At 71.8% G+C, this 95,565-nt stretch carries 83 protein-coding genes, 1 tRNA gene and 22 pseudogenes (1 of these 106 only partly in view); 46 read left to right on the plus strand and 60 right to left on the minus strand.

Translation table 11 applies throughout. The features are described 5' to 3' along the window. The 6 genes from UK82_RS12965 to UK82_RS12990 all read right to left on the minus strand — a co-directional run. A protein-coding gene (locus tag UK82_RS12965) for a type IV secretion system DNA-binding domain-containing protein (RefSeq protein ID WP_083507173.1) crosses the window boundary here: on the minus strand, nt 1–1,757 show its 5' portion. It extends 763 nt beyond the left edge of the window; 1,757 of the gene's 2,520 nt are visible here — the first part of the coding sequence; it begins with the start codon at nt 1,755–1,757; its stop codon lies beyond the left edge, outside the window. A 104-nt stretch (nt 1,758–1,861) separates the two neighbouring features. Then, nucleotides 1,862–3,718, minus strand: a complete 1,857-nt coding sequence (locus UK82_RS12970) for a VirB4 family type IV secretion system protein (RefSeq protein WP_063897478.1) — start codon at nt 3,716–3,718, stop codon at nt 1,862–1,864. Then, on the minus strand, nt 3,715–4,677 hold the full coding sequence (locus UK82_RS12975) for a PrgI family mobile element protein (protein ID WP_055407383.1): 963 nt from the start codon (nt 4,675–4,677) through the stop codon (nt 3,715–3,717). The genes UK82_RS12970 and UK82_RS12975 overlap by 4 nt, the downstream gene beginning before the upstream one ends. Before the next feature lie 107 nt (nt 4,678–4,784). Then, nucleotides 4,785–5,843 (minus strand): hypothetical protein, encoded by a 1,059-nt coding sequence (locus UK82_RS12980; RefSeq protein WP_152989885.1) that lies wholly within the window; start codon nt 5,841–5,843, stop codon nt 4,785–4,787. Nucleotides 5,844–6,049: 206 nt separating this feature from the next. Further along, nucleotides 6,050–6,775, minus strand: a complete 726-nt coding sequence (locus UK82_RS32740) for a pilin (RefSeq protein WP_152989886.1) — start codon at nt 6,773–6,775, stop codon at nt 6,050–6,052. After that, nucleotides 6,772–7,527: a hypothetical protein gene (locus tag UK82_RS12990; RefSeq protein WP_152989887.1), complete on the minus strand. Its 756-nt coding sequence runs from the start codon at nt 7,525–7,527 to the stop codon at nt 6,772–6,774. The genes UK82_RS32740 and UK82_RS12990 overlap by 4 nt, the downstream gene beginning before the upstream one ends. A gap of 315 nt (nt 7,528–7,842) precedes the next feature. On the opposite strand from UK82_RS12990, the gene UK82_RS12995 reads away from it, so the two are divergent. From UK82_RS12995 to xerC, 3 genes are all read left to right on the plus strand, one after another. Continuing rightward, complete coding sequence (locus UK82_RS12995) at nt 7,843–8,466, plus strand: hypothetical protein (protein ID WP_152989888.1); 624 nt, start codon at nt 7,843–7,845, stop codon at nt 8,464–8,466. Beyond that, a complete protein-coding gene (locus tag UK82_RS13000; protein ID WP_055407391.1) occupies nt 8,463–9,326 on the plus strand; it encodes a TRM11 family methyltransferase in 864 nt (287 codons plus the stop codon). Before UK82_RS12995 ends, UK82_RS13000 begins: the two co-directional genes overlap by 4 nt. 803 nt (nt 9,327–10,129) lie before the next feature. Then, a complete protein-coding gene (xerC, locus tag UK82_RS31375) occupies nt 10,130–11,674 on the plus strand; it encodes a tyrosine recombinase XerC (RefSeq protein ID WP_083507175.1) in 1,545 nt (514 codons plus the stop codon). 51 nt (nt 11,675–11,725) lie between these two features. Here the strand turns inward: xerC and UK82_RS13010 are convergent. Next, nucleotides 11,726–11,798, minus strand: a tRNA-Lys gene (locus UK82_RS13010). 219 nt (nt 11,799–12,017) lie between these two features. Here UK82_RS13010 and UK82_RS13015 point away from each other — a divergent pair. Next, nucleotides 12,018–12,866 (plus strand): alpha/beta hydrolase, encoded by an 849-nt coding sequence (locus UK82_RS13015; RefSeq protein WP_044885942.1) that lies wholly within the window; start codon nt 12,018–12,020, stop codon nt 12,864–12,866. A 15-nt stretch (nt 12,867–12,881) separates the two neighbouring features. On the opposite strand, the gene UK82_RS13020 is transcribed toward UK82_RS13015, so the two are convergent. The 7 genes and pseudogenes from UK82_RS13020 to rpsR form a co-directional block, all read right to left on the minus strand. Continuing rightward, entirely contained in the window at nt 12,882–14,168 is a 1,287-nt protein-coding gene (locus tag UK82_RS13020) for a cytochrome P450 (RefSeq protein WP_082121967.1), read from the minus strand. Further along, nucleotides 14,165–14,791: an ATP/GTP-binding protein gene (locus UK82_RS13025; RefSeq protein ID WP_044885943.1), complete on the minus strand. Its 627-nt coding sequence runs from the start codon at nt 14,789–14,791 to the stop codon at nt 14,165–14,167. The genes UK82_RS13020 and UK82_RS13025 overlap by 4 nt, the downstream gene beginning before the upstream one ends. Next, nucleotides 14,772–15,131: a DUF742 domain-containing protein gene (locus tag UK82_RS13030; RefSeq protein ID WP_044885944.1), complete on the minus strand. Its 360-nt coding sequence runs from the start codon at nt 15,129–15,131 to the stop codon at nt 14,772–14,774. The genes UK82_RS13025 and UK82_RS13030 overlap by 20 nt, the downstream gene beginning before the upstream one ends. Beyond that, nucleotides 15,128–15,437 (minus strand): roadblock/LC7 domain-containing protein (locus tag UK82_RS13035; protein ID WP_236705872.1); only part of this gene is annotated, 310 nt, incomplete at its 5' end. The genes UK82_RS13030 and UK82_RS13035, both read right to left, overlap by 4 nt. Nucleotide 15,438: 1 nt before the next feature. Beyond that, nucleotides 15,439–15,694, minus strand: a pseudogene (locus tag UK82_RS42665) (roadblock/LC7 domain-containing protein); the annotation flags it as partial. Further along, nucleotides 15,576–17,687, minus strand: a complete 2,112-nt coding sequence (locus UK82_RS13040) for an ATP-binding protein (protein WP_055407396.1) — start codon at nt 17,685–17,687, stop codon at nt 15,576–15,578. The pseudogene UK82_RS42665 and the gene UK82_RS13040, both read right to left, overlap by 119 nt. A 790-nt stretch (nt 17,688–18,477) precedes the next feature. Beyond that, nucleotides 18,478–18,700, minus strand: a pseudogene (gene rpsR, locus UK82_RS13045) (30S ribosomal protein S18); the annotation flags it as partial. 252 nt (nt 18,701–18,952) lie between these two features. On the opposite strand from rpsR, the gene UK82_RS13050 reads away from it, so the two are divergent. Then, nucleotides 18,953–19,885 (plus strand): DUF4394 domain-containing protein, encoded by a 933-nt coding sequence (locus UK82_RS13050; protein ID WP_044885948.1) that lies wholly within the window; start codon nt 18,953–18,955, stop codon nt 19,883–19,885. 127 nt (nt 19,886–20,012) lie between these two features. On the opposite strand, the gene UK82_RS13055 is transcribed toward UK82_RS13050, so the two are convergent. Then, nucleotides 20,013–22,664, minus strand: a complete 2,652-nt coding sequence (locus UK82_RS13055) for a Tex family protein (RefSeq protein ID WP_055407400.1) — start codon at nt 22,662–22,664, stop codon at nt 20,013–20,015. A 434-nt stretch (nt 22,665–23,098) separates the two neighbouring features. Here UK82_RS13055 and UK82_RS13060 point away from each other — a divergent pair, with 434 nt between their 5' ends. Next, complete coding sequence (locus tag UK82_RS13060; RefSeq protein ID WP_044885950.1) at nt 23,099–24,328, plus strand: MEDS domain-containing protein; 1,230 nt, start codon at nt 23,099–23,101, stop codon at nt 24,326–24,328. 46 nt (nt 24,329–24,374) lie between these two features. Next, complete coding sequence (locus UK82_RS13065) at nt 24,375–25,163, plus strand: peptidoglycan-binding protein (RefSeq protein WP_055407485.1); 789 nt, start codon at nt 24,375–24,377, stop codon at nt 25,161–25,163. 40 nt (nt 25,164–25,203) lie between these two features. On the opposite strand, the pseudogene UK82_RS37535 reads toward UK82_RS13065, so the two are convergent. After that, nucleotides 25,204–25,355, minus strand: a pseudogene (locus tag UK82_RS37535) (SRPBCC family protein); the annotation flags it as partial. 1 nt (nt 25,356) lies between these two features. After that, nucleotides 25,357–25,647, minus strand: a pseudogene (locus tag UK82_RS13070) (SRPBCC family protein); the annotation flags it as partial. 315 nt (nt 25,648–25,962) lie between these two features. Between UK82_RS13070 and UK82_RS13075 the strand changes: the two are divergent. Next, complete coding sequence (locus UK82_RS13075) at nt 25,963–27,102, plus strand: DUF4407 domain-containing protein (RefSeq protein ID WP_052681170.1); 1,140 nt, start codon at nt 25,963–25,965, stop codon at nt 27,100–27,102. A 162-nt stretch (nt 27,103–27,264) separates the two neighbouring features. Here the strand turns inward: UK82_RS13075 and UK82_RS13080 are convergent, their stop codons facing one another. From UK82_RS13080 to UK82_RS13100, 6 genes and pseudogenes are all read right to left on the minus strand, one after another. After that, nucleotides 27,265–27,798, minus strand: a complete 534-nt coding sequence (locus UK82_RS13080; protein ID WP_044885954.1) for a DUF3618 domain-containing protein — start codon at nt 27,796–27,798, stop codon at nt 27,265–27,267. Between the two features lie 70 nt (nt 27,799–27,868). Further along, the coding region (locus UK82_RS13085) for a phage holin family protein (protein WP_236705873.1) at nt 27,869–28,297 on the minus strand (429 nt) is incomplete at its 5' end. Between the two features lie 254 nt (nt 28,298–28,551). After that, nucleotides 28,552–29,661 carry a YihY/virulence factor BrkB family protein gene (locus UK82_RS13090; protein ID WP_044886021.1) on the minus strand — a complete coding sequence of 370 codons (1,110 nt, stop codon included), beginning with the start codon at nt 29,659–29,661 and terminating at the stop codon, nt 28,552–28,554. A gap of 125 nt (nt 29,662–29,786) precedes the next feature. After that, nucleotides 29,787–30,671: an alpha/beta fold hydrolase gene (locus tag UK82_RS13095; RefSeq protein ID WP_044885956.1), complete on the minus strand. Its 885-nt coding sequence runs from the start codon at nt 30,669–30,671 to the stop codon at nt 29,787–29,789. A gap of 406 nt (nt 30,672–31,077) precedes the next feature. Then, nucleotides 31,078–31,190 (minus strand): annotated as a pseudogene (locus UK82_RS37540) (sulfur reduction protein DsrE); the annotation flags it as partial. Nucleotide 31,191: 1 nt separating this feature from the next. Continuing rightward, a pseudogene (locus tag UK82_RS13100) lies at nt 31,192–31,587 on the minus strand (MSMEG_0572/Sll0783 family nitrogen starvation response protein); the annotation flags it as partial. A gap of 479 nt (nt 31,588–32,066) precedes the next feature. Between UK82_RS13100 and UK82_RS13105 the strand changes: the two are divergent. From UK82_RS13105 to UK82_RS13125, 7 genes and pseudogenes are all read left to right on the plus strand, one after another. Further along, nucleotides 32,067–32,987, plus strand: a complete 921-nt coding sequence (locus tag UK82_RS13105; RefSeq protein WP_055407408.1) for a metallophosphoesterase — start codon at nt 32,067–32,069, stop codon at nt 32,985–32,987. 1,078 nt (nt 32,988–34,065) lie between these two features. Further along, nucleotides 34,066–34,371: DegT/DnrJ/EryC1/StrS family aminotransferase (locus UK82_RS37545; protein ID WP_236705874.1), on the plus strand; the 306-nt coding region annotated here is incomplete at its 3' end. Nucleotide 34,372: 1 nt separating this feature from the next. Beyond that, nucleotides 34,373–34,787, plus strand: a pseudogene (locus UK82_RS37550) (DegT/DnrJ/EryC1/StrS family aminotransferase); the annotation flags it as partial. A gap of 1 nt (nt 34,788) precedes the next feature. Next, nucleotides 34,789–35,196: pseudogene (locus tag UK82_RS37555) on the plus strand (DegT/DnrJ/EryC1/StrS family aminotransferase); the annotation flags it as partial. An 8-nt stretch (nt 35,197–35,204) separates the two neighbouring features. Next, nucleotides 35,205–36,182, plus strand: coding sequence for an NAD(P)-dependent oxidoreductase (locus UK82_RS13115; RefSeq protein ID WP_044886022.1), 978 nt, complete (start codon nt 35,205–35,207; stop codon nt 36,180–36,182). A gap of 2 nt (nt 36,183–36,184) precedes the next feature. Then, nucleotides 36,185–37,414, plus strand: a 1,230-nt coding sequence (locus UK82_RS13120) for an MGDG synthase family glycosyltransferase (protein ID WP_236705875.1), incomplete at its 3' end; no start/stop codon positions are given. 369 nt (nt 37,415–37,783) lie between these two features. Then, nucleotides 37,784–38,977 (plus strand): DMT family transporter, encoded by a 1,194-nt coding sequence (locus UK82_RS13125; RefSeq protein WP_055407412.1) that lies wholly within the window; start codon nt 37,784–37,786, stop codon nt 38,975–38,977. 203 nt (nt 38,978–39,180) lie between these two features. On the opposite strand, the gene UK82_RS13130 is transcribed toward UK82_RS13125, so the two are convergent. Beyond that, entirely contained in the window at nt 39,181–39,951 is a 771-nt protein-coding gene (locus UK82_RS13130; RefSeq protein WP_110431464.1) for an NUDIX domain-containing protein, read from the minus strand. An 81-nt stretch (nt 39,952–40,032) separates the two neighbouring features. Between UK82_RS13130 and UK82_RS13135 the strand changes: the two genes are divergently transcribed. Next, a complete protein-coding gene (locus UK82_RS13135; RefSeq protein ID WP_044885960.1) occupies nt 40,033–41,073 on the plus strand; it encodes an SPFH domain-containing protein in 1,041 nt (346 codons plus the stop codon). Continuing rightward, nucleotides 41,070–41,993 carry an inorganic polyphosphate kinase gene (locus tag UK82_RS13140; RefSeq protein WP_044885961.1) on the plus strand — a complete coding sequence of 308 codons (924 nt, stop codon included), beginning with the start codon at nt 41,070–41,072 and terminating at the stop codon, nt 41,991–41,993. Before UK82_RS13135 ends, UK82_RS13140 begins: the two co-directional genes overlap by 4 nt. 172 nt (nt 41,994–42,165) lie before the next feature. Here the strand turns inward: UK82_RS13140 and UK82_RS34030 are convergent, their stop codons facing one another. The 4 genes from UK82_RS34030 to UK82_RS13160 all read right to left on the minus strand — a co-directional run bounded on the left by UK82_RS34030 (nt 42,166) and on the right by UK82_RS13160 (nt 44,758). Further along, entirely contained in the window at nt 42,166–42,387 is a 222-nt protein-coding gene (locus UK82_RS34030) for a hypothetical protein (protein WP_044885962.1), read from the minus strand. A 794-nt stretch (nt 42,388–43,181) separates the two neighbouring features. Continuing rightward, complete coding sequence (locus UK82_RS13150) at nt 43,182–43,424, minus strand: DUF397 domain-containing protein (RefSeq protein ID WP_055407414.1); 243 nt, start codon at nt 43,422–43,424, stop codon at nt 43,182–43,184. Further along, entirely contained in the window at nt 43,421–44,281 is an 861-nt protein-coding gene (locus UK82_RS13155) for a helix-turn-helix transcriptional regulator (RefSeq protein ID WP_044885964.1), read from the minus strand. The genes UK82_RS13150 and UK82_RS13155 overlap by 4 nt, the downstream gene beginning before the upstream one ends. A gap of 201 nt (nt 44,282–44,482) precedes the next feature. Next, entirely contained in the window at nt 44,483–44,758 is a 276-nt protein-coding gene (locus UK82_RS13160; protein WP_044885965.1) for a hypothetical protein, read from the minus strand. A gap of 294 nt (nt 44,759–45,052) precedes the next feature. Here UK82_RS13160 and UK82_RS42670 point away from each other — a divergent pair. Further along, nucleotides 45,053–45,233: pseudogene (locus UK82_RS42670) on the plus strand (hypothetical protein); the annotation flags it as partial. On the opposite strand, the gene UK82_RS42675 reads toward UK82_RS42670, so the two are convergent. The 5 genes and pseudogenes from UK82_RS42675 to UK82_RS13180 form a co-directional block, all read right to left on the minus strand. Further along, nucleotides 45,221–45,650: flotillin domain-containing protein (locus tag UK82_RS42675; RefSeq protein ID WP_396230544.1), on the minus strand; the 430-nt coding region annotated here is incomplete at its 5' end. The pseudogene UK82_RS42670 and the gene UK82_RS42675 sit on opposite strands and share 13 nt — an antisense overlap. A gap of 1 nt (nt 45,651) precedes the next feature. Next, a pseudogene (locus tag UK82_RS37560) lies at nt 45,652–46,085 on the minus strand (SPFH domain-containing protein); the annotation flags it as partial. Between the two features lies 1 nt (nt 46,086). Then, nucleotides 46,087–46,381, minus strand: a pseudogene (locus UK82_RS37565) (SPFH domain-containing protein); the annotation flags it as partial. 15 nt (nt 46,382–46,396) lie between these two features. Further along, nucleotides 46,397–46,636 (minus strand): hypothetical protein, encoded by a 240-nt coding sequence (locus UK82_RS13175; protein WP_041938708.1) that lies wholly within the window; start codon nt 46,634–46,636, stop codon nt 46,397–46,399. 337 nt (nt 46,637–46,973) lie between these two features. Continuing rightward, a complete protein-coding gene (locus UK82_RS13180) occupies nt 46,974–47,996 on the minus strand; it encodes a helix-turn-helix domain-containing protein (protein WP_173667274.1) in 1,023 nt (340 codons plus the stop codon). 237 nt (nt 47,997–48,233) lie between these two features. On the opposite strand from UK82_RS13180, the gene UK82_RS13185 reads away from it, so the two are divergent. Beyond that, nucleotides 48,234–48,581, plus strand: coding sequence for a cupin domain-containing protein (locus UK82_RS13185; protein ID WP_044886025.1), 348 nt, complete (start codon nt 48,234–48,236; stop codon nt 48,579–48,581). 7 nt (nt 48,582–48,588) lie between these two features. On the opposite strand, the gene UK82_RS13190 is transcribed toward UK82_RS13185, so the two are convergent. From UK82_RS13190 to UK82_RS37570, 3 genes and pseudogenes are all read right to left on the minus strand, one after another. Then, nucleotides 48,589–49,386, minus strand: coding sequence for a response regulator transcription factor (locus tag UK82_RS13190; RefSeq protein ID WP_236705876.1), 798 nt, complete (start codon nt 49,384–49,386; stop codon nt 48,589–48,591). Beyond that, a partial coding sequence (locus tag UK82_RS42680) for an ATP-binding protein (protein WP_396230545.1) occupies nt 49,386–49,839 on the minus strand: 454 nt, incomplete at its 5' end. The genes UK82_RS42680 and UK82_RS13190, both read right to left, overlap by 1 nt. Nucleotide 49,840: 1 nt before the next feature. Next, nucleotides 49,841–50,552 (minus strand): annotated as a pseudogene (locus UK82_RS37570) (histidine kinase); the annotation flags it as partial. Between the two features lie 376 nt (nt 50,553–50,928). Between UK82_RS37570 and UK82_RS13200 the strand changes: the two are divergent. The 3 genes and pseudogenes from UK82_RS13200 to UK82_RS37580 form a co-directional block, all read left to right on the plus strand. Continuing rightward, on the plus strand, nt 50,929–51,135 hold the full coding sequence (locus UK82_RS13200) for a hypothetical protein (RefSeq protein WP_236705877.1): 207 nt from the start codon (nt 50,929–50,931) through the stop codon (nt 51,133–51,135). A 175-nt stretch (nt 51,136–51,310) separates the two neighbouring features. After that, on the plus strand, nt 51,311–51,901 hold a 591-nt coding region (locus UK82_RS37575; RefSeq protein WP_396230547.1), incomplete at its 3' end, for a putative protein N(5)-glutamine methyltransferase. A gap of 1 nt (nt 51,902) precedes the next feature. Then, nucleotides 51,903–52,147, plus strand: a pseudogene (locus UK82_RS37580) (putative protein N(5)-glutamine methyltransferase); the annotation flags it as partial. 129 nt (nt 52,148–52,276) lie between these two features. Here the strand turns inward: UK82_RS37580 and UK82_RS13210 are convergent. Beyond that, on the minus strand, nt 52,277–53,497 hold the full coding sequence (locus UK82_RS13210) for an FAD-dependent monooxygenase (RefSeq protein ID WP_055407422.1): 1,221 nt from the start codon (nt 53,495–53,497) through the stop codon (nt 52,277–52,279). 131 nt (nt 53,498–53,628) lie between these two features. On the opposite strand from UK82_RS13210, the gene UK82_RS41485 reads away from it, so the two are divergent. Then, on the plus strand, nt 53,629–53,927 hold a 299-nt coding region (locus UK82_RS41485; RefSeq protein ID WP_255354289.1), incomplete at its 3' end, for a TetR/AcrR family transcriptional regulator. Nucleotides 53,928–54,472: 545 nt separating this feature from the next. Here UK82_RS41485 and UK82_RS13220 read toward each other — a convergent pair. Both UK82_RS13220 and UK82_RS13225 read right to left on the minus strand, forming a co-directional pair. Then, nucleotides 54,473–55,483, minus strand: coding sequence for a tyrosinase family protein (locus UK82_RS13220; protein ID WP_044885973.1), 1,011 nt, complete (start codon nt 55,481–55,483; stop codon nt 54,473–54,475). 1 nt (nt 55,484) lies between these two features. After that, nucleotides 55,485–55,919, minus strand: a complete 435-nt coding sequence (locus UK82_RS13225) for a hypothetical protein (protein ID WP_055407425.1) — start codon at nt 55,917–55,919, stop codon at nt 55,485–55,487. 354 nt (nt 55,920–56,273) lie between these two features. On the opposite strand from UK82_RS13225, the gene UK82_RS13230 reads away from it, so the two are divergent. Both UK82_RS13230 and UK82_RS13235 read left to right on the plus strand, forming a co-directional pair. Then, a complete protein-coding gene (locus UK82_RS13230; protein WP_044885975.1) occupies nt 56,274–56,657 on the plus strand; it encodes a DUF427 domain-containing protein in 384 nt (127 codons plus the stop codon). Then, nucleotides 56,654–57,451, plus strand: a complete 798-nt coding sequence (locus UK82_RS13235; protein ID WP_044885976.1) for a 2-phosphosulfolactate phosphatase — start codon at nt 56,654–56,656, stop codon at nt 57,449–57,451. Before UK82_RS13230 ends, UK82_RS13235 begins: the two co-directional genes overlap by 4 nt. On the opposite strand, the gene pip is transcribed toward UK82_RS13235, so the two are convergent. Further along, entirely contained in the window at nt 57,421–58,416 is a 996-nt protein-coding gene (pip, locus tag UK82_RS13240; protein WP_055407427.1) for a prolyl aminopeptidase, read from the minus strand. The genes UK82_RS13235 and pip overlap by 31 nt on opposite strands. A 25-nt stretch (nt 58,417–58,441) precedes the next feature. Between pip and UK82_RS13245 the strand changes: the two genes are divergently transcribed. Beyond that, entirely contained in the window at nt 58,442–58,732 is a 291-nt protein-coding gene (locus tag UK82_RS13245) for a YafY family protein (protein ID WP_236705879.1), read from the plus strand. A gap of 34 nt (nt 58,733–58,766) precedes the next feature. On the opposite strand, the gene UK82_RS13250 is transcribed toward UK82_RS13245, so the two are convergent. After that, nucleotides 58,767–59,525 carry an SDR family NAD(P)-dependent oxidoreductase gene (locus UK82_RS13250; protein ID WP_044885979.1) on the minus strand — a complete coding sequence of 253 codons (759 nt, stop codon included), beginning with the start codon at nt 59,523–59,525 and terminating at the stop codon, nt 58,767–58,769. 196 nt (nt 59,526–59,721) lie between these two features. Between UK82_RS13250 and UK82_RS13255 the strand changes: the two genes are divergently transcribed. After that, entirely contained in the window at nt 59,722–60,579 is an 858-nt protein-coding gene (locus tag UK82_RS13255) for a helix-turn-helix transcriptional regulator (protein WP_044886028.1), read from the plus strand. 96 nt (nt 60,580–60,675) lie between these two features. Here UK82_RS13255 and UK82_RS37590 read toward each other — a convergent pair. From UK82_RS37590 to UK82_RS13275, 5 genes and pseudogenes are all read right to left on the minus strand, one after another. Next, nucleotides 60,676–61,203 (minus strand): VWA domain-containing protein (locus tag UK82_RS37590; protein WP_236705880.1); only part of this gene is annotated, 528 nt, incomplete at its 5' end. Nucleotide 61,204: 1 nt separating this feature from the next. Next, nucleotides 61,205–61,935 (minus strand): annotated as a pseudogene (locus UK82_RS42020) (hypothetical protein); the annotation flags it as partial. Continuing rightward, nucleotides 61,928–64,549: a DUF5682 family protein gene (locus UK82_RS13265; RefSeq protein ID WP_236705881.1), complete on the minus strand. Its 2,622-nt coding sequence runs from the start codon at nt 64,547–64,549 to the stop codon at nt 61,928–61,930. The pseudogene UK82_RS42020 and the gene UK82_RS13265, both read right to left, overlap by 8 nt. Further along, entirely contained in the window at nt 64,549–65,709 is a 1,161-nt protein-coding gene (locus UK82_RS13270; protein WP_220386714.1) for an AAA family ATPase, read from the minus strand. The genes UK82_RS13265 and UK82_RS13270 overlap by 1 nt, the downstream gene beginning before the upstream one ends. A gap of 2 nt (nt 65,710–65,711) precedes the next feature. Further along, complete coding sequence (locus UK82_RS13275; protein ID WP_055407431.1) at nt 65,712–68,948, minus strand: SWIM zinc finger family protein; 3,237 nt, start codon at nt 68,946–68,948, stop codon at nt 65,712–65,714. Between the two features lie 319 nt (nt 68,949–69,267). Here UK82_RS13275 and UK82_RS13280 point away from each other — a divergent pair, with 319 nt between their 5' ends. The 3 genes from UK82_RS13280 to UK82_RS13290 are packed head-to-tail and all read left to right on the plus strand — an operon-like array spanning nt 69,268 to nt 72,183. Next, on the plus strand, nt 69,268–70,692 hold the full coding sequence (locus UK82_RS13280; protein ID WP_236705882.1) for a ferric reductase-like transmembrane domain-containing protein: 1,425 nt from the start codon (nt 69,268–69,270) through the stop codon (nt 70,690–70,692). Further along, a complete protein-coding gene (locus UK82_RS34035; RefSeq protein WP_173667275.1) occupies nt 70,689–71,318 on the plus strand; it encodes an FMN-binding protein in 630 nt (209 codons plus the stop codon). The genes UK82_RS13280 and UK82_RS34035 overlap by 4 nt, the downstream gene beginning before the upstream one ends. Before the next feature lie 58 nt (nt 71,319–71,376). Next, a complete protein-coding gene (locus UK82_RS13290) occupies nt 71,377–72,183 on the plus strand; it encodes an FAD:protein FMN transferase (protein ID WP_044885983.1) in 807 nt (268 codons plus the stop codon). A gap of 246 nt (nt 72,184–72,429) precedes the next feature. On the opposite strand, the gene UK82_RS13295 is transcribed toward UK82_RS13290, so the two are convergent. From UK82_RS13295 to UK82_RS13305, 3 genes are all read right to left on the minus strand, one after another. Then, nucleotides 72,430–72,846 (minus strand): type II toxin-antitoxin system VapC family toxin, encoded by a 417-nt coding sequence (locus UK82_RS13295; protein WP_044885984.1) that lies wholly within the window; start codon nt 72,844–72,846, stop codon nt 72,430–72,432. After that, complete coding sequence (locus UK82_RS13300) at nt 72,846–73,142, minus strand: type II toxin-antitoxin system Phd/YefM family antitoxin (protein WP_052681171.1); 297 nt, start codon at nt 73,140–73,142, stop codon at nt 72,846–72,848. Before UK82_RS13300 ends, UK82_RS13295 begins: the two co-directional genes overlap by 1 nt. A gap of 65 nt (nt 73,143–73,207) precedes the next feature. Continuing rightward, a complete protein-coding gene (locus UK82_RS13305) occupies nt 73,208–73,690 on the minus strand; it encodes a MarR family winged helix-turn-helix transcriptional regulator (protein WP_083507179.1) in 483 nt (160 codons plus the stop codon). A 66-nt stretch (nt 73,691–73,756) separates the two neighbouring features. Here UK82_RS13305 and UK82_RS13310 point away from each other — a divergent pair, with 66 nt between their 5' ends. Further along, complete coding sequence (locus UK82_RS13310; RefSeq protein WP_055407435.1) at nt 73,757–74,845, plus strand: epoxide hydrolase family protein; 1,089 nt, start codon at nt 73,757–73,759, stop codon at nt 74,843–74,845. A 50-nt stretch (nt 74,846–74,895) separates the two neighbouring features. Here the strand turns inward: UK82_RS13310 and UK82_RS13315 are convergent, their stop codons facing one another. The 5 genes from UK82_RS13315 to UK82_RS13345 all read right to left on the minus strand — a co-directional run bounded on the left by UK82_RS13315 (nt 74,896) and on the right by UK82_RS13345 (nt 79,899). Beyond that, entirely contained in the window at nt 74,896–75,243 is a 348-nt protein-coding gene (locus UK82_RS13315) for a hypothetical protein (RefSeq protein ID WP_044885987.1), read from the minus strand. Next, nucleotides 75,240–75,599: a hypothetical protein gene (locus tag UK82_RS13320; protein ID WP_044885988.1), complete on the minus strand. Its 360-nt coding sequence runs from the start codon at nt 75,597–75,599 to the stop codon at nt 75,240–75,242. Before UK82_RS13320 ends, UK82_RS13315 begins: the two co-directional genes overlap by 4 nt. After that, a complete protein-coding gene (locus UK82_RS13325) occupies nt 75,596–75,919 on the minus strand; it encodes a PadR family transcriptional regulator (protein ID WP_044885989.1) in 324 nt (107 codons plus the stop codon). Before UK82_RS13325 ends, UK82_RS13320 begins: the two co-directional genes overlap by 4 nt. A 378-nt stretch (nt 75,920–76,297) precedes the next feature. Continuing rightward, complete coding sequence (locus UK82_RS37600; RefSeq protein ID WP_236705883.1) at nt 76,298–76,639, minus strand: hypothetical protein; 342 nt, start codon at nt 76,637–76,639, stop codon at nt 76,298–76,300. A 2,876-nt stretch (nt 76,640–79,515) separates the two neighbouring features. After that, entirely contained in the window at nt 79,516–79,899 is a 384-nt protein-coding gene (locus tag UK82_RS13345; protein WP_055407441.1) for a hypothetical protein, read from the minus strand. A gap of 976 nt (nt 79,900–80,875) precedes the next feature. On the opposite strand from UK82_RS13345, the gene UK82_RS13350 reads away from it, so the two are divergent. The 15 genes and pseudogenes from UK82_RS13350 to UK82_RS13400 form a co-directional block, all read left to right on the plus strand. Next, on the plus strand, nt 80,876–81,127 hold the full coding sequence (locus UK82_RS13350; RefSeq protein ID WP_044885994.1) for a type II toxin-antitoxin system VapB family antitoxin: 252 nt from the start codon (nt 80,876–80,878) through the stop codon (nt 81,125–81,127). Continuing rightward, on the plus strand, nt 81,124–81,291 hold a 168-nt coding region (locus UK82_RS42685), incomplete at its 3' end, for a type II toxin-antitoxin system VapC family toxin (RefSeq protein ID WP_396230550.1). The genes UK82_RS13350 and UK82_RS42685, both read left to right, overlap by 4 nt. Nucleotide 81,292: 1 nt before the next feature. After that, nucleotides 81,293–81,528 (plus strand): annotated as a pseudogene (locus UK82_RS42690) (PIN domain-containing protein); the annotation flags it as partial. Nucleotides 81,529–81,677: 149 nt separating this feature from the next. Next, nucleotides 81,678–82,433: a hypothetical protein gene (locus tag UK82_RS13360; protein WP_201784186.1), complete on the plus strand. Its 756-nt coding sequence runs from the start codon at nt 81,678–81,680 to the stop codon at nt 82,431–82,433. An 837-nt stretch (nt 82,434–83,270) separates the two neighbouring features. Next, nucleotides 83,271–83,501, plus strand: a complete 231-nt coding sequence (locus UK82_RS13370) for a hypothetical protein (RefSeq protein ID WP_128423324.1) — start codon at nt 83,271–83,273, stop codon at nt 83,499–83,501. After that, complete coding sequence (locus UK82_RS13375; RefSeq protein ID WP_044885998.1) at nt 83,498–83,881, plus strand: hypothetical protein; 384 nt, start codon at nt 83,498–83,500, stop codon at nt 83,879–83,881. Before UK82_RS13370 ends, UK82_RS13375 begins: the two co-directional genes overlap by 4 nt. Nucleotides 83,882–84,597: 716 nt before the next feature. Then, nucleotides 84,598–85,311, plus strand: a complete 714-nt coding sequence (locus tag UK82_RS13380) for a hypothetical protein (RefSeq protein WP_128423325.1) — start codon at nt 84,598–84,600, stop codon at nt 85,309–85,311. Beyond that, complete coding sequence (locus UK82_RS42695; RefSeq protein ID WP_083507180.1) at nt 85,308–86,147, plus strand: J domain-containing protein; 840 nt, start codon at nt 85,308–85,310, stop codon at nt 86,145–86,147. Before UK82_RS13380 ends, UK82_RS42695 begins: the two co-directional genes overlap by 4 nt. A 209-nt stretch (nt 86,148–86,356) precedes the next feature. After that, the coding region (locus UK82_RS37605; RefSeq protein ID WP_236705884.1) for a carboxylesterase family protein at nt 86,357–86,844 on the plus strand (488 nt) is incomplete at its 3' end. Between the two features lies 1 nt (nt 86,845). Further along, nucleotides 86,846–87,901: pseudogene (locus UK82_RS13385) on the plus strand (carboxylesterase family protein); the annotation flags it as partial. Nucleotides 87,902–88,091: 190 nt separating this feature from the next. After that, on the plus strand, nt 88,092–88,568 hold the full coding sequence (locus UK82_RS31390) for a nuclear transport factor 2 family protein (RefSeq protein WP_236705885.1): 477 nt from the start codon (nt 88,092–88,094) through the stop codon (nt 88,566–88,568). A 512-nt stretch (nt 88,569–89,080) separates the two neighbouring features. Further along, nucleotides 89,081–89,500: AAA family ATPase (locus UK82_RS37610; protein WP_255354290.1), on the plus strand; the 420-nt coding region annotated here is incomplete at its 3' end. A 1-nt stretch (nt 89,501) separates the two neighbouring features. After that, nucleotides 89,502–90,349, plus strand: a pseudogene (locus tag UK82_RS37615) (ATP-binding protein); the annotation flags it as partial. A 480-nt stretch (nt 90,350–90,829) separates the two neighbouring features. After that, a pseudogene (locus UK82_RS37620) lies at nt 90,830–90,917 on the plus strand (Fe-S cluster assembly protein HesB); the annotation flags it as partial. A 1-nt stretch (nt 90,918) separates the two neighbouring features. Next, nucleotides 90,919–91,396: pseudogene (locus UK82_RS13400) on the plus strand (HhH-GPD-type base excision DNA repair protein); the annotation flags it as partial. Between the two features lie 74 nt (nt 91,397–91,470). Here the strand turns inward: UK82_RS13400 and UK82_RS13405 are convergent. The 6 genes and pseudogenes from UK82_RS13405 to UK82_RS13420 all read right to left on the minus strand — a co-directional run. Continuing rightward, complete coding sequence (locus UK82_RS13405) at nt 91,471–91,854, minus strand: type II toxin-antitoxin system VapC family toxin (protein WP_044886004.1); 384 nt, start codon at nt 91,852–91,854, stop codon at nt 91,471–91,473. Continuing rightward, nucleotides 91,851–92,045 (minus strand): type II toxin-antitoxin system Phd/YefM family antitoxin (locus UK82_RS13410; RefSeq protein ID WP_236705887.1); only part of this gene is annotated, 195 nt, incomplete at its 5' end. The genes UK82_RS13410 and UK82_RS13405, both read right to left, overlap by 4 nt. Nucleotide 92,046: 1 nt before the next feature. Further along, nucleotides 92,047–92,099, minus strand: a pseudogene (locus tag UK82_RS41490) (type II toxin-antitoxin system prevent-host-death family antitoxin); the annotation flags it as partial. 427 nt (nt 92,100–92,526) lie between these two features. After that, nucleotides 92,527–92,790, minus strand: a pseudogene (locus UK82_RS37625) (hypothetical protein); the annotation flags it as partial. A 2,196-nt stretch (nt 92,791–94,986) separates the two neighbouring features. Beyond that, complete coding sequence (locus UK82_RS42700) at nt 94,987–95,319, minus strand: toll/interleukin-1 receptor domain-containing protein (RefSeq protein ID WP_396230548.1); 333 nt, start codon at nt 95,317–95,319, stop codon at nt 94,987–94,989. Next, nucleotides 95,214–95,565, minus strand: a pseudogene (locus tag UK82_RS13420) (IS701 family transposase); the annotation flags it as partial. The gene UK82_RS42700 and the pseudogene UK82_RS13420, both read right to left, overlap by 106 nt.

Raw genomic sequence — 95,565 nt, forward strand, 5'->3', positions numbered from 1 at the left:
CAGTCCCAGAAACCGCCGAGGATCGGGTCGGACACCTTCGCGGCGGCGGCCCGGCGGGCCCGGGGATCGGTGAGGACGTCGACGATGTCGACGAGGGTCGGCGCGGGCTGGCCGGGACGGCGCCCGGACAGCAGGGTCAGGCAGGTCGACCGCAGCAGGTCGTCCGTCCTCGGGCCCCAGCTGTCCGCCCAGATCCGCCGGAAGATCCCCACCAGTTGATCGGTCGCGAGACCCGCATCAGGCCCGTCGAGGATGTTCAGTACCGGTGGCGGGGCGGGGTCGTCGGGGTCGAGCAGCACCAGTCGGTCGGCGGCGTCCGGTGGCAGCCGGTCCAGCAGGTCGGTGACCAGGTCGCCTTTGGGGTCGATGACGACGACTCCTCGGCCGGCAGCCGCATCGTCGAGGATCATGTTCGCGAGCAGGGTGGACTTCCCGCTGCCGGTGGCGCCGAGGATGTGCAGGTGATGGCGTGCGGCGGCGACGTCGACCCCGATGTCGCGGCGCCGCCCGGCCTCGGTCCGCCCCAACGTCTTCACACCGGGTCCGGCGTCAGGGATCCCGGCGGGGGGTGCGACCGCGGCGGCGCCGGCGCGGGCGAGGCCGGGGACGGCGGTGTCGACGGGCAGGTGGGCGAGCGCGGCGAGTTCGCCGACGCTGACGAGGTCGCCGCGGCGCAGCCGGCGGGCGGCCAGCAGCCGGGGCGGGTCGGGGAGCCTGAGCCGGCGCAGATGGTTGTGGCCGGCGTAGAGGGCGTAGGCGGTGGCCAGCGCGTGAGCGCGGCCTCGCAGCGCTGCGTGCACCTGCGGGGTCTGCTGCGGGTCGGCGGGTGCACTGCGGGCGGCGCTGTAGGCGACGCGGACGTCGAAACGGGGCCCGACTGCTTTCTGGGCGATCGCCCGGGACTCGGCTGCCTCTTCCGGCGGTGTCGGGCCCGTGTGGCGCGTGGTGCCTGACGGCCGGGAGCTGTGCGGGGTGACCAGGTCGAGCAGCGCCGCCCACGGGCGGGGGCTGGCTTTCTGCCCGCGGTGACGGGCCGCGGTGCGGCGCGCCTGGGCGAGCCGGCGGCCGGTGACCGGACGGGCGAGGATCTGCACGGCGGCGGTCTCGTCGTCGTCCAGTTCCCCCGCGGCGCCCAGCAGGCTACGTACCGGGTCTCCGGGTGGTTCGGCGCGCAGCGGCAGCACGTCCGCGCGGCCGAGGCGCAGCACACCCCCTTCCGCCAGCAGCCCGCTCTTGCCAAAGTGCGTGGTGGGGTCGGCGGGGGGCAGCGGGTCGACGGCGGGGCGCAGGGTGGTGGTGCGGGCGCCGGGCCAGGCGGCCTGCACCGCCCGTTCCACCAGCCCCGGCGGCACAGCCCCCGGAACCCACAGGCGAAACGCAGTGCCCGTCCGATGAGCAACGATTTCGAAGGCGAGAGAGGGCTGGCCATGGCGCAGCCGGGCCCAGAAGGGGCGGAGCAGCCCGCTCATCTGCGACCAGAACACCCCGGCAGCGTCGGGGTGGACCTCGGGAGGCATGAGGATCTCCACGGTGCGGGCGTCGGCGACCAGTGCGGTGTCCCGCGCGGCCCGCAGACGCCGCCACGTCAGCGCCGCGGCAACGACGAGCACAACCAGCGGCAGACCGGCGGGCAGCCCCCACACGGCGAGCAGACGCGCCACGGCGTGCCCGAGCGCGGACGGACTGGCTAGCCACCCCACCGGCGCCCCGGGCGACGGCGGGGGTGGGGGCGGGGGTGGGGACAGGTCAGACGTCATCGACGATTCCCTTGAGGTGATCGGGGAGGCATCGGCACGAGGCGCGACGCCACGGCCGCGCGAACGGCGCGGGGAAGGACGACCGGTGATCGGGTGTCCGCTGGTCAGAGCGGGTCGGCGTCGTCCGCCGGGGTGAGCGGGTGGTGGGCCACGGCGTGCACGGGGCCTACCTCGGCGTCGGCCGCGGCCGGGTGGGCGTGCCGGCGGGCGAGGTCCACCGGATCTGTGGTGATCAGCTCGTGTTCGCGGGGGCTGGCCTGCGCCCGGAACAGCGCCCTTCGTCCCCCGGCGACGAGTAGAGCCTCCCCGGGGCGGGCGGCGAGCAGCGCGGCGGTCTCCCCGTCGCTCAGCCCGCACGCCGCCTGCACGGCTGCGGCGGCGGAGCCGTCCTGACGCAGCAGGAGTTTGGTGGCGGCGTTCGCGATGATCGCGCGGCCCTCGTCGGTGCCGAGCAGGTCGCCGCTGTCCTGGGTGACGAGTGCGAGGCCGGCCCACCATTTGCGGGCGGCTTTGGCGAGGCGGACGAGGAACCGGGCGCCGGCCGGGTGGGCCATGAGCAGCCATGCCTCGTCGACGACCACGAGACGGCGCCGCCGCCTCGTGGGGTCGGCGACCTGCCGCCAAATCGTGTCCAACACGAGCAGGGTTCCCGCGGCGCGCAGCTCTTCGGGAAGGGCGCGCAGCGAGTAGACGACGAGATGACCTGTGGGCGTGGAGGTGGTGGCCCCGTCGAACAGGCCCCGATGCGACCCGGTGACAAACGGCGCGAGGAGCCCGGCGAGCTGCTGGCCGGCCGGCTCGGCCTGCAGGGCGGCGGCGACGTCGGCGAGCAGGGGCGTGGGCCGATCCCAGGTGGCCGGGTCCCCGGTGATCCCGGCGTGGGCGTAGGCGGCGAGCAGCGCCCGGTCCAACGCCGCCCGCCCCACCGGATCCTCGACTGGCGAGCCGGCCAGCGTGGCGATGAACGTGTGCGCGAACAGCATCCGCCGCGTCAGCAGCTCCGGGTCGGTGCGGCCGTGGGCGGGCAGGTCCAGCGGGTTGAGGCGCACCCCCGGCGCGCCCAGGGACAGCTGCGTGCCGCCGACCGCGGCGGCCAACGGGCCGTACTCGTCCTCGGGGTCGATCACATGGGCCTCGACGCCCTGGGCGAGACTCCGCAACACGTCGATCTTGGTGAGATAGGACTTTCCCGCACCGGAGGTCGCCAGCGTGACCGAGTTGTAGTTCGCCCCCGCCCACCGGTCGTGCGCCACGATCCCGGTCGAGGACAGGTTCGGCCCATAGACCACCGGCGCCGCCCCCTGGCGCAGCGGGTCGGGCAGCGCCACATCGGCGCTGGTGAAGGGGAATCCCGCGGCGACCGCGGCGGTGTCCATGGTGCGGGTTGCCCCCAGCAGGTCCTCGGCGAGGGGCAGGGTGGTCGCCCAGCCGGCGAGCATCCGGTAGCGGGCGGGGTGGACGGTCAGCAGGAGGCTGTGGGCGAGCGCGGTGACCCGTTCGACTTCCTCGGCGAGCTCTGCGTCGCTGTCGGCGTGGACGGTGAGGTACAGGCCGGTGGCGAACAGTCGGGCCTCGCCGCGGGCGAGACGGCCGGCGAGGTCCGCGGCGTCGGCGGCGGCCGCGTCGACGTCGGGGTCGTCGAGGCGACCGGCCGCGGCGGCCAGGCGCCGGCCTGATTCCAACCGGCCCCGCTGGCGGCGCAGCCGGGCGGCGCCCACGGCGGCGGGTGTGGGGTGCAGATGCCAGGCGACGTGCAGCCGGCCCGGGTAGGCCAGCAGTGGCTCGAGCCAGCCGGTGGCGACCTCACGGGGATAGCCGCTGACCAGCAGCGTCGCCGCGCACACCCCGCCGACCTGCACGTGGTCCGCGGCCAGGTGCAGGCTGGGGGTGAACAGCGCCGGTCCGACCAGCCGGGACGCCTCGCGGCCTGGGCGGCGCCGCAGCCGTGCCCGGCGGCTCATCGGCCGGCTCCCGCCGCGCGCACGACACCGGACACGGTGACGCCGTCGGGGGGCGCAGGCAGGTCGGGGTGGGCGGCGGCGGCCAGCAGCCGGCCGACGGCCGCGCCGTCGAGGACCCGGACCCCGACCCCGGCGGTGGCCAGCAACCCGGCGGCTTCTTCCAGTTGCCGCAGTGCCTGGCCGGCGGCGGCGTCCCGACCGCCCCGCCCGGCGGGGACGGGCCGCCGTGCGGTGAGCAGGATCTGCCGGGCGCGCAACGCCCGGCCCCGGCCGAGGTCGGCCAGGAACGCCGCCTGCTCCGCGGCCACGTCCGCGAGCGCCGGAGGGGTGAGCCGGCGGGCGTGGCCGTTCATCGCGTCCACGTAGTCGGCCAGGTCGAGGGGCACCGTGCGGACGGTGATCTGCAGCGGCCCGTGCAGCGCGTTGAGCATGCGGGCGAAAGCGGTCACCTTCGCCGCCCGTTCCTGCCCGGTCGCGATCGTGATATTGGTGGCGTCGACCTCGGCGATCACGGCGACGGCCCCGCCGAGGTCCGCCACCCCCGCGCCGCCGCCCGCCGCGGTGTCGATGCCCGTGGCCAGGGGGCGGGCGGCCACGGGCGCAGGATGGGCGCCGGGCACGTCGGGAACCCAGCCCGGCACGGCGCCGCCTGTGGGCAGCGCGGTCTGCACCGCCGGGGTGCGCCGGTGGGCGAGCGCGGCGGCGGCGTAGCGGTCCAACGGCAGGCCGCCGCGCTGGCCGAGCGCGACGGCAACGCCGACGGCGACCAGCGGGCCGCACAGCAGGATCAGCACCGGCATCGGCAGGTAGGGCCGGGCGACCCAGAACACCGAGGCCGCGAGCAGCAGCGGCGGTACGAGGACCGTCAGCTGACGGGCGGTCAACCCGGCCAGGATCCGATCCGGCCGGTCCACATCCGCCGGTATCCGAGTCCGATCGCCAGCAGAAGACAACGACATGAGGTGACTCCCCAAGGGGCGCGAAAGAAGAAGAGAAAAGAGGATTCCGGGAGGGATCTTCGAAACGCCAGAGGAAACTTAATGTCTCCTGAGACGGACGCGGAGCGTCAGAGGCCGACGGCTTTCATGCCGGCACGCAGCGCCTTGTATTTCACGATCGTCACCACGGTGGAGGGGCCGCCGGTGCTGGCGAGCACCATCCGGGTGATCCACGCTTCCAGGCGCAGCGCGAGAACGAAGATGCCGCAACACAGCAGGATGTTGAGAAGGCTGCCGCTATTGGGGGCGAGCGTGTGACCGGGGTCCGCGAGCAGGACCCGCAGCCCCACCAGCAGCAGCAGAGCATGGCCGACCTGCACGGCCAGGCAGCCGGCCAGCGCCCGCCACCACAGCCGGGCCAACCCCGCGGTCTGCGGCAGCCCGTGCCAGATCAGCATGAGCGGCGCGGCGACCGCGAGCATCATCAGTACCAGCAGCCGCACCGCCCAGCCGACGACGAGCGCGATCGCCATCGCCGCGACACACAGCAGAATCAGCACGATAAACGGCGCGGCTTTGTTCACCCGCAGCGTTGTCGTCAACATGGCACCGATACCGTCCGCGGTGATTTTCTGTCCGGCCAGTGCCTTCGACAAACCGTTGGACAGGCTGATCGCGAGGCTCATCAGCGGCAGGCTCAGATGCGCCATCACGAATCCGACGACCAGGCGGGGGCCGAGGTCTTTCGCGGTCGTGCGGGTCTGCAGGGTGTCGTGGGCCATGGCGAGCATGCCGGCGGCGGTCAGCACGAGGAGCATGAGGCTGTCGGCGATCGCGATGTTGTCCCACCACATCTGGCGGATGGCGGGGCGTGTCGTGACGTCCTCGGTGGACAGCACGGTGGCACCGAGCAGTTTCATGACCGGCGCCAACGCGCCCTCGGCTAGGCCCGCCAGCCAGCCGTTGATCGCACTGGCGATCTTTCCGGGGATATCGGTCAGCCCGCGTAGGAACCCGGGGATCAGGCTGAACCCTCCGCCGCCGCTGGCATCGGGGTCTGGGGAGGGGCCGGGTGAGGGCTGTGGGGTGACCGTCGGGCTCGGCGTGGTCGACGGCGTGAAGGGAGTCGCCGCCGGGGCCTGCGGCTGCGGGCTCGCGGCCGGCGGCGCCGGCAGTGGGTCGGCCACGGCCGGTGTCGGGCCGGGGCCGGTCGTCGGGGCCTGGGGTGCGGGGCTGGCCGCCGGTGGCGGCGGAGTCGTGGCGGCGGGGGTGGCGGCGAGCGCCGGGGACGCCGCGCCGGTCAGCCCGCCGAGCAGCCCGGCCATCGCACTCACCGTCACGATCCGCCGCCATGCCGCGCCGCCGCGGCGGACCCCCGGCGCTCGCCGCCGCATCAGCCGCCGACCACGGAACGCAGCGCGGTCAACAGGACCGGTGCCAGGACCGCCAGCGCGTAGCCGATCCCGGCCGCCTTGAACGACCCTTTCGCCCGTTCGACCTCCGCAGGGTCGCCGTTGGCCCCCATGTAGCGCAGGCCGCCGACGGAGGCGAACAGGGTCGCGGCCCCCGCGAGGATCCCTATCAGCCAGTTCCGCATGTTGGTGATCACCTGGTTGAGGTCGGTCACCGCCGGCACCGGGGGTACCGGGGGCGCAGGGGGCGCCGCGTGCGCCACGCCCGCGGCGAGCAGCACCGCCCCGGCCACTGCAAGCACCGTGACCACGCCGACGACCAGGCGCAGGCCCCGGGCCGGCGGCTCACCGCGCCGGTCAAGCCGGCCATCGCCACGGTCCTCACCGTCGAGGGTGACCAGGACAAGGGCCAGGACGCCGCCGGCCGCGAGTTGCACCAGCCCCGCCGTGCCCCACACCCACACCCGCACCGGCACCGGCACCACAGATCCGCCCACCCGCAGGGTCAGCAGCGACAGTCCCACCGCCACACCGACCGCCGCGGCAGCCAGCAGCAACCCTGCGACCCCCTGCGGCAGCCGGCGCACCCACCCCGGCGCGGCGTCGTAGCGGCCCCGCACCGCCACGGCGATCCGCGCAGTGCCGCGGCGCACCACGTCGATGCCGCGGGCGACGGCCAGGACCACAGGGGAGACCGGGCGGCTCATCGGCTCGTTCCAGGCTGACGCGGACCCAGCTCGCCGGCGAGCACCGCGCGCAGCAGCCGCTCCTCCGCGACAGCGAGCCGCAACGCCCACTCCTCGCCCGGCGTCTCCGTCGCCGCCGACAGCACCGCCGGGCTCACACCCCCCAGCCGTGCCGACCGGATCAGCTCTGCCTGCGCAGAGGTGAGCGCCTCGACGCGGACTGCCTGCGCGAGCAGCCGCCGCAACCCCACCCCCCAGGGCCGCGGCGGCAGCGCCGCGGCCACCGGCACGCACGTCCCGACCGGCAGCGGCGGGCTGTGCAGACCCGCGTACGCCACCCCCGCCCGGTAGGCCCCCCACACCAGCCGGGACTCCACCTGCGTCGGTGTCGGCCTCGCGCGCAACGCGCCGAGGAATCCGGTGAGGACCTCGGCGTCGAGATCCGCCCGCATCCCCGGCCCGCCGGCCGCCAGCACGCCAGCGACGTGCCACAGCATCGGCAGCGCGATCCCCACCGCCGCCACCAGCCAGCCCTCATCGGCCTGACGGCCCGACACCTCACGCCACACCGCGGCCCGCACCGACACCGGCGTCGCCGGGCCCGCGAGAAGAATCTGAAACTCCTCAAGACCGATGCGTCGCGTCGGCAAATCCGGGTGCACGGTCCGGCCGTCGAGAACACACCGGCCGCTCTCCGCCACCTCAGCGAAAGCCGTCCCAGCGAGATCCAACGCCGTCGGCCCGTCGCCGCTGTCCACTCTTCTGTCTTTCACGGAGTCTCCCTCGCGCTTGTCGAAAGCGTGCGAGACCAGAAAGTCAGCCGGCCCTGGCGGAATCCCTGACACCTCCGGCGGAAACCCTGACGGCAGCCGCCATAAGCCAGGAACAGAAGAATGTCAGCCGGTCCGCCAGTGAACTGTCAGGCACGGTGGTCACCCCGTCGCGTGTGACGGAATCTGGGTGTCAGTGGCTCCGCCGGGACTGTCAGGGAAAAAGTCAGACGTTCGGGGTTTCCTCGGAAATGCCTCTAGCTGGCCCGCCGCCGGTCCGAGGAAACCTCCGCTGCTTTTCCTGAAGGAGACATGGCTGTGCCGTTCACATCGGGCACCACAGATCCCGACCGCGAACCGGTTCCTCTCACCGTGTGGACCACCCGCGCCCAGGGCGACGAACCCTTCTCCGAGGATATCCTCGGCCGTGTTCTTGACGCCTACAGCCGTCGCGGGGACCTGGTCCTGTCCACCACCACCGTCCCGCCCGTGGTCGCCGACCGGTGCATTACCGCCGGCCGCCGTCACCGTACGGTGAACACCACCGCCGACGTGGACATCCTCACCGGCCGACGCAGGGACGCCGCCGCGCTCATCGTCGAGCTGCACACGAGCACCGCCAGCCGTACGGTCCGTGCCGCGGTGTACAGCAGACTGGCCGCGCTGCTGCGGCCGGCCGGCATTCTTCTGATCGGGCTACCGCGCTCCATTCCCGGCGGCGGCGACCCTCTCACCGACACCGTCGCCGCCGCCCGCAGCGCCGGACTGACCTACACCCAGCATCTCCTCACCGTCCGGATTCCCCTGCCTGACGGCTTTCTCACCCCGCCCGCGGACTGGGATCCAGCCGACGACCCCACATTGCCCACCCCGATGCCGCCGCTACGTGCTCATGCCGACATCGCCGTGTTCACCCGCCCCGCCGTTCGGAGCAGCCGTTGACCGCGACCAACCCGGACCCGCGGCGGTACAGCCTCATTCCCGCCGGCCAGCAACACCCCCGCGTGCAGCGCACCGACCGTTACACGTCCGCCTCCACCCAGCACCCCGCGCGCATGCTGCCGGCGCTCGCCCGCCACCTCATCGCCGCCTACAGCCGCCCCGGCGACACCGTTCTTGACCCGATGTGCGGTATCGGCACCACGCTGGTCGAAGCCGCGCATCTCGGCCGCCGCAGCCTCGGGGTCGACCTGGAATCCCGCTGGATCTCCCTCGCCCGCGCCAATCTGCGCCTCGCTCGCCAGCAGGGCGCCTCCGGGACCGGCCAGCTTTTCCGCGGCGACGCCCGCCACCTCGAGCAGGTCATTCCCGCCGACTATCACGGCAGGATCAGCCTACTGCTCACCTCACCGCCCTACGGGCAGGCCACCCACGGCACCATCACCCTCGCCCCCGGCCACGGCGTCCAGAAAACCGACTACCGCTATTCAGACAGCCCCACCAACCTCGCGAACACCGACCTCGACGGTCTCCTCGACGGCATCGCCGCCGTTTTCCTCAGCGCCCACCGGCTACTTTCTCCGGGTGGCATCGTTGCGCTCGCGGTCCGCCCTTTCCGCCACACCGGCGCGCTGGTCGACCTCCCCGGCGCCCTGGTCGACCTCGCCGACGAAACCGGCCTGCACCTGCACGCCCGCGCCGCAGCCCTGCTCGCTGCTCTGCACCCCGACGGCACCCTCGTCCCCCGCGCGACGTTCTTCGCCCGGCACAACATCCGCGTCGCCCGCGCCGCCGGCCACCCCCTCCACTTGATCGCCCACGAAGACATCCTTCTGCTGCGCACCCCAGCCATATCCGGCTGAAAGTGCCTGTGACCTGCTCGAACAGGTGGCACGCCGGCAGGGCCCGTGCCCCGTAGCGGGCTGACAGTCTGTTGGCGAAAACCCTGACAGTCCGTTGGCGACACCCCTGACACCCCTGCCGCCGGGCCGTTCCGCGACTCGGCGGCAGGGACTGCCTGCCGATTCCCCGGAGGCCGTCTAGCACCTGCGCCGCGCCGGCCGGGCGGACCTGACCGGTGTAACCCCCGGTAAGGGCCCAAACCCCACGCACTCCACGCTCGCCGGGCGCACCCCGCGAGCCATGCCTTCCGCCTGCACCCACCCCCTGCGAGGACCCGTTGAAAGAATGGACCGACGCGGACATACGCCGGCTCCCCGTCGTCATCGACCTTGTCACTGCCGGAGAAATCCTCGGTATCGGCCGTACCCAAAGCTACCGGCTCGCCAAAATCGGGAAATTTCCTGTGAAAATTCTCCGGGTTGGTAGTCGCTACAAGGTTCCTACCTCCGTCATTCGCCGACACTTGTCCATCGACGAAAAAATTGTCGAAGACGCTTGACGCGGGATTTTCGTGGAGCCTCAATTGTTTTGGTGATTGTTGCCGCCGGTTTCGCCGACGATGTGTCCCGATTTGCAGGTGGTGGCGGCCGTGAATTGCACTCTTCGTCGAGCCGTTTTCGGGCTCTCGACTGAGCGGCTTAACGGATTTCCGAACATCCGCGTGAGGAGTTTCGCTCGAGATGTAACGTCAGAAGCTCCGGGTCCCCTAAAGGTGAGACGGAATGTCGGCTTCGAGAGTTGAAAATGAAAGGCCTTCCTGAAAATGAACATTGGGACCGAGAAGCGATGCGGTTGCCGCAGCGGGGACGGCAAGCAGCTCGGTAAAAGATGCCCAAAGCTCAAGAGAAAAGACCATGGTAGGTGGTCGTATCGGATCCAGGTTCCCGACGACCTAAGGCACCTGGTTGGCCGAGGGGAGATTCGTGGCTCCGGATATGACACCGCAGAAGAGGCGCGGGCGGACGCGGAGAAGGAAGTCGTCAAGATTCGTGCCGGCCGACAACATGTTGGCCAGTTGACCGTTGGCCAGTACTTGGAAACCTGGCTCGCGGGAAAGCGGCGGCTGCGCCCCACGAGCCGCGGTGGCTACGAGAGCAATATCCGGCTCTACCTACGCCCCATGCTCGGGGAGCTGCCCCTCAAGGGGCTCAGGAAAATCCATATCGATCAGATGATCGCGCGACTCGAAGCCGAGGGATCCGTCCCGACGCAAGGGGGAAACGGAGCGAGGAGAAAATCCCGGCCGCTCGCTCCCAAAACGATCCTCGAGATCTTTGCGACGCTACGAGCCGCTCTCAATGACGCGGTGGTCGAACGACTGATCGACTGGAACCCGGCTTTGGGGGTGGAGATGCCCGAACCGGACGAAGAGGAGGTCGAACCGTGGGAACCCGAGGAAGTCGGTCGCTTCCTGGACGAGGCGGCAGACGACCGCCTGGCTGCGTTGTACGAGCTGATCGCCATTCACGGGGTGCGTCGCGGGGAAGCCTGCGGGCTGGCTGACACGGACATTGACGCCGAGGAATCGAGACTGACGATCTGCCGGCAGATCGTCGAGTCACGTGGCCGGCTGGGCGTGTGGCCACCCAAGACGAAGTCGGGCAAACGCGGGCTCGATATTGATCCGATGACGCTCGGATCGATCATTGCCCGTCAGCTTGAGCGGGACGCCGAGCGCGACGCGGTCGGCCCGGCGTGGGACAACGGCATCCTGCCCAACCAGCGCGGCGAACTGGTGCAGCTCACCGGGCTGATTTTTACTCTTCCCGACGGGAAACACCTGTCGCCCGCTTACGTCACCAGCCACATGCAGGTGATCGCCCGCCGGGTGGGGCTGTGCTGCCAGCTCGTGCGTCCCGCCGAGCGTGGGGCGACGACGCTGACGGTTGGCAAGCGGTACCGGGCGCCGGAGGGCACATGGACGCTCTACCGGGATCGCGAGCCGTGCGGGCAGGTGACGGTGATCGGCTGCACCCGGCGTCGCGGCTCCGGCGCGGTGCTGCACCTAGCCGAAGCGCTGCCCATCGACCTTGCAACCGGAGTCGAGCTCGGCGAGAGGCTGCTTTCTCGCAAACGCCTTCACGATCTTCGGCATGGGAGCGCCAGCATCCAGATCGCCCAAGGTGTGGACATCACCCTGGTATCCAAGCGACTCGGCCATGCCTCTCCTGCGATCACCGGCCGGTTGTATGCGCACCTGCTGCGGTCAGCCGGACGGGGGGTGGCGCAGACCGCGGCGAACGCGGTTCCGCGGCGTGCGATGCGGCCGGCGCGGCCACATTACGGCCACAACGATCAACGGCCGTGATGCGAATGGGTAGGAAACAACAACTATGCAGGTCATGGGCCTATCGCGGGGTGGGCCGTCAGGGACTCGAACCCTGAACTCGCCGGTTAAAAGCCGGCTGCTCTGCCAATTGAGCTAACGGCCCCGCGGGGCGATCCTACCCGGGTGGGGTGTGGTCCTCGAAGCCGCCGGCCATGGGGGAGCCGGGCCGAGGCGCCATCCCGGTGCGACGCGGGTCACAGTGCGCCGGACCGTCGCTTCCGTCGATGATGGCGATCTACGACCTCACCTCCTGCTTTCCGGACGCGACACGCCACCCGGGACGAGTCGGGGGACGAGCATCCGCGAGCGTCGAGGAGCCCACGTGAGCGACATCAGCCCGGCCGCCCAGTCCGAACCGAACGCCGCGAGTGCGGGGCGCACGATCGTCTTCATCCACGGGCTGTGGCTGACGTCGGCGAGCTGGCAGCCGTGGATCGACCGGTTCGCCGCCCGCGGGCACACCGGTCTCGCCCCGGAATGGCCGGGGATGGATCGAGACCTCGAGGCGTTGCGGAACGAGCCGACCGCCGACAACCACGTCGGCCTGGTCGAGGTGACGAACAGCTACGCGAAGGCCGTCGAGGCCCTGCCGGAGGCGCCGATCCTCGTCGGGCACTCGTTCGGCGGCCTGATCGTCCAGCTCCTGCTCGACCGTGGCCTCGGGGCGGCCGGGGTGGCGATCTCGCCGGCGCCGGTGAAGGGCGTGCTGCGGCTGCCGCTGGCCACGCTGCGCTCGTCGGCTCCGGTGCTGACGAAGCCGGCGACCCGCGGCCGGGTGGTCGGGCTGACCGCGGACCAGTGGTTCTACGCGTTCGCGAACACGGTCAGCCGGGCCGAGTCGGACGAGCTGTACGCGCGGCTGCAGGCGCCCACCCCGGGCCGGCCGCTGTGGCAGGCCGCGTTCGCGAACGTCAACCCGAAGGCGCCGAGCAAGGTCGACTTCACCAAGGCCGACCGGGCGCCGCTGCTGGTCCTCGGCAACGGCGCCGACCACACCGTCCCGGCGTCGGTGAGCCGGGAGGCGTACACCCGCCAGCGCAAGTCGGGGGCGATCACGGCGTACCACGAGTTCCCGGGCCGCCCGCATCTGACGGCCAGCGTGGCCGGCTGGGAGGAGGTCGCCGACCTCGCCCTCGCCTGGGCGCTGACCCCCCGCTCCGGCGAGGTCTGAGCTCGGCTCGGCGGGTCAGGACGGCGAGAAGTGCACCGGAAGGGCGGACAGGCCGCGCATCCACGGTGACGGACGCCAGACCAGCGCGTCGGGAGAGACGGCGAGGACGGCGTCGGGCAGCCGGTCGAGCAGCACCTCGACGGCGCCCCGCACGATCGTCTCGGCGATCTCCTGCGCGGGATACGGGCAGCGGTGCTCACCGTGGCCGAAGGACATGTGGGCGTGGTTGCCGCCGGGTCCCTCGAAGGAGTCCGGCCGCACCTGCGGGTCGCCGTTCGCCGCCGCGCAGCTCAGCACGAGCATGTCACCGGCCTGGATGTGCTGGCCGGCGAGCTGGGTGCTGCGGACCGCCCAGCGGCCGGACATGTTCTGCAGCGGCGTGTCCTCCCACAGCACCTCGTTGAGTGCCTGCCCGACGCTGCGCCGGCCCCCGGAAAGGGTGACGGCGAAGCGGCTGTCGGTGAGCATCAGCCGCAGCGTGTTGCCGATCCAGTCGGTGATCGGCTGCTGGCCGATTCCGACGATCAGCAACAGGTCCCACGACGCCTCCTCGTCGGTCAGCTTCCCGGGATGGCCGAGCATCGCGGACGGGAGGTCCGGCCGGGGGCGTGCCCGTCGGTCGGCCAGCAGCGCGTTGATGATGGCGACGAACCGGGAGTGGCCGGCGACCGCCTCCGGCCCGGAGCCGTCCGTGGCCGCGTTCATCGCCGCGAGCAGCTCGGGCAGGCCGGTCTCGGGGATGCCGATCATGCGGCCGATCAGCAGCATCGGCATCGACTGGGCGTACTCGGCGATGAGGTCCGCCTCGCCGCGCCCGGCGAAACCGTCGATCAGCTCGTCGCAGGTCCGTTCGCACAGCGCCCGCAGCTCGAACAGGTCCACGTCGCCGAGCACGTCGTTCATGATCGCGGAGCGGCGCTCGAACTCGGCGCCCTCCAGGTGCATCGTGTACGGCTGGTAGCCGACGACGGGGAGCAGCGGCCAGTCCGGCGGGACGCGGTCCCAGGCGTTCCAGCGGCGCGGGTCGCGACCGTACAGCTCCGGGTTGGTCGTCACGTAGTGCAATTCCCGGTAGCCGAGGACCAGCCAGGCGGGGATGTCGCCGTCGAGCAGGATCGGCGCGACGGGGCCGTGGACGCGCCGCATCTCCCGGTACATCTGCGCCGGATTGTGCTGGAATCGCGGGCCGTACAACCGGACCGCCCCGGGGTGGTCCGGGAAGTCCGGGGCCGGCACCGCGAGCTCGGTGGCGGCCGGCGCCGCAGCCCAGTTGTCGACGCGGTCGTGGGACGGAGGTGTCACGGCGAGGTCTCCCGGGCGGTGGACAGTGCGTACAGGTGGTTGACCAGTGCGATCAGCACCGACTTGCTCGACGCGCGGTGCCGGGCATCGCAGTCGATGAGCGGGACGTCGTCGGACAGAGACAACGCCTCGCGCAACTGCGGCAGCGTGTGCTCCGGCTCGCCGAAGTTGTTCCGCGCGACGATGAACGGCATCCCGTGGTGTTCCAGCCGGTCGATCGCGTACCAGGAGTCCGCCACCCGGCGGGTGTCGACCAGGACGACCGCGCCGAGCGTCCCCGCGAACAGCCGGTCCCACAGGAACCAGAACCGCTCCTGCCCGGGGGCGCCGAACAGGTAGAGCACCATCCGCTCGTTGAGGCTGATCCGGCCGAAGTCGAAGGCCACGGTGGTCGTGGTCTTCTCCCGCACGCCGCCCGTGTCATCGATGCCGATGCCGGCGCCCGTCATCGTCTCCTCGGTGCTCAGCGGGCGGATCTCGCTGACCGCGCGGACCATCGTGGTCTTGCCGACGCCGAACCCCCCGACGATCACGATCTTCAGGGCGTCGTTGACCGTGCTCGCCAGCGGGGCGCGGGAGCGCGGTGGGGCCTGGACGGCGACCTCAGAGCTTCTTGAGTCCAACGAGCACCTGCTTCAGGATCTCGGGATGGGGCAACGGCGTCCTGACGACGGAGGCCGAGGGATGGCGCGCCGCGATCCGGCCGGTATCCAGCAGGTCGCAGAGCAGGATCTTCACCACGCTCACCGGCAGCTTCAGCTCGGCGGCGAGCTCCACGACGGCGACCGGTGTCCGGCACATCCGCAGGATCGCGGCGTGCTCGGACTGCATGCCTGGCGCCGGGTCGCTTTCGCTGACGATCAGCGTGACGAGGTCGAAGGCGTTCTCGTCGGCGCGGCTGCGCCCGCCGGTGACGGTGTAGAGCCGGTCGGGGTTCTCCCCGTCGATGGCCTCGCGGATCACGAGGCCGCGAACCCGGGGGCGGCCTCGCGCGGCGGGGCGCTGAGGTAGTCGCCGATCTGCTCGACCAGCTCGTTCATGTTGTGCCCGATCACGCCGGCGTCGGCATCGTCGGTCGCCACGACGGCGAGGTGAGCGCCCTGGCCGGCCTCGATGATGAACAGCAGCCCGCCGTGGAACTCGGTCATGGACTGCCGCACGCCTCCGCTGCCATCCCCGAACTCCACCGACGCACCGTGCGAGAGGCTCTGGATACCGGAGGCGATGGCGGCGAGCTGGTCCGCCTGATCCACGCTGAGCCCGGAACTGNGGCAGAGCTTGAGCCCGTCCTTGGAGAGCACCAGGGCGTGTCGGGTTCCCGGAGTCCGCTCCAACAGGTTCTCCAGCAGCCAGTCGAGGTCACGGGTTCTCGTGTTCATGCTTGTCTCCGGCCGTGCGTAGGAGCGATCAGGAGTTGCCGTTCCGCCTGGTGGGGTGGCCGCTGGGGATGGACCCGTCGGCGTCGGTCCCGCCCCGCGTCTGGAACCACGTGCCCGTGTCCGGACTGCTGGCGGTGCCCCCGGCATCGGGGTGCGGTTCCGGCGGTTCCGGCAGCATGGTCGGTCCGGTCAGCATGGTCGGTCCGGTCAGCGCGGTCGGTCCGGTCAGCGCGGTCGGTCCGGTCAGTGATGGCGGCAGCAGGGGCAGCGCGGGCGGTTCGGCTGGTGACGGCGGCGGGGGTGGCGCCGCCGGTTCCGTGCGTGACGGTGGCAGCGGTGGCAGCGGTGGCAACGGCGGGCGACCCGCGTCGGGCCGGTCGGTCACGTCGGAGGTGCTCGAGGCGTCCGCGTCGGTCCGCCCGCCGCGGGTCGCGCGGCGGAAGGCGCCGAAGCGGGCACCGGCGTCGGCGGGCGGGGAGGTGCGCGCCGGCGCGGGCGGGACCGGCAGCCGGCCCACCGCGTTCGCCATGGTCTCCCCGCGACGCCGTTTCGGCAGCGCCTCGCGGGGCGCCGGCGGCGCGGCCGGCTCGCCGGGAACATCGGCGCGCGCAACCGGCCCCGTCGGGCTGTCCAGGATGGGGGTGCCGGGCGCGGCGGGTCGCCCCGCCGCGGCACCGCCCGCGAAGTCGGTGCCTGCCAACTCGGTGCCCGCCAACTCGGTGCCCGCCAACTCTGTGCCGTTGAAGCCGGTGCCGTCGAAGCCGGTGCCGTTGAAGCCGGTGCCGTCGAAGCCGGTGCCGTCGAAGCCGGGCTCGGCCGAGACGGGGCGCTCGAGCATGCCGATCGCGCCCCGAGACGCCGCCCCGGCGTCTGCGCGCCTCGCCGTGCCCGGGGCGCCCGCGGTCGCCTCGACGATCCCGCCCACCGGCAGCCCGGTTGCGGCGGGGTTCGGCCGTGGCTGGGTGACGAGCCGGCGGGGGATCATCACCACGACGCCGGTGCCGCCGCGCGAGGACGGCCGGAACGACACCGTCAGACCGTGCTTGCGGGCAAGCACGCCGACGACGGCCAGGCCCAGGCGGGTGCCGGACAGCGTGGTCAGATCCAGCGGCTCCGCCGAGACCGCGGCCTCGGCGCGGCGCAGCGCGGCGGGTCCCATGACCAGGCCGCCGTCCTCGATCGTCACGACGATGCCGGCCTGGACCTCCTCCACGTAGACATGCACCTCCTCGGACGGAGGCGAGAAGCTGGTCGCGTTGTCCATCAGCTCGGCGAGGGCGTGCATGACGCCCTCCGCGGCGTAGCCGGCGACCGCGACCGTGCTCGTCGAGTGCAGGCGGACCCGCTGGTAGGCGCTGATCCGGCCGACCGCGCCGCGCAGGATGCTCTCCATCACGATCGGCTTGGTCCACCGCCGCCCGGTGCGGGCACCGGTCAGCACCGCGATGCTGTCCGCCAGTCGGCCCGCCTGCGCGGTCGCGTGGTCCAGACGGAGCAGGTCGCCGAAGACCTCCTCGTCGTGGCGCTCCTCCATCTCGCGCAGGTCCGCGAGCATGCTCGTCGCCAGGGCCTGCACCCGGCCGGCCGCGTTGGCGCAGGCGGACATCGCGGCGGCGCGCATCCGCTCGCCGCGGCCGATCTCCGTCGCCAGCGCTCGCAGGATGCGCCGATGTGTCTCGCGCGCCTCGCGGTTTCCGTCGCCAATCTCCGGGTCCGCGGCGCCGATCTCACCGATCTCGGCGATCTCGGCGATCTCGGCGAGCGCGGCCTCGGGCGAGGCGCCATCACGCAGCCGCTTCACCACCGCGGGCAGGACCTGGTCGGCGAGCTGGGCGGCGCGGGTGTTCTGCGTCTGGACCTGCAGCTGCGCGCCGGCGAGCCGGTTCTCCAGGTCGGTGACCTGGCTGCGTAACCGGCGGACGGCCCGACCTCGGCCGAGCGCGAGCGCGACGGTGAGCAGCACGACGGCGGTGGCCACCACCGCGGACACGATCACCGGCGGCCGGTCCGGGCCGGCGGTCGCGACGTTCGCCCACACGCCCGCGCCGACGACGGCCAGGACGGCGATCAGCAGGACGACAGGCGTCTGATCGGTCAGGGCGCGGGGACCACGGCGGGTGGGCAAGGCATGTGTCGGCATGAGGCGGTCCTCGTCAGCGGCTGGTGGCTAGCACGCGGGGACGGTCCGGGCGGCCGCCGAGGGCGCGCCGTGGGCCGTGGGTGCGTTCGGGGTGGGACGTGCGTCGACCCAGGTATGTGACTGCCACGGTTTCGACCCCCCGGTCTCGCCTTGTCGCCGGTCCCGCCTGTGGATCTCGCCGGTCCCGCCTGTGGACCTCGCCGATCCGGCCTGTGGACGAGGCGCCCAGGCCGCCGCCGGCGGCGGCCGGCCCGGGTCGGTGGCGATGTCGGACAGCCTAGGCACGCATTCACGGCTCGCCGACGGTCAGCAACCAGCATTGAGCGGGACGATCGACCCCTAGTGGCAGGGATGGGGCACTGTTGTCCCCGAATGGTCCCCGGAGCTGCGCGGAACCATCCGGGGACAAGGGATCGGTTCCGCTAGAGGCGGCGGTCCTGCCTATGCGCGAATGGCCTAGATTCCCGGCCGCCTTGCCGGAATGCCCCGTTTGCCCGGCTCATTGGTGATGATTTGATGGCATCTGGTCGATATGGGGGCGCCGCGGCACCGTCTCGCGGATTCCCCGCCTAGCGGTGACGTGATGGTGCGGCTGCCGGCGTGGACCGAGCCAGGGACGGACTGTTGGCACTTTCGGGCCATCGGGAGAACCTGGAAGGCTCGCTGTCGGCGACGGGCGCGGCCTGGTCCAGCGCAGCCCGGCCTGGCGCGGTGCAGCTCCGGCCTGGCGTAGTGCAGCCCGGCGCGGTGCGGCGTGCTCAGCGGCCCCGGGCCGCGGCGGGGCCGGGGNAGGGCAACAGCGCCATCTCCCGGGCGTTCTTGATCGCCCGGGTCACCTCCCGATGCTGGCGGGGGGTCAGCCCGGTGATCCGCCGCGCCCGGATCTTGCCCCGGTCCGAGATGAACTGGCGCAGCAGGGCGATGTCCTTGTAATCGACGTAGGTGATCCCGCGTTCGCGGAGAATGTTCGGCTTCTTACGCTGTCCCGGCTGCGGGGCGCGACGCGTGGGCATGGGATGACCTCCTGTCGACCATCGGCGTCATCTCGGTTATCTCACGGAGCGCGCCGTGATGGTCGGGCGACGACGATCCGCGCTCGGTCGCCATGGNGGCGCCACCCNCCCCGGTTTGGCGGCAAACCGCCGATCCTGCACATCGTTGATTTCAGGTAACTCTAAGCATCTACTTCGGCCGGGTGGTGGTCACGTGGGGTGACGGGGATCGCGGCCTTCCGCCTCACATCAACCGTTCGGAAGGAGACTCTCGTGAGTAGAAGCCATTCTTCGGCACGCGCGGCGGCACTCACCGCCGCGCTGGCCGCCGGAATCGTCGCCGCCATCCCGGGCCTGGCCGGGGTGGCGAGCGCCGCTCCCGCAGCCCCGGGTGCTGCGGGTGCCGCGGCCGTTTCACAGCGCCCGGCACTGTTCGGCGGACTGCGGGCGGTCGGGCTGACCACAACGGGTTACCTGGTCCGCTTCGACGTCAACGCGCCCTCCCGGCTGGTGCGGATCGGTCGGGTCACCGGCCTCGTCGGCGGCGACACGAGCCTCATCGGGATCGACTACCGGGTGCAGAACAGCCGGCTCTACGGTGTCGGCAACCTCGGCGGCATCTATGTGATCAACACGTCCAACGCGGTCGCGATCCGCGTGTCGCACCTGACGGTGGCGCTCAGCGGCACCGCCTTCGATGTCGACTTCGACCCGGCGGCCAACCGACTGCACATCATCAGCAACACCGGCCAGAACCTGCGGCACAACCTCGACGACTCGATCGGTACCCCGCCGATCGGCACCACGGTCGTCGACACGCCGCTGAAGTACCCGCCGGCGGTCATCGCGGCGAACGGTCTGACCGGCGCCGCCTACACCAACAACGACCTGGACCCCGCGACGTCGACCACCCTGTTCACCATCAACACCACCCTCGGGCAGGTGGATGTCGACTCGCCGGCCAACTCCGGCCAGCTCGTCCCGACGGGGCGGTTCGGCGTGCCCGTCGGCGGCAACGCCGGCTTCGACATCTACACCCGACGGTCGAACGGCCGGGCAGTCAGCAACCGGGCCTTCGCGACCCTGCTGGTCGGGACCACCTACCGGCTGGCCGAGATCGATCCGCTGACCGGGCGGATCCGCGCCCACGGCTCGTTCCCGAGCAACGCCCAGGTCGCCGACATCGCGATCCCGCCGAACCAGTAGAGGGCCGAGCCAGCCGGAACTGCCGCCAGACTCGCGGCGGGTCGGGATGGTGCCCACACCGTCCCGACCCGCCCGCGGGGTCCTGCCGACCGCCGCGCCCGCGCCCGCGGGCGCGCCCCAGGCCGGGTCAGCTCCGCTTGCGGTCGGAGCCGTCGAGGGTGATCCGGTCGCCGGTGACGATCCCGGCCCGCCGCAGCGCGTCGGCGATGGCCCCGTCCGGCGCACCGCCGCGCCCGCCCCGGCCACCGCCCGCACCGCCGCCGCCCCGGCCACCGCCCGCGCCGCCGCCGGAACCCACGCCGCCGGAGCCCCCCGTCCCGCCGCGGCCACCGCCGCGCGTGCCGGGACCCCGACCGGCCGATCCGTCGCGGCCGCCGCCCCGGCCACGGCCACCGACGCCGTCGCGGCGCTCACCGCCGGCCTCGCCGCGCCGCGCGCCCTCCCGACCCGTGCCGCCGCCGCCGGGAGCCCGCCGCTCGCTACCGCCGCTACCGCCGCTACCGCCGCTACCGCCGCTACCGTCGCCGCCGCGGCGCCCCGAACCGCGCCCGCCGCCGCCCGCCGGCGCCCCGACCTCGTCGTCCAGGCGCAGCGTCAGCGAGATCCGCTTACGCGGGATGTCGACGTCGAGAACCTTCACCGTGACGATGTCGCCGGGCTTGGCGACCTCCCGCGGGTCGCTGACGAAGTTCTTCGACATCGCCGAGACATGCACCAGGCCGTCCTGGTGCACCCCGATGTCGACGAAGGCGCCGAAGGCGGCCACGTTGGTGACGGTGCCCTCCAGCGTCATCCCGGGCACCAGGTCCGCGAGGGTCTCGATCCCCTCCGTGAACGCCGCCGTGCGGAACGCCGGCCGCGGGTCGCGTCCCGGCTTCTCCAGCTCGGCGAGGATGTCGGTCACCGTCGGCAGCCCGACGGCGTCGTCGACGAACTCGGTCGGCTTCAGTGACCGCAGCACGGCACCGTTGCCGATGAGCGTGCTCAGCTCGCTGCCGGTGGCCGCGAGGATCCGCCGGACCACCGGGTAGGACTCGGGGTGCACGCTGGAGCCGTCCAACGGGTCGTCCCCGCCGCGGATGCGCAGGAAGCCGGCGCACTGCTCGAACGCCTTCGGGCCGAGCCGGGGCACCTCCCGCAGCGCCTCGCGGGTGCGGAACGGGCCGTTGGCGTCGCGGTGGCGGACCAGGTTCTCGGCGAGGCCCGCGCCGATTCCCGACACCCGGGTCAGTAGCGGCGCCGACGCGGTGTTGACGTCCACCCCCACGGCGTTCACGCAGTCCTCCACCACGGCGTCGAGGGACGACGACAACCGCGTCTCGGACAGGTCGTGCTGGTACTGGCCCACCCCGATCGACTTCGGATCGATCTTGACGAGCTCGGCGAGCGGGTCCTGCAGGCGGCGGGCTATCGAGACCGCGCCCCGCAGCGAGACGTCCATCCCGGGCAGCTCGGCCGCTGCATAGGCGGACGCCGAGTACACCGACGCCCCCGCCTCGGAGACGGTCACCTTCGTCAGGGACAGCTCCGGATGCCGGCGGATGAGGTCGTCGGCCAGCTTGTCGGTCTCCCGAGAGGCCGTCCCGTTCCCGATCGAGATCAGGTCGACGCGGTGCTCGGCGGCCAGGCGGGCCAGGGTGGCGATCGACTCGTCCCAGCGCCGGGCCGGGACGTGCGGATGGATGGTGTCGGTGGCGACCACCTTGCCGGTCGCGTCGACCACGGCGACCTTCACGCCCGTGCGGTAACCCGGGTCCAGGCCCATCGTCGCCCGGCTGCCGGCCGGCGCCGCGAGCAGCAGGTCGCGCAGGTTGGCCGCGAACACGCGCACGGCGGTGTCCTCCGCCGCCGTCCACAGCCGCATCCGCAGGTCCACGCCGAGGTGCACGATGATGCGGGTGCGCCAGGCCCAGCGGACGGTGTCGACGAGCCAGCGGTCCGCCGGCCGGCCCGCGTCGGAGATCCCGAAGGTCTCGGCGATCCGCAGCTCGTAGCTCGTCGGCCCGGGTGCGGGCAGGGCGCCCGGCTCGGCCGGGGTGTCGGGCTCCAGGGTGAGGTCGAGGATCTCCTCCTTCTCTCCCCGGAACGCGGCCAGGATGCGGTGCGAGGGCAGCGAGGTGAACGGCTCGGAGAAGTCGAAGTAGTCGGCGAACTTCGCGCCGGCCTCCTGTTTGCCCTCCCGTACCCGGGAGACGAGCACGCCACGGGACCACATCTGCTCCCGCAGCGCGCCGATGAGATCGGCGTCCTCGGCGAACCGCTCGACGAGGATCGCCCGCGCGCCCTCCAGCGCGGCCCCGGCGTCCGCCACCCCCTTCTCCGGGTCGACGTAGCCACTCGCCGTGCCGTGCGGGTCGAGGGCAGGGTCGCCCAGCAGGGCCAGGGCCAGTGGCTCCAGGCCGGCCTCCCGGGCGATCTGCGCCTTCGTCCGCCGCTTGGGCTTGTACGGCAGGTAGATGTCCTCCAGCCGGGCCTTGGAGTCCGCCGCCAGGATCTGCGCCTCAAGGGCCTCGTCGAGCTTGCCCTGGGCGCGGATGGACTCCAGCACCGCCGTGCGCCGCTCCTCCAGCTCCCGCAGGTAGCGCAGCCGCTCCTCCAGGGTGCGTAGCTGGGTGTCGTCGAGGGTGCCCGTCGCCTCCTTGCGGTAGCGGGCGATGAAGGGCACGGTGGCGCCCCCGTCGAGCAGGTCGACCGCCGCCGTCACCTGCCCCTGGCGCACGCCGAGCTCGTCGGCGATCCGCTGATGGATGGACCGCTGTGGGACAGATGTCGTCGTCACAATGCCTGATCCGCCTTCTCGTCCTCGTCGCTGCTGTGCGCGTCAGCGCGGTGCCGGGCCGTCCGGCCGATCCGCGCTGACTGCGAGACTACGGGCGATCACCCGCCGCTTTCCGCCCGGGCGGCCATCCGGGCTGATGCGCCGGCCGCCGCCCGTGGGCCGCGGTGCGGCGATCGGCCCGGGCCGCCGTCCGCCGAGGGCATCCTCCGTGGTCGTGGCTGGTCCGGTGTGATCCGGTGTGATCCGTCCCGTTCGATTCCGTTGCTGGGCATATCCCATTGGTGCGACATGACCTATGATGTGCGCGTGCGCACAGGGGGTGGGGCCGCGGGTGCGGGAGACTGTTATTCTCCGCATTCCGGACGTGGTCCGGCTGGATACGGCACGTCCATGCCGGGGCCGTCCGCCGCCGGATTGCGACGCAGGGCGGCGGAGTGACTCGGGAGAGTACTCCGGGCCCCGTTCGCGGCCCGGCCCTGAGCCCGACCGGCGTCGGCGGCATTCGCCACGAGGCTTTCCTGTACCGGGGTGACGTCGGTTTCCTCAGTGCGACCAGGGATTTCATCCTCGCCGGCCTCGCGGCGGACGAGGACGTTCTCGTCGCGGTGACGCCCTCGCGGATGGCGCTTCTTCGGGCCGTGCTCGGCCGGGCCGCGAGGCGAGTCACATTTCTTGACCTGACGGAGGTCGGCCGGAATCCGGCGCGCATCATCCCCGCCTGGCAGGAATTCCTCGACCTCGGGATCGAACGGGGCCGGACGGTCCGCGGGATCGGCGAGCCGCTGTGGTCCGGGCGCCCCGTTCCCGAGCAACGGGAATGCATGCTCCACGAGGCCCTGCTCAACGAGGCCTTCGCCGCCCCGCCGGCCTGGCGGCTGCGCTGCCCCTACGAGGTGACCGCGCTCGATTCGGTGACCGTCGACGAGGTGTGGCAGACCCATCCGGTGGTGGTGGACGGCGGGCTCGGCCGCATCAGCGCGCGCTACCGGCCGCCGGCCGGACCGGCCGCGTCGGTGACGGCCGCGGCTGCCGCCGTCGCCGTCGCGGTGGCCGAGGCCGGAGCCGCTTCGGCCACGGCCGCCGCCGTGGTGGCCGAGGCCGGTGTCACGTCTGCCAGCGCCACCTCTGTCGCCGCCGCCGCTGCTGTCGCCGCCGCGGCGGTGGCCGACGCTACCGTGGCCGTTGCGACGGGCGTTGCCTCCGGCCCAGGCGAGGGGGCCGATCTGCCGGCCCGGCCAGGCACGGCTACCCGATGGGATCTGCTTGCCGAGCCGCTACCGGACCTCGGTCCGCCGCGGGCCGAGGTTGCGTTCGGCCCGGCTGACCTCGGTCTGGTCCGCGCGGCGGCCACCCGCGCGGCCCTCGCGGACGGGCTGGGGGAGGACCGAGCCGGCGATCTCGAACTCGCCGTGCACGAGGTCGCGACGAACAGCATCCGCCACGGCGGCGGGCGAGGAGCCGCGCGTTTCTGGATTTTCGCCGGCTGCCTGATCTGCGAGGTCACCGACTCCGGTCAGCTCGCCGACCGGCTCGCCGGGCGACGGCGTCCGGACCTCGACCTCAGTGGCGGGCGCGGGCTCTGGCTTGTCAACCAGCTCTGCGATCTCGTGCAGCTCCGTTCGGGGAGCGCCGGCACGACCGTGCGGATGTTCATGTACGTCTGACCGGTCGCGGCGCTGGCGCGCACGCCCGGTGGGGGAGGAGACTGCGGTGACGTCAGCGGAGCGGACCCGGGTCGGGCGCGGAGCCTGGCCCACGGACGGCCGGGGCGGGACCATCGCCCCGGCGGAGGGCGGATCCGCCGCCGGGCCGGGCCGGTGCTACGGCGTCGGCGCGGGCGAGGCCCCACCCGCCGGCAGCACCGACGCGGACATCCTCGCCGTTCGCGCCGGGGTCACCGCGCTCAGCCGGGCGCTGAACTGGCACGGCGGGCCGGGCACCCCGGTGCCGACCGACGGCCGCTTCACCGCCGCCACCAGGGCGGCCGTCATCGCCTTCCAGGAAAAGCTGCAGCCCGTGATCAACCGTGACATGTACCTGCCGGCGGTCGAGCACAGCCCGGCGGGATTCGTCAACAAGGAGACGTCCTACGCGTTGTTCATGCCGATCGCGGACCGTTACGCGTTGAAGTACACGGTCCCCCGCGGACTCCTGCGCGGTATCACCACCATCGAGAGCAACTGGGATCCCGGCGCGGTCGGCTACTGGACCAACTCGGATTTCGGGCTCTGCCAGTGGAACACCACGCTTCCGGAGATCACCACCGCCCGGGCGCTTGATCCCTTCTGGGCGCTCGACTCCACCGCCCGGGCGATGCGAGAACGCTTTGATTCCGACCGCTGGGGCCATAACTGGCTGTACGTCATTGCCGCGCACAATGTCCCGACCTGGGCCGCGCAGTGGGCCCAGGGCGAACTATCCGCCACCGATCCGGCCGACAAACCAAAACTCGACCGGATGAACGGCTACGTCAGCAACGTCCTCGCCCGCGTCTGGTGACGGCGGTGGCCGGCCCGGTGCCGAGGGGACGCGGCGGGGGTCAGTCCGGAAGGGCCGTGACCTTGTCCAGGACCGCGGTGTTCAGCCGGCGGATGCCGATCGGGGCGAAGGTGCGTTCGAAGAAGCCGCCGACCCCGCCGGCGCCGTCCCACGTGGTGGTCGCCGTGACCGTGCTCTGCCGCTCGCCGGCGCNGGGCGTCACCTGCCACTGGGTCTGCAGCGAGGAGTTCTGGTCCGCCTCGACGAGGGTGGTCGGATCCGGCGCGGACACCGTCGCGTCGACCTGGCGGACCCGCTTGCGGGTGGCCTGCAGCCGGTAGGCGATCCGGCTGCCCGCGCCGATGCCACCCGCCAGCACCCGGTACTCCGAGACGTTCTCCGGCCAGGACCGGGCGCGGGTGCCCTGGTAGTCGGCGAGCTTCGCGACGACCTGCTCGGGCGTGCCGGGCACGGCCCGCTGGACCACGACCTTGATCTGTCCCACCGCTGTTCCTCCCTCGCTGCCNGGCATCCGCACCGGTCAGATTCGCACGCCGGCCGCGGACGCCGCAGCAGGGCCGCCCAAGCACCGATCCGGGATGGCCGGATCGATTACCCAGAGTTACATTGCGAGAGACGCTGGCGGCGGCCCCGAGACTGGCCGCGGCCACGGGGGCGCCGATGAGGGGGTAGGCCGATTTCTCGCGTATGGCCAGGTTGTCCGCGTGCCTTCGGAGATCTCCTCGTCTTCTGCACGGGCGCGGACAGCCGCGCGGTAGGTCCGCAGGACCGGCACCGTTTCGTCACCGCCGGTGCACTCATGCTGCTGACCGCTGGGCTCGCCACCTACGCAGGGGCCACCGTCGCCGGGATGGGCCTGCACCGCTCGGCCCTCGGCGCGCTCCCGTTCGGCCTGTTCTACGCAACGGTGATCTTTTTCCTCGACCGATCGGTGCTGCTGTCCGCCCGCCCGTACCGCTACGGTCCGGACGGGTCCGTCCGGGTGGGCCGGGCCGGGCCGGCCACCGTCATGCGGATCTTCATCGCCGTCTGCGCCGCGGTGCTCGTCGGGGAGACGCTGCTACTGAGGATCTTCGCGCCGTCGATCGCGCCGCGGGTCACCCAGATCCGGCAGGAGGATCTCGGCCGGGTGCTGCGCGGCTGGGATGCCAACCAGCTCGGCGAGCAGCGGGTCCTGCGCGACGACCTCGCCGCCCGCCAGCATGCGTTGGACGGCGCCCACGCCCTCGTCACCGGCAAGACCGCCGAGGTGAACTGCCAGCTCACCGGGGGCGACGGCTGTCTGAGCGGCGAGGGGCCGGTGTACCGGATCAAGCTCGGCGAGCTCGGCGCCGCGACCACGGCGGTGACCACCGCGACCGGCCAGCGCGATGCCGCCCAGGCCCGCCTGGATGCCTTCGACCAGTCCCGCGACACCCGTCGCGCGCACTTCCGTGACCAGCAGACCGCCACCGTCGACGCCGCCGACGACCTGCTGATCCGGGAGAAGGCGTTCTGGCGGCTGACGGCCGCCGACCGCTCCGTGCTGCTCTGGCGGACGGTGCTGACCCTGTTGCTGCTCGGCATCGACCTCGGTCCGCTAATGTTCAAGCGGACGCTGGAGCAGACGGAGCTGCGGCGCCGGGAGCGGCTCGTCCAGTGGCAGGGGGAGACCACCGACGAGGTCGACGCCCTGCAGATCGGCCAGACCGCGCGTCGCCGCGGAGAGCTCGCCCAGGCCCTCGCCGAGGGCGCCGCCGATCGTTACGGCCAGTACGTGCGGCGCCGGGACGAGATCGGCACCTCGCTGCGGGTCGCCGCCGATCTCGCCGACGCGGACGTCGGCCGCGAGCAGATCCGCATCGACCGGGACAGCCGGATCCGCGACCTGCGCGTGCGGTACCGCGTGCCGGACCCGGCGCCGGCGCCGGACCCCGCCGACCGCTCCGCGCCGTCCTGAACCGCCGCGCCGTCCTGAACCGCCGCGCCGTCCTGAACCGCCGCGCCGTCCTGGGCAGGACCCAGCCGTCCTGACCGCCCGGGGCATGGCAACGCCCGGGCACGTGGGGTCAGTCCCGCACGTGCCCGGGCGTCCGGTGGCCGGATCTCCCGGCGAGGGTCGTCAGTCGAGCGTCTCCGTGCCCTGGCGCCGGTGGCGCAGCACGATCAGCAGCAACGCGAGCAGCGCAGCCGTAGCCGCGGCGGTGGAGCCGGTGGCTCTGGGGTTCGCGGCGGCCTTCTGCCGGCCGGCGTTGACCGCCCCGCCCGCGGTGTCGCGCACCTGGCTCACCTTCGCCGCGACCTGCGGGTGGGAGTCGAGCTGGCGGTGGACCGTCTGACTGGCGGAGCCGGCGGTGTCTCTGGCCCGCTGTGCGGTCGCCGCGACCTGCGGGTGCGCGTCGAGCTGGCGGCGCACCGTGGCCTTGGCCTGGTCCGCGGTCTGGCGGGCCTTTTCGGTGGCGGTACCCGTCGTCGCGGCCACCTTCGGCCGCACCGACTCGGTCGCCGAGCTCACTCGGCGCCGGAGGTCCTGCGCCGTGCGCCCGGCCACCTTCTGCGGGCTGACGCGGTCGGAAAGCTCGTCGAGATCGTCGCCGAGCCGGGCCCGGGTCGCCTCGATGTCGGACCGGATCTCATCCGGACTCGTGCTGGTCACTGCCCACCTGGCCTTTCAGTCGGTATCTGCGCTGGTGAAGTCCGAGCCGTGCACGGGGAGAAGGAGGGGCTTACCTGCGTCGGCTCTGCGCCCACTGGACGTCCTCGCGCAGCGTCTCCACGGTCTGCGTCGGGGCCGGGTGGACCCTGCGAACGGTGGAGCGACCCTTCAGCGCCAGCACCGCGGCGACGGCGCCGAGCACGACGGTGACGATGAGAGCCGCCCAGCCCAGCGCCATCACCTCCCCGAGCCCGAACATGACGGCAAGCAGGGCGAACAGCAGCGCGAAGTACCCGGCGCCGCCGGCGCCGGCGAACATGCCGGCCCCCTTGCCGGCCTTCTTCGCCTCCTCGCGGACCTCCGCCTTCGCGAGGGCGACTTCCTGTCGGAACAGGGTGGAGATGTCCGTGACGACCTCGGAGACGAGCTGCCCGGTCGAACCGCGGCCCCCGGAGTGTCCTTCCCCGTCCTGGCGCGCGGTCGGCTGTCCGGCGCGGCTNCTGGTCGTGGGCGGGGCGGTCGTGGGCGGGGCGGCCGGGGNGCGCAGCACCTGGGTCGACTCGTCCGGCGCGGCCATGTCGACACCGCCCCGGTACGCGGTAATATCATTCGGGTACGGATCGGCAGTGACGTCCGGCTGTTGACGGTATGTGCTCGTCATGGGTTCTCCTCGCGGGTTCTCCTGGTGGGGCGTCCGCGTGGCGGCACCCGTGGAACATCGTGTGGTCTGCGGAATTCCCCACCTTGGGCCGCTTAACCGCGCCTCTCGTGAGGCCTGAAACGAATACCCGTCCTGATCCGTTCGGCCGCGCCCGCAGGGCGGTCGTCGGCGGTCTCCCCATCCCGATCGGCCTCATCATCGGATTCCGGTCGGTCCCAGGGGCGGCGCACGCCGACGGGGGAGGCCTCCGGATAGGTCTCGGGCGCGGTGGCGCCGGTCGCCTCGCGGGCCGCCTCGGCGTTGAGCAGCGCGCCGATGAGCACGACCGTGACGGCGTAGTACAGCCACAGCATGAGGATGACCACGCCGCCGAGCGCGCCGTAGGTCTTGTTGTAGTGGCCGAAGGCGCGCACGTAGAACGAGAACGCCACCGAGGCGACGATCAGCGCCACGGTCGCGACCACGGCCCCGATCGACGCCCACCGCCAGTTCGCCGGGGTGTGGGCCGGCCCGAAGCGGTAGAGCGTGGCGACCGCGGCCATCACGATCAGCGCCAGCACGAGCCACTGCACCACCGTGAGCACCACCCGGACCGTCCCGTCCGCCACATGGTGGGACAGCAGGGAGCCGCCGGCGGTGATGCCGCCGACGACCAGCACCGCGACGACCACCCCGCCGAGGCTCATCGCGACCGCGAGCGCCCGCAGCCGGACCGGCCCCCGCGTCTCCTCCTGTTCGAAGGCCACGGTCACGGCCTTGATCAGGTTCTGCGTGCCGGAGGAGACCGCCCAGAGCACCCCCGCGAGGCTCAGTAGCAGGCCCAGACCGAGCCCGGAGTGGTTCGTCGAGACGATGCCGTTCAGCCAGTCCCGCAGCACCGTGCTCGTCGACGGCGACAGCGAGTCGGACAGGTGGGCGATCTGGTCGCTCACCGTCTGGGGGCTGGCGACCAGGCCGTAGACGGTGAGCACCGCGATGGCGGCCGGAAAGATCGACAGGATCGCCCAGAACGCCACGCCGCTGGCGATCAGCGGGATCGACAGGATGCCGAGCTGTGACTTCACCCTTTTCGCGACGGAGAGCCAGCCTCGCGCCGGAACGGACGTCGGGCCGTGCTCGGGCGGATCGACCTCCCGCACCGGCCGACTGGTCCGGCGCCCGCGGTCGTCGTGGCGGTGCCCGAGGAGGGCGGACGGATTCATGACGATCTCCACTGCCGTCGTGACATGACGGCAGATGTACCCGTCCGACCCTGGTCAACCCACCTTGCGGGCCGGCCCCCGGGCGCCCGCCCCGGCGGGGTCCTCGGTCGGTGCGCTCCCGGGGTTCAGTCGGTGCGTTCCTGGGGGGAGGAGTGCTCCCAGTCGGCCAGGATGGTGCGGATGCCCGTGACCAGCAACAGCGGCCGGTCGAGCATCACGTGGTGACCGGCGAGCGGGATCTCGATCACCGGCGCCACCCGGCCGAGCAGGTTGTACATCTGCACCCCGATGTCCGGCGTCAGCAGGCCGTACTCGGCCCGGAACAGTGCGACCCGGCAGTGCACCTTGCGCAGCACCTCCGGGGAGGGCGTGCGGTTGCCGAACACCTTCGGGTCGAACTTCCATGTCCAGCCGCCCTGCACCGAGCCGATCGACCCACGGGCGATGTGGTCGATGATGAACGGCAGCGAGCTCGGCTGGTCCGGAACCGTGCGGAACCGGGCGAGGGCGTCGGTCGCGGTGGGGTAGACCCGCAGTGGCCCGAAGGCGGTCCGGTCGCGGGCGGCCCGCTCCTCCGGAGTGAACTCCTGGACGGGGGAGTCGACGACGACGATGCCGGCGACCCGGTCCGGGTACTCGGCGGCGGTCATGATCGTGACCCAGCCGCCCATGCTGTGGCCGATGATGATCGGCGGCGAGGTGATTCCGGCGTGGTCGATGACGCCGATGACCTCCGCCGCCCACGTGTTCAGCGTGTAGTCCTCGCGCCGGTCGCTGTCGCCGTGGCCGGACAGGTCCAGGGCGACGACCCGGTACTCGCTGGGGATCAGGGGGGCGATGTGGTCCCACCACCCCGCGTGGGCGGCGCCGCCGTGAACCAGGACGATCGCCGGCCGCCCGGCCGCACCCCAGCAGCGGTAGCTGATGGTGGCGCCGGCGACCTTGGTCTCGTGCCGCTGCGGTCGGCTGTCAAGGGCGGCCTCGAACCAGGCCGGTGCTTCGTCTTCCATCCCAGGTCTCTGCCGTTCGGGTCGTGGGGCGGGTGGCTCCGGTCGCCGGCCGGGCGGCCTGCGACGTGTCCCACCCTGATACAACACTGCTTGCCCGGAGTTCCGGCCCTTCCGGGGCAGGTTGTCGGATTGACGATGTGTCACCTGGCACGCTGCGACGGAGTTGTGACGCGCACGTGACCTCCCGAGGAGCGGCGTGGACCGGCAGTGATCGGTCGACGGCCGGTCAGGCGTGGCCAGGGCCGGCGATGTGCCCGGCCAGCACGAGGGTGCGCACACCGTCGGGCCAGCGCAGCGTCACGCCCGTTCCGGGTAGCAGGAGGCCGCGTCTGGCCGAGGTCGCGGGCCCGGTCGGATGCTGGCGTTCGCCGGCATCGGGCGCATCCGGTCGGTCGGCACATATCGGTCAGAACATGAAGGTGGAGTTGATGATCGCGCCACGCCGTGTGTACTCGATGACGCAGTCCTGGATGTCCAGCGGATGCGCGGGTATCACCCCGTCGATGACGTCCTCCTCGCNCAGGCCGTGCAGCGACAGTCCGAACCGGCAGACGTAGACCTTGCCGCCCTCTTTGATGAACGTCTCGATCTGGTGATTGATGTTGTGCTCACCCGGAAACGCGGAATCGCCGGTGTGCGGAAACCCCCGGGTCGCCATCGTGTTCATCGCGCCGGGCCCGTAGAAATAGAGCACGGACTCGAATCCTTTACGCAGGGCACGGGTGGCCTGCAGTATCGCGACGAAGCTGACCGACGACTCATGCGCGATCCCGTGGATGAGGGTGAGGTAGCACTCGCCGTCGCGGGCCTGGTAGTCTGGGAAGATCTTGGTTGATCCATAAAGGTTGCTACCCGGTGGAAGCGCCGGATGGGGAACCTCGTTGAGGCTCTGCCGATCGTTCTCCGTCAGCTCCATGAACGCTCCTCGATCGGGACCGGGACGTGACCACGCGGATCGCCTGTCGTCGGTCTAGCCGGAGCGCCGCCGGTCGTCGTCGACGACAAAACGCGGGACGGTACCGGCGGTCGGCACGTTCCGCGGAGATCCCCTCGATGCACGGGTTGCAGTCAAGCACCTCGCCGATTCCCGTGTGCGACGAACACGACGATCCGCGACGAAGCCCGCGCTTTCTGGTCCCGGTCTGGCCGCGGCGGACCAGGCGGCATTGCCCGTCGCCCTGATTGACTCTTTCTTTGCGACGATTGACCGGACTGGGGTGTTTTGCGCACCACCTGTCGGCACCAGGCCGAACCGGCGATGGTTCGCCGATTTTCGGGCGATTCGCGCCTTTGTGGCGGTCGAGGCCCGCCAGCCGGCGCCGTTGCGCCGCGGACCGCGGACCGCGGATCGCGGATCGCCCAGCAGCGCAACAGCGGACCGGGGATGCTGGTGGGATGCGATATGCCGTGCTTGCCGACCTTCATGGCCGGCCGGGGGCGCTGCGGCGGATTCTCGCCGCTGCCGCGGCGGCGGGCGCCGACGAGATCGTCTGCCTCGGTGACTACCTGGAGGCGAAGGTCCCGCGCCGCTTGCACGATCCCTCGCGGTTCTGGCCGCTGGAGCGGGTCGTCGACCCCGATCCGGCGCTGTGGGCGCGCCTCGCCGGCATCCGCCGGGTGCTGGGCAACCAGGAGCTGCGCATCCACGAGCTGCTGCGGCCCGAGCAGGTACCCGCCGACCTCGCCGCGCTGCTCGACGCGCCCGAGCGGGATCGTCTGCACGGCCTCGTGGGTCTGCACGGCCATCAGATCCGTTGGTCTACCGGCCGCGCCCAGCCCGCCGACGGCCCGGGCGAGCCGGTCGGGACGGCAGCCCACGGCGTCATGGACGGACGGGACCTGCTCGTGCCGGTCGCCGCCGACGTCCCCCGGGTGCCGGTCGTGGTGGTGGGGCACACCCACCAGGAGGCCATGTTCGAAATCGTCTGGTCGGACACCGCCCCCGACGGCGATGCGGCGGATGGCCCGGAGGCGGGGCTGGTGGGGCTGGTGGGGCTGGCGGCAGTCGTGCGGGCGCTGCCTCCCATCGAGCCCGGTCGGCCGGTCCCGGTGCCTCAACCGGTCCCGGTGCCTCAACTGGTCCCGGTGTTCCGGCCGGACCGCGGGGGCGGCCTCGCGGTCGTCGGCCCGGCAAGCGGACCATCACCCGTCCCCGGTCCGGGCGGCGCGGGTCCGGCCGGCACGGATTCCGCCGGTGTGGGTCCGGCCGGCGCTGCCACGCTGGTGGTCAACGTCGGGCCCGCCCGGGGCAAGCCGTCTCACTGGATGTTGTACGACACGGACCGTGGCGAGATCAGCTTCCAGCGGGCGGTTTGATAGCTAATCGTCCATTGTCAAGCACGTTGGGGCGTCGGAGGGCAAGAGTCGGATGTTAGAGACTTTGGTCCTGTCGCGTCCGACAGATGGGGGTCGTACACTTTCCCTTAGTCCCGGTGAAGTTCTGCACCTGCGTTCCCCCCGTACGCCAGGTGAGGTGGCTTCACCGGGACTTCTTGCGTGCGAGTGTGTGCGGAGCGTTCCCAACTCGGAGCGTTCCCAGGCCGGAGCGTTCGCCTCTGTCGGCGGTCGCGGGATGGCGCCGTGTCGCCGCCCACCCCCGCGGGGTGAATCCTGGCCCCCAGGTCCACGCGCCGACGCCCCCGTCCACGTCCGGCGACCACCGTCGGCGCGATCTCCCGGTGGTCGGCTGGCGCGCTGCCCGCCCCGCCGATCAGCCTCTCCCGGCGGATGTCCCCGACCGGGCGATCCCCGTCTCGCGGAGTGACACGTCACCGCGCCGGTCTGGCCAGGGGCCCCCGGTGAGTCAGGCCCGCCCCGCTCGCGACCGGTGGCGAGANGGTGACTGACTGCCACAACGGGTATCGGAGGCGCGACGATGCCCCGTGCGCCCGGCGGCGTTCCGGACCGTCGGCAGGGAGGGAGGGGGGCACCCACGACCGATCACCGTCCGTCCTGGAGTGCGTGTCGTCGGCGATGTGGATGAACGACCCGACGGACGGCGTCGCTTTGCCGACAGGTTCGGCTACGTTCGGATAGATGTGAGATGTTTCGTAGATAACCAGTGTGGGCCGTAGCTGCGCCGTCGACCGGGGTCGATAGCCTGTTTTGGGCATGTACTGACAAAGCTGGGCGTTACATCCGGACGAGTTGGAGGGGGCGCGGTCGCGTCGGCGGGAGGCCGGCGTAATCCGGGGCCGTGGGGTCGCGAGGGTCGCGGCCGCCAGGGGAGTTCCGCATCACGGCGATGCCGTCTCGCGGATGCCCGCGGACCCGACATTGCGGCTGGGCCGCGGTGCCGGGCGACCGGGGTCCGCGCATCGGCGTGTCACCGCGATACGGGGCATCCGGAGCAGTGCCCGCTCACACGGATAACTCGGAAGGCAGGGGTGTACAGGTGCATGTCCCCGCGGCGCGCATCGTCTTCTCACCGGAGGATCGCGCGGAGATCGCGTCGGCCACGATCGAGATCCTTTCCACCGGCGCGATGACCTTGGGTGCTCATACCGACGAATTCGAGGCGGCATTCGCCGCCGCTCACCGGGCCCCGTTCGCGGTGGCCGTGAGCAGCGGCACAGCCGCACTAGAGATCATTCTCCGAAGTCTGGACGTTCAGGGCGCGGACGTCGTCGTTCCCACCAACACATTCGCCGCGACGGCCTTCGCGGTACTCCGGGCCGGGGCCACCCCGGTCTTCGCGGATNTGAGTCCGGACACCTTCGCGTTGACCGTCCGTGACGTCGAGGCGGTCGTGACTCCCAACACCCGGGCCGTGGTGCTGGTGCACATCGGCGGACTGATCGCGCCGGATGTCGCCGAGCTGGCGGCGTTCTGCGCCGACCGGGGCCTCGCGCTCGTCGAGGACGCGGCGCACGCCCACGGCTGCCGCCACGGTGAGGGATACGCCGGCTCCTTCGGGGTGGCGGGCGCGTTCTCGTTCTATCCCACCAAGCTGATCACCAGTGGCGAAGGCGGGATGATCGTCACCGCCGACCCGGCCATCCACGAGGCCGCGCTGATCTACCGCGACCAGGGCAAGGCGGGCTTCCTCGGCAACACCCACATCAAGCAGGGCTACGCCTGGCGTCTCAGCGAGATGCACGCCGTCGCCGGCAAGGTNCATCTGCGCCACCTCGACGAGTTCCTGACGACCCGTGCCGCCGTGGCCGCCCGCTACGATGCCGCGCTCGACGCCCTCGACGGCGCCGGCCGCCTGCGGGTGCCCGCGGGCGACGTCTGCAACTACTACAAGTACATCGTGCTGCCCCGACCCGGCATCGACCGGGCGCGGCTGAAGAAGGAGCTCAAGGAGCGCTACGGGGTCTCGCTCAGCGGTGAGGTCTACGAGGCGCCGCTGCACCAGCAGCCCGTGTTCAGCGACTACGCGGGCCGCTCGCTGCCGGTCGCGGAGGACCTGTGCGCCCGGCACGTGTGCCTGCCGATCCATTCCGACATGACCGACGCGGAGGCTGACCACGTGGTCACCTCCTTCGCCGCCGCGCTGGCGAGCCTGGACCTGGACGGGTGAGCGTGAGCATGAAGATTGCCGTTACCGGAGGCTCGGGGTTCATCGGCAGCCACGTCGTGGACCGGCTCCTCGACGCCGGCCACGACGTCCTCTCCCTCGACGTCGACTCTCGCCCGAGCGACCCGCGGGCGACCAGCCGGCAGGTCGACGTGCTCGATCTGCCGGGGCTGACCGCGGCGCTGGCCGGGGTCGAGGCGGTGTTCCACGTCGCCGGGATGTCCAATGTGGACTTCGCCTACGCCGACCCGGCGCGCACGGTGCGTCTCAACGTCGAGGGCACCGGCAACGTCTGCGAGGCGGCCCGGCAGGCCGGCGTCGGGCGGGTGCTGTTCGCCAGCACCGTGTGGGTCTACGGCGCGGTCGGGGAACGGGCGGATCCGGCGCCGCTCACCGAGGACGCCGAGATCACCCTCGGGCGCGCCGGCCACGTCTACACCTCGACGAAGCTCGCCGCCGAGCTGCTGCTGCACAGCTACCAGCAGACCTACGGGCTGCCCTTCACGATCCTGCGCTACGGCATCCCCTACGGCCCCGGCATGCGCGACGAGCTGGTGCTGGCCCGGTTCGTCCGCAAGGCGCTCGACGGCGAGTCGCTCACCGTCGCCGGCGACGGGCAGCAGTTCCGCAACTACGTGTTCGTCCGCGACCTCGCCGATGCCCACGTGCTGGCGCTGCGGCCCGAGGCGGAGAACGCCACCATCGCCCTGGAGGGCGCCGAGGCGGTCAGTGTGCTGGAGATGGCGCAGGCGGTGTGCCGCCACTTCCCCGGCACGGCGATCGAGCACGTGCCGGCCCGGCCGGGCGACTTCCGGGGCCGGGAGGTGTCGGCGCAGCGGGCGCTGGAGCTGCTGGGCTGGCGACCGACCACCCCGTTCACGGACGGGGTACGGCAGTACATCGAGTGGTACCTGGCAAACCGACGGCCCCCGGCGCAGGCCGTCCAGCCCGTCGACGACCTAGACGTCTCCGCGGCGTCCTCGGAGTAACCATGGCGCAGATCGGCGGTATCACGGTGAGCGGACCATCCGACAACGGCGATCCGGCGGCGACCGTCGCCCCCCCGACCCGACCCTCCACGGAGGGTCGGCCGGCGGGGGTGGCCTCGGCGGTCGGGCGTCCCGGCGACGACAAGGCGCCCGACCGCGGCGGACCGGTGATCAACGGCCTCGCGGTGGAGGAGGCCGCGGCCGCGGCCCTGCTCGCCGGGGCTGGGGCACGACAGCCGGCGACTCGTCGCGGATCGGCGCTGCTGCTGTCCGGCTCGCTGGGCATGGGGCACGACGTCATGGCCGAGGCGTGCGGGGCGTCGCTGGCGCGGCGCGGGTTCACCGCCCGGACCGCCGACAGCCTGCGCATGCTCGGCGGGCGCAACGGCTCCCGTGGGGAGAAGGTCTTCCGCGGGATGATCGCCGTGCCGGGCCTCTACGACGCCGTGCACTTCTCCCAGATGCGCACCGGCGGCCGGTTGGCCCTGGCGATCGAGCGGGCGTCGAGCCGCTACGTCGTCCCGGCGCTGCGCCAGGAGCTCACCGAGCAGCCGACCGATCTCGTCATCTCCATCTTCGCCACCGGCGCCGCGGCGACCAGCCGGGTCAAGCCGGAGTTCCCCGGCCTGGTCACCGCGGTGTTCTCCACCGACTGTTGCGTGCACCGGCTGTGGGTGCACGACAACACCGACCTGTACCTGGTCACCTCGCAGACTGCCGCTCGCTACGTGCGGCGGTTCGCGCCGGGTGCGCTCGTCTCGGTCGTGCCCACCCCCGTGCGCGAGCCGTTCTACGACCCGCCCACCCAGGAGGAGGCGCGCGCGGCGCTCGGCATCCCGGCCGACGCCCCGTGTGTGCTGCTGATGTCCGGCTCCTGGGGGCTCGGGCCGCTGGTCGAGGGTGCCGCGGCGATGGCCGCGGCGGGGATCTACGTGCTCGCGGTGGCCGGGCGGAACAAGCCGCTGGCGGCGCGGCTGACCGCCCTGGCCGAGCGGCAGCACAAGGTCATCCCGTTCGGCTTCACCGACCGCATCCCGGCGCTGATGGCCGCCAGCGACCTGGTCGTCACCTCCTCCGGGGACACCTGCAGCGAGGCGCGGGTGATCGGCCGGGACCTGCTGCTCATCGACGTCGTGCCGGGGCACGGCCGGGACAACCTGCAGAAGGAGCTTGAACGCGGGCATGCCGAGGTCACCAACACCGACCCGGTGTCGCTGACCCGCTCCGCGCTCNCCTGCCTCGACCGGGTCAAGCCCCCCTCGGACCGGGTGGCGATCGGGCCGCAGGCGTGGGAGCAGGCGTTCGGCTCGGCGCTGGCGCAGATCGGCTTCGGTGCCCACTGGTGATTCGGTGCCCACTGGTGAGACGCGTCGGCGGTGGGACGCAGCGGCGTCGGGCGGGCGCGCGTCCGGCCCGGGACGTTCCACGCGGCCCCCGGTGTTGACTCGGTCAGAGGTTGTCATCTCGGGTGTGGGCCCGGAGTGGCGGGGGACGAGTGAGGCGGCCAGCGCATGGGCAGGGGCAGGGTCAGGGGGATCCCGGCATGAACGGCGGGATCCGGACGCGAACGACGGCACGCCCGTGACCAGGATGGCGCGCGTATGAGCAAGGCGTTGGCGCTCGGCCTGCCCACCGCGATGGTGTCGGCCGCGCTGTACGGGGTCGCGCCGCTGGTGCAGGCGCGGGCCGCCCGGCGCGAGGAGGAGAGTTCCGGCCTGGGGCTGGGACTGCTGGCCCGGCTGGTGCTGCGCCCGTTGTGGCTGCTCGGGCTCGCCGTCGAGGCGGCCTCGTTCCTGCTGGAGGTCTACGCCCTCTCGGTCGCGCCGGTGGCGATGGTCGCCCCGGTGATGGCCCTCGATATGATCATCTTCACGTTACTGGCCCAGCGGGTGCTCGGTGAACGGATCAGCCTGACGGGCTGGCTGGGCGTCGGCTCGATGGTCGCCGGGGTCGGCCTGCTCGCCTACGCCTTCGCGCGCCGTGCCGAGGTCGGCAGCGCGGCCAGCACGGACGTCCTGCTGGCCTTCCTCGTCCTCGGCCTGATCTTCGCGCTGGTGTGCGCGTTCCTTGCGAACGTCGCCGCCGCCCGGAACATGATCGCCGGCGCGGCGTTCGGATTCGGCGCGGCCGCCGGCGTCTGCTATGCGATCGCCACCCTCGCGACCCGTCAGATCGGCCTGGCGGTCAACGATCGCCGCGAGGGCCAGTCCGCGCTGGCCGACCTGCTCACCACCCCGACGCCGTACGTCCTCGTGCTGTTCTCCGTGCTGGCGCTCGGTCTGCAGCAGCGCGGGCTGCAGGGCCGGGCGGCGGTGATCGCCTTCCCCGTGACCAGCGGGGTGTCCGCCTTCCTGCCGGTCACCCTGGGGCTGACGCTGTTCGGCGAGCCGGCCCCGGACGGCGCCCATCGGGTGGCGTTCATCGTCGCGATGGTGATGGTGGCCGCCGGCATCGCCGCCCTCGGGCGCGACCGGATGGCGGCCAACCGTTCCGTGGACGAGCTGGAGGGCGCCGCGGCGCGCCCCGACGGGCCGGATCCAGGCCGCCCGGATCGGGCCCGGCCGGATTCGAAGCGGGCTGATTCCGACCGGCTGGACCCGGAGCGGCTGGACCCGGAGCGGGTGGACCTGGAACGCGTGGACCTGGAACGCGTGGACCTGGAACGGGTCGATCCGAGGCGCTCCGAGCGGGTGGACTCCGACCTCGGGCGGCGTTCTCGCCACGGCGACGACCCGTGGAACCCACCGGGCCGGGGAGACGGCGGGCCTGGCGCCGCGCTGCGGGAACTCGGCTGACCCGCAGGGGCGCCTGGCCGGGGCGACGAACTGTCACCAACGGCGCGGACCGGCACGGTCGTTAACGCTGATGGCATGAGCCCAAACTTATAGTGACGCCGCATGTGCTTTCGGTGAGATAGTCGAGGTGGCCGGCCGCCCGGGTTCACCCCCCGATCGCCCGGGCGCCCGGCCGTCTCCCGCCCGCGGCAACCTATGCCCGCTCAGGGTAGCCGCGGGACGGGCCGGAGCATCGCGGGATGCAGCACCGTGGCGTCGCCCCGGCGGTACAGCTCCGCGGGCCGGCCGCCGTCCCGGGTCGTGAAGCGCCCGGTCGGGACGAGGAAGTCCGCGGTCCCGGTCACCTTGCGGTGGAAGTTGCGGGGGTCCAGCCGCGAGCTCCAGACCAGCTCGTAGATCCGGCGCAGCTCCGCCACCGTGAACTCGCCTTCGCAGAAGGCCGTCGCCACCGCGCTGTACTCGATCTTCGCTCGGGCGCGTTCCAGCCCGTCCGCGAGGATCGCCGCATGGTCGAAGGCCAGCCCGGACCCGCCGCCAGCGGTCGAGACCGGCTCCCATCGGCTCGCGGCGGCGTCCGTGCCGGCGATCGGCGTGCGCGACTGTGGCGCGAGCGCCAGGAACGCCACCGTGACGACCCGCCCGCGGGGATCGCGATCCGGCGCGCCGTAGGTCGCGAGCTGTTCGAGATGCGCCGGCGGGTGGCGTAGCCCGGTCTCCTCGGCGAGCTCCCGCACGGCCGCCTCGGCCAGATCCTCCCCCGGCCGGACGAAGCCGCCCGGCAGGGCCCAGCGGTCCCGGTAGGGCTCGATCCCGCGGCGCACCAGCAGCACCTGGAGCTGCTCCTCGCGGACTGTCAGCAGGACCAGATCGACGCTGAGCGCGACCGGCACGACGTCCGGCGGCAGCCTGCCCGCTGCGCCGCCGCCGTTGGCGTGGGCGGTCGTGGCGGCGGATGACTCCAGTGGGGACGGCATGCGGGGAACCATACTCGTCAGGTTGACGAGAACTGCGATCCCGGTTTATCGTCATGTCGACGATAAAGAGAGGACCTTCTCATGGCGGACATCAGCCGGGCGCCGTTCCTGTGCCACCTGCGGGGCACCCCCACCGCGTACATCCGCCACCAGCGCGGCACGGCCGTCGCCCACGAGGGTGTCGGCCTGGTCTTCTGGTATCGGCCGCGCACTGCGGTGATCAGTGAGGTGCCGGTCGACGACCGGGAGCTCGCGGTGCTCTTCCACGCGCGGACCGCCGACTTCCAGGACGTCGCGGTGCAGGCCACCGTCACCTACCGGATCGCCGACCCGGTGCTGGCCGCCACCCGCCTCGACTTCGGTATCGACCCCGAGCTCGGCACCTGGCGGGAGAAGCCCCTCGACCAGCTCGCCGGGATGATCAATGAGTCTGCCCAGCAGTACGCCTCGGACCTGCTCGCGCGCACGTCGCTCACCACCGCCCTCGCCGAGGGGGTGCCGGTCATCCGGGCGCGGGTGACCGACGGCCTGCGCGCAGATGCCCGCCTGGTCCAGACGGGGGTGAGTGTGGTCGGGGTGCGGGTGGTCGCCGTCCGCCCGTCGCCGGACGTGGAGAAGGCGCTGCGCACGCCCACCCGTGAACAGATCCAGACCGAGGCCGACCGGGCCACCTACGGCCGCCGCGCGCTCGCAGTCGAGCAGGAGCGGCGCATCGCCGAGAACGAGCTGCAGAGCAAGATCGAGCTGGCCGTGCGAGAGGAGCGGCTCGTGACCCAGGAGGGCGCCAACGAGCAGCGCCGGATGACCGAGCAGGCGGCGGCGGCGCGCATCGCCGCCGCAGCGGAGGCGGAGCGGGCCGAGACGGCCGCCCGCTCGCAGGCCGAGCGGGTTCGGGTGGAGGCGGCGGCGCGGGCCGAGGCCGTGCGTCTGGTCGGGCAGGCTGAGGCCGACGCCGAGGCGGCCCGGGTCGCCGCGGTCACCGGTCTGGACACCTCGGCGGTGGTCGCGTTGGCGGTGCGGGACCTGGCTGACCATCTGCCCGCGATCGGGGCGCTCACCATCACCCCCGACGTGGTCACCGAGGCGGTCGCCCGGTTCGCCCGCGCCGGCACCCCTCGGTGAGCCTCGCCCCGCGCGCGGTGCTCGTGCACCGACGCACCGAGTACGCCGAATTGCTGGACCGGCACGGCACCCGCGGCCAGGCCGCGTTCTTCCTGGCCACCCGCGGGCGGGAGCTGGCCGAGGTGCAGGCCGCCCACGATGCCGCCGAGGCGGCCCGTCGGTCGGTCGCCGCGGCGATCCCGCCGCACTGGCGTCGCGGCGAGGTGGAGCGGTCCGACCTCGACCGGTTCCTGTTCGCTCCGGATGACGTGGTCGTCTGCGTCGGACAGGACGGGCTCGTCGCGAACGTCGCGAAGTACCTCGACGGCCAGCTCGTCCTGGGGATCAACGTCGAACCGACCCGCACGCCGGGTGTCCTGGTCCGGCACGCCCCGGGAGAGGCCGCCGCCCTGCTGCGCGCCGTCGAGGGATCGCCTGCGGACCCCGCCCGGGGGCTTGGTCGCCTGCTGCGCGAACTGACCATGGTCGAGGCCCGCTCCGACGACGGCCAGCGCCTCGTCGCGCTCAACGAGGTCTACGCCGGCCACCCCGGCCACCAGACCGCCCGGTACCGGTTGCGGGTTCCCGGCGGGGGCGCCCCGGTGACCGAGCGGCAGGCGTCATCCGGGCTGCTCGTCGGCACCGGCACCGGTGCGACGGGCTGGTGCCGCTCGGTGTGGGCGCAGCGGCGCAGCGAGCTTTCGCTCCCGGCGCCGACCGCCGGCGCGCTGGTCTGGTTCGTCCGCGAGGCATGGCCGTCACCGGCCACGGGCACCACCTGCACCGAGGGCCGCCTCGCCGGGCCGGCGCGGCTGGAGATCCTGGTGGAGGCCGATCGGATGGTCGTGTTCGGCGACGGCATCGAGACGGACACGATCGAGCTGTCCTGGGGGCAGCAGCTCACCGTCGGCGTGGCCGATCGTCGCCTACGCCTCGCCTAGCACGCACCTCGACGACGGTGCACCTCGACGACGGTGCGCCCCGACTGTCAGCCGCGGCGGCGAGCCCGGCGGCCTGGCCGGGAGGTCCAGGGGCGGCCAGGCCGGCGGACTGCGCCGGTCGCGGACGGGCCGGCCGGCGGACGACGCCGCCCGCCGGGCCTGGGCCGGCCCATCACACGCCGAAGCGTTCGAGAGCCTTGCGTACCCGGAGGTTCGCCTGCGCAAAGGTGATCTTCCCGTCCACGTACGCCGACAGTGCCGCGCGCCGAACACGTTCGACGCGCTGATCTTTCATCGGGGTGTTGAGCAGGTTGGTCGTGGCGGTGGCCACGGCAATCACCTCCCAGTGGCAGGGGAACAGGATGGTGCTACGCGTATGGATCTCGGAAGCCATGCCCGCAACCAGGGATCCGTCGGGGAAGCCGAATGCCCGGCGGATCCTGAGGTGGACCGACCGTGATCAGGCGTGAGGGAGTGCCCGGGGTGCGGGCGGGATGCGCCGTCCTCAGCTAGGACGGCGACGGGATGGCGGCTCCGCCGGCCACCGAGCCTGCCCGAGGCCCCCCCGCCGGCGGGCGACAACACGCGGCAGTGAGGACTGAGGCCGTACGCGCGGCCTGGTGGCCGCCGGGGTCGAGCGCCGCCAGCGACGCGGCCACCCGGACCGTGGCGTCGCGGTGCTGTACGCGGGTAGCCGTACCGTCAAATATGATCACAACGACTGCCCTCCTCCGCGTTGGGCGGGCATTCGCAGCCCGCGTGGCCCGTCCAGTGGGCGAAGGTGGCCGAGCGTCGTCCCATGCCGCCACGGCGCCGGGAGCGTCCGGTCCGCCTGCCCACCCTGCGCGATGGACGCCGCGGACGTCGTGCCCCGGAAATGCCACGACCACAACGGGACGAACACTTGAACAACGAGGACCGACTGAACATCTACAAGAGTGCGCGACCGGGGGGCGTTGCGCAAGAGCCAACCGGCATGTCGAGCGGCCGCCACCGCGCCGTCATGACAGGAACCTCGACCCGGTCGGGGTGGGAACGTCGACGTTGATCGGATCGTTCCGCCCCCTCCATCGGCGGCCGTTCCCGGCCCAGCGATCCCCCACCGGCCCGGGCGCATCCGGTGGAGGCGTCCGGGCCGGACCTGGCGCTGTCGGGCGCGGGGGGAGCGCAGGCTCGGACCAGGGCGGGTCAGGCCTGGCGGACCCGGGTTCGGTCGAACTCGCCGTCCCGCGCGCCGGCCAGGAAGGCGTCCCACTCGGCCGCGGAGAAGGCGAGCACGGGACCGCTGGGGTTCTTCGAGTCACGCACCACGATGCCCTCGCCCAGGGGAGCGACCTCCACGCACATGCCCCCCGCTCCGTTGCTGTAGCTGCTCTTGCGCCAGGCCAGCTCGGCGGGACCGCCCCGATCGGGCTTCGCAAATCTGGTCATTTGAGTTCCTTTGCGACGGAAATTATCATCTGTCTGGATTCTTCTGGCCGCAGGGCGGCGGCCAGAAGGTGATTCATCTTCAACTTATAGCGCCGGACTTCGGCGGCACGCTCGATGTAAAGGCTGCCGGCCGCCTCTTCTATATAGACCACTTCGTGGTCTTCCGAATCGGGGAATCCGAGTATGGAAAACGCGCTGCCCAGGCCGGCGTGTGCGCCGACCGCGAACGGCAGGACCTGGATTGTCACATTCGGGAGTTCGGACCGTTTGGCGAGGAAATCGAGCTGATCGCGCATGACCGCCCGACCGCCGATCTCCCGGCGAAGCACCGCCTCGTCCAGAATCACCCAGAGCCGGGGATGGTCGGGGGCGGTGAGCCGACGCTGCCGGTCCATCCGCAAGGCAATCTTGCGCTCGACCTCCTCCTCGTCGGCCTCCGGGTCATCGGCCCGGATGACCTGCCGGGCGTAGTCTCCGGTCTGGAGCAGCCCATGGACGAGCTGGGACTCGTACACCTGGATCGACGCCGCGTCACCCTCCAGGCCGATGTAGATCTCGAACCAGGCCGGGACGACATCGTGGTAGGAGTGCCACCAGCCGTGCCGGCGGGACTCCCGGGCCAACGCCATCAGGGCGTCGCGCTGCTCACCCTCCGTAACACCGTACAGGTTGAGCAGGTCCGACACGTCGCGGGTGCGTACCGGCACCCGCCCGTTCTCCATCCGGCTGACCTTCGAGACCGAGCAGCGCAGCAGTTGGCACACCTCGTCGACCGAGACGTCCGCCGCCTCTCTCAGACGCCGTAACTCGGCGCCCAGCCGCCGACGCCGCACAGTCGGACCGCCGCTTGTGGCCATCGCTAGTCCTTCGGTCTGCTCGGAGTGATGGGTGCATCCTGCCACTGGATCGCCACTCCTCATACACAGTGCACTGCTATGGGTAGCGGAACTCTTACAGAAGCTCATGCAGACGGTCGAGGCAGGAGCCATGCCGCGAGTCTTGGTTTACTTTGAGTGGCGAGCACAACCCGCTGGGTGAGAACTTGGTACGGTGAGGAATCACGGGGAGTAGTCGATGGCGATCGCGCGGGGTCCGAGGCGTCGATCCGGCGACCATGCCTGGACGACCGGCCGGGCGGCGTCGGTCCTGCTGCACGCCCCCACCCCTGCGTCCACCCCTGCCACCCCGTCCATCCCCGCCACCCCGTCCGTTCGGGACTTTCGGGCGGCCACGCCCATGGCGTGGCCCGCCATCGCGAGGGCTGTGGCTTCGCGGCCGGCGATCAGGCGGTCCACCGCCACGCGGTCGGCGGCGACCAGACGGTCGACGACCACGTGGGATGTCGGCGCGCTGGCCGGCGGCGGTGAGGGCGGACGTCGACCGCCGGCTCCGGGCGGGTGGGCGTCGAGCCCCGCCCGGAGCCGGCCAGCCCACCATCGCGGGTCGGATCGACGCCTCCCCGGGCGTGACCGCGCACCGTGGACAGCTCCACGGTTCTCATTATTCGGTAATTGGCTGAAAGGCGTGACAATGGCGACTCGCCGATTCCAGGTCTACGACGGCGATGGCGAACTGGTGGCCACCTTCCTGGAGTGGGAGGCGGCGCACTCCTGGGCGCACCGTCGCGNCGGCGAAGCAGGGACCCGAAATCCTGTTCAGGTCGAGGATCGGGTTGAGCGGCGGACCTGGACGATCGAGGCCGATCAATGCCGGCTCACGGTGTGGCGGCGCCGCGTGGAGTACGGATACTGCGGCCGGCCGGAGGCGCGTCCCGTCGCTGCCGGCCGTAAGCACGTCTACGTCTCCTGAACGGGCCTGGCGGTCGCGATGCCGGGGTGTTCGGCGCTGGCGGCGGTCTCCTGGCCGTCGGCGGCGTAGGCCGGCTGCCGGACGCCCGCGCGCAGGGCCTCGAAGATGGCCACGCCCTGCCCGACGAGTCCGCTGGCGATCTCACCGATGCCCTCGGCGCCGTTGAGCACCGTGACGTTCGCGCCCGCCAGCCCCGAGGCTGCCTGCCGGACGATCTCCGGAAGCTGGTCGATGAGCATCCGGTCGAGTGCAACCCGGTTGTGCGACGCGGCGGCCTCCGCCTGGATCCTCATCTTCTCGGCCTCGGCGAGGGCGAGGACGCGGACCCGCTCGGCCTCCGCCTCCGCGGGCTTGACGACCTCGGTGACGAGCTGCTGCTGGCGCAACTGAGCCTCGCGTTCGGCCAGCTCGGTCCGCNCCGCGGTCACCGCCACCTCCGCCTGGGCCTGCGCAAGCGGCCCGGCCTGTGCGGCCTCGGCCTGGGCTCGGTCGATCTCCGCTCGGTACTGGGCCTGGACGATGGAGGTCTGCCGGGCGTACTCCGCCTGCGCCCGCTGCGAGCGCTGCTCGGCCTCGGCGGCGGCCTGGTTGGCCTCGGCCTGGGCGATCTGCGCCTGGCGCTGGATGGCGGCGTTGTGCGGCGCCGCGATCGCCGCGATGTAGCCGAGTCTGCCGTCGTCGATGGACTGGATCTGCAACGCGTCGACGGTCAGCCCGATCCGGGCCATCTCCGCCTTGGACCCGTCGAGTACCTCGGTGGCGAGCTTCTGCCGGTCGCGGATGATCTCCTCGACCGTCATCGAGCCGATGATCGAACGCAGGTGGCCGGAGAAGATCCGCCCGGTCAGCACGNCCATCTGGCCCTGGTCGGACAGGAAGCGCTGGCCGGCGTTGACGATACTCTCGCTGTCGTTGCCCACCTTGAAGGCGATCACGGCGCGGACGTTCAGGGAGATGCCCTGGTAGGTGACGCACGTCTCCGTGACCTCGGCCTCGCACATCGCCAGGGTCAGGAAGCGCACCTTGCGGAAGAACGGCAGAATAAATCCGCCGTGACCGGTGACCACCTTGAAAGGCATCCCACCGCGGTTCTTCCCACCCGAGATCAGCATCGCCTGGTCGGGTGCGGGGACTCGGTAACCAAACACGCCGCGAACCTTTCGTCAGAGATCGCCGCCGAAGACGGCGGCGGGATCCAGCCACGGCACCACCTCGACGGTCCGAGGCCCGCGCGTCCCGATGACCAGCACGGATGCGCCCTTGGGTAGCGGAGTGTCGGACAGCGCGAGGAAAGTTTCGATTCCGCCGCGGACCCGCACCACCACCTCGCCCGGCCCGGCGTCACCCCGGGTGCCCACGATGAGCGCGCCGACGCGGCCGATGACGGACGGATCGCCCACCATCCTCGAACCTCCTCCTCGCACGCGGCGGGCGCGGAAGGCCATGGCTGAACGGTCGTTGCAGGCGAGAAGAGACTACAAGTCGCCATCCTTGGGATCAGGGGCTTGTCGCTGTCGACTTCTGTATTGACCAAACGCTGATCGTCTGGAGCAGCCCGATCGGCGCTGGCCGCATATTCGCCCGCCCCGCGGACCGTCCCCGCGCCGCCTCGCGGACCGTCCCCGCGCCGCCTCGCGGACCGTCCCCGCGCCGCCTCGCGGACCGTCCCCTCCTCGTCACACGACCGTTCCCGAGCCGGCTTCCTGACCTGCTCGGCCCCTTCCTGTCCGCTCCCTCCGCTCAGCCGCTGTTCGCCGGATTGGCCAGTCCTGGCGCCGGCCGGGCCGGCCCGAACCGACGCAGGTAGGCGGTCGGCGTGAGGCCCGTGCGTCGGCGCAGCGCTACCCGCAGACTCGTGGCGGTCCCGAGGCCACTGGCCCGGGCCACGAGATCGAGGCGATGTTCTCCGCGTTCGAGCAGCCGGCAGGCCAAGGCGACCCGTTCGGCGGTCAGCCACGCCAGTGGAGTGACGCCGAGCTCGGCGCGGAACCGACGGTGCAGCGTGGCCGGGCTGACCGCGGCCTGGCTGGCCAGGTCGGCGATCGCCACAGGTCGGTCGAGCCGCTGGCGGGCCCAGTCCAGCAGCGGCGCGAGGGAGGTGTCGGGCACGATCGGTACGGGCCGTTCGATGAACTGCCGCTGCCCGCCGTCGCGGTGCGCTGCGTAGACCAGCCGTCGGCTGACCATATTCGCAACCTCGGCTCCATGATCACGGCGGATGAGGTGCAGCCCGAGGTCGAGGGCGGCGGCGCTGCCCGCGGCCGTGCACACGTCGCCGTCGTCGACGAACAGCACATCAGGTTCGAGCCGTACCTCGGGGTAACGGCGGGTGAACAGGTCGGCCCACCGCCAGTGGGTCGTGGCCCGGCGATCATCGAGCACCCCTGCGGCGGCGAGGGTGAACGTCCCCGTGCAGAAGCTGACCAGGCGGGCCCCGCGGTCGCCGGCCGCCCGGATCGCGGCCAGCACCGACGGTGGCGGGGCGACGAGCGGATCCGGGCGGTTCGGCACGATGACCGTGTCGGCTGCGGACACCGCGTCGAGCCCGGCGACGCCGGACAGGGTGAACAGTCCGCCGTGCATGCGGATCTGCGGGGTAGGCGCGCAGAGCGTGCAGTCGTACCAGGGCCGGTCGAGCTCGGGGCGGCGCAGCCCGAACAACTCGGTGGCGACACCGAGCTCGAAGGGATTCGACCCGTCATCCACGATCACCGCGATCCGATGCGTTGGCGCGCGATCCGGTTGCGAGGATCCATGCGACATGTGCGATTCCTAGCGCTCGTCTATCTCTTTGTCGGGCGGGAGCATTCACGCATGACCGCCGAGCCAGTCTCCGGGCCCGACCGCCGCTCCGCACCCGCCGCCACCTCCGCACCCGCCGCCACCCCCGCGTCCGCCGGCTCCGCGCACGCTGTCCCTGAAGCAGCGGCTGCCGAGCCTCCGCGAGGTGCCTGGGCGAATCCGGTTGATCTCAAGGCCGCTTTCGACAGCTTCGAGGCGCTGTGGAGTCCCCGCATCGTCGCCCGGGTGAACGATTACGACATCCGCATCGCCAAGGTCGCCGGCGAGCATGTCTGGCACACGCACTCCGATACTGACGAGCTTTTCCTCGTGCTCGCGGGCACTCTGCACGTCGCCGTGCGCGACGAGCCTGGTAAAGGGGAGCGAGTCATCATCCTGAACCGGGGGGAGATCTTCGTCGTCCCGCGCGGTGTGGAGCACCGTCCCGCATCTCCGGCCGGCGCGTCGATTCTCCTGGTCGAACCGAGAGGCACCCTGTCCGTGGGGGACCGCCATGACCTGTTGCCCGACCACGTCGAGGCGACTACGGGGCATGCCCTCGCCTGAATCGTTCTCACGAGCGGTCCGATCCCGGCGCGAGCGGACCGGCGCCGGGGAATACCACGCCGGACTCGTACGCGGCGACGACGAGCTGCGCCCGATCGCGCGCCCCAAGCTTGGTCAGTAAGCGGCTGACATGCGTCTTGACGGTTGTGACGCCGACGAACAGCCGCCTGGCGATCTCGGAGTTCGACAGTCCCGCTGCAACCTGGATGAGCACCTCGCGCTCCCGCTCCGTCAGCCGGGTCAGCTCTTCGCCCCGGGCTGCGGGCCGCTGCGGCCGCTGGGCGAACTCGACGATGAGCCGCCGGGTGACGCTCGGGGTCAGCAGCGCGTCGCCGGCGGCCACGATCCTGATCGCGGCCAGGAGGTCCTCCGGGCGCGTGTCCTTGAGGACGAATCCGCTGGCGCCGCCACGCAGGGCCGCGAAGACATGTTCATCCTGATCGAAGGTCGTCACCACGAGGACGCGTGTCGCGGCAGTGCCAGGGTCCGCAGCAATGATCCGCATCGCCTCCAGGCCATCCATAATCGGCATACGGATGTCCATGAGAACGACGTCCGGGCGCAGGTGCCTGGCCAACCGCACCGCCTGGGCGCCGGTCCCGGCCTCCGCGATCACCGTGAGATCGGGAGCGGACTCGACCAGCGCCCGGAAACCGGCGCGCACCAGAGCCTCGTCGTCGGCGATGAGGACCCGGACGCGACCGTCGCCCGCCGACAACGGGCGGGATCCATAGTCGGAATCAGCGCGGTTACGGAGCCCATCATGGCTCTCCGCCGGTGTGGAGCCATCGGCTGTCACCATCATCAGCCTGTGTCCTGCCCGACGGGGCGTGGCCGGACAGGCACTGGCGGGAGCTCACAAGACCGATCCGCGATCATGGTGGCGGGTGAGACGGGAAACCGGGCCACGACCGCGAATCCCCCTCGTTCCTGGGGGCCCGCACTGAGCGTGCCGGCGAAGAGTTCCGCTCGCTCGTACATCCCGACCAGGCCCAGCCCGGGTCCTGATCCTCTGCCCGGCTCGGGTCGCCGCGAGGTTGGGCCAGGCGGCTCATCAGCCGGGTCGTGGCGCGCCTGATCGCTCCGGCGATCTGCCGGCGTCTCGTCGCTGTGATGATGCTCTGGGCCGCCCGGTGGGGGATGGCCGTCATCAACGATGCTCACGACCAGTTCCCGCGGCCCGTCGTGCACACTGACCTGGGCCTCGGCGGCGTTGGCATGCCGGACCACGTTCGTCAGTGCTTCTTGGACGATGCGGNACACCGAGGTCTCCAGGACCGGTAGATAGCAGCGCTCGGTGCCTGTGCGCCGGTATGACGTGCGGAACCCAGGTCGCTGCAGCCCGGCGACCAGATGGCCCAGGTCTGCGAGCTTCGGTTCGGTGACCCTGGCTGGCTCGTCAGCGCTGGCCTGTTCGCCAGCTCGCGCTGACTCGGTGCGCTCGGGGCGCCCGCCCGACGGGACCGCCTCATGCGCCCGGCCCGAGACCCCGGCAGGCTCCGCCTGCGGTCGCGTTGTCAGCGTCGCGTCCGATCGAACCGATGGCTCCCGGATCTCCTGGCGGGTACTGCGTAGGACGCGGCGCACCTCGTCGAGAGCCGAGCGGCTCGTCGTCTCGATCACGCTCAGTGCCTCGCGCGCCTCGCGTGGGTCCTCGAGCAGCCGGGCGACTCCGGAGCGGACCGCGATCAGGCTCAGAGTGTGCGACACGACATCGTGGACGTCTCGAGCGACGCGAAGCCGCTCTTCGGCGCGGATCCGGCGCTCCCGCTCCGTGGCCTCTCGGCGTGCCTCCAGCGCCAGCCGGGACCGGTAGCGGCGGCGGGTGCGGAAGGCATCGCCGACCAGCCAGGCCGCTGCGGCGATGAGTGCCTGGACCAGATCCTGTTCCTGATCGGGGTACAGCCGCATGGCGACGGCGGCGGAGACCGCAATCGCTGCGACCGCCGCGGTGGTCGCGGCCAGTGACATCCGTCTGGGGTGGTGATCGGCGACGGTGAGGACGGCAACGCCGAGCGCTGGCCCGGCGTTGCTGACCAACGGCGTGAAGCGGACCCCTGCGAACGCGGCCGTGCAGAGAACCGCGGTGACGCCGGCGAGCACCGGAAGCGGCCAGCGTCGGGCCGCGATCAGCGGCGCGGCGGCGAGTGCTCCGAACAGAAGGATGTGCGCGGTTGAGCCGTAGGCGTCAGCCCCAGGCGCGACCGTCGGAGTCAATGCGGCCGGCACACTGAACAGGGCGAAGGAAGCGAGGACAACCGCGACGTCGACGGCGCCTGGGCCAGCATTTCGGCCGGCCGTCCGCCGCCACCCGGCGGCGCTCTGGCGGCTTGCTGTTCTCGCCGCCTTGGCCGTGCCGCTGCTCTACCTGTGTTGGCGGGCTGGGGTGCAGGTGCTGGCCGGACTGGACCCGAACTTCACGGTGAATGCGTGGGGCGGCCCCAGCTACGCGGGGGCGATGGCCTGCCACTACCTCGATCTCGCCGTCATCGGTGCGGTCGTCGCGGGGCTGCTCGATCGAGCCCTGCTGCCGGTTCCAGGAGGCCGCGCGTAGCCCCTGGTAGGGCGGACTGGTTCTGGTACTGTGGGCGCAGTCATAGATGATCTTTTTGAGGAGGTGGGACCCATGTCCGCGGTATCAGGGTGGGCGTACTCCTCCCGCGATCACATGTGGTTCGACCGGGCCTGGTGATCGGGAGGGCGCCCTTTGGTGTCCCGAAAGGCTTCCCGTGTCGTCAATTCCCTTGCCCCTTCCGCCGTCTCCATCGTTGCCCCATGTCGTTCGTCGGCTGCGTGCCGCAGGTTGCGTCTTCGCCGAGGACGAAGCCCGACTGCTTGTGGGCGCCGCCCGGACTGCCGCTGAGCTCGCCGCGATGGTCGACTGCCGGGTCGCCGGCAAGCCCTTGGAACACATCCTCGGCTGGGTGCAGTTCTGCGGACTGAAGATCGCGGTCGAGGCCGGCGTGTTCGTGCCCCGGCGCCGCACCGAGTTCCTCGTCCGGCAGGCCCTCGACCAGGCCGGTGGCCGGCCCGGCGAGGTCGTGGTCGACCTGTGCTGTGGATCCGGTGCAGTGGCGGCAGCGTTGCTCGCAGCTCTACCTGACGCTGAGGTGCACGCCGCCGACATCGAGCCCGCCGCAGTGCGCTGCGCTCGGCGCAACGTCGTCGCCGGCGGAGGTCTGGTGCACGAGGGTGACCTGTTCGCCGCGCTCCCCAGGTCATTGCGGGGACGCGTGGACCTCCTGGTGGTCAACGCGCCGTATGTCCCGACCGACGCGATCGGCCTGATGCCGCCCGAGGCGCGGGAGCACGAGCCCCGGNTGTCTCTCGACGGTGGAAAGGACGGTCTCGACGTGCTGCGTCGGGTTGTCGCCGTCGCGCCGTCCTGGCTCGCCCCAGGCGGCAGCTTGTTGCTCGAGACCAGCGCACAGCAGGCGCCGTCGCTCGTCGACGCGGTCGCCCGCGCCGGGCTGATCGGCCGGATCGCCATATCCGACGAGTTGGTAGCCACCGTGATCATCGCTGTCTCTCTGGCCGGAGACGCGGCGACGTCGGACCGTGGGTGAGGCTGTTCACCCCCGAGGATGAAGCGCCCCTGGTGGAGAGACCGGCGGTAGTCGTCCTCCGACGCACGTTCGGGCGGGCTTTCCCCGCTTGTACCAAGCGCTGTGATCGTGGCGCGGGGTCGGGAGTGGTCAGCCCGGTGAGGTGGCGCCGGCGGGGCGGGCGGGGGCGTGGTGGGGCGGGCGGGGGCCGCGACCGGCGGTGGTCAGGCGGCTGCCGAGCCAACCGGCAGCGGCGGCGGCCGGCCACAGACGAGTGGCTGCGTTGCGGGCGCGGATGCCGGTCCAGGTGGTGGGGATGAGCAGGTGAGCCGCCTGATCGACGCCGCGCTGGCGTGGCTCGACGAGACGGCGGTGGCGTGCCTCGTAGCGGCGCAGGGCCGAGCGGTGATCGTCGGGGGTTGCGGCCAGTTCCTCGGCGAGTGCGAATGCCCCGGCCATCGCCAGGGAGGAGCCGTCGCCGAACAGAGACACGCAGGAGGCCGCGTCGCCGACGAGCGTGATCCGACCCGTCGACCAGGCGGGTACGTCCACCCGGCTCACCGCGTCGAAGTAGAGGTCCTCGCTGGCCTGCGCCCGCGCCAGCAACTCCGCCGTCCGCCATGATCCGGCTGCGTAGGCGCCGGCAAGCAGGGTGCGGTGCTGGTCGATGTCACGATGGTTGAAGTCCGCCAGATCCGGGCGGCGGAAGGCGAAAAACGCGATCGGCCCGGAGGCCGAGGGGTGTAGGGCGACGGCCCGGCCCGGGGTGTTGTGCATGACCACCTCACGCCGGTGCTCGATCGGCCCGTTGAACGGCACCGTGGCGATGTAGAGGCCCAGGTGACGGACGAAGTTCGCGTCTGGCCCGAAGGCGAGCCGGCGCACTGCCGAATGGAGGCCGTCGGCGCCGATGACCAGGTCGAATCGGCGGGAGCGACCGTGGTCGAAGGTCACGTCGACGCCGTGTTCGTCCTGCGCCAGACCGGCGATCGAGTCGCCGAACACGAACTCCGCGTGCTCCGCACTCGCCGCCTGCAGGATCGTTGCGAGCGCGCCGCGAGGAAGCTCGACGTCGCCGCCGCCGGTCGCGCGCGCGAGCGCGCGCAGGTTGACACGGCCGACGCTGCGGCCGGCCGCGTCCACGAACCGCATCCCCGTCACGTTGGTGGCGGCGGCCCGCAGCCGGGCGAGCACCCCCATCCGCTCTGCCACCCGGAGGGCCGGGCCGCGCACGTCCACCGGGCTGCCGCTGGTCCGCTGCCACAGCCCGCGCTCGACTACCGTCGGCCGGAAGCCGTGCCATGACAGCCAGTACGCGAGCGTCGTACCGGCGATGCCGGCGCCGGAGACGAGCACCGTCCGGTTGCCCATACGTCCTCCGCGGGTGGGGTCGAGGCCGATCGAACCGTCAGCGTATGACCAGATTTCAAATCTGGTCAAAAGTTGAATGCGCGGTGTGATGAACGTTGACCAGCTCTCGAAAGCGGTCATACGGTCGTCGCGTGAGCCCGACAGCCGGCCGGTCCCGGGACCCGTCGCGCGGGCGGGAGCGCGCCACGCGCATCCTCGACGCCGCCGAGGATCTGCTGCTGCGTCACGGAGCGCGGCGGGTGACCGTCGAGGACGTCGCGGTCGGCGCCAACATCGGCAAGGGCACGGTCTACCTGCACTGGGAGACGCGGGAGAAGCTGTTCGCCGCCGTCTTCGACCGGGCGGTGGCCCGAGCGATGTCCGAGCTGCTCGTCGCGATGCGCACCCGGCCGAGTACCTGCCTGCCGCACCAGTTCGCCCACGACTACTTNCTCGCCGTCATGCACCGTCCGCTGCTGCGCGGGCTGCTGCTGGCCGACCCGGAGCTGCTCGGCCGGCTGGCCCGCCAGCACGACCCCGCCTGGGACGAACGCCACCACCTGGTGTCCGAACGGTACTTCCGGCTGCTCGCCGAGTACGGCGTGCTCCGTGCCGAACTCGGGGCCGACGAGGTCGCCTATGCGTTCCAGGCGACGTTCGAGGGTTTCGTGCGGGCCGAGGGCGAGCTGGTCGGTGGCGAGAGCGCGTCGCCGCGGGCCGCCGCCCAGCCCGCGGTCGCCACCCTCGAACGGCGGGCGGACCTGCTCGCCCGGACCGTCGAGCTCGCGTTCGAGAACAGCCGCCCGGTCACGGCCGACGAACTGCGTTCGCTCGCCGCCGACGTCGTGGACCTGTTCACCGACCTCGTCGACCGCCGCGGGTTCGCCGACCTCGTCGACCTCGTCGACCGCGCCGAGCTCGGCGCCCCCGCCGCGTCCTGACCGTCCAAGCCGGGCGTCCCCTTTCCCCGCCGGACGTCCGGCGGGGAAAGGAAGGTCAGGGCAGGGTGTCGTAGCTGTAGAAGGCCGAGATGTCGAGGACGCCGCCCGGGGTGTCCGGCTTGCTGGCCGGGGCGAACGGGGAGACGAGCGGGTCGTCGATCCGGTGGCCGAGCAGGGTCGGCGGGGCCGTCATGTCCGGCTGGTACTGGCGGCCGTTGCGGCTCATCCAGCCCTCCCAGAGCCGGTCGACGTTGCAGTGGTGGACGAAGAACACCGGGTCGTTCGGGGACGATGCCGGGGCCATGTCCCCGCCGACCCACAGGTGGACCTGGTTGTGCAGGCCGGGGCCGGTGAAGCCCTCCAGCCGGTTACGGAAGCCGCGAGACGAGACGTCGAAGGGCGGCCGGTCGTAGTCGGCGAGGCTCGGGTCGGCACGCGTGTTGTAGGCCGCGCGGACGTCGCTGGTGCGAGGCAGCCGCGGCGAGCCGAACGGCGCGTTCTGGCCGAACCTGCGGGCGAGGCCGCGCTCGGTGACCTGGCGCAGCGCGCCGCTGGAGTTGGTCGCGATCCGCACCCGGAAACTCGTCGGGTCGGCACGGTCGAAGGCGAACGCGCCGCCGCGCACGGGGCTGCCCTGGCCGCCGAACCCGTCCGGGGTGTCCCGCCACAGCGCCGAGGCGGCCGGGTTCGCCACCCCGTCCGGCGCGGGCGGGGTGCCGTCGAGCGCCCAGTCCCAGTAGGGCAGGCCGAAGTCCGGGTCACCGAGAACCCGTTGCAGGTGTGCCTCCAGCCATCGGAGCATCACCCGGTGCCAGGGCAGGAAGACCGGCCCGCGGTGCGCGGCGTTGCGGGTTCCGGCGTCACCGCCCGGTGGCACCGCGGTGTTCATCGCGAGGACGTGCCAGATGACGAACAGGTCGTAGGTGTACACGGGGCGGGCGCGCCCGGAGATGCCGAACCGGTCCGTGGTCAGCGTCGTGGGCTCGTGCTTGAGCAGCTTGACGCCGCGGATGTAGTCGGCTCGCGCCTTGTCGTCGTGGAGGATGTCCCGGCGGACCGCGGCCATCTCACCGCCCTCCCGAGGTCTCGTCGCCGTGGATGCGGCCGTCGCCGTCGCCGTCGCCGTCGCCGTGATCGTGGCTGTGCTGGCCGTCGTGGCCGTGCTGGCCGTCGTGGCCGTCTCCGGGCGTCGGGTGCGGGGAGAACTCGTCGGGGAAGGTGCGGATGAGCACCCGCACCAGGTCCACCAGCGAGGGGAGCTGGTAGGCGGGCAGGCCGTGGCAGTGCGCCGAGCCGTCGTTCGACAGCCCGATGTGCACATTCAACGGCTGCCCGTCGACGGTGATCTCGTAGGTGGTCGTGATGACGACGTGATGGCCGTCGAAGTCGTCCTCGCGCACGCTGCGCGCCGGACCGGCGTGATCATGATCGGGTTGCGGGAGTCCGGCCAGGTAGGTCGCGAGGAAGGCCGGTTGGGTGGGGTCGGCGATGTCCGGTTGCATGAAGGTTCCCCCGAGGTCTGATGGCTGCCGCGATGTGAGGTGCGACGATGTGGCCGCAGCATCTACCGGCAGTGAGGGATTCGCAACCAACTGTCGCCTAGGCGTCGCCCTCCGACGCGGGAAATGGGCGGGAGAAGGGATGACAGCGGCAGTCAGGCGGGTTGCCGCATCGTGGCGGCTGTGCATCGTGATGGCTGTGCCGAAGCAGGGTTGACGGTTTCGGCGATGCGGCGGAGCCTTTGTCTGCGCCGAGTTTCGCCCTTGCCGGGCGGGCCGCCCTCGTCGGCTGCTTGCCGCCGGGGTGTCCGCATCCGCGGGTCCGCCTGCGGGCCCGGCTGGTCTGGAGGAAGCCTGATGTCGCGAACGGTCCTGCTGCCGAACGCAGACCATCCGATCACCGTCGAGCCGACCCGCGGCCGGGTGGTCGTCCGGATCGGCGGGCGGGTGGTCGCGGACTCGCACGACTCCCGCACCCTGCGCGAGGCCAGCTACCCGCCGGTGCAGTACATCCCGATCGCCGACGTCGACCAGAGCGTGCTGCGCCGCAGCGAGACCACCAGCTACTGCCCGTACAAGGGCGACGCGAGCTACTACAGCGTCGAGACCTCGGACGGCACGACGCTCGGCGATGTCATCTGGACCTACGAGAACCCCTACCCGGCCGTCGTCGACATCGCCGGCCGGGTCGCCTTCTACGCCGACCGCGCGGAGATCACCGTTCCCGACGCCGCTGCGTGAACCCGGCGGCGCAGCACCCCTTCCGGCTCCGTTTCGGCTGGGGCCGGGAGGATCTCGACGTCCTCGCCGCCCCCGGCGGCATTGTCGTGATCGTCGATGTGCTGCGGTTCTCGACGGCGGTCTCGGTCGCGGTCGGTCGGGGCGCGCGGGTCTGGCCGTGCCGGTGGCGCGATGAGGACGCGGCGCGGCGGGCCGCCGAGCTGGGCGCGGTTCTCGCCGTGCCGGGCCGCGATGATCCCGCCGCCCACTGGTCGCTGTCGCCGGCGGACCTGGCGGCTATCCCCGCCGGCACCCGGCTGCTCCTGCCCTCCCCCAACGGCTCGGCCCTGTCCGCGGCTGCCGCGCTCGGTCCCGCGACGCCTGTCGCCGGCTGCCCGCGCAACGCGGCCGCGGTCGGCCGCCTGGCGGCCGACCGGCTGGCCGACGGCGGGACCGTGGCCGTCATCGCGGCCGGCGAGCGCTGGCCCGATCCGTCCGGGGCGTCGCACGCCGGCCCCCTCCGCCCGGCGGTCGAGGATCTGCTCGGCGCCGGCGCGGTCCTCGCCCGGATCCTCGAGGCGGGGTCCCTGGAACGTGCGGCGGTCGCCCCGGAGGCGCGCGCCGCCATCGCCGCGTTCCGCGCCGCCGAGGCCGATCTGGCCGGCGAGCTGCGCTGCTCGGCGTCCGGCCGGGAGCTGCTCGCGTTGGGCTGGGACGACGACGTGGCCTGCGCGGCCGACCTCGACGCCGACGCCGCCGTTCCCGTCCTCGACGCCGACGGCGCCTACACCGGCGCGCTCGAGTTGTCCTCCTGACCTCGGGCGAACCGGTCGAGTGCGTTGCGCAGCCGGCGGCCCAGGGCGTCGCTGCCGGTGTGGCCGGAGTCGGTGATCGGGACGAGTTCGGCGTCCGGCCAGGCGCGGGCCAGCTCCCAGGCGACGAGGAACGGGCCGCCCAGGTCGTGGCGGCCGTGGATCAGCACACCCGGGATGCCGGCGAGCCGACCGGCGTCGCGGAGCAGCACGCCTTCGTCCAGCCAGGCCCCGTGCGCGAAGTAGTGCGAGCAGATCCGCGCCAGCGCGAGCCGCGCCCGCTGCGGGCGGCCGCCGTACGCGCCCGGCTGCCCGTTCGACTCCAGTGAGATGACCGCGTCCTCCCAGGCGCACCACTCGTCGGCGGCCCGCCGACGCACCGCCGGGTCGGGGTCCGCGAGCAGACGTGCGTAGCCGGCGACGATGCCGTCGCCGTCGCCGTCGCCGTCGGCGGGCGGCAGCCCGTTTCGGAACCGTTCCCACTCCTCGGGGAAGTACCGGGCCACGCCTCGGTAGAGCCAGTCGATGTCGCGGCGGCGGGTCATCGTCACGGCCGCGAGGACGATCTCCGACACCCGGTGCGGGTGGCGCTCGGCGTAGGCCAGGGCGAGCGTCGAACCCCAGGAGGCGCCGTACAGCAGCCACCGGTCGATCCCGAGGTGCTCGCGGAGCAGCTCCATGTCGGCCAGCAGATGGTGGGTGGTGTTGTGCCGCAGGTCGGTGTCATGGTCGGCGGCATGCGGGGTGCTGCGACCGCAGCCGCGCTGATCGAACAGGACGACCCGGTAGCGCTCCGGGTCGAACCAGCGGCGCGCCCCCGGCGAGCAGCCCGAGCCCGGCCCGCCGTGGACGACGAGCGCCGGCCTGCCGGCCGGGTTGCCGCAGACCTCCCAGTAGACGAGGTTGCCGTCGCCGACGTCGAGCATCCCGGCGTCGTACGGCTCGATCGGCGGATACTGCGGTCCCATCAGCCGATCCTGACCTACTGGTCACGTGGAGCGTGCCCTGACCAGGCGGGAGGTGCTGCCGCTGGGCTACCAGGACGCCGGCGGGCGGACATCGGAACGGGAGGCGGAGCCGGCCGGCCTGCTCACCGCCGGCGGCCGCTGGTACCTGGTGGCCTGGTGCCGCCTGCGGCGCGCCCCCCGCGGTTTCCGGCTCGACCGGATCCGCGGCGCCGCTCCGACCGGGCAGGCGGCCCCCCGGCGGGAGCTCGCCGACCTGCTCGGCTCGGCCGCCACGGGCGCGGTCACCCCCGACGCCCTGGACAGCCTCGCCCCCTGATCCAGCGGCGGACCGGCAGTGGGCCAGCGGTGCGCTAGAGGTTCTGGCCGCCGGACAGTTCGATGCGGGTGCCGTTGGCCCAACCGAAGCCGTCGGCGAGGATCAGTGGCACGGCCGCGCCGATGTCCTCGGCCTCGCCCACGCGGCCCAGCGGAATGGCGCTCGCGACCGCCTCGTTGAGCCGGGCGTTGTCCCGGAGCCGGCCGCCGCCGAAGTCGGTGGCGATCGCCCCGGGCACGAGCACGTTGACTCGGATGCCCCGCTCGCCGAGCTCCTTGGCCTGGTACCTGGTCAGGACCTCGATCGCGCCCTTCGCGGCGGCGTAGGCGGAGGTGCCCGGATGGGTGAAGCGGGCCAGGCCGGAGGACACGTTGAGGATGCGTCCGCCGTCGGCCAGCAGCGGCAGCAGCGTCTGCGTCAGGAAGAACGGCGCCTTCACGTGAATCCGGAACAACTCGTCGAACTGCTCCTCGGTCGTCTCCGTGAACGGCGCGTAGAGGCCGATTCCGGCGTTGTTGACGAGGTAGTCGATGCGCTCGGCGCCGAGGCCGGCGAGCGTCGTGCGGACGTCGGCCGCGAACCGGGCGAAGCCGGCGCTGTCGCCCACGTCGAGCTGCAGCGCCGCCGCGGGCACCCCCTGCTCCTCGAGCTCCGCCACGAGCCGATCGGCCTCGTCCTTGCGGCTGTTGTAGGTGCCGATGACGCCTACCCCGGCGCGGGCGAGGTGCGTGGCCATGCTGCGCCCGAGGCCGCGGCTCGCGCCGGTGATCAGAGCGATTCTGTTGTCGGACATGATTCCTCCCGTGACACGCCAGTGGTGCTCGCATTTCACCCTGACACCTCCGCCGGCTGTCAGCGGCGTCTCGGTCATCCCCGGATCGCGAGTCCGGGGATAGTCCGGCCGCCCGCGGTCATGATGGAGATGTCTGATGGGCCGTGGGCGCACGGCCGCGTGGAAGCCGGTCGAATGGAACCGCGGAGGGATCGCCGTGCAGCGCCAGGAGCTGGGTGTCTTCCTTCGTCACCGGCGGGAGCTGCTGCGGCCGTCGGATGTCGGGCTGGTCGCCGGCGGTCGGCGACGGGCGCCCGGGCTTCGCCGCGACGAGGTCGCCGTGCTCGCAGACATGTCGACGGACTACTACGAGCGGATCGAGCAGGGCCGCGGGCCGCGGCCGTCACCGTCGATGCTCGGTGCGATCGCGCGGGCGCTGCGCCTCACGCTGGACGAGCGCGACCACATCTACCTGCTGGCCGGCCACGAAGCCCCGCCGCGGCACTGCTCGCTCGGCTACGCCGACGCCGGCCTGATGTGCGTGCTGGACGCACTCGCGCCCACCGTGCCGGCGCTCATCTCGGATGACCTCGCCAACGTCGTGGCGCAGAACCCGCTGAACGTCGCGCTGCTCGGCCCGATCGCCCGCGCGCCGGGCCGGGGACGCAACTTCCTGTGGCGCTGGTTCACCGACGGTGAGCTGCGCGCACGATACCTGGCCGACCAGCACGACACCCTCGGCCGCGAGCACGTCGCCGACCTGCGCGTGACGCTGGGCCGGCGGCACGAGGACGAAGCAGTCCGTTCCCTCGTCGCCGAGCTCTCGGCGGCCAGCGCGGAGTTCCGCGAGGTGTGGGCCCGTCAGGAGGTGGCGGTGCGGCGGACCACCCGTAAGGTGCTGATCCATCCCGAGGTCGGCCGGCTCGAGCTGGAGTGCGACGCGGTGGTCAGCCCGCCATCGGGCCAGCGGCTGGTCCTGTTCCGCCCGCAGCCCGGCTCGGGGGCGGGTGAACGCCTGGAGATGCTCGCCGTCCTTGGCACCCAGACCTTCCTCGAACCCAGCCGTTCGCACTGACCTCCGGCCCCGCCCGCCGGGACGCAACGGCTCGCCGGTGCTCCGGGCCGCAGATGTCGCCCCGCAGCCGACGCGAGTCCCTCAGCGTCCTCGCCGTCAGGCCGGAACGAGGCCGTGCAGCGCCGCCCACCGGCCGACCTCCTCCCGGCGCAGCGCCGTGGCCAGCAGCTCGGGGAATCTGTCCGGGGTGCAGGCGAAGGCCGGCGCGCCGAGCTGCGCGCAGGTTGCCGCGAGTTGGTGGTCGTAGGCGGGGGCGCCGTCGTCGGACAGCGCCAGCAGCACGATGACGGCCACCCCGGAATCGACGAGCCCACGCAGCCGGGCGATCAACGACGACTGGTCGCCGCCCTCGATGAGATCGCTGATCAGGATGAGGACGGTGTCGGTGGGCCGGCGCACGAGACTCGCGCCGTAGCCGACCGCGCGGTCGATGTCGGTGCCGCCGCCGAGCTGGACCCCGAAGAGCACGTCGACGGGGTCGTCGAGGGAGTCGGTCAGGTCCACCACCGACGTGTCGAAGACGACCAGCCGGGTGCGCAGGGACCTGATACTGGCCAACGACGCGCCGAGCACCCCGGCGTAGACGACCGACGAGGCCATCGACCCGCTCTGGTCGATGAGCAGNATGACGTCGCGCAGCGCCGCCACGCGCCGGGCCCGCTGGTAGCCGATCAACCGGTCGACGATGACGGTGCGCTGCTCGGGCTGGTAGTTGCGCAGATTGGCGAGGATCGTCCGGTTCCAGTCGACGTCGGGCAGCCGCGGGGTGCGGGCGCGTTCGCCGCGGTTCAGCGCGCCGGACACCGCCGAGCGCAGCGACTGCGCCAACCGCCGCTCGATGTCCTCGACGACCGTGCGCACCACCATCCGCGCGGTCTCCCGGGTGCGCTCGGGCAGCGCCGAACGCAACGACAGCAGCGTGCCCACCAGGTGCACATCCGGTTCGGCCGCCGCCAGCAGCTCGGGCTCCATCAGCAGCCGAGCGAGCCCCAGCCGTTGGACGGCGTCGTGCTGGAGCACCTGCACCACCGACGACGGGAAGTAGTCGCGGATGTCGCCGAGCCAGCGGGTCACCGTCGGCGCCGATCCGCCGAGCCCCGCCGAGCGCCGCCGCCCACGACCGCCACCGGCCTTGCCGCCGTCGCCGTCGCCGTCGGCGTCGGCGTCGTAGAGCGCGCCCAGGGCGGCGTCGATGTCCATGTCCCGCGTCGACAGCGTCCGCGCCGGGTCGAACGCGGGCGCCGCCGGGGCGCCCAGGACCAGCCGCCACCGCCGCAGCCGTTCCTCCTCCGCCGTCTCGCCGGCGGACCGCGCCGGCCCCGGACCGTCGACGGCTGTGGTCGTGTGGTCAGGCATCGGAGAATTCCTCCTCCGCGCGGGCAGGCGCGGTGTGGGCAGGCCCTGTGGCGTCAGGCCCTGTGCGGTCAGATCGGGTGCGGTCAGATCGGGTGCGGGCCGGTGTGGTGCGGGCCGGTGTGGTGTCGGCCGGCGTGAGGCCGGCGGCAGGTGCCGTGCCGGCAGGACCGAGCAAGGCGGTGAGGGCGGGCAACACGGCCGCGACCCGGTCGAGGTCCCAGGCCGGGCCGTCACCGGCAGGGACCGCGCCGGCCGGCGGGATGGCCCGGGCCGGGTTCCCCGCCCGACTGCCTCCCGGGCGCGCGGCGTCCGCCTGGTCTGTCGCGGCGCCGCCCGGCGGGCCGGCGGTCGGCCGGGGCAGACCGGAGCGGACCCGTTCGCCGATCAGGCGACGGTCCGGACCGGTGAAGTCGGCGAACGTGCGGCGCAGGGGCGCCAGCACGACCGTGAAGGCGTCCCCGTCGAGGTCGGCCAACCAGGTGTCGACGAGCGACAGCATCGCGGGGTCGCGGGCCAGCACCGCGCCGGACCGGCCGAGGAAGCCCGCGAGCCAGCGCGCGGCGTCTGCGGGGGCGCCGCCGGCCGTGGACAGCGCCCGCGCCAGCCTGGTCGCCACCTCCGCGGCCGCAAGTCCGCCGGCGTCGGACAGGATGCGGGTACACCGCCCGGCGACCAGTGGGTTACCGCCGGCCGTGGCGGCGGCGACGCCCACCGCCGTGTGCCACCGGGCGATGTGTTCGGGGTCGGCGACGAGCCCGAAGGCGGTGTCCGCGGTGTCGATGGCGGCGACCATGGCGTCCGCGGCGTCGTCGTCGAGGCTTGCGCAGGCCGGCGGCAACCCCGCGCAGATGCGGATCATCAGGCTCGTCGTCAGCCCGACGACCAGGCCGGTGTCGGTGCCGCGCACGTCGCCGTAACGGTGGACCCGTGCCAGCGGCGCCAGCGCCAGCATCAGGTGGGCGACGTCGCCGGTCGTGGCCGCGCGCTGTTCCAGCCCCGCGCGCACCGCCTCGAGCGCGGCGGGCAGGTCCGCGAGGACCACCTGCTCGAACAGCCGGGTGATGGCGGCGAGGTCGGGCGCGTCCCGGGTGCGTCCGGCGACGACGTCGCCCGCGGCGTCCTCGACGGTCGCGCCGTGCCTGGCGGCCGCGACGAGCGCCAGCGCGAACGTCGGCTTCCAGCAGAGTGTCCAACCCTCGGCGAACGTGCCGGTGCTGCTGGTCGCGGTGGGGGTACCCCAGTCGACGTCGAGCAGGCGCAGCCGGTGCAGCAGGGCGCTGCGCTCCCGGTCGAGCTCGCGGCGCAGGTCCAGGCGCAGCGGCTTCTCCACCGTGGTGGGCGCGAGCCGCAGTCTTTTCTGCGCGCGGGCGACGTCGGCGGCCAGCGGCACGGTGGGCACGTCGGGGCCGACGGCGCCGACGATGTCACCGACGACGAGCTGTTCGCGGACGACGGCCAGCGGCACCGGGTCACCGGCGCAGAGTCCGGCCAGCACCGCGTCGGTCAGCTCGGTAAGCCCTGGGACGGCTCGCTCGCGCACCGCGGCGAGGGCCTCGGCCAGCCGCACGGTCTCCACCACCGAGGCCGTCGAGGCGGGCAGGTCGGCGGCGCGCAGGAGCGCCGCGACGCGGGCGACCCACCGGGCGCCGACCTGATCGGGCGCGGTCCACAGGTGGTGGTACCAGCCCGGTGACGTGACGCCGGCGCCGTAGCCGGCCTCGGCGCTCAGCAGCGCGTGCGTCCACGGCACCCACGTCGTGGCGGTGCGCACCGGCCGGACGCCGCGCAGCAGCTCACGGTCTGCCGCGACGGTGATCCGGCCCGTCCGGCCGGTCAGCGCCGGGACGTGCCACGCACCGCAGAGCACGGCGACCCGCGCGGCGGCGTCGGCGCCGGTGCTGGCCGCGCGGATCTCCAGGCGCATGTGCGCCTCCCGTAGTTCCTCGCGTCGAGCGTGCGCCCCCCGAGGCGCATCCGAACCGGACTGGTGTTCGGGATCGCGCAGCGCCGCCATGGACTCGGCCACGGCGGCGAACAGCTCCAGCGCCGGGGAACGGCCGCCCGCGCCGGCCGCCGACGTGCTCGCCGGTCGGCGGTGCTCGACGAGGTCCTCCCAGAACCGTTCCGGGTCGTCGTGGCCGGCGGCGAACGCCAACCAGCCGAGCGGGTCGGCCGCCAGCTCCGGGACCGCCGCGTCGCCTGCTTCCGCCGCGTCGCCTGCTTCCGCCGCGTCGACTGATCCCGCCGCGTCGCCTGCTTCCGCCGCGTCATCGCAAGGGCCGGTCTCGGCGTCGCGCCGGCGCAGCGCCAGGTCGTGACCGAAGGGCAGGTCGATGAACCGGGTGGGCACGCCCGCCGCACGGCCGTGCAGCAGGGCCTGCCACTCGGGGGAGAACTCGGCGAAGGGCCAGAAGGCGGCGTCCCGCGGCTCGTCGACGGCGTAGGCGGTCAGCGCCACGGGTGGGGTGAGTGCGCCGACGTGGATGAGCGCGCTGTCCCCCTCGGGCGGTCCCTCGACGAGGATGAGGTCCGGATCGAGCTCGGCGAGCGCTGCTCGCACCGCCCGCGCCGAACCGGGGCCGTGGTGGCGTACTCCCAGAACGGTGACGGGCATCAGGCGCCGCCGAAGACGCTCGTGTCGTCGTCCAGGTCACGGCAGGCCCGGTACAGGTCCGACCAGCCCTTCCGGTCCCGGACCACACCTTCGAGGTACTCGCGCCAGGCCACGGGGTCCGCCGAGGGATCCTTGATCACCGCGCCGATGAGCCCGGCGGCGACGTCCTCGGCCCGCAGCCGGCCGTCGCCGAAGTGGGTGGCCAGCGTCATTCCCCCGGTGATCACGCTGATCGCCTCGGCGGTGGACAGGGTGGCGGTCGGGATCTTCAGCGTGGTGCGCCCGTCGCTGGTGACGCCGGCGCGCAGCTCCCGGAAGATCTTCACGACGCGGCGCACCTCGCTCGCGGCCGGCGGTTCGTCCGGCAGCGCCAGCGCTCGGCCGAGGTCGGCGACCCGCTTGGTGACGATCTCCACCTCGGCGTCCTCGCTGGCGGGCAGCGGCAGCACGACGGTGTTGAACCGGCGGCGCAGCGCCGAGGACATCTCGTTGACGCCGCGGTCACGGTCGTTGGCGGTGGCGATCACGGCGAACCCGGCGACGGCCTGCACCTCGCTGGCCAGCTCGGGAACGGGCAGGGTCTTCTCCGACAGCACGGTGATGAGTGCGTCCTGTACCTCGGCGCCCATCCGGGTGAGCTCCTCGACCCGGGCGATCGATCCGCGGGTCATCGCACGCATCACCGGTGAGGGCACCAGCGCGTCGGGGGAGGGCCCCTCGGCGATCAGGCGGGCGTAGTTCCAGCCATAGCGGACGGCGTCCTCGGAGGTGCCGGCGGTGCCCTGCACGACGAGGGTCGAATCGCCGCTGACCGCCGCGGCGAGGTGTTCGGACAGCCAGGTCTTGGCGGTGCCGGGGCTGCCGAGCAGCAGCAGCGCCCGGTCGGTGGCGAGGGTGGCGACCGCGACCTCGACGAGGCGCCGGGAGCCGATGTACTTCGGGGAAATGACCGTCCCGTCGTCGAGCACGCCGCCGAGTAGGTAGGTGACGACCGCCCACGGCGACAGCCGCCAGGACGGCGGGCGCGTCCTGGTGTCGGCAGCGGCGAGCGCGGCGAGTTCGCCGGCGTACGCCTGCTCTGCGTGTGGACGCAGCAGCGGCGCGCCGCCCGCCGGGGGAACGGTGTCGGGCGCGGCGGGGCTGGTGGACGGGGGCGCCAGGGTCACGAGGGGCCTTCCTGGGGGAGAGGGACCGGGCCGGCCGGCCCGGTGCCGGCGGGGGGTGGGTTGGTCAGCGCGGCGCGCAGCCGCCGTCGGGCGCCGAGGATCGTGCTCAGCCGGGTGCGTCCGTCGAGATCCAGGTACTTCGGCCGATCCGGGTCGGGATCGCCGAGATCGGTGTCGGGATGCAGCGCCCAGGCCATGGGTCCGATGAGCTCACGCAGGCGGTAGTCGTCGGAGTAGCCCCTGGCGGACAGGGCGGTGAGCGCGGTCCACACCGCCCGGGAGAACGGCTCGGACCACGGGCCGGGCACCGCGGTCAACAGCGTCGTGATCCGCTCGACCGGCGTGTCCCGCCACCGCCCGTCCCGGTCTCGGGCGGCTGACCCGTCTGGGTGGTAGGAGTCGAGCCTCAGCTCGCGCAGCGTGTGCGTGAGGGCCTGCGTGCGGGCGGGCTCGGCCAGGCACGCGATGAGCTGCCCCTGACCCACCCGCCCGACGCGGGGGAGGAACGCCGCGACCCAGCCGGGATCGCCATGGCGCAGGACGGCGGGAAGCAGCCCGTCGCTCAGCAGCTCGCTCACTGGACGGGTCGTGCCCGGCAGGTCGGCCACGGCGTCGAGGAACTCCTCGGGGGTCAGCCCGGTGCGGCGCGTCCACACGGTCGGATCGACGCGGGCGAGTTCGGCCACGAACATGATCTCGCCGGCCGTCGCCGTGCTGAGGTGCGAGTGGGCCGGAACCGTGTCGCTGATGCCGTCGCGCCGCATCTCGTCGGTGCACTCTGCGGGCAGGACGATCTCAAGATGGTGGCGCCGGCTCAGGCCGTCGCGCCGTGCTGTGATCATTCCTTCGGTGCGCGCCTCGGCGCGTGCCTGCAAGCCGGCGCCGGGCAGCAGCAGAGCGATCTCGATCGCAGCCTGCCGGACGTCGGGGCGCCGGTCGTCCAGGGCGTGTTCGAGCAGGTCGACGTCCCAGGGACCGAGACCGACGCGCAGTGCCTCGCAGAAGGCGAGGCGTTGCGCGGCGCTGGCCGCGTCGAAGGCGGCGAAGGCGGGACCGTCCGCCGAGCCGCGCAACAGTGTGATTGCGGCGGCCGGGTCGCGTTGCCGCAGTTCCTGCAGCAGCGTGCGCCGTTCCAGGGCGCTCGCGGTCGGCCAGTCGGCCAGATCCGTGCCCGCTACCCACCGGCCGTCCGGGTGCAGGCCGGCCAGCCACCGCCCGCGCTCGCCGAGGACCTCGACGATCGGAGCCCGCACCTCGACATTCCGTCGGCCCAGCGAGAGCAGCTCCGCAATGAGCAGCTCCGGGACGCGCCATCCCGCTTCGGCCACCAGCTCCAGGTACTCGCGAGTCCCTTCCGGCTCGGAGCCGGCCAGCGCGCCCTCGACGATGCGCGCCGCCGGCGGCACCAGCGCCGCCGCCCGCTCGGGCGAGGCGGGGCTGGGGGCCGGCAACGCGCCGGCGTCGGCGGCGAGCAGGCCGGCGCGCCGCGCGCAGGCCGCGAGGGCCGCGGCGCGCAGCAGGGCAACGGCGCGCGAGGGCCCGTCCTCGGCGCCGCCGCCGCCCGCCGAGGCCCCGCCGTTCGCCCTGCCGGCCAGGATGTCGTCAAGATGCGGGACGGCAGGCACGGTGGCCCGCGTCGCCCCGACGACGGCCGCGTCGACCAGGCCGGACCATCCTGGCGTCGGTCGCGGGCAGGCGGCCGGCTGGGGGGGCTCGCTGTGAGGAACCGGCGGGCTGATCGGTGCGGGAAGCTCCGTGCCGGGCTGCGGCCGGGACGGAGCTGCCGCCAACGGCACCACATCGAACCCATCCCACTCCACGACCAGGTCGAGGGGGTGGCCGCCGCCGACGGCCAGCAGGTGCCAGCCCCACACGGCGGCCGTGTCGGCCGCCAGCGGCAGGGCCTGCCCGAGCCGGTCCCGCAGCAGCCAACCCGCACCGTCACCCGAGGAAGGGCCGTCCCGCCGACCTTTCCTCGCCGCGCCCGCTGGAGCCTCGCGCGCAGCGCCGATGGCGGGTGGCAGCACGGTGATCTGCCGGACGACGAACCCGACGGGATCAGCCCACGGATCCGCGGTCAGGGCCGGGGTGAGCGCAGCCAGCGCCTCCTGCCAGCTCCCCGCCGCGTCGCCGGAACCGGCGGCGGCCAACTCGGTGAGGGGCACCGGGCCGGCGCGCGTGGCGGCGAGCGCCAGTCTGGTCGGGTGACGCCCGGGGTACGGAGCGACGTCGGCGTCGATGCGGGTGAGGACGGGGAGACTCGGCGGTGGCGGCTGCTTGCCGGTGCCGTAGGTGACGAGCAGCGCGAGCCGCTCGGACCCGGGCACTCGCAGCCACTGCCGGCGCCCCTTCAGCTTTCCGGTGGCGAACAGGCGCTCGCCCAGGACGTCGATCGGCCCGGTGAGCCGCTCACCGCCGAGCACGTCCGCCGTGCTCCGGGGGAAACCGATCCGGTCGCGCACCACCTCGACGAGCGCCGGTGAGATCTCAGCCCGCCTCGACCAGCCCTGGCAGAGCAGGTACAGCCGGCCGAGCCGGTCGGTGAGCCGAGCGGGCCAGTCGGGACCGCCCACCGCGGCGATGCGCGCCATGTCGCGGACGACCTCGGCCAGCCCTGGCGCCTGCGCGTCGACCATCCGCGCCGCGGTCGCCTCCCACCAGGAGGCCGGCTGGACCTGGGCGGCGCCGAGCCCGCCGTGGGCGAGATCGACCAGCCAGCGGCTCAGCTCCGCGACTCCGGCGTCGACCCGGGCGTCGCGGCGGGCCTGCGCGCGCGCCGACGAGGCGGCTCGAGACACCCCCGCCTTCCCTGCGCCTCCAGCCTCGCCTGTTCCCGCAACCTGTTCTGGGGCCGCGTCAGGGGAGGCCGCTCGCGCGGCGCGGGCCGCCCGCCGCGCGAGCCATTGCGCCACCCAGTCCGGCGGGTCGTCACCGGTCGTGAGCGCAGCCGGCGTGTCGCAGGCGAGGAACAGCAGGCCGAGAGCGTGTTTGCAGGGGAACTTGCGACTCGGGCAGGTGCAGGAGGAGGCGAACTCGGCCCCGGCCAGCACCACCACCCGGTACGGCGTGGCCCCACTTCCGCGGCACGCCCCCCACAGCGTCTCGCCGGTCATGCCCAGGTCCGACCAGCTTCCTGGGGTGCCGAGCCGTTCACCCGACCGGCCGGAAGCATGATCGGGTGCCAGCGCGTGGATGGTTCCGCGGGTCAGGGCCGAGACGGCTGTCAGCGACATGCCATGGAGTGTGGCCCCAGCCTCCGACAGTTTCCTTTGGCACGGACTCGCGGACGAGGGGCCTCGATCGGCCCGGGGCGCTGGCCGGCGGCGGTGACCTGCATCCTTCGGGGACTACGGCACATGGTTCAACCGGAGGCGGGTTCGAATTCTCACACTGCACCCGAGCCACTCCACCTGGTGGGACGTCACCTGGTGGGACGTCGAGGGGCGGCGGGTGGGGACCGCAGAGGATTCTCCAGTTGGTCCACAGGTGTTTTTCAGGTTCAACATCGACCGAGGTCAGCCACTTTTCAGCCTTTTCGCCCAACGTTGCCACATGACGTGGATGCCTCCTCCGGCGCCCGAGCCGCGCGCTCGCCTCGGGCTGAAACCCAGGCGGCCGCGCGTCACGGCGTGGTCGCGCGATCTGCTGTCCGAGGATCGGCTCCCCGAGCTGGCGGTGCGCCTCGGGCTCACCGCGGTCGGCGTCGCCGTCATCGCCCTGTGGTGGGTGGACACGCCTTCGTCCCGGGTGCAGACGGCGGCGGCCACAATGACCGCGCTCGGCCGGGTGGCCGGCCTGCTGGCCGCCTATCTCGTGCTGGTGGAGCTGATGTTGATGGCCAGGGTGCCGGCGCTCGAGCGGGCGATCGGCTTCGACCGGCTCGCGTCCTGGCATCGAGGTCTGGGCACGAACATCGTGCTCCTCATCGGTGGGCACGTCCTGCTGACGGTGTGGGGCTACGGGCTGAGCGCGCACGAGCAGCCGCTGTCCGAACTCGTCACGGTGATCACGCGGTACCCGGACGAGTGGGAGGCGACCATCGGCGCACTGCTGTTCGTCGCCGTGGGGATCAGCAGCGCCCGGTCGTTGCGCGCCCGGATCTCGTATGAGGCGTGGTACGCGGTCCACCTGACGGTCTACGCGGCAGTCGCGCTCACCTTCTTCCATCAGATCGCCAGCGGCGAGGACTTCGTCGGCCATCCCCGGAACAGGCTGCTGTGGACGGCCCTCTACCTGGCCGTGGCGGCCTGCCTCGTGGTCTGGCGGATCGTCCTGCCGGTGCGGGCCGTCCTGCGACACCGGATGACCGTCGACCGGGTGGTGGTGGAGGCAGCCGGGGTCGTGTCCGTCTGGATTCGGGGGCGGCGGCTGGACCAACTCGGCGCCCTTCCCGGGCAGTTCCTGCTGTGGCGGTTCCTCGCCCGCGGGCAGTGGGCGTCCGCCCACGCCTACTCGTTGTCGATGCCCCCGCATCCGGACCTGCTGCGGATCACCGTGAAGGATCTCGGCGACCAGTCCAGGGACCTCGCCCGGCTCCGGCCCGGAACCCGCGTGCTCGCGGAAGGGCCGTTCGGGCACTTCACCGCCGCCCACGCCCACGCCCGCAAGGCGCTGCTGATCGGCGGCGGCAGCGGCATCGGGCCCGTCCGGGCGGTGGCCGAGGACCTCGTCAACCGGGGCCGGGACGTCATCGTCCTGCAGCGGGCGAGCCGGCCGGACGATCTGCCGCTCGGCGGCGAGCTGTCGCTTCTCGCCGCGCACGGGCGCCTCGTGTTCCACCAGGTCGTCGGCAGCCGGCGGGAACTCGGCTACGACCCGCTCGCAGCCGGCGTCATCGCCGTCTCCGTACCGGACGTCGCGCAGCGTGACGTCTTTGTCTGTGGACCCCCCGGGATGACGGCGGTTGTCGCACGCGGGTTGCGTGATCTCGGCGTCCCGACGGGTCAGATCCACACGGAGGAGTACAGCCTGCGATGAACGACATCGGCAGTCGCCGCTACCGGGGTCCACTCGGCTTCGCCGCCCTGGCGAGCGCGGTCGTCCTCGTCGTCGGCGTCAAGACGATTTCCGGCGACGGGTCCGCACCGAGCTCCGCGCTGGCGTCCGCGCCGCCGGGCCGGGCCACGGCAGCCGACGCGGCCCCCTCGACCTCACCCGATGCCGCCCCGTCCGCCGCGTCCGACCCATCCGCCGCGCCCGACCCATCCGTCTCGTCCAGCTCCGGTGGTGTGTCTGGTTCCGGTGGTGCATCCGGTTCCGGGGGGTCGTCCGGCTCCGACGGTTCGACAAGCCCATCGCCTGCGGCCGGCTCCGGCGGCTCCAGCGCCCGACAGACCGTGCGAGGGGATGCGATCGACACCAGGTTCGGGCCGGTACAGGTCGACGTCGTCCTGGCCGGCAGCACGATCGTCGACGTGGTGCCGGTGGTGGTGCCGGATCAGGATCCACGTGACCGCCAGATCAACGAGTACGCCGTGCCGCTCCTGCGGCAGGAGGTCCTCGATGCGCAGAGCGCGAAGATCGATTCTGTCTCCGGCGCGTCGTTCACCAGCTACGGGTATGCGTGGTCCGTCCAGTCGGTACTGGACAAGCTCGGTGCCTAGCCCGACGAGCGCGCCGAGGCCAGCCGGCCGGACCGGCCGGGTTCACCCCGAGCCGGTGATGGGCACGGTCGTCAGCATCGACGTGCGAACCCCGTTGCCGCCGTCGGCTCTCGACGCGGCGATCGAGACGGCCGTCGCCGTCCTGCATCAGGCGGACGAGGACTTCAGTACGTTCCGGCGGGAGTCCTGGGTGTCGCGGCTGCGGCGGGGCGAGGTCGACCTCGTCGACTGCCCGCAGCACGTGCGCGAGGTGTATCGGCTGGCCGGGCGCTGCCGGGACGCCACCGGCGGCTGGTTCGACCCGGCCTGGCGGCAGGACGGCACTCTCGACCCCACCGGGCTGGTGAAAGGCTGGGCCGCCGATGCGGCCTCCGCCGCTCTGCTCGAGGCCGGCGCCCCGGACCACTGCGTCAACGCGGCCGGCGACCTGCGGATCCGCGGCGCGGCCGGATCGTCAGCCGAGGGATCGTCAGCCGAGGGATCGGGGTCCGGTAAGCCCTGGCGGATCGGCATCGTCGACCCGTTCGATCGGGGCGGGCTGGTCGCAATCGTCGAAGGCACCGATCTCGCCGTGGCCACGTCCGGTATCGCGGAGCGCGGCAGCCACGTCGTCGACCCGTCGACCGGCGCACCCGCGAGCGGTCTGGCCTCCGCGACGGTCGTCGGGCCCGACCTGACCTTGGCGGACGCCTACGCGACCGCGGCGCTCGCCGCCGGGTCGGAGGCGGGCGGCCTGCTCGCCGAGCTCACTCGGGCGGGTTGGGCGTGGCTTACCGTCACGACAACCGGCCGGATCCGCGCCTGCAAGGCCTTTCCCGGCCAACTGGCCGCCCTGAGACAGGAGCCGGGAACGCCGGCACTGTAGCGGGTGGATTCCCTCGGGACGGGCGTGCCCCGCTCGGTCCCGAGGCGTCCGATGTACGGCCTGGCCGCGGCCGACCCGGGCGGCGCGTCCGGGACACCTGGATGCGCTGGCCGAACAAGCGCTGAAGGGAGCGCTGCCTGCCACGATCAGTAGGCAGTACCGGCTTGCGGACGGTACCCAGGCATGTGTCGATCTCCTGCGCGAGCACACCCGCGGAAAGGTGGTCGTCCTCTGCGGCGACGGGATCTAAGTCCCCGAGCCGGGCGACGCCAGCGTCAGGCCGGACGCGCTCACGGCTTCGATGAACAGCTTGTCGTAGCTGAGCACGACGTCCAGGGAGTCTCTGAGCTCGAGTGCTGTCGCCAGGTGGATCGCGTCGAGGGTCCGCAACCGGGCTGGAGGTATGCGGGCCGCGTCGGCGAGCAGCGGTGGCGTGATCTGCATGAGATCCACATCGCTGGAAAGGAAGGACTCCGCCAGGTCGAGCATGGCTGGGTTCACCAGTCTGAGGAGCCGGGTCAGTTCGACTGCCAGCAGGGCCGAGGAGACGAGGCGCAGTGGCGGCTCCTGCTCGACGAGCCACTGACGAAGGTCACCTGACTCCTTCTCGGCGATGAACATCTTCGCCAGGGCGGAGGTGTCGAGATAGATCCGCGTCGGCATCAACCTTCGCCGCGCAGGTCGGCGAGCCATTCGTCGGTGGAACGACCGGTCGGATTGGCCGCCGGCTCCGGTAGATGCGCAAGGTTGAAAGGACCGGTGGCCTGGCGGATCAGGCCGGCGGCGACAAGCTGCTCGTAGCGGTCGTCCTCCGCCGGAACGATCCTCGCGACGATTCTGCCTCGGTCGGTCACCTCGACCGTCGCACCCGCGCGGACCAGCGCGAGGACCCTGGCGGTCCGCTGGGAGAGCTCGCGCATCCCCACCCGAGGCTGACCGTCGTCTGCCGACGCTGTCATGCGCTCCACGTTACTACATGAGCAGCGTTGTATCTCTGCGATCTCATGTCTGCCCGCCAGCCGTGTCAGCGTGCCGAGTGATGATCGTCTATGCGTTGCAGGAGACGGATCAGTTCCGCACGTTCGGTCGGGGTCAGCGGGGCGAGCAGTTCGTCCTGGGTCTGGTCGACGAGCCGGTCCAGGGTGCGCAGCCGGGAGCGTCCGGCCGGGGTCAGCGTGACGATGTTGCGGCGCTGGTCGGTGGGGTCGGGGGCGCGTTCCACGTACGCGGCCTCGGTCAGGCCGCCCAGCACGGCCACCATGTCGCTGCGGTGGATGCCGGTGCGCTCGCTGAGTGCGGACTGACTCGCCGGACCGCCGTCGCGGAGCGTGACAAGCGTCGCGTACTGCCACCGCGTCGCCCCCGCCGCGGTGAGGCGGGCGTGCGAGATCCGGTCCGCGTGCACCGCGCCGCGGCCGAGGAGCCGGGTAGCCAGCGACCGTAGGCGCGCGGGGACGGCAGAGGGGTCGGTCGGCCCGTGGCGGCCGCGTTCCGGCATGGACCGCATCGTAGCGCCTTGCGTTTGTCGCACCAACGATTTACGTTAGTGTTCCGAACGTTAGGAGGACTAACGATGAGGATCGAACCCTTCCGCGTCGACGTGCCGCAGGCCGACCTCGACGACCTGCACGCACGCCTCGACCGCACCCGCTGGCCCGACGAGTTGCCCGGCGCCGGAGACGAGTTCGGCGTGCCGCTGGCCAGGGTCAGGGAGCTGGCCGACCACTGGCGCCGCCATTACGACTGGCGGGCGGCGGAGGCCGAGCTGAACAGCCATCCGCAGTTCATCACCGAGATCGACGGCCAGCGGATCCACTTCCTCCACGTGCGCTGCCCGCGGCCGGACGCGCTCCCGCTGGTGCTGACCCACGGCTGGCCGGGATCGGTGGTGGAGTTTCTTGACGTGATCGGGCCGCTCTCGGCCGAGTTCCACCTGGTCGTCCCGTCGATCCCGGGCTGGGGCTTCTCCGGCCCGACGCGCGAGCGCGGCTGGGATGTCGACCGCGTGGCGCGTGCCTGGGCGGAGCTGATGCGCGGCCTGGGCTACCGGCGGTACGGCGCCCATGGTGGTGACTGGGGGACATCGGTGTCCCGGGCGCTGTCGCAGCACGACGCCGAACACGTCGTCGGGATCCACCTCAACTATCTCCCGACCCCACCGTTGCCCGGCGACCCGGACCGCGCCCGGCTGGCCCAGGGAGACCAGGAGCGGCTCGCCCAGACCGAGGCCTACCTGCGCGACCAGCCGGCGGTTCGGAAGATCAACGGCACCCGGCCGCAGACCCCGGCGTACGCCCTCAACGACTCGCCGGTCGGGCTGCTCGCCTGGCTGCTCGACCCGATGACGATGTGGGCGGCCCCGGACTTCTCGATCAGCCCCGACCGGGTGCTCACGAACGTGACGCTCTTCTGGCTGACTGGCACCGCCGGCTCGGCACCGCGCCTGCACCGGGAGACCGGCGGGCCGCCATCGTGGCGGACCGTCCAACCGGTGGGCGTCCTCGTCCTGCCCGAGGACATCACCCGCCCGATCCGTCCGTACGCCGAGCGGCGGATGCCGATCGCCCGGTGGACGGAGGCCGACCGTGGCGGGCACTTCCCGGGGCTTGAGGTACCCGAGCTGCTCGCCGCCGACATCCGTGCCTTTTTCCAGAGCCTGTGAGGCCGACAGCCCCGGCGTGCGATTGCCCGTCTGACGACGCGAGGGCTGCCTCATGCTCGCTGGTCGGGTCTCCGCTTCAACCAGCGGAACAGCGACAGGCCCGTCAGGAACAGGACGAGGACGGCGGGACCGACGTGCACGGTGATGAACCCAATGTAGTGAGGGCCGCCCCAGGCTCGTCGGTAGGTCTCGGGACGGCCGGGGTGCTCGGTGGCGAGGATGTATCCGGCCCGTGCGACGAGGAAGGCACCGGCCGCCAGGAGGAGAAGGCGAGCCGCCGCGCGCCGTAGTCGGGCGCCCCAGCCACCGGCCGGCGGTGGCGCGGGCCGGCGTGCCACGATCAGGCCCAGCGTGATCAGGCCCGCCGCGACCAGCGCCGCTACGAGCAGGCCCGTCACGCCGGTTCGTGATCGCGGCGCCGGAGACGCCGCCTGGTCGCGGAGCCGGTCACCAGCGCTGTCGGTGCCAGAACCGCCACCAGCGCCAACGCCCGGAGCGGGGTGGTCGGAGCCCAGAGGATGTTGTCGGTCAGCCCTGCCCGCGAAGCCATGGCTTCGACGGCGGCCGTCGCGAGTACCGATCCCGCGATCTGGGCGACGCGTGGCCTGGCCCGGAGGCGGAGCCCGACGGCGTGGCGCAGGACGTCGACGATGGCGGCCAAGGTAAGTGGAGTCTCCTGGAGGAGCGCGGCGAACTCGTCGCCGTAGCGCGCCCGCCACGGCTTGGGATACAGGGCGAGAAGGAGACGCCTCATGCCTGGGCCAGCCGTGACTGCCCGGTCTGGATGACCCGGGACCAGGTCGCCAACTGGGCGGCCAGTGCTGCTCTCCCCGCCGCCGTGATCTCGTAGGGGCGGCGGCGATCGTCGCTGGGCAGTGCGGCGATCAGGCCGCGCTCCACCAGCTTGGTCAGTGAGCCGTACAGGGTGCCGGGACCGAGCCGGACCCCGGTCTGCTCCAACACATCCGCGGTGATCGCGTAACCGTGTTTGGCGCCGTCGCTCAGTGACAGCAGGACCAGAACTCCCGGCTCGCCGAAGCGTGCCAAGCCCTCATCTCGTTGGAATCTCGCCATGCGATGCATCGTATGGCGTAGTAGTGGGGGGCGGCAAAGCGCGAAGCGGCCCTGAACTCTCGGACTCGCGGCGACCGCGATGTCACTGCTCGGACGCCGGCGATCGCGAGACGAGGGGCGACGACGCCCACCGTGCGGTGGCCCGACCGGCGATGCAACGGTTGCGCTGGTCTCCCCGTCGGGGACGGACCCGTGCCCGCGCTCCAGGCCACGCTGGCACCCCGGATGGGCTCCCATTCGGGGCGTGGCCGAGGCGGCGGGAGTGGACCACTGACCGTCACCGGCCACGCGGAACCCGTCAAGGTAGTGAAGCGGACTGGTCAGGGTTCGGAGTTGCCCAACACGTCAACTCGCGGCCTGACCCACGTGGCCTGGCGGTCAGATCCGGTCGGCCACCGTGCGCGCCAGGCCCTCGAGTGGCCCGCGGTTTTCCGCCGGGTCATTGCTACGCACCAGGTCGATGGATACCCAGAAGTCGGCCTTCTTGACGAAGACCGCGTAGTCCTCGATATAAGCCTCGTCGCCGATGCCCGACAACGGTCGGAGCTCGTGGCCGATGCCGCGCTCGGCGGTGAGATAGTCCTTTGCCGTTTCCCCGACGAAGACTTCCACCTGGGTAGTCGGACCGCTGGGTGGCGCTGAATAGGTGCACTTCTCCGCTACCGACACGGGGCTGTTGAGCGACGTGCCGGCAAGGTGCTCGGCCTCCTGTCTGGACACGATCGCGCAGGGGTTCACTGCCGCGCTGGCCGCCGGCGTCGCTGGTGTCCCACTCTTCGATGCCCCGGTGGCCGCCGCGCCCTGGTGTCCGGCTGCGGGCGAAGGCGCAGTGTCCCCACTCGAGGGCGCAGCAGCCCCATTCGAGGGGCCGCATCCGGACAAGCCGAGCGCCACGAGGACCGCGAGCGCTGGCAGTGTTCCGCGGGCGGCGACGTGAATCCGATTCATCACAGGACGAGCCATCCGAATCCCCCACTTGTCGGCGCCCGCCGACGCACCCCCACGCCGGACAGACACGGTGAACTTACTCCTGGCCTGTCCGTGGCGAGGACGACCAGCACAGGCCCGGTAGCCGGGCCAGGGTGGCCCGGCTGTGGGAGCGCGGTCCGGCCCCGCACGAACCTCCTCCCGCGTCGGCGTCAGGTCGAGGATCGGCCGGTGACCCAGCGGACCGGGCGGCTCGGGTCGGGGTCGTAGCGGCAGGTGGTGCCGGTGCGCACGGTGTCGCGCAGCAGCCTGGCGACCGCGGGGTCGATCCGGTCGATCCGGTCGACGGCCGCGACGATGGCCTTGCGAACGGCGACGCGGGCGCGTTCCCGGGTGGAGCCGGCACGGCGGCGGCGTCCGCCGAGCCCGGTCGCGGCGGCCAGTTCGTCGAGCAGGGCCTGCCGTTCGAGGCGCGCCCGCTCCAGCCGTACGGGGTCGGCCCAGGCATCCGCCTCGGCCAGGTCGGCGTCGATCTCGGACAACCGGCGCCGGTACGCCGCGAGAGCCTGGGCGTCGAGAAGCTCGCCGGCGTCCGAATCCCCGACGCCGGCGCCGGCATGACCCGCGACCGCGTCGGAGAGGACGAGCGCGCTGATGTCCTGGNCGGGCCGCTCGACGAGATGGCGCAGGTAGTGCAACCCCTTGACGCCCGGAATCGCGACGGCCGTGTCGCGCGGGCCGACGGTCCAGACGTCCGCGGGGCCCGGCTGGAGATGGATCACCAGAACCGGGGCGGCGGGCGTCGTGGTGCTGGGCGTCGTGGTGCTGGGCGTTGGGGGGCCGGGCGTCGTGGGGCCGGATGTCGTGGTACCGGGCTCGCGCGGGCTGCCGACGTCCCTGTCGCCGGCAGCGGGACCGGACTCCACCAGGCGGCCGGCCCACCAGGCGGCGCCGACGCGCCGGTAGGCCGTCAGGGCGCTGTGCCGCCAACGGGCGGCGTCGGCTCGGCCCAGCCGGCGACAGGCCTGGTGGAGATAGTCGTCGACGACGCCGTGGAAAGTCACCGCCCCGGCGTTGAGGACACCCCGGCCGGCGTACGGCTCCAGCAGCGCGACACCCTCATCGCAAAGATCGTCCAGTCGCAGTGCCGCGGCGACCTGCACCAGGCACCCGACGGTGAGCAGGAAGTCGACGTCACGGGCGACCGTGTGCAGGCCGGGTCCGGCCAGCTGTAGGGTCAGCCGCTCGGCGCGATCGGGCTCGCCGGCTTCCAGCCAGAACACGGCCGCCTCGGCGGTCACCGACGGGATGCCCTCGGCGGTCCCGAACGCCTCGAATCCCGCGGCCTCCTGCCGCAACGCCTCCCGGTCGCCGGCCTGCAGGGCACGGTCGGCGGCGAGGCTGTGCAGCACCGCCTCCCGGTCCGGCTCGGCGAGCGCGGCGCCGAGCTCGCGAGTCCGGGCGATGAGATCGTCGGCGCGGGCCAGGTCGGCGGTGGCCAGGGCGTGCATGGCTCGGCGGGACACGGCGAAGAACGCATCGCGCGGCGAGGCTGAGTCCGCCGCCAGGAGCTCCAGGGCCCGCAGCTGCCGCTGGACCGCGATTACGTCCAGCGCCTCCCAGGCCGCGGTCAGCCGCCACAGGTGCGCCGAGAGCCGCACCCCCGGGTCCGCCTGGTGCGCGGCGGCGTCCTCCAGCCTGGCCGCGAGCCTGGTCCGCTCCCGGTAGTCGTCGGGCCCCCACCGCGCCGACAGCGCCGCGTCGAGCGCATCGGCGAGCAGGGCCGGGTCCCCGATGTCGGTGGCGAGCCGTTCGGCCTGTCGGGCGAAGCCGCCGGCCCGGCCGGCATCGCCGCCGTAGACCCAGGCACGGGCGAGCGCCGCGGCCAGCCGGCAGCGGGTCGAGGGCGCGACGGCCACCGCATGCGCCTCGTGCAGCAGCGCCGGCACCTGCCCCGGATGACTGCCGAACCGCTGCGTGGACGGCAGCCCCAGCGCCGCCGCGGCCATGGCCTCGACGTCACCCGCCGCGCGCGCCGCCGCGAACGCCTCGACGTAGGACGCCCGCCTCGCGTCGACGTGATCCTCGCTGCGGGCAGCGGCGGCGTCCGCCGGGGACGGCACCTCGGCCGTGGACGCGGCGGCAGACTCCGTCCGCGCCCCGTCCACGGCCGGGCTGTTCACGGCTGAGAGTGTATGGCGGCTGATCCGCCGCCGGGACCTCGTCCGCCGCCGGGTGAGGATCGAGGCATGCCGTCAGGGCCGGGCCAGGCGCACCTGGGCCGCATGCCGGGCCACCAGCGCGCTGTCCCAGTCCCCGGTGCAGTAGACCGTGAGGGCGCAGACTGCGCCGTCGGTGACGTCGGCTCNGATCAGTTCACGGCAGTACCACGTCTCCGCGCCCTGCTCCCATTCCTCCTCGACCTCGAGGAGGAAGCCGCCGCCGGTCACGTCGAACCGGGATCGCGGCACCCGGCCGGACACCGGATGCCCGGCCTTGCGCAGCGCGACCGACTCCTCAAGGCCGACGGCCTGCAGCCGCCACAGCGGCACGTTCAGATCACAGAACACGTCCGGCGTGAACAGGCCGTCCGGCGGGGTGTTCGTCTCCAGGAAGACCACGAGCTTCTCCGCCAGCTCCCGGGCCGTCGCCTCGTCGAGAGTCATCGCCTACTCACCGCTCTCGGACTGTGCCTGCATGTTCGCGGACACGACGGCCATCGTCGCCCGCATCTCGGCCGACGGGCTGAACTCGACCACCTGCGTGCCGGCCGTCACCTCCGGGGTGTGACCGGGCGGGGCATAGTAGGCGTCGCCCGCCACGTAGGTCTCCTCCCGGTCGGCGTAACGCAGCACGAACCGGCCGGACAGCACGAGTCCCCAGTGCGGGCACTGGCAGCGGTCGTCGGGCAGGCCCCGGAACACCGGCGCCCCGTCCGCATCCGCCTCGAACGTCTCGAATCCAACCGTGAAACCGTCAAGGTCGACGTATCGACCCTTGATGACGGGCGAGTCCACCAGCAGCGGGGCTTCGTCCTTACAGGTGCGCGGCATGACCTACCTCCCATGTTCGTCGACGCCGTCACCTGCTCCGGCGTGAAACCCGGCGTCACATCGTGACCCGCGACCGCACGACCCGGCCGCACCCGGCCCACCGTGCGGCCCGCAGCGCGGCCCGCCGTGCCCGCAACTGGTCGACGGGCCGCAACCGGAACCCGGGCTGGTCGGTACAGGCCGCGCGGGTCGGCCGGCGGAACCGGCGCGTCCCCCGGCATCACGGCGACCAGGCCGTCGAACAGCGCTCCCGGGACCGGAGAAACCCCGCTGCAAACCCCGCCGCGGGCAACACCGAGCGCACGGCTCAGCCCGCGTCCGACGCCTACCGCGCCGGCCACGATCCGGGTGATCTCCTCGCGGGTCGCGTACCAGTGGCAGTGGCCCAACGCTTCCGGGAACGGTGGGTCGGTCGCCCACCCGTACGACGGCCCGACGCCGAACCTGGTGGGAATCGCCGCGATCGGTCATCGTCAGAACGGTCGGCCCGCCGGCTACGACCGGATCGCCTTCACCTTCCGCGGGGCGTCGTTCCCCACCTACGAGTTCCGCTGGGTGGCCAGGAGCGAGCTCACCCAGGCGGACGGTCGGGTGGTGCCGATAGCCGGTGACGACGTCCTGCGAATCCTGTTCCTGCGCGCGAGCATCGACCTCACCGCGCCGCGGCGTGCTTCCGTCGCCGGCCTGGCCGATGTCGTCGAGTACGCGGTGGCCGACACCGAGACGCCCAACTTCTCGGTGGGGGTCGGCGTGCATCGGGAGATCTCGGGAGATCTACGAGTCGAATCCGCAGACCGGCGTGCGGGTGACGGAGATCCACGCGATGGTCCGCGGCCAGGAGCAGTGGGTCGTCGCCTTCGACGTGGGCCCGAACTGAGAAGCCGCTCCCGGCCCGAAGTCCGCGCGGCGGGCGGCGATCCGGCCAGTCGGTGTAGCATGGTGGAACTTGGAGCTTCCATGGTGGACGGGGTCGGAGATGGCGCTGAACATCAAGAACGAGGAGGCGCAGCGGCTCAGCCGCGAGTTGGCCGAGTTGACAGGGGAGACCATCACAACGGCCGTGACCGTGGCCATCCGTGAACGTCTGGACCGGATTCGTGCTGATCGCGAGTCGGGTGAACGGCGAGCCGCCCGCATCGTGGACCTTGGCCGCCAGATAGCGTCGGCGGTTTCCGCCTCTACTATGAGCATCGACGACCTCTATGATGATTATGGTTTGCCGGCATGATCGTGGACTCTTCCGCACTCGTCGCCATCATCCGAGCGGAGCCCGAGGCGCCTCGTTATGCCGCTGCCCTGGCCAACGCGGCCAGCCCGGCGATGTCAGCCGTGAATTACGTGGAGGCCGCGGTCGTCGTCGATTCGGTCCGTGACCCGGTCGCCAGTCGGCGGNTTGACGAACTCGTCAGGGTGGCTGACATAGAGGTGGTCGCGGTCACCGCGGAGCACGCGGCTCTGGCCAGGCAGGCGTACCGGGACTTTGGCCGGGGGAGCGGTAGCCCTGCCCGGCTGAACTTCGGTGACTGCTTTGCGTATGCGCTCGCGGCCGCGCGGCGGGAGCCGCTGCTGTTCAAGGGCCTGGACTTCATCCACACCGACCTGGTGGCGGCCGACCTTCCCAACCGATAGCAGCGGTTGTGCGGTGAGGCTTCCCCTGAACCAGATCGACTGTGCTCCGGCATGCCGGCGGGAGCCGGCTGGCCTCGGTGCCGTGCCACCGCGGGAGCCGGCACCGCCCCGTCGTGGGACATTCGCTCGGTCCGGGCTACGGTGACGTGGTGGGACTGCATCTGAGCATGGACAGGTTCCCGGTGTCGGATACCACCGCTTTCGCGCGCGCGCAGATCGAGATACTGGCCCGCTCCGGCTGGAACACCTGCGAGTCCGTACGCGAGGGCACCGAAAGAGCCGGTCTTCCGGTGCCCTCGGCGGAATACCTGCGGGACGCTTTCACCCCGGACCAGTGGGATCGGGCACGCCGCGCGACGGTCGCGCTGTCCACTCATTTTGCCGACGCCCGGTTCGCCGACGCGGCCGTCTACGGCATCCTGCTGGTGCCCGATCCCGGCCGGCTCGACACCCGCGGCGGGCTCGACCCGGCTGTCCGCCGGGATCAGACCGGCTCGGACGCCGGCGATGTCGTGGACCGTGCTCTGCCGGCGGGCGAGGTGGCCGTCGAACCCGGGGTCCCGTGGACGATGGTCGCCACGATCACCGGCGCCGCAGGCATCCACCTCGGCAGCTACAACGACATCGTGAACGGCCCGGAGGCGGCGTACACCGTGGCGGGCGTCGACACCCGCCGTCTCATGGTCCGGCAGATCTGGGGGGCCCGGGTGTTGCAGAGCGGCGCCCAGCTGCCCGACTGCGAACAGGCAGGACACTGGACCTTCACGCTTCTGCCCGGCGAGCCGATGGTCAAGGGCCGCGCCGTGTCGGGGACCGTCCTGTACAACCGGGTCCGCTTCCGGCTGGGCAGCCCGAGCCGGGGTATCGCGGTGGTCCGGGCGTGCCCGGCACTGGTAATCAGTTGATCGCCGTGCGCACCGGCCCGCCACGGCGCCGCTGTGGGTTGTACTCGCGGCGGCGCCTGCCAGTGGGAGGCCCGGCCGCCTGACGGCTCACCGGCAGCGATGGACGTGCCTACCCACCCACGCACCGGCCGAATGCCGTGCCGGGCGTTAACCGCCCACGCCTCCAGCCCGGGCCCTCCTCACCCTGGCCGAGCGAGTCAGGGCGTCGGCGCGGGCGCGGGGACCGGCGGGCCGCAGTCAGACCGGCCGCGGTCTGTTCCAACACATTCGTGGCGATCGCGTAACCGTGTTTGGTGCCGTTGCTCAGTGACAGCAGGAGAAGCTGCCCTGAACTCTCGGACTCGCGGCGACCGCGATGTCACTGCTCGGACGCCGGCGATCGCGAGACGAGGGGCGAGGGACGACGACGCGGACGAGCTGCTGGCGAATGACCTGCTGGCCACCGACCATCGGTGGCCGAGCCGCCGTCGCCGGACCNCCTGGACCACGTTCGCCACCCGGGGCGACCCTGGCTGGCCGGCCCACGATTCCGCCCGACGCCTCACCAAGGTCTTCGACACCGCCTCGCTCGTCACCGCCTACCCGGAGGAGCGATCCCGGCTGATCTGGCAGGACCACTCCTTTCCGCCCCTCCTCCTGCGCGTGATGTGAGGACTGTCCGGCGGGCGCGACAGTCCTGACCGCGATCGGGCTCGCCCACGGCGATGGCAGAGCCGCCGATTACCCACCGCCGCCCCTGATCCCTCCTGCCCGGCAGACATCGTGGACGAGCCACACCGAGATGACATACCGCGGTAGTTGCTACCCCGGTATTCTGGAGCGGTGAAGGTCGACAAGATGAGCGTCTCGTTCGACGGCGAACTGGGCGACGCGGTTCGGGACGCCGCCCGGCGCGCTGGCGTCGGGCTGTCGGCCTGGCTCGCGGGCGCCGCTGCCGCGAAGCTTCGAGCCGATGCCCTCGCCGAGTTCCTTGACTCGTGGGAGACGGCAAACCCGGCGTTGACGCCGGAGGAACTGGCGCGGGCTGAGCGCGAGCTGGGCCTGCGCGCGGATCAGTCGGCGGCGTGAGCGCGCTCGTTCTCGACGCGGGCGCGCTTCTGGCTGTCGAGCGCGGCGATCGGGAGATGGTCGCCCGACTCCGGGTTGCGCAGCAGCGGGGCATCGGGCTACGGAGCAACGCCGTCGTCGTTGCCCAGGTCTGGCGGGATCACGCCGGGCGGCAGGCCGCGCTGACCCGCCTGCTACGCGCGGTGGAGGTGTGCACCGTTGACGACCGGACCGGCCGCGATGCCGGTGTGCTACTTGGCCGCACCGGTACCTCCGATGTGGTTGACGCGATGGTCGCCCTGCTCGTCCGCCCAGGCGACCGCATCCTGACCAGCGACCCCAAGGACATTACCCGGCTCGTTCAGGCGGGCGGCGTACCAGCCGTGGTGGTGCGCTGCTGACAACCCACCAGCCGGCTTCCCGCGGCGGACGATCCGCTGACGAACGATGCGGGTGCAGTCGCTCTGCCGGTTGATCCTGGACTCCTACGACGGCGACGTGGCGGCGGTCCGGACGAGCGCGGCGGACGGCCGTGTGCTTGTTGAAATAGGTCGCGGCACTGCCGGGTTCCGGCGCGCAGAAGGCGAAGATCTTCGTTGCACTGCTGGCCGGCAACTCGGTGTCGATCCTCCGGGCTGGGGGAGGCCGCCACTGCGTTCGATGAGGCTGGGAGCTACCTCTCGGTGGCCGACATCGTCGATCAGCACTATCGCGACAAGGTCCGCGGCGACAAAAAGCAGAGGAAGGCCGCCGGTGAGGCCGGAGCCGCATGAGCTGCGGTTCCGTACGACCGGCAGTGACGACCGCAGCGCTCGTCTTTGATCAGGTGTGCTGATCACTTCGGCGGCAACCATATCTCCAAGCGAAGCCGGGCGATGAGAGAAACGCGGGAGACGGCCGGCCATCACGTAGAATTCGCACCAAAGGTGGTCGGCTGACAACACGATGGATGGGTTCGATGATGCCTTCCGAGTGGGAAAATGCCCCTTCCGATTCAGGCCACGGACCCGTGCAGCCGTGGTCACCAGTCGGCTCACCGGGGAACGCCCATCCCGGTCGTGACGTGGTGCTGCGTTCCCCGGCCGGACGTTCCCCGGCCGGACGTTCCCCGGCCGTCGTGGGCCAGGCGCGGACGTCGACCACTTTCCGTGCGGAGGAGCTGCCCTTCTCGTCGGGCGCGAAGCTGCGCGACGAGTGCTGGAGTGAGCTCGATGGCGCGGTGAAGGCCCGCATGGAGGCCCGGACCGGACCGATCTACGCCTGGTGGGCGATCGTGCAGGGCGACGACCAGCGGGTCAAGGGCGTCGCCTTCGGGCCCAGGGGACTCTGCCTCGCCGAACCGGCGATCCGTACGGATCATTCGCCGACCTACCGGCTCAGCTCGTACCTGCTGCGCGAGGGGTCTCTGCGGCGCAAGGCGATCGAGCACCGGCCACCGCCCGGCCCCGGCCGCAGCCGCCCGACTGTCGGCACCACGCCGGGGTTGGAGAATCGCTACCTGCCACCGCCGGATTCCCGCGCGGCGCTGCCGATCAAGATCGGTGCGCCGGCGCGGCGGGCCTTCGGCTACCTTCCCGCGTATGCGCAACACCTGCTGCAGGAGCCCTTCCTGGACGGGCAGGAGATTCTGCGGACCGAGTGGCACTACGAGGGATACGACAACAACGGCTGGCCTTCCGAGCTCGCCAACTACACCTTCGTCCTGGCCGGTCCAGCCCAGGTGACCGTCGCGGCCGGAAGCATGATCGTGCCGGCGGGTCACACGGCCGCGACGGCGCACTGGTCACTGGCCTGCTACCGCGGCGACGTCGTCCAGCGGATCGGACGATGACCCCGCTCGGACGACTGATTCGCGATCTCGGTGACAACAATGCCTACGACATACTCGGGGTGACCAGCACCGCCAGTCAGGCGGAAATCCACCGGCAGTACCGGGCCCGCGCCCGGGAAAACCATCCCGATAATCCGGACAGCAGAGACCGGGATTCGGATCGCCGGATGCGGCTCATCACCCTCGCCTACGAGATCCTGAAAAGATGGCGGGACGGCTATGACGCCCACCTGCGGTCGGTTTCGGCCGCCTCGGTGGCCGGGTCGGCCGGCGGCCCCCGAAAATCTCGCGCGGCATCGACCAGCCAGAACGCCAGGAACCCACGCCGGACCAGCCTGTGGGATCAGCCCTCACCGCAAGGTCCGCCACCTCCGCCACCTCCGCCACCTCCTCCACCACCGCCTCCGCCTCCGCCGCCACCTCCGCCACCTTCGTGGCCGACCGGAGGGTCTTACCCGGGTGCCTATCAGTGGCCGACGAACCGGTACTATCCAACCGGTCACTACGAGTGGCGGAATTATCCGCCCCGGGGGCGCCCTTCGCCTTTTCCCGGCCAGCCGCGAGTGTTTCCCAATTCCGCGATGTCGCCGCCATCGCTGCTGGCAACCGAAATTTACGAGATCATGGTCTTCTTTGCGGTAATCCTGATGCCGCCGGCCGGACTGCTCGCCGTCTGGTATGGCAGAAGATGGAGGAGGGATCTCGCGCGGAACGATCTCCAGGCTGCTCGCCGAGCATGGCAATGGAGCCGGATCTGGGTCGTGATCGGAGTCGTGGTCGGCCTGCTCTGCGCGATGATCATAGTTGGGGCACTTTCCGACCCCTCGTCGTCATAGGCGACTCGGGACGGGCGTCAACCTCCGCCTCGACGGGGGATTGATCCCTACCGTCAACCGCCCGCTCCGGTCAGCTCGCACGCGTGCACCTCTGGCCACCTCCCCGCGTATTGATCGCCGATAAATGGTTGGCGAGGCTTCCGGTCCTGCGTGATGATGCTGCCGCCCGCGGTCACGATCGAGTGCCCGGCGTCCGCGCAGGAGGAACCATGACGACCGCCGTCGCCGGACCGGCGTCTGCCGCGTCCCAGCCCGAGGTCCGCGCGGCGGGCGGGGCGCTGCGCGGCAGCCTGGAGTCGGGCGTGGCGGTCTTTCGTGGCATCCCCTACGCCGAGCCGCCGGTCGGCGGGCTCCGCTTCGCCGCGCCGCGGCCGGCCGCGAGCTGGGACGGAGTGCGGGCGGCCCGGTCCTACGGCCCCCCACCGCCGCAGTCCGAGGTGCTCGGCCGGGACCCGTCATCCCAGGGCGCGGCGGGCGACGACTGGCTGACGGTCAACGTCTGGTCGCCTGAGCCCGGCCCGGCCGCGACGCTTCCGGTGATGGTCTGGATCTACGGCGGTGCGTACGCGATCGGCGCGTCCAGCCGGCCCGAGTTCGACGGCGGTCACCTGGCCCGGGACGGCGGCGTGGTCGTGGTGACCTTCAACTACCGCCTCGGGATGGAGGGCTTCGCCCAGATCGCCGGAGCGCCCCCCAANCGCGGCCTGCTCGACCAGGTCGCCGCCCTGGAATGGGTACGCGACAACATCGCCGCCTTCGGTGGCGACCCGAACGAGATCACGGTGTTCGGCGAGTCCGCCGGCGGCGGATCGGTCGCCGCCCTGCTGGCCATGCCCCGGGCGGCCGGGCTGTTCCGCCGAGCCGTCGCCCAGAGCGTGCCGGGCACCTTCTTCTCGCCGCAGCTCGCCGCCGACATCGCCAGCACCTGCGCCGACGAACTGGGACTGCGTCCCTGCGTCGCGGACCTGGCAGGCGTGGACCCGGCTCTGCTGGCCCTCGCCGGTGACACCGTGGCCGCCACGATGGCCGCCCGGGCGCAGCGCTGGGGCCAGGCCGCACACCGGTCGATCCTGTTCGCGCCCGTCGTCGACGGCGAGGTCCTGCCGGCCACGCCGTGGCAGGCTGTGGCGGCCGGCTCCAGCCGGGAGGTAGACCTTCTCGCCGGCCACACCCGCGACGAACAGCGGTTGTTCACCGCCCTCACCGGCCTGCTCGGCCAGGTGACATCCGATCAGGCGGCGACCGCGCTCCAGGTCTTCGCCCCCGGCCCGGACGGCGCCCGCCGTTACCGTGACGCCTACCCGGACGCGGGCCCCGACGAGTTGTACGAACTGGTGCACTCGGACTGGCTGTTCCGGATGCCCACCCTGCACCTCGCGCAGGCGCAGGTCGCGGGCGGCGGCCAGGTGCACCTCTACGAGTTGACCTGGCCGGCCCCGGGCCTGGGCGGCGCCCTCGGCGCCTGCCACGGCCTCGACGTTCCGCTTGTGTTCGGCACCCTCACCAGCGGCCAGCCTGCCCTGCTGATCGGCGAGCGCCCCACCTCCGAGGCGATGGCGCTGTCGGCGCGGATGCGGGCCGCCTGGACCACGTTCGCCACCCGGGGCGACCCCGGCTGGCCGCCCTACGATCGCGACCGACGCCTCACCCAGGTCTTCGACTCCACCTCGCTCGTCACCGCCTACCCGGAGGAGCGATCCCGGCTGATCTGGCAGGACCACTCCTTTCCGCCCCTGCTCCTCCGTGCGATGTGACGACCGTCCGGCGGGCGTGGTTGGCCGTGAGCGGACCGCCCTGGCTGGCGTTCCTCCGGATGGCCCACCTCCTCCCGGTCGGACCAGCCAAGCTTGCAAGTGGAGTCCAGACTTCGATACCGTTGCGGAGTCGCGACTTTGTTTTGGCGGTTCGATGCTGCCGGCACCTGATCCAGGTGACGTCATTCGCATGGTTGTCGCTGGCGTGGGCCGGCTGATGGCCGACGATCTAGCGTCGGACGAGCGAGAACGTCAGCTCGACGTACTCGCCGGTCTGTATGCGGAACGGACGGATGTGCGGCATCCGCTCGCACCGCTCGGCGATCATCCGTTGCGAACCCGTGCCGAGCTACGGGAGCACTTCGCGGCGGGGGCCGGTGGGGCAGCCGGCATCCGACGGTTCGAGCCGACGAACATCGTCGTGCATCGGACGGCGGACCCCGAGCTGATCGTCGTCGAGTTCACGTACGTCGGGACGGGCGACCGCGGCGAGTTCACACTGCCGTGCGTCTTTGTCGTCCGTGTCCACGACGGGCACATCGTCGAGTCCCGCGACTACGGCGACCACATAGGCCGGGCCCGGGCGTTCGGTCAGCTTGGACTGTTGGCGGGCGCGCTCGCCGACGAAGCCGGTCGCGCACCCGAGGATTCGGGGAGCGCCTGCTGAGCAACAGCCACTCGCTACGGACCGGCGGACCCGGCTCGGTCAAACAGCGATGGCTCGATGCACGCGGCCGCACCAGATTCGCGCACGCAGGTCATCGACCTGAGCGCCGACGACGACCGTGCGGTGTTGCCGGTCTGGGCTGACCGGCAACACCGGCGAACTCATCCCGCGGCCGGTTGCCTGTCGAGGCCGGGTTGGCGGGAGCTACGGTGATGGCGCGGGACTGCATCTGAGCCAGATCGCCGAGGCGGACGAGCTGCTGACCAACGCCCGTTGGCGCTGCTGATCGGGATGGTGCTGGACCAGCCAGTATCGGCAGGCTGGAACAGGACGGGACGGTCCGCACCCATCTGACACGTAGCGCCTGACACGTAGCGCCAGGTTCTGGTCCGCCGCACCGCGTTTGTAACCCCCGCTGCCCTCCGCGGCGGGGCTGCCTGCGAGGTCGGATCGGCAGACCTGCGGGCCTGCTATCGGAAGACTAGAGTATCTGCTGTTGGTAGAGTAGGGATGTGGTCCACTATCGGCGTCGTGTCCTCGACGACACACTGGACCCACTTCAGCCGCATCTTCGCGCTCTGTCGATCCACGGGCCGAAGGCGGTGGGCAAGACCGCGACCGCGATGCGGCGCGCAGAGTCGATCATCGATCTCAGCCTTCCCGGCCAGCGTGAGATCGTGGCCGCCGATCCGACCGTCCTGACCCGGCTGCCGGGGCCGGTCCTGGTCGACGAGTGGCAGCGCCTTCCCGAGGTGTGGGACCACGTGCGGCGCGCGGTCGACGCTGGCTCGGCGGCCGGTCACTTCATCATGGCGGGCAGTTCCGTACCCAGAGGGGCAGTGGTCCACTCGGGCGCAGGGCGTATCGTGCCGTTGCGAATGCGCCCGCTGAGCATGGCCGAGCGGGACGTCGACGAGCCGACTGTGAGCCTCNCCGCGCTCCTCGAAGGAAACGGCGACGTCGGGGGTGCGACCGCCGTGCGGTTGACGGACTACGTCGAGGAGATCACGGCATCGGGCTTTCCCGCTATCCGCAGCCTGCCGCCGCGGGTGCGTCGAGCCGAACTCGATGCGTACCTGGACAATGTCGTTCAACGGGAGTTTCCCGAGCAGGGTTACCCGATCCGGCGCCCGACGGTACTGCGCGCCTGGCTCGCCGCCTATGCTGCCGCCACGTCGACGACGACGGCCTACTCGAAAATTCTGGATGCGGCGACTCCCGGCCTGGGTAACAAGCCAGCGAAGGAGACCACTCTTGCCTATCGTGATGCTCTGTCGTCACTGTGGCTGCTCGACGCGGTCCCGCCGTGGATTCCCAGCCGGAACCATCTCGACCGGCTCGGCCGGTCCGCCAAGCATCATCTGGCGGATCCAGCGCTGGCCGCGCGGCTGCTCGGACTCGACAACTCCGCGCTGCTGCGGGCCGAGCAGGGCAATACCGTCCTGTCGGCGGGGACGATACTCGGGGCCCTGTTCGAGCATCTCGCCGCGCTCAGCATCCATACCTACGCCGAGGCCGCCGAGGCCCGGGTAGGTCACCTACGTACCCAGAACAACGACCATGAGGTCGATCTGATAGTCGAGCGCTCGGACGGCCGCGTGCTGGCGGTCGAGGTGAAGTTGGCCGACCGGGTTGAGGATTCCGACGTCAGGCACCTGACCTGGCTACGCGACCGAATCGGGACAGATCTGATCGACGCCCTCGTCATCTACGCGGGGGAGCACGCCTATCGTCGACGTGATGATGTCGGCGTAGTCCCGCTGGCGCTGTTCGGTCCGTGACCGTCGGCACCGTCGACGGCCGCGAGCGTCGCGATCACATAAGGTGACGAGCCGCAGCGGCGGGACGCGCGTTGTCCGCGGTAGATGCGGATGTCCGATCGAGGTGTTCCGGTGCCCAACCAGCCACGGCTTGCGAGCAGAGGATCGCCGCCGACGGTCTCCGGGTGCGCGAGCCTGTGATGACCGTGCGGAACGTCGCGAACGAGGTCGGCCATCCGTGCAGCAGCAGCGTCGGAGGCGTGGTTCCGGAACGGGCTCGCGGAGAAGGCGCGCCTCGACCCCGTCGACGATCGCGGTGAACTACGTCGGATCTGCTCCAGTGTGTCGTCCGGTGTGGTGATCCGGAACGGTGTCAGCCGTCCCGCGTCCAGGCTCGATGCTCATCCGTCCCGTGCCTCAGTCCGTATTTGTCCGTCCCGGTCCCTTCCAGGTGGCGGGCGCCGTAGCGGTCCGCGTCAGGCGGTCGGCTACCGTAATGCCGTGGGACTGCACCTGAGCCAGATCGACGAGGCGGACGAGCTGCTGACGAACGACCCGTTGGCGCTGCTGATCGGGATGGTGCTGGATCNGCAGATCCCGTTGGAGCGGGCGTTCGCCGCGCCGTACGAGCTGGTAGTGCGGCTGGGACGGCCGCTGGATCCGGCGGAGCTCGCGGAGTTCGATCCGGACGAGCTGGGGGCGATCTTCTCCCGGCAGCCGGCGTTGCATCGTTTCCCGGGCTCGATGGCGAAGCGGGTGCAGTCGCTGTGCCGGCTGCTGCTCGACTCCTACGGTGGTGACGCGGCGGCGGTGTGGACGACGGCGGACGATGGCCGTCAGCTCCTCAGGCAGGTCGCGGCGCTGCCCGGCTTCGGCGAGCAGAAGGCGAAGATTTTCGTCGCCCTGCTCGGCAAGCAGCTCGGCGTGACCCCGCCCGGCTGGCGCGAGGCGTGTGCGCCGTTCGGCGAGGACGGCAGCTACCGCTCCGTCGCAGACATCAGCAGCCCCGAGTCCCGCAGCAAGGTCCGGGACTACAAGAAGGCGATGAAGGTGGCGGCCAAGGCGTAGCCGCCCTGATCGTCGATATCGCGCTATCCCGAGTCACTGGTCTTCGACGTCACGTCCGGAGGGGCAGCCTTTTTCTAGATCGCCACAATCGTGATGAGATCTTCGAGGCCGGCAAGGTCGGCGGCGTTGCGGGTGTAGATGCTGGCCCCGTGGGCGTGCGCCGTCGCCGCGATCAGCAGGTCCATCGTCCGTGCCCGTGGCTGGCGGCCGATTTCGACCACTCGGGCGGCCAGTCGTCCGTAGCTGTCGGCGACGGCGTCGTCTACCGGTAGCGGGTCGAATCGTCGTTGGAGCGCACTGAGCCGGGCGAGTCGGTTCGCGCGGGCCTCGGGGGTCTTAGCGACGAGAATGCCGAACTGGAGTTCGGCGATGCTGATGACGCTGACCGCCAGTTCGCCGGGGATCGGGAGGACATCGGTGGCGACCAGCACGCTGGTGTCGAGGACGCCACGATTCATCGATCTTCCCAGGGGTCCGTCAGGGTGTTGTCGACGAGGTCGCGATCCCCGGACCAGTCGGCGACGGCCGGCAGGGCGAAGACCTCCGCGAAATCGTCCCAACGCCGCCATGCACGCGGGGTCACTGGACCGAGAACGGCTGCCGGCCGACCGGAGACGGTGATCGTCAGTCGCTCGCCAGCCTGGGCCCGNCGCACCAGCTCGCTCGCGTTCTGCCGCACCTCACGCAGCCCTATCTCGTCCATGACCTCATGATAGCACTTGTGCTACCCGCTGCCGCCGGCGGGGACCGTCGGGAGGCAATGAAGATCATTAGATGTCGGGGCCGTCCGTTCCTTGTTTACCGAACTTGCTGGGATTAGCAGATCCCGTTGGAGCGGGCGTTTGCGGCGCCGTATGAGCTGACGAGCTTTTACCCGCGGGGTCGAGAGGTGCATGATGCATGCTTCTGCGGATAGGTCGTGTGTATGAGGTACGCGACTGGTGGTGGGTTGACTGCCGCGGATCGAGAGCACCCCGTTGGGCGCGCCGATCGCGACGGCCGCGAACCCCTCGGAGGCATAGTGGCGTGCGCGGGACACGTTGCCGGGGGCCGTTGTGTGCTGCCCCTCGCCGGCGTCTCAGGAAGGCGGGGCCGGTGGCGGGTAGCCACCGGCCCCGCCGCGGGGCGTGTCAGGCCTGCGGCTGGCGCTGCCAGGCGAACGGGCCGAACGCGTTGGCGCCCGCCGGGTAGTTCGCGCTGGGCTTCACGGTCAGCTTGAGCCATTCGAGCGGGAACGTACTGCCGTGCACGACGATCCGGTGGAAGTTCTCCACGTCGTACCCGGGGTGCGCAGCGGACTCGTTTGCGCAGCTGACCTCGCCGGCAGCGGAGTCGGTGACGCACGGAGCGGTCGGCGAGAGCGGGTTGTCCGATCTGTAGACGTGCGAGTCACCNTTGATCAGCAGAACGGGCTTGCCGAACGCGGTCGTGTGTGACGCGATGCTGGAGACCAGCGGCTCGTAGTTGGTCAGGTGCGCCGCGGTCTTGCCGTCGAGGTCCCACATGTCGGCCTGCGTGGAGATGACGACCGAGGTGTCGCCGTTCTGGCGGGCCTGGGCGAACGCGTGGTCGAGCCAACGCAGGTCGGCACCGGTGCGTTCCGCGGCCTCCCGCGCCTGCGCGGTGCTCATCGTCGGCGCGCCGTACCAGATGTCGGCGTCGTTGTTCGAGCCACCCGGCACATTCAGCGTGACGAACAGCGTGCCCTTCCGCTCGAAGATGACGTTCTCGACGTACTGCGCGTCCGACGGGAACGCCGGGTCGTACTCCTTCGCCTGCGACTGGACGGGCAGCTTGCCGCTGCCGAGGGTCTTCCCGGCCGTGGGGAAGAACAGCGAGCGCAGGAGCGCGAGGTTCGCGACCGGGTCGCCGCCGGCGTAGTCGACCGGCTGGCCGGTGGCCGGGTCGGTCACATACTTGATCTTCCCTGTGGTCGGGTCGTACGTGCCGCCGCCCTCACCCGCCTTGTGGCAGTCGGTCCATTCGTTGTCGCCCGGGGTGTAGACCAGCGGCACCTGGTACTGCTGCCAGAGCTGTGCGATCGACTGGTCGTACTGGGCGGTGCAGTACTGCTTGCCCGAGTGGATGTCCCCGATGTGCATGGCCAGGCCGACGGCCGGGTCCGAGTTGATCGAGTTGATGAACGCCGGAGTGGCGAGGAACTCGGAGTTGTCCGTCGGCGTGGTGCCATACGGCTCGTCGCCGTACACAGCGAGCGTGAGCGCACCCGGATCGGCCGGCGGACTGGCCGCGGCAGGAAGTGCGGTCAACGCCACGAGCACGGCGGCGGCCCCCATGGCGAACAGCGATCTACGCATCTACAGGTAGGTCCCCTCTGTCCGACCCCCGTCGGACCTAGCAGGGGACCGTAGCTGCTGCACAGCACTACGACCTGGCCTTTATGTGTCGCTCGCCTGTACAGCAACACAACCGCCACGTGCCGCGGGCTGACCGGACCACGTCCGGGGAGGGGGATGTATCAGTCCGTTCACTGCGCGTCGACCTCGCCGACGACGGTCGCCATGCCGGGCGAAGTCCGGCATGATCGCTCTACGGCCGGCTCGGACCCCTTCCCAGCCTTCGCTGGTTGGCACTTGCCTGAGTGGACCTCGGAGGTCGCCGGAGATCCAAGGCGCCTCGTTCGTGACCCCGATCCGAGGAGTAGGACGGGGATCGGGCGGAGCTCGGGGCGTTCGACCCGGACGAGCTGGGCGCGAGTTTCTCCCGGCGGCCGGCGTGGCGCTGCCCGGCTGGCACGAGGCGTGTGCCCCCTTCGGCGAGGACGGCCCCTTATCCCTCGTGAAGTATGTGGTAAATTAAGCCGCCATTCGCTCTGTCTGGCGGACAGAGTTCGTTATTTTCGAACCAAAATGTCACGTCTCTTTGCTCGCCGGGATCGCTGGCATATATACGGTATGTAGTCCTGTCGCTTCGACTGGCTTCCTCGTCCCTGGAAAAAATCTGGTATTCGTCCGCGGACTCACCGGCTCCACTGGCGAGGGTACGGGTTCCCGTCGGGGAATATTCGACGCCGGCCTTGCCGGGTTTCCCGCGGACTCCAGGTTTCCCACGGACTCCACTTCTAGGATCTAGGGTGAAGTTGGTGTCGGCGTACCGGGAACCGTTGCTGTCGGCCCTGACGGCGACCTAGGAGAGTTCATGACCAGGATTACCGGAGCGACCAGAGTGATCGCGGCGCCGATAGTTAGAGCAACGCGGTGCGACCGGCAAGAATATTCGCCCGATTTATCCTTGTTCTTGTGGGGCGGTTCGTGAATCGGGTTTACAATCGCGAGATTCGCGCGCGGACGGGCATTGGCGGTCGATCCACCTGTAACGATCTGCAGGCCAGAACACGCATCCGATTACAACGGCGACCGACCGGGGGTCGGGGTTTCCGGCCACGGTCATGTGCCTCGCGGCTGCCCGTGTCCGCGGTGGTTGGTGCCGCAGGGTCCGCGGAAAATCGGGTGGTTCCGTAGAAGGCCGCCGCCCGGTTGGGTGCACGCCACCAAACAGTGCGGCGGCATCGGCGGCGTTCCTGGGAATATGCGGTCCGAGCGGTCTGCCGCCGGGGAAATCGGGTTTGGTCAACGACAGTCCTCGATCCGGACTGGCACCAGGCGGCGTCTGAAACCCTGGGGGTCGGCACGGTAGACGGCCTGCCATTCTACCTTTCCGTGTACAGTCGAGAGAAACGATTCGGAGAGTATGGCGAGTGTGTGAGCGGATCGTTCGACCAGCGACTCGAGTGCGTCCGGGGGAAGCGTCCGTCCGCCGCGCCACGGATCACCTAGTACTACAGCACCAGTGATCTTTATGTGGCTGCTGCCTGCCGGGCGATGCTTTGGGCAGCGTAGATCCGGGTCTGGTAGTGGTAGTAGCGGGCGCGGGCCTGGTGGCCGCGGCGCCAGTCCGACCACCAGGTGATCATGGCGGGTGGGAGAACGGCTTCGGTGAACAGGGCGAAGACATGGCGGATCTCGTTGAGGGTGAACGGTGTCATCATGCGCCTGTCCGGTTCCGGCTGTTCGGCGACCGGCAGGCCACCGGGGAGATGCTTGTATCCCACGGCGGTCATCGTCGGCGGGACGGCCGGCGGGTTCTGGTCGCGGTGTTTCCTCGCGGTGACGGCGAGCCAGGCGTGGGTGAGCATCGCCAGCGTGATA

This window comes from Frankia sp. ACN1ag, assembly GCF_001414035.1.
Lineage (GTDB): Bacteria > Actinomycetota > Actinomycetes > Frankiales > Frankiaceae > Frankia > Frankia torreyi.

Bases quoted from the DNA above. Each gene is read 5' to 3' on its own strand.
- UK82_RS13280 (WP_236705882.1), top strand. From the start codon at position 69,268: ATGACGTGGATGCCTCCTCCGGCGCCCGAGCCGCGCGCTCGCCTCGGG.
- UK82_RS13350 (WP_044885994.1), top strand. From the start codon at position 80,876: ATGGCGCTGAACATCAAGAACGAGGAGGCGCAGCGGCTCAGCCGCGAG.
- UK82_RS13230 (WP_044885975.1), top strand. From the start codon at position 56,274: ATGTCGCGAACGGTCCTGCTGCCGAACGCAGACCATCCGATCACCGTC.
- xerC (WP_083507175.1), top strand. From the start codon at position 10,130: ATGAACATTGGGACCGAGAAGCGATGCGGTTGCCGCAGCGGGGACGGC.
- UK82_RS13115 (WP_044886022.1), top strand. From the start codon at position 35,205: ATGAAGATTGCCGTTACCGGAGGCTCGGGGTTCATCGGCAGCCACGTC.
- UK82_RS13290 (WP_044885983.1), top strand. From the start codon at position 71,377: ATGGGCACGGTCGTCAGCATCGACGTGCGAACCCCGTTGCCGCCGTCG.
- UK82_RS13210 (WP_055407422.1), bottom strand. From the start codon at position 53,497: ATGGGCAACCGGACGGTGCTCGTCTCCGGCGCCGGCATCGCCGGTACG.
- UK82_RS13095 (WP_044885956.1), bottom strand. From the start codon at position 30,671: ATGGAAGACGAAGCACCGGCCTGGTTCGAGGCCGCCCTTGACAGCCGA.
- UK82_RS13175 (WP_041938708.1), bottom strand. From the start codon at position 46,636: ATGGTGGGCGATCCGTCCGTCATCGGCCGCGTCGGCGCGCTCATCGTG.
- UK82_RS13105 (WP_055407408.1), top strand. From the start codon at position 32,067: ATGCGATATGCCGTGCTTGCCGACCTTCATGGCCGGCCGGGGGCGCTG.
- UK82_RS13320 (WP_044885988.1), bottom strand. From the start codon at position 75,599: ATGAGGCGTCTCCTTCTCGCCCTGTATCCCAAGCCGTGGCGGGCGCGC.
- UK82_RS13370 (WP_128423324.1), top strand. From the start codon at position 83,271: ATGAGCGTCTCGTTCGACGGCGAACTGGGCGACGCGGTTCGGGACGCC.
- UK82_RS42695 (WP_083507180.1), top strand. From the start codon at position 85,308: ATGACCCCGCTCGGACGACTGATTCGCGATCTCGGTGACAACAATGCC.
- UK82_RS34030 (WP_044885962.1), bottom strand. From the start codon at position 42,387: ATGGCTTCCGAGATCCATACGCGTAGCACCATCCTGTTCCCCTGCCAC.
- UK82_RS13405 (WP_044886004.1), bottom strand. From the start codon at position 91,854: ATGAATCGTGGCGTCCTCGACACCAGCGTGCTGGTCGCCACCGATGTC.
- pip (WP_055407427.1), bottom strand. From the start codon at position 58,416: ATGGGACCGCAGTATCCGCCGATCGAGCCGTACGACGCCGGGATGCTC.
- UK82_RS13150 (WP_055407414.1), bottom strand. From the start codon at position 43,424: ATGACCAGATTTGCGAAGCCCGATCGGGGCGGTCCCGCCGAGCTGGCC.
- UK82_RS13345 (WP_055407441.1), bottom strand. From the start codon at position 79,899: ATGCCGCGCACCTGTAAGGACGAAGCCCCGCTGCTGGTGGACTCGCCC.
- UK82_RS13155 (WP_044885964.1), bottom strand. From the start codon at position 44,281: ATGGCCACAAGCGGCGGTCCGACTGTGCGGCGTCGGCGGCTGGGCGCC.
- UK82_RS13295 (WP_044885984.1), bottom strand. From the start codon at position 72,846: ATGCCGACGCGGATCTATCTCGACACCTCCGCCCTGGCGAAGATGTTC.
- UK82_RS13125 (WP_055407412.1), top strand. From the start codon at position 37,784: ATGAGCAAGGCGTTGGCGCTCGGCCTGCCCACCGCGATGGTGTCGGCC.
- UK82_RS13265 (WP_236705881.1), bottom strand. From the start codon at position 64,549: ATGCCCGTCACCGTTCTGGGAGTACGCCACCACGGCCCCGGTTCGGCG.
- UK82_RS34035 (WP_173667275.1), top strand. From the start codon at position 70,689: ATGAACGACATCGGCAGTCGCCGCTACCGGGGTCCACTCGGCTTCGCC.
- UK82_RS12975 (WP_055407383.1), bottom strand. From the start codon at position 4,677: ATGTCGTTGTCTTCTGCTGGCGATCGGACTCGGATACCGGCGGATGTG.
- UK82_RS13135 (WP_044885960.1), top strand. From the start codon at position 40,033: ATGGCGGACATCAGCCGGGCGCCGTTCCTGTGCCACCTGCGGGGCACC.
- UK82_RS32740 (WP_152989886.1), bottom strand. From the start codon at position 6,775: ATGAGCCGCCCGGTCTCCCCTGTGGTCCTGGCCGTCGCCCGCGGCATC.
- UK82_RS13040 (WP_055407396.1), bottom strand. From the start codon at position 17,687: ATGCCGACACATGCCTTGCCCACCCGCCGTGGTCCCCGCGCCCTGACC.
- UK82_RS13300 (WP_052681171.1), bottom strand. From the start codon at position 73,142: ATGACAGCGTCGGCAGACGACGGTCAGCCTCGGGTGGGGATGCGCGAG.
- UK82_RS31390 (WP_236705885.1), top strand. From the start codon at position 88,092: ATGGTTGTCGCTGGCGTGGGCCGGCTGATGGCCGACGATCTAGCGTCG.
- UK82_RS13090 (WP_044886021.1), bottom strand. From the start codon at position 29,661: ATGAATCCGTCCGCCCTCCTCGGGCACCGCCACGACGACCGCGGGCGC.
- UK82_RS13220 (WP_044885973.1), bottom strand. From the start codon at position 55,483: ATGGCCGCGGTCCGCCGGGACATCCTCCACGACGACAAGGCGCGAGCC.
- UK82_RS13275 (WP_055407431.1), bottom strand. From the start codon at position 68,948: ATGTCGCTGACAGCCGTCTCGGCCCTGACCCGCGGAACCATCCACGCG.
- UK82_RS13305 (WP_083507179.1), bottom strand. From the start codon at position 73,690: ATGCGGTCCATGCCGGAACGCGGCCGCCACGGGCCGACCGACCCCTCT.
- UK82_RS13190 (WP_236705876.1), bottom strand. From the start codon at position 49,386: ATGATGGTGACAGCCGATGGCTCCACACCGGCGGAGAGCCATGATGGG.
- UK82_RS13310 (WP_055407435.1), top strand. From the start codon at position 73,757: ATGAGGATCGAACCCTTCCGCGTCGACGTGCCGCAGGCCGACCTCGAC.
- UK82_RS13225 (WP_055407425.1), bottom strand. From the start codon at position 55,919: ATGCAACCGGACATCGCCGACCCCACCCAACCGGCCTTCCTCGCGACC.
- UK82_RS13130 (WP_110431464.1), bottom strand. From the start codon at position 39,951: ATGCCGTCCCCACTGGAGTCATCCGCCGCCACGACCGCCCACGCCAAC.
- UK82_RS13180 (WP_173667274.1), bottom strand. From the start codon at position 47,996: ATGTCGCATGGATCCTCGCAACCGGATCGCGCGCCAACGCATCGGATC.
- UK82_RS13075 (WP_052681170.1), top strand. From the start codon at position 25,963: ATGCTGCTGACCGCTGGGCTCGCCACCTACGCAGGGGCCACCGTCGCC.
- UK82_RS12970 (WP_063897478.1), bottom strand. From the start codon at position 3,718: ATGAGCCGCCGGGCACGGCTGCGGCGCCGCCCAGGCCGCGAGGCGTCC.
- UK82_RS13325 (WP_044885989.1), bottom strand. From the start codon at position 75,919: ATGGCGAGATTCCAACGAGATGAGGGCTTGGCACGCTTCGGCGAGCCG.
- UK82_RS13250 (WP_044885979.1), bottom strand. From the start codon at position 59,525: ATGTCCGACAACAGAATCGCTCTGATCACCGGCGCGAGCCGCGGCCTC.